107 protein-coding genes and 2 tRNA genes are annotated in these 115,343 nt (G+C 45.3%); 54 read left to right on the top strand and 55 right to left on the bottom strand.

From position 1 onward, the window contains the following. The 3 genes from dnaA (at position 1) to ACU37H_RS00015 (ending at position 2,579) form a co-directional block, all read left to right on the top strand. Complete coding sequence (gene dnaA / locus ACU37H_RS00005) at positions 1-1,434, top strand: chromosomal replication initiator protein DnaA (RefSeq protein ID WP_472706381.1); 1,434 nt, start codon at positions 1-3, stop codon at positions 1,432-1,434. Between the two features lie 92 nt (positions 1,435-1,526). Further along, a tRNA-Ser gene (locus tag ACU37H_RS00010) sits at positions 1,527-1,615 on the top strand. Between the two features lie 97 nt (positions 1,616-1,712). Next, a complete protein-coding gene (locus ACU37H_RS00015; protein ID WP_472706383.1) occupies positions 1,713-2,579 on the top strand; it encodes an AbiJ-NTD4 domain-containing protein in 867 nt (288 codons plus the stop codon). A gap of 91 nt (positions 2,580-2,670) precedes the next feature. On the opposite strand, the gene ACU37H_RS00020 is transcribed toward ACU37H_RS00015, so the two are convergent. The 6 genes from ACU37H_RS00020 to ACU37H_RS00045 all read right to left on the bottom strand — a co-directional run bounded on the left by ACU37H_RS00020 (position 2,671) and on the right by ACU37H_RS00045 (position 8,085). Continuing rightward, on the bottom strand, positions 2,671-3,057 hold the full coding sequence (locus ACU37H_RS00020) for a hypothetical protein (RefSeq protein ID WP_472706385.1): 387 nt from the start codon (positions 3,055-3,057) through the stop codon (positions 2,671-2,673). Between the two features lie 3 nt (positions 3,058-3,060). Next, on the bottom strand, positions 3,061-3,567 hold the full coding sequence (locus tag ACU37H_RS00025) for a Panacea domain-containing protein (protein WP_472706386.1): 507 nt from the start codon (positions 3,565-3,567) through the stop codon (positions 3,061-3,063). 565 nt (positions 3,568-4,132) lie between these two features. Beyond that, the gene (locus tag ACU37H_RS00030) at positions 4,133-4,699 is read right to left on the bottom strand and encodes a hypothetical protein (RefSeq protein WP_472706388.1); all 567 of its coding nucleotides are present in this window, start codon (positions 4,697-4,699) and stop codon (positions 4,133-4,135) included. A gap of 67 nt (positions 4,700-4,766) precedes the next feature. Further along, positions 4,767-5,564, bottom strand: a complete 798-nt coding sequence (locus ACU37H_RS00035; RefSeq protein ID WP_472706390.1) for an energy transducer TonB — start codon at positions 5,562-5,564, stop codon at positions 4,767-4,769. 231 nt (positions 5,565-5,795) lie between these two features. Next, a complete protein-coding gene (locus ACU37H_RS00040) occupies positions 5,796-6,380 on the bottom strand; it encodes a hypothetical protein (protein ID WP_472706392.1) in 585 nt (194 codons plus the stop codon). Between the two features lie 616 nt (positions 6,381-6,996). After that, entirely contained in the window at positions 6,997-8,085 is a 1,089-nt protein-coding gene (locus tag ACU37H_RS00045) for a YbjQ family protein (RefSeq protein ID WP_472706394.1), read from the bottom strand. A 794-nt stretch (positions 8,086-8,879) separates the two neighbouring features. Between ACU37H_RS00045 and ACU37H_RS00050 the strand changes: the two genes are divergently transcribed. Next, positions 8,880-9,662 carry a hypothetical protein gene (locus ACU37H_RS00050; protein ID WP_472706396.1) on the top strand — a complete coding sequence of 261 codons (783 nt, stop codon included), beginning with the start codon at positions 8,880-8,882 and terminating at the stop codon, positions 9,660-9,662. 46 nt (positions 9,663-9,708) lie between these two features. Here the strand turns inward: ACU37H_RS00050 and ACU37H_RS00055 are convergent, their stop codons facing one another. From ACU37H_RS00055 to ACU37H_RS00085, 7 genes are all read right to left on the bottom strand, one after another. Continuing rightward, a complete protein-coding gene (locus ACU37H_RS00055; RefSeq protein ID WP_472706398.1) occupies positions 9,709-9,897 on the bottom strand; it encodes a helix-turn-helix domain-containing protein in 189 nt (62 codons plus the stop codon). 338 nt (positions 9,898-10,235) lie between these two features. Further along, positions 10,236-10,757: a hypothetical protein gene (locus ACU37H_RS00060; protein ID WP_472706399.1), complete on the bottom strand. Its 522-nt coding sequence runs from the start codon at positions 10,755-10,757 to the stop codon at positions 10,236-10,238. 21 nt (positions 10,758-10,778) lie between these two features. After that, positions 10,779-11,102 carry a hypothetical protein gene (locus ACU37H_RS00065; protein ID WP_472706401.1) on the bottom strand — a complete coding sequence of 108 codons (324 nt, stop codon included), beginning with the start codon at positions 11,100-11,102 and terminating at the stop codon, positions 10,779-10,781. A 26-nt stretch (positions 11,103-11,128) separates the two neighbouring features. Beyond that, positions 11,129-11,512, bottom strand: coding sequence for a hypothetical protein (locus ACU37H_RS00070; protein ID WP_472706403.1), 384 nt, complete (start codon positions 11,510-11,512; stop codon positions 11,129-11,131). Positions 11,513-12,137: 625 nt separating this feature from the next. After that, the gene (locus tag ACU37H_RS00075; protein ID WP_472706405.1) at positions 12,138-12,797 is read right to left on the bottom strand and encodes a hypothetical protein; all 660 of its coding nucleotides are present in this window, start codon (positions 12,795-12,797) and stop codon (positions 12,138-12,140) included. Positions 12,798-12,801: 4 nt separating this feature from the next. Further along, entirely contained in the window at positions 12,802-13,542 is a 741-nt protein-coding gene (locus ACU37H_RS00080) for an HNH endonuclease (protein ID WP_472706407.1), read from the bottom strand. Positions 13,543-13,942: 400 nt separating this feature from the next. Then, positions 13,943-14,164 carry a DUF6965 family protein gene (locus ACU37H_RS00085; protein WP_472706409.1) on the bottom strand — a complete coding sequence of 74 codons (222 nt, stop codon included), beginning with the start codon at positions 14,162-14,164 and terminating at the stop codon, positions 13,943-13,945. Between the two features lie 387 nt (positions 14,165-14,551). On the opposite strand from ACU37H_RS00085, the gene ACU37H_RS00090 reads away from it, so the two are divergent. The 9 genes from ACU37H_RS00090 (at position 14,552) to ACU37H_RS00130 (ending at position 19,702) form a co-directional block, all read left to right on the top strand. Further along, positions 14,552-14,884: a response regulator gene (locus ACU37H_RS00090; protein WP_494407619.1), complete on the top strand. Its 333-nt coding sequence runs from the start codon at positions 14,552-14,554 to the stop codon at positions 14,882-14,884. After that, complete coding sequence (locus tag ACU37H_RS00095; RefSeq protein ID WP_472706413.1) at positions 14,853-15,224, top strand: response regulator; 372 nt, start codon at positions 14,853-14,855, stop codon at positions 15,222-15,224. Before ACU37H_RS00090 ends, ACU37H_RS00095 begins: the two co-directional genes overlap by 32 nt. A gap of 269 nt (positions 15,225-15,493) precedes the next feature. Beyond that, complete coding sequence (locus ACU37H_RS00100) at positions 15,494-15,853, top strand: response regulator (protein WP_472706414.1); 360 nt, start codon at positions 15,494-15,496, stop codon at positions 15,851-15,853. Between the two features lie 464 nt (positions 15,854-16,317). Further along, entirely contained in the window at positions 16,318-16,716 is a 399-nt protein-coding gene (locus tag ACU37H_RS00105; protein WP_472706416.1) for a LexA family protein, read from the top strand. Further along, on the top strand, positions 16,701-17,960 hold the full coding sequence (locus ACU37H_RS00110) for a Y-family DNA polymerase (RefSeq protein WP_494407572.1): 1,260 nt from the start codon (positions 16,701-16,703) through the stop codon (positions 17,958-17,960). Before ACU37H_RS00105 ends, ACU37H_RS00110 begins: the two co-directional genes overlap by 16 nt. A 71-nt stretch (positions 17,961-18,031) precedes the next feature. After that, positions 18,032-18,457 (top strand): hypothetical protein, encoded by a 426-nt coding sequence (locus ACU37H_RS00115; protein ID WP_472706420.1) that lies wholly within the window; start codon positions 18,032-18,034, stop codon positions 18,455-18,457. 2 nt (positions 18,458-18,459) lie between these two features. Next, on the top strand, positions 18,460-19,248 hold the full coding sequence (locus tag ACU37H_RS00120; protein ID WP_472706422.1) for an SOS response-associated peptidase: 789 nt from the start codon (positions 18,460-18,462) through the stop codon (positions 19,246-19,248). Positions 19,249-19,257: 9 nt separating this feature from the next. Then, positions 19,258-19,458 (top strand): hypothetical protein, encoded by a 201-nt coding sequence (locus ACU37H_RS00125; RefSeq protein ID WP_472706423.1) that lies wholly within the window; start codon positions 19,258-19,260, stop codon positions 19,456-19,458. 10 nt (positions 19,459-19,468) lie between these two features. Beyond that, entirely contained in the window at positions 19,469-19,702 is a 234-nt protein-coding gene (locus ACU37H_RS00130) for a hypothetical protein (RefSeq protein WP_472706425.1), read from the top strand. Positions 19,703-20,057: 355 nt separating this feature from the next. Here the strand turns inward: ACU37H_RS00130 and ACU37H_RS00135 are convergent, their stop codons facing one another. The 11 genes from ACU37H_RS00135 to ACU37H_RS00185 form a co-directional block, all read right to left on the bottom strand. Beyond that, entirely contained in the window at positions 20,058-22,493 is a 2,436-nt protein-coding gene (locus ACU37H_RS00135) for a M14 family zinc carboxypeptidase (RefSeq protein ID WP_472706427.1), read from the bottom strand. 96 nt (positions 22,494-22,589) lie between these two features. Continuing rightward, positions 22,590-22,886: a hypothetical protein gene (locus ACU37H_RS00140; protein ID WP_472706429.1), complete on the bottom strand. Its 297-nt coding sequence runs from the start codon at positions 22,884-22,886 to the stop codon at positions 22,590-22,592. 9 nt (positions 22,887-22,895) lie between these two features. Continuing rightward, a complete protein-coding gene (locus ACU37H_RS00145) occupies positions 22,896-23,084 on the bottom strand; it encodes a hypothetical protein (RefSeq protein ID WP_472706431.1) in 189 nt (62 codons plus the stop codon). A 21-nt stretch (positions 23,085-23,105) separates the two neighbouring features. Continuing rightward, a complete protein-coding gene (locus ACU37H_RS00150; RefSeq protein ID WP_472706433.1) occupies positions 23,106-23,411 on the bottom strand; it encodes a hypothetical protein in 306 nt (101 codons plus the stop codon). Continuing rightward, positions 23,408-23,701, bottom strand: coding sequence for a DUF5681 domain-containing protein (locus tag ACU37H_RS00155; RefSeq protein WP_472706435.1), 294 nt, complete (start codon positions 23,699-23,701; stop codon positions 23,408-23,410). The genes ACU37H_RS00150 and ACU37H_RS00155 overlap by 4 nt, the downstream gene beginning before the upstream one ends. 263 nt (positions 23,702-23,964) lie before the next feature. Next, positions 23,965-24,831, bottom strand: coding sequence for a hypothetical protein (locus tag ACU37H_RS00160; RefSeq protein ID WP_472706437.1), 867 nt, complete (start codon positions 24,829-24,831; stop codon positions 23,965-23,967). Between the two features lie 134 nt (positions 24,832-24,965). Further along, positions 24,966-26,033, bottom strand: a complete 1,068-nt coding sequence (locus ACU37H_RS00165; protein WP_472706439.1) for an AAA family ATPase — start codon at positions 26,031-26,033, stop codon at positions 24,966-24,968. After that, positions 26,033-26,359 (bottom strand): hypothetical protein, encoded by a 327-nt coding sequence (locus ACU37H_RS00170; RefSeq protein ID WP_472706440.1) that lies wholly within the window; start codon positions 26,357-26,359, stop codon positions 26,033-26,035. Before ACU37H_RS00170 ends, ACU37H_RS00165 begins: the two co-directional genes overlap by 1 nt. Before the next feature lie 11 nt (positions 26,360-26,370). After that, positions 26,371-26,643: a helix-turn-helix domain-containing protein gene (locus ACU37H_RS00175; protein ID WP_472706441.1), complete on the bottom strand. Its 273-nt coding sequence runs from the start codon at positions 26,641-26,643 to the stop codon at positions 26,371-26,373. Positions 26,644-26,842: 199 nt separating this feature from the next. After that, positions 26,843-27,847: a hypothetical protein gene (locus ACU37H_RS00180; protein ID WP_472706442.1), complete on the bottom strand. Its 1,005-nt coding sequence runs from the start codon at positions 27,845-27,847 to the stop codon at positions 26,843-26,845. Then, positions 27,848-29,257, bottom strand: a complete 1,410-nt coding sequence (locus ACU37H_RS00185; protein ID WP_472706443.1) for a phage integrase SAM-like domain-containing protein — start codon at positions 29,255-29,257, stop codon at positions 27,848-27,850. A 398-nt stretch (positions 29,258-29,655) separates the two neighbouring features. Here ACU37H_RS00185 and ACU37H_RS00190 point away from each other — a divergent pair, with 398 nt between their 5' ends. The 5 genes from ACU37H_RS00190 to ACU37H_RS00210 all read left to right on the top strand — a co-directional run bounded on the left by ACU37H_RS00190 (position 29,656) and on the right by ACU37H_RS00210 (position 33,054). Beyond that, positions 29,656-30,324, top strand: coding sequence for a methyltransferase (locus tag ACU37H_RS00190; protein ID WP_472706444.1), 669 nt, complete (start codon positions 29,656-29,658; stop codon positions 30,322-30,324). Between the two features lie 155 nt (positions 30,325-30,479). Further along, positions 30,480-31,373, top strand: coding sequence for a glycoside hydrolase family 43 protein (locus tag ACU37H_RS00195; RefSeq protein WP_472706446.1), 894 nt, complete (start codon positions 30,480-30,482; stop codon positions 31,371-31,373). A gap of 137 nt (positions 31,374-31,510) precedes the next feature. Then, entirely contained in the window at positions 31,511-31,750 is a 240-nt protein-coding gene (locus ACU37H_RS00200; protein WP_472706448.1) for a helix-turn-helix domain-containing protein, read from the top strand. Further along, complete coding sequence (locus ACU37H_RS00205) at positions 31,743-32,102, top strand: HipA N-terminal domain-containing protein (protein WP_472706449.1); 360 nt, start codon at positions 31,743-31,745, stop codon at positions 32,100-32,102. Before ACU37H_RS00200 ends, ACU37H_RS00205 begins: the two co-directional genes overlap by 8 nt. Before the next feature lie 52 nt (positions 32,103-32,154). Next, complete coding sequence (locus ACU37H_RS00210) at positions 32,155-33,054, top strand: type II toxin-antitoxin system HipA family toxin (protein ID WP_494407573.1); 900 nt, start codon at positions 32,155-32,157, stop codon at positions 33,052-33,054. Between the two features lie 19 nt (positions 33,055-33,073). Here ACU37H_RS00210 and ACU37H_RS00215 read toward each other — a convergent pair whose 3' ends face one another. The 4 genes from ACU37H_RS00215 to ACU37H_RS00230 form a co-directional block, all read right to left on the bottom strand. Further along, positions 33,074-33,829 carry an NIPSNAP family protein gene (locus ACU37H_RS00215; RefSeq protein ID WP_472706451.1) on the bottom strand — a complete coding sequence of 252 codons (756 nt, stop codon included), beginning with the start codon at positions 33,827-33,829 and terminating at the stop codon, positions 33,074-33,076. A 170-nt stretch (positions 33,830-33,999) separates the two neighbouring features. Continuing rightward, the gene (locus ACU37H_RS00220; protein WP_472706453.1) at positions 34,000-34,521 is read right to left on the bottom strand and encodes a YciE/YciF ferroxidase family protein; all 522 of its coding nucleotides are present in this window, start codon (positions 34,519-34,521) and stop codon (positions 34,000-34,002) included. A gap of 241 nt (positions 34,522-34,762) precedes the next feature. After that, a complete protein-coding gene (locus ACU37H_RS00225; protein ID WP_472706454.1) occupies positions 34,763-36,091 on the bottom strand; it encodes a mechanosensitive ion channel family protein in 1,329 nt (442 codons plus the stop codon). 99 nt (positions 36,092-36,190) lie between these two features. After that, a complete protein-coding gene (locus ACU37H_RS00230; RefSeq protein WP_472706455.1) occupies positions 36,191-38,698 on the bottom strand; it encodes a mechanosensitive ion channel family protein in 2,508 nt (835 codons plus the stop codon). A 279-nt stretch (positions 38,699-38,977) separates the two neighbouring features. Between ACU37H_RS00230 and ACU37H_RS00235 the strand changes: the two genes are divergently transcribed. Both ACU37H_RS00235 and ACU37H_RS00240 read left to right on the top strand, forming a co-directional pair. Further along, positions 38,978-39,814 (top strand): hypothetical protein, encoded by an 837-nt coding sequence (locus ACU37H_RS00235; RefSeq protein ID WP_472706456.1) that lies wholly within the window; start codon positions 38,978-38,980, stop codon positions 39,812-39,814. Positions 39,815-40,121: 307 nt separating this feature from the next. Next, positions 40,122-42,584, top strand: coding sequence for a glycoside hydrolase family 95 protein (locus ACU37H_RS00240; RefSeq protein ID WP_472706458.1), 2,463 nt, complete (start codon positions 40,122-40,124; stop codon positions 42,582-42,584). Between the two features lie 30 nt (positions 42,585-42,614). On the opposite strand, the gene ytxJ is transcribed toward ACU37H_RS00240, so the two are convergent. The 9 genes from ytxJ to ACU37H_RS00285 form a co-directional block, all read right to left on the bottom strand. Next, the gene (ytxJ, locus tag ACU37H_RS00245) at positions 42,615-42,944 is read right to left on the bottom strand and encodes a bacillithiol system redox-active protein YtxJ (RefSeq protein WP_472706460.1); all 330 of its coding nucleotides are present in this window, start codon (positions 42,942-42,944) and stop codon (positions 42,615-42,617) included. A gap of 188 nt (positions 42,945-43,132) precedes the next feature. Continuing rightward, entirely contained in the window at positions 43,133-44,203 is a 1,071-nt protein-coding gene (leuB, locus tag ACU37H_RS00250; protein ID WP_472706462.1) for a 3-isopropylmalate dehydrogenase, read from the bottom strand. A gap of 199 nt (positions 44,204-44,402) precedes the next feature. Beyond that, the gene (locus ACU37H_RS00255; RefSeq protein WP_472706464.1) at positions 44,403-45,056 is read right to left on the bottom strand and encodes a DUF8692 domain-containing protein; all 654 of its coding nucleotides are present in this window, start codon (positions 45,054-45,056) and stop codon (positions 44,403-44,405) included. A 29-nt stretch (positions 45,057-45,085) separates the two neighbouring features. After that, the gene (locus ACU37H_RS00260; protein ID WP_472706466.1) at positions 45,086-45,559 is read right to left on the bottom strand and encodes an SRPBCC family protein; all 474 of its coding nucleotides are present in this window, start codon (positions 45,557-45,559) and stop codon (positions 45,086-45,088) included. Positions 45,560-45,574: 15 nt separating this feature from the next. Beyond that, positions 45,575-47,125, bottom strand: coding sequence for a hydroxymethylglutaryl-CoA lyase-like TIM-barrel protein (locus tag ACU37H_RS00265; protein WP_472706468.1), 1,551 nt, complete (start codon positions 47,123-47,125; stop codon positions 45,575-45,577). Positions 47,126-47,225: 100 nt separating this feature from the next. Then, positions 47,226-47,822: a 3-isopropylmalate dehydratase small subunit gene (gene leuD / locus ACU37H_RS00270; protein ID WP_472706470.1), complete on the bottom strand. Its 597-nt coding sequence runs from the start codon at positions 47,820-47,822 to the stop codon at positions 47,226-47,228. 115 nt (positions 47,823-47,937) lie between these two features. Next, positions 47,938-49,344 carry a 3-isopropylmalate dehydratase large subunit gene (gene leuC / locus ACU37H_RS00275; RefSeq protein ID WP_472706472.1) on the bottom strand — a complete coding sequence of 469 codons (1,407 nt, stop codon included), beginning with the start codon at positions 49,342-49,344 and terminating at the stop codon, positions 47,938-47,940. 333 nt (positions 49,345-49,677) lie between these two features. Further along, positions 49,678-50,193, bottom strand: coding sequence for a GNAT family N-acetyltransferase (locus ACU37H_RS00280; RefSeq protein ID WP_472706474.1), 516 nt, complete (start codon positions 50,191-50,193; stop codon positions 49,678-49,680). A gap of 156 nt (positions 50,194-50,349) precedes the next feature. Further along, positions 50,350-50,631, bottom strand: coding sequence for a HigA family addiction module antitoxin (locus ACU37H_RS00285; RefSeq protein ID WP_472706476.1), 282 nt, complete (start codon positions 50,629-50,631; stop codon positions 50,350-50,352). A gap of 72 nt (positions 50,632-50,703) precedes the next feature. On the opposite strand from ACU37H_RS00285, the gene ACU37H_RS00290 reads away from it, so the two are divergent. Next, positions 50,704-50,928, top strand: a complete 225-nt coding sequence (locus ACU37H_RS00290; protein ID WP_472706478.1) for a DUF2683 family protein — start codon at positions 50,704-50,706, stop codon at positions 50,926-50,928. Between the two features lie 128 nt (positions 50,929-51,056). After that, the gene (locus ACU37H_RS00295) at positions 51,057-51,218 is read left to right on the top strand and encodes a type II toxin-antitoxin system YoeB family toxin (RefSeq protein ID WP_494407574.1); all 162 of its coding nucleotides are present in this window, start codon (positions 51,057-51,059) and stop codon (positions 51,216-51,218) included. 82 nt (positions 51,219-51,300) lie between these two features. Here ACU37H_RS00295 and ACU37H_RS00300 read toward each other — a convergent pair whose 3' ends face one another. Next, on the bottom strand, positions 51,301-52,533 hold the full coding sequence (locus tag ACU37H_RS00300; RefSeq protein ID WP_472706480.1) for an isocitrate dehydrogenase (NADP(+)): 1,233 nt from the start codon (positions 52,531-52,533) through the stop codon (positions 51,301-51,303). A 144-nt stretch (positions 52,534-52,677) separates the two neighbouring features. Between ACU37H_RS00300 and ACU37H_RS00305 the strand changes: the two genes are divergently transcribed. After that, complete coding sequence (locus ACU37H_RS00305; protein ID WP_472706482.1) at positions 52,678-53,292, top strand: Crp/Fnr family transcriptional regulator; 615 nt, start codon at positions 52,678-52,680, stop codon at positions 53,290-53,292. Here ACU37H_RS00305 and ACU37H_RS00310 read toward each other — a convergent pair. Further along, on the bottom strand, positions 53,289-55,175 hold the full coding sequence (locus tag ACU37H_RS00310; RefSeq protein WP_472706484.1) for an Nramp family divalent metal transporter: 1,887 nt from the start codon (positions 55,173-55,175) through the stop codon (positions 53,289-53,291). The two genes, ACU37H_RS00305 and ACU37H_RS00310, sit on opposite strands and share 4 nt — an antisense overlap. A gap of 223 nt (positions 55,176-55,398) precedes the next feature. Here ACU37H_RS00310 and ACU37H_RS00315 point away from each other — a divergent pair, with 223 nt between their 5' ends. After that, a complete protein-coding gene (locus ACU37H_RS00315) occupies positions 55,399-56,271 on the top strand; it encodes a hypothetical protein (protein WP_472706486.1) in 873 nt (290 codons plus the stop codon). A gap of 2 nt (positions 56,272-56,273) precedes the next feature. Here ACU37H_RS00315 and ACU37H_RS00320 read toward each other — a convergent pair whose 3' ends face one another. Together ACU37H_RS00320 and secDF are read right to left on the bottom strand one after the other, a co-directional pair. Then, positions 56,274-57,305 (bottom strand): DUF6807 domain-containing protein, encoded by a 1,032-nt coding sequence (locus tag ACU37H_RS00320; RefSeq protein WP_472706488.1) that lies wholly within the window; start codon positions 57,303-57,305, stop codon positions 56,274-56,276. Positions 57,306-57,760: 455 nt separating this feature from the next. Beyond that, positions 57,761-60,895, bottom strand: coding sequence for a protein translocase subunit SecDF (secDF, locus tag ACU37H_RS00325; protein ID WP_472706490.1), 3,135 nt, complete (start codon positions 60,893-60,895; stop codon positions 57,761-57,763). 398 nt (positions 60,896-61,293) lie between these two features. Here secDF and ACU37H_RS00330 point away from each other — a divergent pair, with 398 nt between their 5' ends. Continuing rightward, positions 61,294-62,484 carry a pyridoxal phosphate-dependent aminotransferase gene (locus ACU37H_RS00330; protein WP_472706492.1) on the top strand — a complete coding sequence of 397 codons (1,191 nt, stop codon included), beginning with the start codon at positions 61,294-61,296 and terminating at the stop codon, positions 62,482-62,484. Between the two features lie 133 nt (positions 62,485-62,617). After that, the gene (locus ACU37H_RS00335) at positions 62,618-64,501 is read left to right on the top strand and encodes a tetratricopeptide repeat-containing sensor histidine kinase (RefSeq protein ID WP_472706494.1); all 1,884 of its coding nucleotides are present in this window, start codon (positions 62,618-62,620) and stop codon (positions 64,499-64,501) included. A 4-nt stretch (positions 64,502-64,505) separates the two neighbouring features. On the opposite strand, the gene ACU37H_RS00340 is transcribed toward ACU37H_RS00335, so the two are convergent. Together ACU37H_RS00340 and ACU37H_RS00345 are read right to left on the bottom strand one after the other, a co-directional pair. Beyond that, positions 64,506-64,916: a PH domain-containing protein gene (locus ACU37H_RS00340; RefSeq protein ID WP_472706496.1), complete on the bottom strand. Its 411-nt coding sequence runs from the start codon at positions 64,914-64,916 to the stop codon at positions 64,506-64,508. 28 nt (positions 64,917-64,944) lie between these two features. Further along, on the bottom strand, positions 64,945-65,793 hold the full coding sequence (locus ACU37H_RS00345) for a fructosamine kinase family protein (RefSeq protein WP_472706498.1): 849 nt from the start codon (positions 65,791-65,793) through the stop codon (positions 64,945-64,947). Positions 65,794-66,099: 306 nt separating this feature from the next. On the opposite strand from ACU37H_RS00345, the gene ACU37H_RS00350 reads away from it, so the two are divergent. From ACU37H_RS00350 to ACU37H_RS00380, 7 genes are all read left to right on the top strand, one after another. Further along, positions 66,100-67,650: a serine/threonine-protein kinase gene (locus ACU37H_RS00350; RefSeq protein ID WP_472706500.1), complete on the top strand. Its 1,551-nt coding sequence runs from the start codon at positions 66,100-66,102 to the stop codon at positions 67,648-67,650. Between the two features lie 71 nt (positions 67,651-67,721). Further along, the gene (locus ACU37H_RS00355; protein ID WP_472706501.1) at positions 67,722-68,660 is read left to right on the top strand and encodes a hypothetical protein; all 939 of its coding nucleotides are present in this window, start codon (positions 67,722-67,724) and stop codon (positions 68,658-68,660) included. Positions 68,661-68,733: 73 nt separating this feature from the next. After that, entirely contained in the window at positions 68,734-69,099 is a 366-nt protein-coding gene (locus ACU37H_RS00360; protein ID WP_472706503.1) for a four helix bundle protein, read from the top strand. Between the two features lie 108 nt (positions 69,100-69,207). Further along, positions 69,208-70,302, top strand: a complete 1,095-nt coding sequence (locus ACU37H_RS00365; RefSeq protein WP_472706505.1) for a PP2C family protein-serine/threonine phosphatase — start codon at positions 69,208-69,210, stop codon at positions 70,300-70,302. A gap of 5 nt (positions 70,303-70,307) precedes the next feature. Further along, positions 70,308-74,351: an FtsW/RodA/SpoVE family cell cycle protein gene (locus ACU37H_RS00370; RefSeq protein WP_472706507.1), complete on the top strand. Its 4,044-nt coding sequence runs from the start codon at positions 70,308-70,310 to the stop codon at positions 74,349-74,351. 561 nt (positions 74,352-74,912) lie between these two features. Further along, entirely contained in the window at positions 74,913-75,818 is a 906-nt protein-coding gene (locus ACU37H_RS00375; RefSeq protein WP_472702366.1) for a hypothetical protein, read from the top strand. 85 nt (positions 75,819-75,903) lie between these two features. Beyond that, the gene (locus ACU37H_RS00380) at positions 75,904-77,274 is read left to right on the top strand and encodes a protein kinase domain-containing protein (RefSeq protein ID WP_472702367.1); all 1,371 of its coding nucleotides are present in this window, start codon (positions 75,904-75,906) and stop codon (positions 77,272-77,274) included. A 49-nt stretch (positions 77,275-77,323) separates the two neighbouring features. On the opposite strand, the gene ACU37H_RS00385 is transcribed toward ACU37H_RS00380, so the two are convergent. Then, entirely contained in the window at positions 77,324-78,301 is a 978-nt protein-coding gene (locus tag ACU37H_RS00385) for a lysylphosphatidylglycerol synthase transmembrane domain-containing protein (RefSeq protein WP_472702368.1), read from the bottom strand. A gap of 44 nt (positions 78,302-78,345) precedes the next feature. Continuing rightward, complete coding sequence (gene panD / locus ACU37H_RS00390) at positions 78,346-78,690, bottom strand: aspartate 1-decarboxylase (RefSeq protein ID WP_472702369.1); 345 nt, start codon at positions 78,688-78,690, stop codon at positions 78,346-78,348. 323 nt (positions 78,691-79,013) lie between these two features. On the opposite strand from panD, the gene ACU37H_RS00395 reads away from it, so the two are divergent. Both ACU37H_RS00395 and ACU37H_RS00400 read left to right on the top strand, forming a co-directional pair. Beyond that, positions 79,014-80,879: an SH3 domain-containing protein gene (locus ACU37H_RS00395; RefSeq protein ID WP_472702371.1), complete on the top strand. Its 1,866-nt coding sequence runs from the start codon at positions 79,014-79,016 to the stop codon at positions 80,877-80,879. A 43-nt stretch (positions 80,880-80,922) separates the two neighbouring features. Then, positions 80,923-81,396, top strand: a complete 474-nt coding sequence (locus ACU37H_RS00400; RefSeq protein ID WP_472702372.1) for a DinB family protein — start codon at positions 80,923-80,925, stop codon at positions 81,394-81,396. Positions 81,397-81,412: 16 nt separating this feature from the next. Here the strand turns inward: ACU37H_RS00400 and ACU37H_RS00405 are convergent, their stop codons facing one another. Both ACU37H_RS00405 and fmt read right to left on the bottom strand, forming a co-directional pair. Next, entirely contained in the window at positions 81,413-82,570 is a 1,158-nt protein-coding gene (locus tag ACU37H_RS00405) for an ATP-binding protein (protein ID WP_472702373.1), read from the bottom strand. A gap of 93 nt (positions 82,571-82,663) precedes the next feature. Beyond that, the gene (fmt, locus tag ACU37H_RS00410) at positions 82,664-83,602 is read right to left on the bottom strand and encodes a methionyl-tRNA formyltransferase (protein WP_472702374.1); all 939 of its coding nucleotides are present in this window, start codon (positions 83,600-83,602) and stop codon (positions 82,664-82,666) included. A 230-nt stretch (positions 83,603-83,832) separates the two neighbouring features. On the opposite strand from fmt, the gene ACU37H_RS00415 reads away from it, so the two are divergent. The 6 genes from ACU37H_RS00415 to ACU37H_RS00440 all read left to right on the top strand — a co-directional run bounded on the left by ACU37H_RS00415 (position 83,833) and on the right by ACU37H_RS00440 (position 88,923). Continuing rightward, entirely contained in the window at positions 83,833-84,288 is a 456-nt protein-coding gene (locus tag ACU37H_RS00415) for an FKBP-type peptidyl-prolyl cis-trans isomerase (protein ID WP_472702375.1), read from the top strand. Between the two features lie 149 nt (positions 84,289-84,437). Beyond that, entirely contained in the window at positions 84,438-85,688 is a 1,251-nt protein-coding gene (gene pepT, locus ACU37H_RS00420; RefSeq protein WP_472702376.1) for a peptidase T, read from the top strand. 70 nt (positions 85,689-85,758) lie between these two features. Further along, the gene (locus ACU37H_RS00425; protein ID WP_472702377.1) at positions 85,759-86,712 is read left to right on the top strand and encodes an SPFH domain-containing protein; all 954 of its coding nucleotides are present in this window, start codon (positions 85,759-85,761) and stop codon (positions 86,710-86,712) included. A 58-nt stretch (positions 86,713-86,770) separates the two neighbouring features. Next, positions 86,771-86,852 (top strand) — tRNA-Leu (locus tag ACU37H_RS00430). A gap of 178 nt (positions 86,853-87,030) precedes the next feature. Further along, entirely contained in the window at positions 87,031-87,378 is a 348-nt protein-coding gene (locus ACU37H_RS00435) for a hypothetical protein (RefSeq protein ID WP_472702378.1), read from the top strand. A gap of 297 nt (positions 87,379-87,675) precedes the next feature. Then, positions 87,676-88,923 carry a YaiO family outer membrane beta-barrel protein gene (locus tag ACU37H_RS00440; RefSeq protein ID WP_472702379.1) on the top strand — a complete coding sequence of 416 codons (1,248 nt, stop codon included), beginning with the start codon at positions 87,676-87,678 and terminating at the stop codon, positions 88,921-88,923. Here the strand turns inward: ACU37H_RS00440 and ACU37H_RS00445 are convergent. The 3 genes from ACU37H_RS00445 to ACU37H_RS00455 form a co-directional block, all read right to left on the bottom strand. Then, positions 88,920-90,356 (bottom strand): glycosyltransferase family 2 protein, encoded by a 1,437-nt coding sequence (locus tag ACU37H_RS00445; RefSeq protein ID WP_472702380.1) that lies wholly within the window; start codon positions 90,354-90,356, stop codon positions 88,920-88,922. The two genes, ACU37H_RS00440 and ACU37H_RS00445, sit on opposite strands and share 4 nt — an antisense overlap. Next, positions 90,353-91,336: a HEAT repeat domain-containing protein gene (locus tag ACU37H_RS00450; RefSeq protein ID WP_472702381.1), complete on the bottom strand. Its 984-nt coding sequence runs from the start codon at positions 91,334-91,336 to the stop codon at positions 90,353-90,355. Before ACU37H_RS00450 ends, ACU37H_RS00445 begins: the two co-directional genes overlap by 4 nt. Before the next feature lie 102 nt (positions 91,337-91,438). After that, the gene (locus ACU37H_RS00455; protein WP_472702382.1) at positions 91,439-91,801 is read right to left on the bottom strand and encodes a response regulator transcription factor; all 363 of its coding nucleotides are present in this window, start codon (positions 91,799-91,801) and stop codon (positions 91,439-91,441) included. Between the two features lie 159 nt (positions 91,802-91,960). Here ACU37H_RS00455 and ACU37H_RS00460 point away from each other — a divergent pair, with 159 nt between their 5' ends. The 3 genes from ACU37H_RS00460 to ACU37H_RS00470 are packed head-to-tail and all read left to right on the top strand — an operon-like array spanning position 91,961 to position 96,355. Continuing rightward, on the top strand, positions 91,961-92,761 hold the full coding sequence (locus ACU37H_RS00460; protein ID WP_472702383.1) for an alpha/beta fold hydrolase: 801 nt from the start codon (positions 91,961-91,963) through the stop codon (positions 92,759-92,761). A gap of 5 nt (positions 92,762-92,766) precedes the next feature. After that, positions 92,767-95,571: a hybrid sensor histidine kinase/response regulator gene (locus ACU37H_RS00465; RefSeq protein ID WP_472702384.1), complete on the top strand. Its 2,805-nt coding sequence runs from the start codon at positions 92,767-92,769 to the stop codon at positions 95,569-95,571. Between the two features lie 43 nt (positions 95,572-95,614). Beyond that, entirely contained in the window at positions 95,615-96,355 is a 741-nt protein-coding gene (locus ACU37H_RS00470; RefSeq protein ID WP_472702385.1) for an SDR family oxidoreductase, read from the top strand. Positions 96,356-96,948: 593 nt separating this feature from the next. Here ACU37H_RS00470 and ACU37H_RS00475 read toward each other — a convergent pair. From ACU37H_RS00475 to ACU37H_RS00495, 5 genes are all read right to left on the bottom strand, one after another. Continuing rightward, entirely contained in the window at positions 96,949-97,752 is an 804-nt protein-coding gene (locus ACU37H_RS00475; RefSeq protein ID WP_472702386.1) for a DUF4382 domain-containing protein, read from the bottom strand. Between the two features lie 97 nt (positions 97,753-97,849). After that, complete coding sequence (locus tag ACU37H_RS00480) at positions 97,850-99,169, bottom strand: sensor histidine kinase (RefSeq protein ID WP_472702387.1); 1,320 nt, start codon at positions 99,167-99,169, stop codon at positions 97,850-97,852. Next, complete coding sequence (locus ACU37H_RS00485; protein WP_472702388.1) at positions 99,166-99,846, bottom strand: response regulator transcription factor; 681 nt, start codon at positions 99,844-99,846, stop codon at positions 99,166-99,168. The genes ACU37H_RS00480 and ACU37H_RS00485 overlap by 4 nt, the downstream gene beginning before the upstream one ends. 11 nt (positions 99,847-99,857) lie before the next feature. Further along, positions 99,858-100,706 (bottom strand): hypothetical protein, encoded by an 849-nt coding sequence (locus ACU37H_RS00490; protein ID WP_472702389.1) that lies wholly within the window; start codon positions 100,704-100,706, stop codon positions 99,858-99,860. Between the two features lie 9 nt (positions 100,707-100,715). Further along, a complete protein-coding gene (locus ACU37H_RS00495) occupies positions 100,716-101,033 on the bottom strand; it encodes a hypothetical protein (RefSeq protein WP_472702390.1) in 318 nt (105 codons plus the stop codon). Between the two features lie 230 nt (positions 101,034-101,263). On the opposite strand from ACU37H_RS00495, the gene ACU37H_RS00500 reads away from it, so the two are divergent. From ACU37H_RS00500 to ACU37H_RS00545, 10 genes are all read left to right on the top strand, one after another. Then, positions 101,264-101,449: a hypothetical protein gene (locus ACU37H_RS00500; RefSeq protein ID WP_494407575.1), complete on the top strand. Its 186-nt coding sequence runs from the start codon at positions 101,264-101,266 to the stop codon at positions 101,447-101,449. A gap of 630 nt (positions 101,450-102,079) precedes the next feature. After that, positions 102,080-104,065: an FAD-dependent oxidoreductase gene (locus ACU37H_RS00505; RefSeq protein ID WP_472702392.1), complete on the top strand. Its 1,986-nt coding sequence runs from the start codon at positions 102,080-102,082 to the stop codon at positions 104,063-104,065. Positions 104,066-104,161: 96 nt separating this feature from the next. Beyond that, entirely contained in the window at positions 104,162-105,502 is a 1,341-nt protein-coding gene (locus ACU37H_RS00510) for a sigma-54-dependent transcriptional regulator (protein ID WP_472702393.1), read from the top strand. A gap of 441 nt (positions 105,503-105,943) precedes the next feature. Beyond that, complete coding sequence (locus ACU37H_RS00515) at positions 105,944-106,006, top strand: potassium-transporting ATPase subunit F (protein ID WP_494407620.1); 63 nt, start codon at positions 105,944-105,946, stop codon at positions 106,004-106,006. Positions 106,007-106,065: 59 nt separating this feature from the next. Next, on the top strand, positions 106,066-107,766 hold the full coding sequence (kdpA, locus tag ACU37H_RS00520) for a potassium-transporting ATPase subunit KdpA (protein ID WP_472702394.1): 1,701 nt from the start codon (positions 106,066-106,068) through the stop codon (positions 107,764-107,766). A 9-nt stretch (positions 107,767-107,775) separates the two neighbouring features. Beyond that, positions 107,776-109,815, top strand: a complete 2,040-nt coding sequence (kdpB, locus tag ACU37H_RS00525; protein ID WP_472702395.1) for a potassium-transporting ATPase subunit KdpB — start codon at positions 107,776-107,778, stop codon at positions 109,813-109,815. A gap of 72 nt (positions 109,816-109,887) precedes the next feature. Next, positions 109,888-110,448 carry a K(+)-transporting ATPase subunit C gene (locus tag ACU37H_RS00530; RefSeq protein ID WP_472702396.1) on the top strand — a complete coding sequence of 187 codons (561 nt, stop codon included), beginning with the start codon at positions 109,888-109,890 and terminating at the stop codon, positions 110,446-110,448. Positions 110,449-110,540: 92 nt separating this feature from the next. After that, entirely contained in the window at positions 110,541-111,617 is a 1,077-nt protein-coding gene (locus tag ACU37H_RS00535) for a porin (protein WP_472702397.1), read from the top strand. A gap of 127 nt (positions 111,618-111,744) precedes the next feature. Beyond that, positions 111,745-112,887, top strand: coding sequence for a sensor protein KdpD (locus tag ACU37H_RS00540; RefSeq protein ID WP_472702398.1), 1,143 nt, complete (start codon positions 111,745-111,747; stop codon positions 112,885-112,887). Between the two features lie 4 nt (positions 112,888-112,891). Further along, positions 112,892-114,610, top strand: a complete 1,719-nt coding sequence (locus ACU37H_RS00545; protein ID WP_472702399.1) for an ATP-binding protein — start codon at positions 112,892-112,894, stop codon at positions 114,608-114,610. Positions 114,611-115,343 lie beyond the last annotated feature (733 nt).

Below are 115,343 nucleotides of genomic sequence, written 5' to 3' on the forward strand. Positions count from 1 at the left end.
ATGGAGAAAAATGCTGATAAAGTTTGGTCAAATTGTTTGAAGATCATCAAGGATATTGTAGAGTGGCAGCATTATAAAACATGGTTCGAACCTATTAAAGCAATCTCTTTAAAAAGTAACGTACTTGTTATACAGGTTCCCAGTCAATTCTTTTTTGAGTATCTTGAGGAGCATTACGTAAATTTACTGGCAAAGACACTAAAGCGAGAGCTTGGTAAAGAAGCCCGGTTAGAATACAGGATCATGGTGGACAGCGGCAATAGCAAGAACAAGCCGCTGACGATGGATGTTCCGGGCACCGGATACAAAACCTATTCTAATAACGAAATGGATTTTCCGCTCGTGATTAATAACTCTGTAAAAAACCCTTTCGTCATCCCGGGCATTAAAAAAATGCAGATTGATCCGCAGCTGAATGTGAATTACACATTCGATGCGTATATAGAGGGAGATTGCAACAGGGTAGCGAGGAGAGCAGGAAAGACAGTAGCCGATAAGCCCGGCGCAAATTCATTCAATCCACTTGTTGTTTATGGCGGTGTTGGCCTCGGTAAGACCCACTTAGTGCAAGCAATAGGCAACGATGTAAAACGACTTCACCCTAATAAGATCGTACTCTACGTAAGTTCGGAAAAGTTCATCAACCAGTTTATGGACCATAGCCGTAACGGCGCGATCAACGATTTTATTCATTTTTATCAACTGATCGATGTATTGATCGTCGATGATGTTCAGTTCTTCAGCAAAGCAGAAAAATCCCAGGATGCTTTCTTTGCTATTTTCAATCACCTCCACCAGTCCGGCAAACAATTGATCCTTACTTCTGACAAGTCTCCCAAAGACCTCGATGGCGTACAGGAGCGACTGTTAAGCCGCTTCAGATGGGGACTCAGCGCCGATTTGCAGATTCCTGATTACGAAACGCGGATCGAGATCCTGGAGCGGAAAATGAAAGCTGACGGCCTGGATATGCCCAAGGAAGTTGTAAAGTATATAGCTTATAATATTAATAGCAATGTAAGAGAGCTCGAGGGAGCATTGATCTCCCTGTTGGCGCAATCTTCCTTGAACAGGAGAGATATCGATCTGGAGTTGGCTAAAAAAGTATTACGCAACTTTATCAAGTCGTCCAGCAAGGAAATAACGATCGACACGATTCAGAAGATGGTGTGCGACTATTTCAACGTTTCCTACGACAAATTATTACAGAAGACACGCAAGCGCGAAATAGTACAGGCCCGCCAGATCACCATGTACCTGGCGAAGGCGTTTACCAAGAACAGCCTCAAAACCATTGGTGAGCACTTCGGCGGCCGCGACCATACCACAGTGATTCACTCCTGTCAGACCGTCAAAGACCTGATGGATACTGATGCTTTGTTCAGAGAAAATGTGCTAGAGCTGCATCAGAAAGTGCAGTTAGCTGCGATGTAAAAAGATGTACTATTTCTCACAAAAAATTGCAGAAAAAAACATCAAAGAATAGCGCCAACTTCGAAGTTTTCTTATATATTTGCATCCCTTTTGGTGAGGTGGATGAGTGGCTGAAATCAGTAGTTTGCTAAACTGCCGTACGGGTTAAACTGTACCGCGGGTTCGAATCCCGCCCTCACCGCAGTTATTAGAGCTTAAATAGTTGTAAAACAATTGTTTAAGCTTTTTTTATTGACGATGTTGCGCCTAATGTTGCGCCTAAAACGAATATTATGCTTATGAGATTTTCTCAACGAATCGGAAAACGACCCCTAAAAACTTTGGTCCAGGTTGACTCAATAGACCTAGACTTACGAAATAGCTTGTGGACTGTTATCAAGACAATGGTTATGGACATAGCTAAAGAAGCCGATCGTTATAATGTAGTTTACAGCAAATACCGCAATTTTTTCGAAAGTCTGTATTTTTCGTTCTACAAAGAGCCTATAGATGAGATGGATCAGAATGTTACAGGTATCATCGCAGATCTGAGGGCACGTTTTTTTCGGTGGGATTATCTTGATGTTTATGATTTTGTAGAGTTTATTCTTGAAGCAGATAATATTCCACTAGACAAGGATGAGTTCGCCAAGCGAATAAATCAAGTTCTTGAAAGGGAAATGTCCGGATACAGGATTTTGAATGGGATATTGTCCCCAATCATCAGTAGTGTTGAGCTCGAGGCTGTTGATAAAGCTATCGAAAATAGTAGACTAGTGACAATGGCAACGTCAACGCATTTAGAACAGGCTTTAACGCTGCTATCCGACAGAAGGACTCCAGATTACAGAAACTCAATTAAAGAATCCATTTCGGCGGTTGAAGCAATTTGCCAACAAATAACAGGTGATGATAAGGTCGAGTTGGGTAAGGCATTAAAAATCCTTAAACATAGAATTAATATACATCCAGCTTTGGAGACTGGATTCATCAAACTCTATGGCTATACAAGTGATGGTGATGGTATTCGACATGCGTTAACTGAAGAAAGTAATGTAAGTCAGGAAGATGCTCTATTTATGCTCGTGTCATGTAGCGCTTTTATCAATTACTTGATTGCTAAATACGAGAAACATCAAAAGGCTAAGGAAGAGAACAATAATTAAGAAGCATTACGCTTAATAGAGTACACTACTATTTGCCTTGCGTGTAAGAGATAAAGAAACCCGAGAAGGTTAAGTTGCTGAGCCGTCAGACTTAAAAGGTTAACTTATACTTTATCTTAATATTTTTTTCAACCGTTTTAGATTTAGTTAAAACGGCCTTAATTCTAGTTAATAACTCATCTGGAACATTTCCGCAATTATGCCCCGTGTTTTTCTGCAGATAGGCATTCAAGTCTGATTTATTAATCTCTAAAACCCTGCTACAATCAATAAATGATTCATGAGACAGAAACTTGAAGTTATCAGGAGTAACGGGGATTTGATTTCCCTGGACAGTGGCTGGCAAATGACTAAACCTGGCTTTTGTATTTATAAAAACAGTAGCAATATTTCCGTCGCAGTCAGCAACAATTATTTGAAATTTATAATGCCCTGCCTCTTCGTCCGGCATTCTGAAAACTCGACCTTCCCACGACATTCGCTAAGATTCAAAGTTAGAGGAGATGTACAATAGCATATCTTCACTCAAATGGCCATCTGCTTGAGCTATGTCTAAAAATGATATTGGTTGATTTAACCCCTTTTCCTTAACTGTCTTGTTATAAGCATCTGTATGTGACTTGGTTTTTAACTCTTCAAATCCTAAATGTCGATTTTGTTCAATAGACAAATCCAAGGATTCTAAATCACTTTCTGACAAGAAGTTGGTGTCCGGTTCAATCAATGCTTCAATGATGGATTGTTCTTTACCGAATTCAGCAACATTGCTTTTTAATAAGTCGTAGCTGTAGGAAGGGACGGGGCCATATTTGAGCGAACACATAGTATCACCAGTTATTGGCCTACCATATTTGAACAGGTGATCCGATTCTGCAAAAAACAAAATTTTCAGTAACGCATACAAATCGCTCGATCCACCTTGGGCATGGCAGATGTAAAGCAAGGCGTGTTTTGCTTTATCTTTATTTAATTTGAACTCTTGCGCCATACTACAAATCTACTAAAATAAATAGCATTAACCATTTTTATAGTGGTTTTTAACTCCTATTGAAAGCTCCATACTTTTGCTATCATGTAAAGCTTTAGTGAATTACTAGGCATATTTCGGATGCAACATTTTGTTGATGTGTCATTTATGTAATATTATGATACCAATCTGTCCGGCAGAACTAGCGATCATTCTTCGCGCGCGCGTACATCTGCGAAAATTCATTTTTTTCTCCCTTAAGCACCTAAATTAACCTGTTTATAGTAAAAAGCTGCTGTATGTATTCTATACGGCAGGTGCCCGCCAAAATACACATGCGCGACAGACACCCAAGAATTCATCAAACCTAGTCACCGGTTCGGCCTATAGCATACGCGCGTAATGACCGTGTTAAAATCTTCAATCGGTTGGACTGCGTAAGTGGCTGAAAAGGCGCAAGTATGGAAGGTTGATTAGGCACTAGGACAAATAATGGTTAAGCCAAAATCTGGGATATTCACATAACTTATAAATACAGTTGCAATGTCTTGCTGAGAAAGATCGGTGCATCGGATACCCTTAATAGTTATTTCCATTCAAAACCCTCGACTGTAAAATAAATCGGACGGCGTCCAGAATCATAGAAATCGGGCTCAATAATCATCTTCTTCGCAGTCTTCATCTTCTTGATTAGTTTTTGAACATTTTCGAGAAATACTACATCAGAATTGCCAGAGCTGCTGCCCGCTGTACCTACTCTGAATGGGGGTTCATCGTCAAACTTTACCCGATACGTTTTATTATCAAACGATCCGTCAAGAAACTGGCAGGAACTACACTTTACCATAATATCTGTAACACCCTTCCTTTTTCTTACCAATAGGCTAAACATTGATTCTCCATACGGGAAATCGAATGTTAAAGTACTATCGGCAATCAATTGAGAGAAAATGGTCTTCGTGTCGTCCATCGGGTCAATATCTTCTTTATACTCCCATCTTTTGATTGGGCCTTCTTCTTTAAAGCTTGAGGTATCAGGAGGCTCACCGACAACTGAGACAACAGTGTCGACATCGTTCCTTATGTTCGATGCCGGGTTATTACAGCTAATAAAAGAAGTCACTAAGACAGCTCCTACGATAAGGTTTCTCATATTCAATCGTTTTTCCTAAATCTAAAAAAAGAATTCTGAAATAAAAAATGGTGTTAATCAATGTTACTTACGGCACAGTGAATACAACGGGTAATTTACGGTAAGCCTTTACTTCCCTGCCATTTTGGATGGCGGGAATCCATTTGCCAGACCTTTTAATTACCCTCATAGCTTCCTGTTCCATTCCGTAACCCTGCTTAGTTAATGCCTTTACATCACTGATATTACCAGCAACGTCCACGATGAACTGGAGGATTACAGTATAGGTTCCGCGAGAAGCACCGTTATCAACCGCTACTCTTCCGTCAAGAGTCCTTTCAAGGAATGAGGACCAATTGCCGGGATATTGAGCATCTATCTCAACCTTTGTAAATATTACGTTATCATACTCAACTGTATTTCTAACAGCGGTAATTAAGCTGCTATCAAAGGCTGCATTTTTCTCATCTTTCCCTGAGACTTTTAGTTTCTGGAAACTTTCCTCTGCTTGTATCTCCAAAATATTTTCATTCTCCTGATCGGCCCAAATTTTAGCTATTCGCGCCTTTTCCCTTAAGAATAACGCTTCGATAAATGGGTTTCCCGCCATGTCTAATCTCTTTTTTATTGCCTGTAGTGTCTGGTAGCGTCCCATGTATGGTGCTAGATTTTCATTATAATAATTCATTGCGTCTTTGGCTGGGTATTTTCCGGATAAGGCGTTCTTCACCTTATACCGTGCAGTATTAACAACTTTATAAGTCTCTATGTATACAGGCTTCGCTAGTTCTGCTATCATTGCTTCAAGAGAATCCTTAATGCTATCTTTCTGCGCAATGCAGTTTAACGGAAACAACAATAATAGAAATATCGGTATTCTTTTCATATGATTTTTTATAAAGTATCAAAACTCAACCACTTAGTCACTTGCCTTTTTCGTGATCCGCGCTCCGCACTATTATAAATTAGCCAAAGTACATGACAGAAATTTCATCATGCTCCACGCGGCAGCTCGGATAAGCGTCTGAATTGTAGTCCACAAAAGCAATATTTTTAAATACCGGCATCTAGAAAAATAGAAGCCCTTCGTTAAAAACAGTTAACAAGCAGCACTCACTTACCCAGTAACTTTTGTATTCAATATTACTAAATGTAAATCAGAATAGCTTACTGGATTTTTAAGTTGTTTCAATAGGTTAAGAGGTATTGCTTGCAAAGCGCCAAAGCTCTGAGATAGCTCTTTTGCGGTTAAAATATAGAATTCCCATTGTTCCATATCAAGAGGATTGGCGAGCGACCTGTCCACTGCATGAAAAAGGCAAAATACATAAAGATCTGCTTGAAGCCTTTTCTCTCCACTTCGCTTATTTAGATCATTATCCCAGGCATAAGTAGGTTTCACTTTAAACAATATTTTGGAGCTCTTTTTTTGCTCCCAGGACTGTAAATAAGCTGCTGATTTAACTTCGATTTTTACACCTTCAGAGGTTTTTAAGTCGTAGTTAGCCCATTCGTCTCGAACATCGGTATTATTTAACCCAATAGCAGTTGCGACTATAAACTCGGCAAATCTACCTCTGGTAGTGTTTGACAGTAGGTCAGATGCACTCCAACGCCAAAAGTCCAAAATAGTATAAGGAATAAGAGATTTGCTGTGCGTCAATCGTTCTTTGCCAAACATAAGCTTCTTCTGGTGAGACATCCGTCAAAATACTAATTTTTTTTGATTTAAATAGACCATAATACTTAAGATGTTGCCATCAGCTAAACATGTTACAGCCGCCTCAGGGAAGTTATTTTTCTTATTATGCTATAAACTACGTATACCTCTAAGGAGTTAGTTTAATGGAGCTTCGTTGTTAGTCTGCCTGTGGTGCTTCTTGCCGCTGTGGCTTCATCGTTCTAGCTTCTTACAAACGCTTTAAATATTGCCAACCATGGAAATGGCCGGCTCGTTATGTCTCGCGTAATACCCTATCTGAAATACCACTTCGCTACCCGCTCCTTGTGGGAGAGCTTTCGTGGCTTCGCTTTTTCCGGAAGCTTGTCGACGTGTAAGCGTAAAAGTAGTTCTACATCTTGGAGAGTCTCTCTACTTTTTGTATTTAAATACTTTTCCAGATCCTTCCTAAGGTGGAAGAAATTATTCAGTGTCTTGAGCGGGTCTAGTTCGTTTGCCATGATATAAATACGTCAATTCGGGCACATTATTGCGCTTTTATGCTTCCGGGCTGTAAAAATGGTCGAAGGCGGATCGTGATCTCAACTTGAGACAGGTCCGATTTCTTATGAGCGTATCCGACTTCAAATGAACTCTATCATAAATACTCTGTTAAAAGTTCAATTTTTTCATTCACAATTTTGAGTGCCATATCAGGTGTTATTTCTGATGGCTTGAAGCCATGGATATCGCAGGTGCATGAAGGACAATGGTCTCCGATATTGATGTTCGATTTTCCACATTCGCAATTCCACACTTCTTTTTCTTTAGCCGATAGCAACTGTTTTTTTGATGCCCTTTCACCTCTCTCTGGGAAGTGAGTCTCTAACATCTCCTTGATTTCATTAAATAACTTAACATCCTCTTTTGCATAGGTCCTTTTGTCGTGTCTCAAGATACGAACGGCTTTTTTCTTTTGAGCAAAATCTTCAGATCCTAACATGGCCTTTGCCCTGTTCAAATCAAGCAAGGTTAGCTTTTTAATTAACTGGCTTAGCCGTGCGATACCGTCAGCATTACTCTCGACGCTGTATTCATTATACAGGACGTCCGACTTTTCCGTCAACGCTTCAATAAACCGTATTAAGTAACCTTCGTAATTATTAATGAATTCTGGGTTAGCATTCGCGCCCTGCTGCAATCGGCAGTACCGTTTTAGCAGAAAGGGATAGGCTTCATGGACTCTATTATTAATAAAGAAATCCCATGCCTCTTTTGTAGGTTCATACGTTTCGCTTTTAACCTTTTCGACCAATTCCTTTTGCTTCTTGAGCAACCCGAGCGCCTCATTACTCAAAAATTGGTGAGCGACCGAAGATCCTTCAACATTCGTTGTATGGCCATCATTACCATCTATAATTACAGCTGTGCCCACTGCTGTAATCATAAACATGGACTTTCCGCCGCCTGATATCTCATCAATGTCAATACTTAGGCCTAAGATGCAGTTAGCGCCTATGTAGCTGGCTTCCAACTCGATCTGCTCGATTGCTTGTTTATACATGGACGATATTACTCCCTGGTATGATTCCGATCGGCCGCCAAAAATATCAGTAAATGAAGCGAATATGTCCCTGAAGGCATTTGCTCCAATTACAATATGTGCAGACACTGGGCGGAGATACTTTATTACAGTTTTGCCTTCAGCAGTTGGGGTAGTTAGTACCAGAATTTTATTATAATTCATACGGGGATTTTGGACTTTTGAAGTTATAGTAAAATTTTTATTTCGGAGTAGGGCTTCTGATTAGGAAGACAATTGGTAAGTATTCTTGATTTTTTATCCCCTGGCGGGAACATTTCCAGTATACTACGCGTCCGTTATGACTCAAATGGGGACTCATTTCCTGTGGCTATTGTCGCTAGATTCTTTATCAGTTTGTCTTTACTTGGATTAGTCGGGTCCAAGGTTCGAACCCCTGTGCCATTTAGCAAAAGAATAACCTCGTCCCCTTTGTGAGGGCGCATTTTAAACCGTCGTTTTCTCAGCCTATCTACAAATTCCTAAGGCGATATTTAGGTCGAACATTTCGCCTGAAGCCGTTTGAACCTTTGCTGACTTAGGTATTTCGTTTTCACACAACTTCTTCCTGAATGTTGAAGGCTTGATTCCGAGTATATCAATCAACTGCTTGCGATTAACGAGGGTCTTTCCCTTAACTTGGACGCCTATTATGTTTACGTTTATCATAACCTTAAAGCTAATATAATTCCCGGCATTTGTATTTGGCGTTACAGATCTTTGCGTTGACCTGAGGGATATTGTTTTGGGTGAAAAGCCTGGCGTGGAAATAGGCCGGAGATATCGTGATAACCCTAAATGTTACTAGAAGTGTCCACCCGACAACGGATATTTATAATTCCTATAATATTACCAGGGCTTGTCTTTTATCGTACCTTACAAGCACGGAAGAAAAATATTTTATTTAAAATAAACCTCTTGCATTATTTTTAAATAAGTTTACGCATAAATTAAAACCGATGGGCAGACTGCTATGTTTACCACTACTCCTATTGTGGATAAGTTTAAGCGCACAGAATAGCAAGAAACTAACTGATACCTCTTTTGTTTTGGGAGTTGTTCTAGATGATTTTAGGCCCACTACAAAAGACCTCAAAATTATATCGATAGGCAAAGGGACGAGAGTCATACTCTATGGCATCACCACCATAGGAAGCAGCACGCGCGGCTACGTGGTAGCATATGGGAATCATAAGTTTACGTTGTCCGAAAGTGAGGTCAAGTTCTCCATAACAGACGCTTATGACCAACTGTTAGCATTCAATGATGATCAGATGGTTGCATTTGAAAATACAGCGGAGCACTACGCTCAAAGTGTCTATACATTAGATTTGAAGAAAGTAGTAGAGTTTTTCGATAAGCAGTCTCGAATCGGCTTGGTGCTTGAGGATTGGAGTTTTTTTGATGAAAGTGAATACACCGAAGGTACAAGTTTGTCGTTTCGAATCACCAATTTATCTAAAAAAACCATCAAATATGTCTGGCTAACTGCTACAGCTAAGAATCCTGTCAAAGATATCATATCGACCAAAACTGTTACAGGGGTGGGTCCTGTTGAGCCAGACGCGTCAGGATCTTGGAGCTTTGATTATGTGTGGCTTACAGACCTTGTGTATTATGTCAATATTCGATCGATAAAGATTCAATACATGGACGGGAGCTACAAAACGTTCACAAACATTCCGTCTCTATTCATACCTGATAAATATAAAAGCATTTTAGACAACATCGGCGATAACTAATACTTCGAACAGCTATTCGGCTACTCCTTCGCCCAATGATGCCAAATCACCTTTTAAAATGTCTCTTATTTACTGTCCTTTCGTTATAGTAGTCATACCACACATCTTTTTCGACCAACCATTGCTGCCCAATTTTAGTAGCTTTTAAACGACCTTGTTTTATCTCGTTTAATAAAACCCTGCGGTCTATTCCTAATGCTTTTGCTATAGTATGTAGTTTTAAGACTGGCTTCATGGTTTAAAAATTTAATGTTTTCTCATCCGTTTTTTCCCGTAATACTATTAAGACCCGCAGGCCAATCATATCTGAATTCTTCATTGCAAAAGGTATAGAGCGGAGACATAAACTTAATAAAAAACCGAAGCATTTGCCTCGGTTTGTCGCTATTCCGGAAGTTGTAATTTATTCAGTAGGATTGAAGCAATAGTTTGCGTTTGACAACCAACTGACTGCACATCCAGGTTTTCAGATCCATCGAGAATATCCATTTGATTTATAATAATCTCGACGAGGTTCCGCATCTCTATAATATCGTCGATACTGTAACGCTTTACCATTTTTATCTATTTAAATTAAGCCTCTCTTAAACTTATCAACCTTATTCCCGCCCAATGATAGGCATGATAGAGTTTATTCAACTCCACTAGATGCCGTACCATCAAAAAATAGTTATCAAACTCCACAGTATCGATTGCGTCGCTGTTTCCATCCCACCATTCGTAAAAGGCCTCTGTTACTGACCGGATTACCTGATTCAATCCATTTTCTAAGCAATCCAAGCCGTTAAACATCCGTATTATTTCGTCCTGCGATCCCGAAGTGTTCATCAATAACGCAAACTGGGATATAAAATACAAAGCGTCACTATTCTCTTTCTTGTGGGCAAGCCGCGCAATCACGTCGAAGGACCAAGCTACGAAGCTTTGCCGGTCGATCTTGTTCAGAAAATACTCTAAAAGTTTAGCTGCAGCTTCGCGCTCATCTTCGATTAACTCTTTTTTATTTAAAGGCTCTCGGGCTACGTTTCGGTTCGAATTTACACCGCTGTAGAAAGGCAAGTTCTTTTCTATTTTGAGTTGTTGTGCATGAGTCATGGTGTATTATTTACAGATTGGTTAAGAATTTACGGCTCCGGCAATAAAGTTGCTAATTCTAGTCAACGCCCAGATATGATCCTTGATATAAGATTCACTGTATTGAAGTCCGTCAGACTCGCACGGAGAGTCACGCAGCGTATCAAGAATACAATCATTAATGACCTTTGTTATGTCTTTATGCGGAACCATATTCAGCAAATCCCCTGCCTGATAATAACGTGTTATAGCGTTTGCGAGATCAATTTTTTTGAATGATCTGTCAGGCAGCACTTGTTCTGTAAGGTCGTCTACTTGCTGTTGCAAATGATGCTTTAGGTCTTCTATATTTAAATATGGATTCATGGAAACGTAATTTTAGAGGTGATTAATCAGGCTTGATAATTACTTTGTATATCGCGTAACCGGTTTTCAGTTATGCACGCTGGAAATCTGTTCAATGTGGCATAATCCAGGTACTCCCCACATCCGCTCTCGACATATCGGAAGAAAAGCAGTAATTGCCTGAACGCTTTGGGAGCATGGGTTTGAGTAAAACTTTCCAGATGCGAAGAAAATTCTGGGTTTATGAGCTGTAAAGCTATATCCTGAAGGATCGATTCAAACTCGTAGGCTTCCAAATTGCTTAGCCTGATCATGTTCGAGACCATCTCCAGCAGTTGATCCTTACCCCTAGAAATCTCTTCGCCCTTTTGCTCAAGAATTCTTGAAGCAAGCGCCTTGCAGCTTTCCCTTATTTCGTTATTATTATTCATGGCTACCTCCTTTTAAAATAAACATTAAAGAACCGTCAATAAACGAGATTCGTGGCTTTGCTGGTGGTGGCTGATCCTGTACGTGCCTAAAGCCAGGACAGTAATGCTTATGGATAATTTTATCTTCTGGGACTGGGATAGAATATCCTGATATGTATTGCATAAAAAGTGTTTTTAAAGGTTAAAAAAGTTTTGTGATGGTTCCTAAAGGCGATACGATAAAGCGCGGTATAGGCCTTCTAATTGCCCTATGTTCGGCTTTCTTTTGAGAGGTAGAAGGTGAGACTTTGGCAAGTGTTGAATCAAGGCTGACATTGCCAAAATTCAGAAACGGTGATAGATGTTGCATAACATATTATTAAAAAGGGGCCGCTCGTCTCAACAACACTTTAGAAAAGTGAGGCACGGGGCTTACACCCGCAGCACGGCCGTATTGTTAATAAAATATGTCTTTAGAATTACTTCTAAAATGTTGTTGAGGATTCAAAGATACAATCAGTTTTGAAATTGCAAAAAAAAGTTTCAATAACTTCTCTTGTTGGAAATGTTGACGTCTATGAAATACGGGTTTAACGTTAGGGCCAAACCAGGTTTTCTTTTGTCATGTGGGGGCGACGCCTCCAAATCATTCCAACGAATAGTACTTAGTAGTTCCGTCCAAAGAATATAAGCCTCTATTGACAAAAAGCATTTCTGTAACCTTTTCTTCCGGAGGAGCTTCTAGATAGGAATTATAGTCAAAATAAACATGTGGTAAATTGAAGTAAATATCTATAGATTTATCAGTTAAGGGAATAATCAGGGCGCTATCCGATAAGGTTTTGTACAGATTACTTAGCCTATGAAAGTCTAGTAAAGCGTTATTGTATTCAAGCTCAACCGTGCCCGAACTCGAATAGGCCGCAACGACATTGTTTTCTTTATTGTTTCGATAATCAATAAAAGCAAGAGTGATGGTATCTACAAATCGGTCGAAAAATCGCACATTAATCGTTGAGTCTGTAGGCTTATATTCATTATGAACGATTTTTTTGAAAATGGGGACGCTGTCATGTGGTAGATAAGTAAATCTAATTCTGTTTCCAATAATTGTATACCGACCAAAGCTGGCAACTCGATCACCTTCGCATCCATGTTCTTTAAAGAAATAGCCTAGACTATCAAAAACCAGACTGCCGCCACACCAAAGAGAGTATTTCGGTTCAGAAAATATTTTAGTGACCGCAAATTGCGCTTGGCTGGTGTAGGAAGTTAATACTAAGATGAATAAAAACGCTTTTCTCATTGACTTATGACTTATCTTTTGCCTCTTTTAAAATTCTTTTAAGATCTTCGATTGTCAATAAATCATTACCTCTATGTAACATTCTATGACAATTTGAGCATACAGGCCTCAGGTCTTCTATCTTGGTTTCTCTTGCTCCGTCTTTTAGCGGTGACAGATGATGCATTTCTATAAAGTCTTGCCCGTGGACACCATAAGTATGGCCAAAATCAAACTTGCACACAGAGCATTTTACTCCATGTATCTTTTTTGCATTTGCCAGGACCTGCTTGTTTCTCGTAGCGATTTCTAAAAATATCCATCTTTTTGCTCCTTCATCAAACGAATCCTGGTTACTATCTTTCTGCCTAAAGTTTGTCGCGTCTTTTGAAAGCAACGTGTAATGAATGAGAAGTTCAAATCGCTTACCGCTGTTTTGATCTTTTTCGAACTTCGGCAAAATGTTGAAATCTTTTACGCCTGTCGCCCAAGCTTTAAACGCCTTCAAAACGGTAGTTTTCAATTTGGAGTCGTTGCTGGTTAATACGTCAACAAAACCGTTTTTATAAAGCCACTTTTTAGCCTCTCCACCACCATATTTTTCTCTATTTGGGATTCTTATATCTTTCCCAAATGTCCAGTTTTTCAAATCTAAGGTGGCGACATAATTCTTGGCGCCAGCTAACCTTTTTGTAGAATCGCCGGAGCTTTGTATCAGAGCCCGACTTCTCTTAATTATTTCGTGAAGAATATATTCGTCTTGCATGCTTTGGATTTTATTGCAGATAGCAATTGTTTTATTTTGGTCTTTCTTATATTTTAGAGAGTCTGAGAAATAACAGCCCCGTGAGCGTAACGAACATCACATCTGCCTTGGTACTTTAAGGCCTCTCTGTTCGAGCAACTCGTCCGCAGCGGCACATGTTTCATAATCTTCTCTTTTAAGCGCCCGAAGAAATAGTATAATTAATGACAACTCTGAAAGGTCAGCAGCCTTTAGGTATGGTAGTCGTTGATGTTTCGGCAGATTACTAACGGTACGACCAATATGCTCGGACACGCTGTTGTAATAATTTATTTGCCTTGCCTTATCTAATATAGGAGTAGGATTTCGAATCTCTCGCATTTCATTGGTTTGATTAATCAAATGTATAGAAAAATAAATATCAGCCCTCCAAAACAACCTTCCTCAACGCCACCAGCATCTCATACCTGCAGCTGGCCACCAGGTCGCTCATTTCTTTGTTCTTCAACAATTCAATATTCTCGATAACAAATTTTGGTGCATCGTTCTGCGTAGTTGCTGCATCAATTTTCACCATCTTCGGAATATTTATTCCGGAAAAGAATTTGTCGAGTTGGGCAATTTCTACTTGCGATGGTCTCATTTTGCAAAAACAATTGAAAATGCTAATTTAGTGATAGGAAATTAAAGTTTAAAACTTGTCCCTGGTAATCTTGCCGGGGGCTATTTTCTTACTGGCGAAAGTATTTAAACGAATTTTTGTTAATTCAGCATAATTGCACTCGAGCAACGGCCCTCGGCCCCGGCATTTTCGTCGGGGGTTCTTTTTTGGCTCGTTCATAGTTCGAGTATAAAGATTTTCATAGAACAATACATTAAGGCCTCGTTAATCTCAGCGGGGCTTAGTTTTTTAAATTTATCACTCAACTGACACGAAGTTTCCGAAATAATTGAAAAAGCTATGTCCAAAAAATGCGTTATCGTAGTAGAGGATGATCACGATATATTCAACGTCATTAGTTTGGTGTTGATGAGAGAACCTTACGACATAATCCATTGTCCAGATGCAAGGACATTTCGTGAAGCGCTGGGTAAGTATGTCCCCAATATTATCCTAATGGATATTATGATACCAGATGGAAATGGAGTCCAATTGTGTAAAGAGCTCAAATCTAATCCGGACTGGAGCTCGGTTCCTGTATACTTAATGTCTGCCCACATTGAGCGTCCATCGCAGAACATGATCGATGCGGATGGACTTATTCAGAAGCCATTTGATATTTTCCAATTAAGGAAAAGAGTAAATTTGCAGCTCAAATTTGAAAGGAAATATGAATCAAAAAACAATCGTTGTCCTAGATGACCATGAAGAGATTTTGAATGTAATGAAACTCATCTTTGATTCAGACCCTTTCAGAATAATTCCTTGTATCAACGTTAAAGCGTTCAATGCTGTGATGGAGCTGGAGCATCCCGACCTTATCTTGATGGATATCAAATTGCCCGATGGAAATGGTTTGGATTTATGTAAAGCGTTAAAAGATAGTTCCGAAACCATGCATATTCCAATTATAATGCTATCTGGTTATTTAGGTAAAGAGACTGGTAGCAAATGTTATCCGGACGCTTATATTGAGAAGCCTTTTGATTTGGATGTGTTTAAGAAGACCGTGAACAGAATTTTAAACAGGAAAAGGCATTAAATGTTCGGTTCTTAACGGCTCTGCCCTCAATACTGATTTTTAGTATTCGGATGTTCCGAATTGATGCAATATGTATATTTGATATTCCCAAACAGTTATAAGTTTTCACGCCCCGATATTCTTATTGGGTTTTTGGCCCGTTCATTGTCTAAGGTAATATAGATTTTCATAAAACAATTACATTTTCAGGCCTTGTTAATCTTAGCAGGGCGTGTTTTTTTTACTTTTACGCTGACTTGGCACGAATCTTCCAATGTAATTAAATAACTATGTTGAAAAAGTGCATAATCGTAGTGGAGGATGATCCAGACGTCTTTAATGTGATCAGTTTAGTACTACTGGCGGAACGGTGCGATGTTATTTATTGTCCAGATGCAAAGACATTTCGTGAAGCAATCAATACACACGTGCCTGATATAATTCTCTTAGATGTAACACTTCCCGACGGGAATGGCGTAGAATTATGCAAAGAATGCAAGTCTCATGAAAAATGGGCATCAGCACCTTTATACTTGATGTCTGAACAGATAGGGCTTCCATTGTCTGATTTGACCGATGCCGACGGATTTATACAAAAGCCATTTGATGTTTTCAAACTACGAAAGTTGATAATAGACAAAATAATTTGACCAAACTCTGTTAATTGGTGACTCACCCAAGCCGCATTGGATCCTATTCCTGATCAACTTTTTCCCAGTAATCTTCCACAGCTTTTCCGAGCTGTAAGGCTACTTCATCAGAGTGACCTTTGTCAGATCTAAATGACCACGTACCCTGGATGAGTTGGAGCATTGCCGAAGATATGTTGATGATCTCGACCTCATAGCTGTGAGCTGATCCAATCCCCGGGAAACCCCGTAGGTTGCATTTGAATGTGCGGCCTTTCCAATTTATTGTTGCTGGAATACTTTCAGCGTCACTGCAATGATACAACTGTAAAACTCGGTTCATAAATACTAAAGTATTTAGTAAAGGTATATTCAAAATTAGAATTTAATCCAGCTTATTTCCAGCCCCTGAAAACCAGACAAGTATAGATTTATTTGGAAATTTCATTTCTTTTAAGAAAGATTTGCTAAATAATTTAGTACTTATGATTCCCTATTTTGACTCGAACGTGAAGGCTGGTTTTCCATCGCCGGCGATGGACTATTTGGAAGAGCGGATCGACCTGACTAAATTATACATACAACACCCCTATGCGACTTTCATTGTCAGGTGTAGCGGTGATTCGATGATCCATGCTATACCTGAAGCAGCTGAGTTACTTGTGGATCGATCCATAACTCCGAAAAGCGGTGATATCGTAGTAGCTGCTTTGGACGGGGAGTTCACGGTTAAGTTTTTAAGGAAGTCAGGTGGTAAAGGTTGGTTGGTTCCGGCTAATAAAAAATACCCTGTGTTTCCGATTGATGAGAACGTGATTATTTGGGGAAAGGTGATCAAAATATTCGTGGATCCTGAAACTGTCGCGTCATGTATGCCCTTGTAGACTGCAATAACTTTTACTGTTCCTGTGAACGGATGTTTAACCCTAAGCTCAACGGGCGTCCTATTGTTGTATTATCGAACAATGACGGTTGTGTGATCGCTCGAAGTGACGAAGCGAAGGCGCTTGGCATCGTTATGGGAAGCCCCGCATTCATGGTGCAGGATGACCTCAAGGCGCACAACGTGGCCGTCTTTAGCTCAAACTATACGCTTTACGGCGATATGAGCGATCGTGTTATGAATACCCTGGCCGCCTTTGTACCGCAGCTTGAAATATATTCTATTGATGAAGCTTTCCTCGATATGCACAACATGCCTCATGAAGACCTGCTCAAACTTGGCAAAAGGATCAGATCAACAGTTTTGCAAGACACCGGCATACCTACCTGTGTAGGAATTGCGCCAACAAAGACGTTGGCCAAGATGGCGAATCGATACGCCAAAAAGAAATACAAGTCGATAGGTGTCTTTTGGGCCGCTAACCAAGATCTTATTCAAGATATGCTTGAATATACTGAAGTCGGAGACATTTGGGGAATCGGGCACCGGTATGCGTTGCTTCTGAATAGGTTAGGCTTTAAAACAGCTGCGGATTTCGTCAAAGCGCCCGAGGATTGGGTGCGACAAAAAATGAGTGTCGTTGGATTGAGGCTTTTGAATGAACTCAAAGGCATTCCTGCAATTCAGTGGGAATTTACGGCTGCGAAGAAAAATATTTGTACCAGCCGATCATTCGGCGTCCGCATATCTGATAAGAATGAACTGGCTATTGCGGTGTCGAATTATGCTGCCACATGCGCTTTAAAATTGCGCAACCAGCGGTCATGCTGTCAAGAGATCAACGTATTCATACAAACTAATCCCCACAAAACCGACGAAGGGCAATATCAACGGTCCATCGACATCGAGATGGAGCGTCCGACCAACAGTACTTCAGAAATTATAAAATATGCCTTAAAAGGGCTTGAGCTGATCTACAAGCCGGGATACAGGTTTCTGAAGGCCGGTGTGATGGTAAATGATTTGCTTCCTGAAACAGCAGTTCAGCAATCTATGTTCGACCATATGGACCGCGAGAAGGACACAAAGGCTATGCTGGCCATGGATAAGATCAACAATCTTTTCGGCCGCGACACTGTCCGGATGGCAGTCCAGGGATTTGATCGCAGATACAGATTGAAAGCCGAATTCCTTTCTCAGCGATATACGACTAACTTTAATGAGCTTTTGAAAATAAATATTTGATGCTACAACCGTTTATTCTTTTTGAATCGAAATTCATTAACAGGCTTAGGACACTGGGAAAACATTACCTTGTGTCACAGAGCTATCACCGGGCACAGGACTTATTTACTGATAAAACACCTATTCTTCTAACCGATTACGATGATCCGGGCTTGGCGAAGATTCATTTGAACGCTGTCAAAGGGGACAAGTATGCGGCTATATTGGATTTGGATAACAAGGCCCATCAGGACAAGTTGCTGCAAATGCTTAAATCAGATAGCAAGTACAGCATTTGGTGGTCGGTGGTTAAAGATGCTGAAACGCTGAAAAAATCTATAAATACTGGCTACAAGGATAAAATGAAGAAATATATCGATCAAAACACGAACTGGTGCATCAACAGAGATACCACGTTATATCCCAATGTCGAAGTGACTTTCGGTGAGCTTTACCTAACCCTTAAGCACGGAAATCAGAGGATTCGCCTTAAATTTGAGGAAATCGAACGCCTCTAAACATGTGCTACGATATATCTTTTGAAGTCAACATGCGCCAGCTGTCAGACTATTTTCCTGACCTGATCTTTGACGGGCAGATAGAAATGGAATTCCAGCCCTTCGATCACGTTCAGGGAGTGAGTGTGTATGCGGATCATCCTATAATTTATATTGATCGAGATGATTTTAAAGTACATTGTCGGAGTATGCAATGGGGCATTGTCGAATTCTACCAAAAGGAGATTCCAGACTGGAAGAAGCGGAACGGCATGCTCAACATTCGATCGGAACGTATCCTCGCGGATCCGAAAAGTTATTGGTATAAGATCAGAAACCGGCGTTGCCTGATCCCTGTTTCAGGAATATTTGAACATCGCGGCATAAAAGGGTGGAAGAAGAAAGTCCCTTATTGGGTAAAGCCAGCTGATCAGGATGTATTCTTTTTACCTGGCTTGTATTCAAAGGCAGAAGTAGCGGATAAGGAGACGGGAGAAGTAACAGAGCTATGGACCTTTGCGATGATTACCCGGGCAGCCAACGATGTAATGCGGAATATTCACAACAGCGGAGAAAACACGAATCGTATGCCTTTGTTTTTACCTTTAGAGCTGTCGAAAGAATTTCTGAGTGAGGATCTTACATCTGAACGTTATGCTGATATCCTGGGTTATGAAATCCCCTCGGAAGACTTGAGCTATCGCCCTGTGTTTACAATCCGGACAGCAAAGCCCCGGCCAGACGAAAAACCTAAATCCGAGCACTTCGAGTGGCCCAAACTGCCGGCACTTGGAGAAATGAACCCCGATTAAAATATACAAATGATAAGAGTTGTTTTTGACGGTCCCAACATTAAGACCCTCGCTCCACCAAAATTTTATGAATTCCCCTGCAGAATGTACGCGGGCGATTTCATCGATGGCGCAATGTTTGGACAGGAATTGATGCATTACACGGTGCGCTCCATAACTTTCAAAACCGATGAAGACGGTATTTATCAACATGTATCTCTAATCGATTAAATCCACTTCTATGGATGAAAAGAATATTATTTACGAGGGAAAAATCAAACACGGCGGAACGTCGAAGAAGGTTATAATCACATGTGATATAACTGACATTGGCGATCAGGTGTATAAGGCTGAGCTGGGCGATTCTCATGCGGAGCTAAAGTACAATCCGGATACCTGCGACTGGGAGGAAGACGGGAAAGTGACGCCGTTTTCTCAGGAGGCGGGTAAGCTGATCGAGGCTTTTTTCGACTAAAAGTAGCTTCTAAATTCAACTGCGGTTCCGATAAATACGGAAAAATACGGTCGCGTTCACAAATATAAGAGGGGCTAAGTATTCGCTTCTATAAACAACCCTGATTCTTTATCATCATTGTACAACGCCGTATCTAATCAAAAAACAAGCCCCGCCTAACGTCAGGGCTTGTGATCATTTGTACGTTTTATAATTCTCTAGCATATCCTAATTCACGGTCGGCTCCTGGAAGTCTTCGCCGGCTGATTGATAGGGCTTATCTTGCGGGTTAATCTCGAAGGCTGTGACGTTAACTTTTGAGCTCCTGACTTCGTATTGATAAGAACCTATCATGTATTTGTTTGGAAGCAGGTCTTCATTCCCAATTATTCCTATTATAATCTTCCATAAACTCGCTTAGAAAGAGTCGTAGGTAGTTCACGAGCGTTTCTACGCCATATGTGATTGCGTCGCTATCGTGGCCTTTAAAACCGGATTTGAATCTAAAGTTTTGAGCGACCTCCAGCGTAGCCGCATGAGTACACCCCATAGTTTTCAAAGATGTTGAAGCATACCCGTTGCCCTGAGCTGAGTTCATTGTACCTATGTAATAACCTTCGTCCTGAGGTATTAAAGCTTCTTTGTCTTTATACTTAACAGACAGCTCTTTTAATAACTTATCACCCACACTTTGACCCAATTGAGATCCGCTGTTTAAAATCCAGGATAAATGATGATTTTTAGGATCTGATGACTCCGAACCGTGGAAGTTATGGAAGTCGATACCCAGTATTGTGCCCTGTTCGACCTGTGTCAGCATCCAGGCTCGCAATGTCTGAGTTTCAATCTCAGAGAGTGCGTAGGGTCCTGAATACGTACTATCGCTTTCTTCTCCCGATGCAACCCAACGTACCAAATTGTTTCTATTTAAATCAACTCCGCGGAAGTTCTTCCGGGTTCCTTTTCCTCCATCGGCGTTCCACCCGTGGGGGTTGGCTGATGGTATAATTGAAAACTGGACGTTATAGCGCAGGTACTCCAGGAACGGGTGCGACTTCCAGTTGGTGAGCATCTGTTTTATGAATTCATATACGACAAAAGAAGGCGTTTTTTCGATTCCGTGAATCGAACAAATGATCACTATTTTCGGCCTTATCTGGGTATTATTGATTGAGGGATCACCTTTCAGTATATCCGAGGGTTTTAATTTATAGGCATACATGGGCAATGTCCCCCCATCCGTTAGAATAGCGGTCGTTAGTGTATCCTTGGTAATAGAATACCCATCCGGTGCGGTAGTTACTAGTTCATCCCATTTTAATATCCAGTTGGCAATATCCTGATAAGGAGCTTTAGGAATCATGCTATTAACACCCTCCGCGCTGGCGTAGCTTTCAAGTGTCGGTGCTGAATAGTATTGATCGGATCCAGCAGGCCTAGCAAACCGTACAAAACCGTATTGGTTGTTAAACGTCTCCGATACTTTGTACTTATTGCGCAGAATCAGAGAATTAACGTTGATTACATTCGAAGTGGCTTCCAGTACCCGCACGCCATCGGGCACCGCATCCCAATCAATCGTTACTTTCCCAAATATCTGAATAGGAGTTGTTTTGTCTGCTGCTGCGCCATTTCCTTGACGCAAATAATAAGTCTTTACACCGCTGTGCAAATTCGAATCATAAGCCATTGACACCGCATTCGAAAACTCATCCGCGTATAGATTTAAGTTGCTTTGGCCCTCTCTCGTAAGAAGGAACCCTAAATAAGAAAGATTGGACGGGGTACTCGGATAGTTCTTCCCTAGTCCATAAAGTGCTACGGTTTGCGTGCTCGGCAGGTTATAGAATTCCAGATCAACAATTGCTTTGTTTAACCATTCCTTTTGATCTGCTGTTCTTGCTGAAGCGAACTTTGAAAAATAGCGATTATAGAGCGCGTTAGATGCAGAGGCGTTACCGGGATGTGCTGTTGTCGTTCCGTTATTAACTAGAGTGTAACCCTTAATCCCGAACACCTCAGTGTTTGACGTGGACAACCTCAAAACATATCCTATAATAAATTCATCCTTGCCTAAAGACCCGCTGGTGTCATTTGTGATTAGTGTCGCCCGAGCGACATTAGTAGCGACATTATAAATGATAACGAAATACTGCCCAGCCGGGATAGTGACCGTTTGAGCTGTTATGTTAAAAATACCTTTCTCTGTGGCTATTTTATTTGTCGAAGCGCCGGTAAATATGATCTGGTTTGCATCAAGATCGATTGTTAACGTAGAAGCCAAAGAGATCGTAAGCGCATGCGCACTTGGATATTGAAAGAATATCCTCCAGGCGCTCACGTGGACACCCGGCTCGGTAGATGGAATAGATATTGTTGTGGTTGCAACCCAAATATACCCGTTGTGCTTAACTAAAGCCCCTGTGCTGTAAGTCTTCGCTAACCATGGCTTTATTTCCTCCACCTTTTTAATGACCTTGCTCCAGGCGTTAGCCGCAGTATCATATACCAGGAAGGGAAACGGCTCATTACTCTCAGCCTCTGTGATAGTAACTGAAGGTGCTGCGCTGCCATTAGCAAGTTTCAGGTTTGAAAATACCAAGTCGCCGGTTTGACCGGACGCTCTCATTGCATGGAATGTTACGTTCTCTGTCGGAGCCGTTGTTGTGTTGGTAGTGTAGAGGGGTTTAAAGCCTGTGGAAAAAGCGTCCTTTACCCTTGCAAATTCATCCGTAAGTCCTGTATAAAACTTTGTCTCTTCTAGTGGAGTGGTCTTTAAAACTGGCTGCACTCTTGTGTCTACTGTTCCCATTTTCTTTATTGTTTACATGTGATGTGGAAAATTCCGGTTATTGTGTTTTTTTATAAAATAAGTTTAATGTATGTCTGAGTCGTGTATAGTCTATTATCAGTTTTTCACTTGACTGTTTAAACAGTATGTCAAATGCTGTGGTAAGTGTTTGTTCTGAAATTCCCGGCTAGCGTAATGTCTGATTTCGGGAAAGACAGGTTGCTTTGCGTTTATGTAGTTTTCGAATTCTTTCTTTGTCATAACCATGTTTTCAATATCTAGATAATATTTATCTCCCTCGGTCACTGCAGTTACAAATAGTGGCCTTTCGGTGCTATCCAACAGCTCACGTAAGGGATATTTATTCCCTTGGGTGAGAGCCTGTAAAGCTTTTATCTTGTCAGTTCTTTTCATGTTTGTGTTTTAGATTTCAATTATAACGACCCGCCCTCCCTTGGCTTTTTCGCTTTCGATCTTACTCTGTGATGGGGGAGGAGTGCCGGGGCATGTTTCTATTATTGTTATTTGCTCTGTCAGTTGTTTAAGAGGTTGTAAATCTCCCTTTCCAAATGCTTTAATAGCCTCTATTTTTTGTTGTCTTGTGTTGTACATTCTCTGGATTTTTTTGCTTCTTTATTTTCTGTTAGCCTCAATAAATTCGCATTGTTTAAATTTCTCTAGAATTGATTCTAAAATTTGGGTTGGGACTAACCCGATATTGTCAGTGACAATGACCTTTCCGTTATAAAAAAGACTGTCACCCACAACAGCCCAATTGTCGGTGTCTGAAAGCATCGCGCTAAGCGCATTTTCAGCCGTTTTATTGAGGTTTATTTGCGAAGCAAGGGTTTGCATCTGAACCTCATTGAAAATCGAATTAAAGCGGTCTATATCGCCTGAGGCAAATGCTTTGATTGCATCAATCTTTAGTTGCCTCATAGTATTTGGTTTTTAAGTCCTTCAATGACCTTATCTAATTGTTCGTCTGTCATTTGCTCGAAGTTTGCCGTTATCGCTTGCGCTTGTAAGGTCGGTAAAGCGAACTTCAACAGTCTTTCAAATAGAACAATCCGGTCCTTCGCCTCCAAGGAATTCCAGTCTTCCTGGATCTTCTCTTTATTATCTTCTATGAAGGAGGTGATCCAAGCCCGTAGGTTAGTTGTCACTTTATTCGGGGCCCCTTTGGGTCGTCCGTTCGGGTTTCCGCTCTTTCCTTTAGTTAATGCCATTGTATTTTATTGTTGTTTTCAGTAAAGCGTAAATCATTTCCTATTTGACCTGTGGTTTTGTTCTATATTTTGGTAAATACTTATAACGTCTGCGGCTTTTGGACAGGTCCCGTATTTCGGCCATGTATTTCATGTTATATCTTTCAATGAAAAGAAGCAATATCGATCTGGCTTGGGTGCGGCGCTCTGGACTTGTCTTGAATACACTATAGATATCCGCCATTTGGCTAATTCTCTCTTTTGATGGTTTATTCATTTCTTTTTTAGTTTAAAGGTTTTAACTGCCCCGCCTTGAAGCAATCCGAGGCGCATTTAATATATTTTTGTTCTAAGCCTGAAAAAGCGGGGTTGGCTTTAATTGCTTGTTCTATTGCTGGTAATGCTATCAATGGGTCAACTTTTCCTCCCAGGGTATACGACACTCTTTGTATTGTTTGCCAACGTTGTCCTATCTGAGACTGGCTGATATCACCCATCATCTTATTCATCAATCCTCCATTAGAGTCGAAAGGTTTAGAAGTGGAAGCGTGAGGTGTTTTTGAATTTTGAGAGGCTATGTAAGCCTTAAACTGCTTTATACGCAATGGACGGACATCTTCTTTCCATTTCATGTTAGCTCCATACGAAACGTAGCGTAAATCATTGTAGTTTCTGCCCTTACTGCGATCAACTGGTATGCCGTATCTATCGAGTACGTCAAAAGTGTGCAAAGCGTAATCTCGGAGCCTATCAGGCTCAGCGATCATGGCGAATGCATAAAAGCCTAAACCGCTGCAGGATAGTGACACAAAGCAGATAAAGGGGAGATCCAAGATCGCTTGTTGAAGTTCGTCAATGTCAAATCCAGCGATATCGCCGGCATCAAAGTCTAACTGCAATAAGCCGCTGGGCTCGATGACTGTCTTCCGGTCTTGTAATAGTGCTGACGGGGCAAAGCATTGAAGTTTGCCTTTTATATTTCTTTTCTGCTCCTGATAGTCCTCATCGTGATCGTTCAGTGACCGCAATGAGACGATGTCACTAATGTTATCAGCAAAACGGCTGCGGACGATCTCGCCAACACTTACCGCTTCTCCCGTGCGGTCGGCGTGCGAAGAATATAAACTTACCTGTTTTTGTTGCCAATTCATTTTACTTGTTCTTTTATTATTTAGTAGGGTAGGGTAATTTTCATCAGGGTGAAATAGGTGGGGTAAGGGTAACCCCTTATACATAAGGGGTTTTTCACCCTACCTTACCAGGGTAATATTTACCCTGAAATACCCTAAGCTACCCTACCCCGATATTTAGCGTCTTCTCCTTTGAAAATCCATTCATTTGCCAGGCCCACTTTCAGGTAATCCTTAGCCGTCCGGTCGCTCGTGGCCTGCGATGCTGCCATCACTTTACGTACCGCGTCATTGTAGCCATAAGCACCTGGTGCGGGTAAGGCTTCTTTTAAGATAGCTTCAATTTTAGCCAGCTTTCCGGCTTGGGCTTTTCCTTCCTTCGGTCCATCGATCTCAACGTGATACCCTTTGTCCAGCGAGTAAGTGAAATGTATGGGCTGCAGCTCCCCAGCCTTTCGAGTGAATGAGCTTTTAGCGACACTTATACCATTTTCCTTAGTAATATTCACTATGCCGTAGCACTTACGCTGTATTTCACTTCCTAAGTGACCCCGCTCTTTGTTGGTTCCTGGGTTTTGGTGAATGACCAGTATAACTGGGCATTGATGCTTTATGGCCAAATGGATAAAGTATTCCCGAATTGCAGTCGCTTGCTCTGTGTTATTAACGTCTTTGATATAGTCGGCTGCTCCATCAATGAAAATGCTATGAATACCGCCAAACTCGCTGGCCGCTGCTGCACAAATACTATCAGTGACCTTTTCGTATTCCGACATAGAGAGCTGCCTGATATTGTACGACAACAGGTTCCTTGGTGTGGTACTTAGCGCTGCGCGTTTACAGATGGTCCTGATATTATATTGCTGATCTGCCTCGGCTTGTTCAGTATCCATAACTATAACCGCCTTACCGTCGTTCTCGGCGACCTCTATGCCCGAGAATAAGTCTGCAAAACCACCAGGGGCAATCGCTCCAGCAATCAGCATGGTGCAGAAAGCCGTCTTCCCCGCTTTTGCTTGTGCGCTTATCGCTGTAATGTTTGCGGGCGCTGCAATTCCACTCCCTCCCCAAAAAAACACGGGCAATGTGTTTGGATATTCTTTTTCCAACGTCACCCTTAAATGTTCATAATCATTTAAGGAAGCCGCTCTGGGTGTCTGTGTATCTGCATCACCCTCGAAGGCTCGGACGTCAAACGCTGGTATTTTTTTAACCGCTTCCATTATTTGCCGCCCTCCAGATCGGTAAAGAGTTTTGTCTGTGGGTCATGCGGCTTCAAGTCCGGATTCGTCGATAAATATTGCGCAGGAAAACCTGTAACAGCACAAATTCCTTTTCGAACCTCCCATAATAACCCTGCTTCTTCTGCCCACCTTTTATAGCGACAGGCATTCGGCCTGTAGATGTTCAGGGCCAGCGCGACCATGGTGGCTGTAGCAGTGTTTTCTAGAAGATAATCGTGAAATTGCCTGTATTCATTACTCCAGTTGTCATATCTTTGCGGTACAGCGCCGTCAAACGCATTTCCCGCTTTTTGATTCGTAGTCATAAGCGGGATTTTTATTTCGGGTTAGATAATGCTTTTTTAACTTCGTGCCAATTGTAACGGAAGACACCGCCAACGTTTAAGTATGGTATTTTGTTTTGCTTACGCAAACGGATTAGGGTGGGCTCACTAATATCTAGTCGTTTCATTATCTCCCTACCATTTATCGGTGGCTCATCTGGATCTATGCCTCCGTTTAGCCTGGTTAATATCTGCGACAGAAGTCGAGCGTTATTGATTCCTTGTTCCTGTAAGTTTGACAATGTTTGTTCTAAGTTTTCAAACATTTTTTACATTTTAAAAGTTTGTTTTTGCGCAAAAACTTTAAATTGTTTACTGTTCAAAAATATAACTGAATTTGGCTGAAATGCAATATAGTAAAGGATTTGAGTCGACTTCCGGTGGTCGACAATGGACGACAACAGGCACTAAAAAAGCCGTCAGTATAGACTTTGACGGCTTGGGTGGAATAGTCGACAGATATCGCTATTTTCTCTTCAGTTTTCTAAATATGCTCTTTATCAACTCAGGTTCGGACGTATTCCTTAGCTGATTATCGTCTAGTATTGCTTTTGTTTTGAATATCTTTTTTGCTTGTGATACGTTTTTCTTTCCGTACAACCTTTTCATTAGATACAGTAATTCACCATTTGTGCCACCCCAAGCTAAAGGGTTTAAATTTTCGGGGCTATTATACCGTAGCTGTTTAAAGGCGTGTTGAGCTTTATTTTTTGGTATCAATTTATTCTCTTCCAATAAAGATGTTATGCGTTGTAATTGTTCTATGGGTATCAATAAGTCCGGGCTATCACATTTTGCATTATCGTAAACTACCTCAGGTTCTGGATTGCTTTCAATTTGGTCTAGTTTTAGAGCCTCTATTTCGTCAATTAACCATTTCCTTTGCTCTTCTATCCACTTTTTAATTAATACCGTGTAAGGATTATCCCTTTTTGCTTCCAGCACCCTAGCTCTGTGTTTTTGTAATTCGAGCTTTAACCTGGTGATTTGCGCTATATCCTGGTTCTCGACAATACAATCTAATATCTTCTGATTGAATAGTAGTTTAGCCAAGTCTGCTAACATTACCTCGAAGTCACCTAAAGAAAGGGGCTCTGGAATTGTAACACCCAGTAGCTGATCATAATACTGATTTTTATAAAATGCGATATCACCAGCGGGACCGAAAGATCTGAATGGTTCGAAATCCAAGCAGCTGAAAAAGTCCTCCAGCATTTTTATATTTTCACCGGTCCTAATAAAATTTATAGAAAACCTCATGTATGCCTCATGTACGTCAGACTGAAACACTCTACTTGGAATTAATTTTGACTTGTTTAGTTGGTAGGTTGCCTTTTCAAATATATCTGCAATATTTTCATAGCCGAAGTAGCCGAACAAGCTTGTTCTCTTATTATCGCGCTTTATTCTATCAAAAAAAATGAACGACTGTAAATCATGTATACCGTATTTTCCGTACTCCTTTGTCATTTAGATGGCTTTTAGTTTTAATTGTTCATTTTGACTCCATACGCTCATTGCTTTTTCCTTCTGTTTTTTACTAATGCTGAAATATCGCTTAAACGATGCGAACTTCTTATGGTTAGATAGGCTCATTACATCTTGCATTCCTACACCTTTTTCAAGAGAAAGGGTAATAAATACCCTGCGACCCATGTGCATGGTCATTAGCTCGAATTTGGGATACAGTTCATTAATAATATTCGATCCCACTTTTTTAGTGATCTCCACTTTGGCTAAAATGCCCGCCAATTCCCCTACCAGCTTGATATAGTCATTCGCTTTTTGATTCGAGATAGGGGGAAGGGGAGTTGCCGCACCCTCATAGATTGAAAGGATATGCCTACTAATTGCATTTAGTGGGACCTCTATTTTTGATACCTTGCCGCCTTTAACCTGTTTTTTTACAATCCATTCATCTTGGATGTGTTCCCACTTCAGGTCCATCATATCACTATACCTAAACCCTGTAACCGAACTAAAAATAAACAGGTTCTTTACTTTATCCAGCGTTTTGTAGGATATCATCTTAGTAATCGGCTTGCCGTTCTCCATTTTGGTTAATGGGACAGTCATCGAGTAGTCGGATAAATCTAGATTCAGTAAAGCATTAAACTCGTCTTGCTCCAGTACTATTACATCCGGTTCACTATCGGTGCGGCTCAGTATTTTAGGATTATAATCTCTGAAGGCTTGATTTACTAGTAGGCTCTTGTCCTCTGCAATGGCTGTTCTGAGCATCTTCTTCAGGTTACTAAAATGTTTTGATGTCGTGCTGTTATTAAAGTTGTTTTTGATGTAGTGCTTAAGTAGGTCGTCCAGCTTGATCCGGTCCAGGTTTCCGAATGTTAGTTGCTCTTTATTACCTTGCTCGAACTTCTTAAGCTGATTGTTTAAGGCGGTGAACGTCTGCAGGGTGTCTTCATTCACTATACTTTTACTGCGCTTAACATAGCTATCTATGAAATCTGATATAAAAACCTTCGGCTGGGATGCTATTACTTGGGGTTTTTCGCTAATGCGTTCCTTGTATTTTACAATGACCTCTCCAATCGTAAAAGATTTACCCTCAAACAACAGGTTTCTTTCAATCGCCCGCAATTCATTCTCTATGGTGCCTAAGTCATGGTTTAAACGGTCTACGTCCTTTTGTAAAGGAAGTAGACTATAATCTACGTTCGGGCATACTTTTTTAGCTTCTGTTTTATTGATGTAAAACGCCCGTCCATCTTTCCAATTTTCTGGCCTGACTTTCTTGTTGGTAAGAAATGCTTTCCGATCCTTTTTACCCTGCAATTCGTAAACAACCTTGATAGGAGCCAAGCCCTTTTTATCAATCCTGGCTTTGTGTAGTTGGAAGCGAATAAAAGTTCTTGTCATTGGGTCTTCTTTCTGTAAAGGTAAAATGTTGCGCCCAATGTTGCGCCTGAATGCGTATGTTTTTTTTAGTGTTTTTTTGATTCGTTTTGCAATGCATCTAATTCACTGGATTGTGTGCGTTTTGCTTATTAAGGTTACATAATATAGTATTATGGGGTTCTGTTCCCGCCCTCACCGCCAAATTGGAAACAAAATTTACAAAGAGTCCGGAGGCATTTTTCTCCGGACTCTTTTGTTTTTGCGAGGTTACGTTCTGAGAAAACCGGCGTAGAAGTAGCCGGAGCTTTAGCCAGGAGCCTTCCCTGTTTTTTCCCGTTTCAGCAACGGAAATTCCTGATATCGAAACACCAGACTGCAGCGCATTTTTAACTTTGCTGTGTTTATAAAAGTCCGCACCCATGAGCAATGTAGAAATATTTGAAAAGGAAAGAGCCTCCAATTACAATGAGTTTGTAAGCACCTGGATTCCAGGGTATCAGTTTTACCTGGATGCTTTGCCCGCTGTGCTTAGCCGTGCAACACTAAAAGACTTACTCGTAGCAGGTTGCGGTACGGGAAACGAAATCGTAAAGTTCGTCGATGCCGCAGCGCCGTGGCAAATAACCGGTGTAGATCCCTCTCCTGAAATGATGCAACAGGCCCGTGCGCTACTGGCCGGGTATGAGCAGGTAAAGCTCCTGCAAGGTACGGTGGCTGATCTTGATGTTAACAGTAAGTATGGAGCTGCTACGTTATCGTTGGTGCTTCACTTTCTCGAAGATGATGGAACAAAGCTCAAATTGCTTCGGGAAATATCAGACAGGCTGGTCGCAGGCGCGCCTTTCGCGTTGTTGGACATCGCCGGCAATGCTGTGCATGTTCAACAAAACCTGCAGGTGCTCCGTCTGTTATTACCGGAAGGTTTGGATGAAAGCCAAATAGAAAAACGCCTCAAAAGAATAGCAACCGAGTTGTTCGCTATTACTGAAGAGCGGTTGTCTGAGCTACTCTACGAAGCGGGTTTCGAGCAACCATTTCGTTTCTTTCAGAGCTCCGTATACCAGGGCTGGCTGGCTATAAAAAGCTAATAAAAAACTTTAGGAAAGTTTTCGTTGTGTGCCGGGCAGAAATCATCATCTAATTGATGAACTTTGAGGGGCGCTGTGTTACCTATTACAGGTGAGGACGTTTATTGAAAAGCCCTGACATTAAGCAGCGCTACCTTCTTAAACGCGATTACATCATGATGCACCAGGGAAACCCGATTATCAGACATACTTATACAGCAGACCCGACTGTACTTGTACATCAAGACACCGTCTTTCTGTACACCGGACACGATGAACCACCCATCGGCGTGGATGATTATGTCATGAAAAAATGGTTTTGCTTTTCATCCCGGAATATGATTGACTGGACAGATCATCCTTCGCCGTTAAAAGCAACCGATTTTCGCTGGGCCAGCGGCGATGCATTTGCTTCTAAAGTCATCGAACATGAGGGAAAGTTTTACTGGTTTGTATCGGTTAGTCATGCGGACCAATCTGGCAAGGCGATAGGACTTGCCGTCGCCGATACGCCGTTAGGACCGTTCCGCGATGCAATAGGACAGGCACTCATCACGCATGAGATGCTCCCGGCCACAAACAATGAAAAGGCTAATCTTGACCCGTCTGTGTTAGTGGATGATGACGGTAGCGCTTATATCTTTTGGGGAAACGGACAATGCTTTTTTGCGAAATTCGCGCCCGACCTTATGCGCCTGGAAAGTAACATTATAAAGCTGGATCTGCCGGGCTTCTCCGAAGGAGCGCATATCCATAAGCGGAGCGGGATCTATTATCTTTCCTACGGTTACGGTCATCCGGAAAAAGTAGCCTATGCGACCAGTTCTCATATCAGAGGGCAGTGGGAATTCAGGGGCGTTATCAATGAAGTCCCTGAAAACTGCGAAACAAACAGGCCTGCCATTATTGACTTCCGTAGTAAAAGTTACTTCTTTTATCACAATGGAGCATTGCCCACAGGTGGTAGTCACAGGCGATCAGTTTGTGTGGACTACTTATATTATAATGATGATAACAGGATACAGCCGATCCTGATGACGAAGGAGGGTGTGATGCCTGTTACGACTTAGTTTCGGTAATATATTACTGATGAGGGCGTTTGAGGATCAATATCTACAAAAAATTCAATAATTCGGAAATATATTTCCTAAAAGTTATATTTTTATCTTTTTTACTTATTTTTGTGGAAATCAGAAATAAATTACGGATGACGTTTTTAGAAGTAGGGGCCTTGATCAGACAGAGAAGAGAAGTCCTTAATCTTAAACAGGAGGATCTTTCTGAGATGACAGGCATTACAGCAAAGACCATTTACCTGGTGGAAAATGGGAAAGGTAATCCCTCGCTTCGTACGCTCAATAAGTTGTTCGAGGTTCTTGGCCTTGAAATATCAGTAAGCATAAAGCAGACTGATTGGTTACCTTTAACGGATAACGTTCGTGGCTGATGCTATAAAGACCATGAGAGGACTTGTATATAATAACGCAATTTTGGCTGGCACCATCGAGAAGAAGGATGATGATTTTATTTTTCGCTATGATGAAGAATACTTTGCAAGACCTGACCTTCCGCCCATTAGTCTAACCTTGCCTAAGTCGCAGCAGGAATATCACTCAACGACACTTTTCCCTTTTTTTTATGGTCTGCTTTCGGAAGGAATCAACAAGGACATTCAATGCCGGCTATATAAATTGGATGAGAATGATGATTTTTCCAGGCTTTTGCTATCTGCCCAAAGTGATACTATAGGAGCGATAACTGTAAAACCAGAAAATAATGAATTGTTTGGGTTGTTATAAAGAGGTAAGAACAGGTTACTGTCCGGAGTGCCGGAAAAAGTTATTTGATAAAGTGAAGATAGCGGAAACATTATCATTTGAGGCTCCAAAATCGGATAACCTGGCTTTGTTCCAGGAACATTCTAAGCGTTTATCCATCTCAGGAGTTCAGCTTAAATATTCTGTCAGGTTGGAAGATAAGAAGCTTATACTTTCTGATACGGAGGGCATGTATATTTTAAAGCCTATTCCACCGGCAAAACAGTACAGGTTTATCGATGATGCCCCGGAAAACGAGCACGTAACAATGCAGATAGCGGCCCAGGTTTTCGATATCCAAACAGCGGCTAACGCGTTGATTTATTTCAGCGATCACCAACCGGCCTATCTTACAAGAAGGTTTGATGTCAGGCCCGGCGGAAAAAAGATTTTGCAGGAAGACTTTGCCCAATTAACCAAAAGAACTAAAAGTACACACGGTGAGACTTTTAAGTACGAGGGCACCTATGAAGAGATAGGATTACTGATCAAACATTTTGTTGCAGCCGCCCTTCCTGCGCTGGAAAAATTTTTCCAGCTTATCGTCTTCAATTATATATTCTCCAATGGTGATGCCCATTTAAAGAACTTTTCACTCATGCGCATGGATAGTGGTGAATATCAATTGACACCAGCGTATGACTTGATGTCAACGGTGATACATACCCCGATGGAAGCAGATACTGCACTTCCGCTGTATGAAGGCGATTTGCGGTCTCCGTACTACTCAAAGTTTGGTCATTATGGCCGTGAAAATTTTATGGAGCTTGCACGTCGGCTTGGCATTATTGAAAAGCGAGCGCTGAGAACTATTGAGAAATTCAGTTTAGAGTCCAACGCTGCTGCAGCCCTCGTGGAGAAGTCGCATTTATCTCCCGAAGTCAGGAAGCTATACCTGGCCAATATGAGAGACAAGCTTAAAAGAATGGTGTAATGATGATGCCAAATCGTCCCTACAACTGCGAGTAAGGAAGGCGGGCAAGAAATACTCTTTTAATATTATTAATATTATTGGCGTACTTAGGGTCAGCAGACATGCGTTTCCAATCTGCATTGCCTCCAAATTTTTTCCAGTTAGCCTCGCGCTCTTCCATCGAATCGAAAGCGAGCATATAAGTTAAAGCAGGAAGATGCGTACCTGCTATATGTTGGCCGAAGAACACGGAATGTAAGCCCGTTTCCTCAAATACTTTCAACTCTTCATCATTAAACATGCTGATCTTATTTAGAGAAGCCGCTTCCACATGACTTTCATAAGTCCGAAGCTCAAACAGCTGTTGCGATGCTTTAGGTTTAATCAATGTCGGATGGCCGCTGAAGGCCAATAATAGCGTAGATGAGATGCGGGAGGCCGGCACCTTCTCTTGGGGAAGCAGGTCATATTCTTTACTGAGTCGTTTAAACGCGGTATCAGTGGTGAGGCGCTCCCGGGTTTTTCCGAATTCTTCAATGGAGGCGTAAGGAATCAAGAGGTACAACTTAGCCGGATCTTCATTCGATGTCTCCTTGAAAGCGCCGATATTGCGGATGCCGTATCCATTCAACGTCGGAAATAATGCATTCTTAAAATAGTTTTCCAACACGCCTCTGGCGCCGCCGAATTTAAGGTCATATACTCTAAGCTCATAAACTTGTTTAGAAGTTTGGGCGAAAACCAGGAAAGAGGCCAATACAAAGAGGGCGACAAGCGATACGCGTTTTACCAACATGGTTCAATCAATTTAATAAACAGGAGGTAAATATAAAGCTTACTTTCCGGATTTGAAATACCATTGGGTGTTGCGTGCATAAATTGTTTTCGCCTTAATCAGCATTCTTTTTGATCTTACCGAAATAAAAAAAGCCGCTTAAAGCGGCTTACGATTCACCATTACATTATTTAGACGGCTTTCAGATTGATCTCTGTTTTTGCCAGTTTCGTTAAATCGGTATCACATTTCTTCTCTTCTTTTAATGTCTGTAACAATAAATTAAGAGCCGGTTTGTGACCCAAAAGTTTAGCATACGTAGCGAGCGTGCCGTAAGTGGCGATCTCGTAATGTTCTATTTTTTGAGCAGCGGCAATGATCGCTGCGTCACGAACGGGACCTGGTTTTGTTTCTTTCAGGATGCCATCGCCTTCTTTGATCAGGCCGTCCATGGCGTCGCATTTCTGCGCCTTCGCTTTCTTACCTATCGATTGAAATACTTCTTCAAGGCGTGTTACCTGAGCCTGTGTTTCTTCCAAATGCCCGCCAATAGCCGTTTTCAGATGAGATGAGGTCGCGTTCTTTTGCATCTTGGGCAATGCTTTTGCTAATGCTTTTTCAGCCCAATAAATATCCTTTAAACCGTCTTCGAAAAATTCCTGCAATTCATCTGCAGCATCTTTTTGGGGAGCCACTTTTGTTGCTTTAGCCATAATTACAATTTTATGAGTTAGATAAATATCTTACTCATAAGAAAAAACTATACCAGTATCAGGTATCAATCGATCTGCACCCTTGCGCATCAACAAGATCATCCGCTTAAAGACCATATATGAAAGACAGCTTACCGGAGATCACCAACTGCAGCGGAGATGCCGCCGGTGACAGTATTTGTTCTTCCGGAGCAAAGCCAAAGGCCCGCCAGTACTGCATTTGAACGGAGGCGGTACGATGTTAAATGTAATCCTTGATACGCAGTTGGCGCAGGTCATCAGAAGCGGGGGATTCAAATACTTCCAGATGGAAAAATTTAATGGCTGCCAATAAGTGATCAAAGAGATCTGCCATTGTATTTTCAAAGTAGCCCCACTCGGTGCCGTTGGTGAACATGTATAGCTCCAGCGGTAGACCGGTAGGAGTAGGGTCGAGCTGGCGCACCATTAAGGTCATCTCTTTGTGAATCTCCGGGTTGCGCCTGGCATAGGCCAGGATATAAGACCGGAACATGCCGACATTGGTCATCCTCCGGCCGTTGACAGGAACGGTTTGATCTACCTCGTATTTTTCGTTGTAACTATTGATCTCTGCTTCACGGTTCTTTATGTGTTCTTTCAACAGCTCGATCTTTTTCAGATCTTCAATTTCTTCCGCAGTGAGATAGCGGATCGAAGAGATCTTAATGTGAATGGCCCTTTTGATCCTTCGTCCGCCGCTTTCCTGCATACCGCGATAATTCTTGAAAGCGTCGCTCAGCAAGGTATAGGTGGGGATGGTAACAATGGTCTTATCAAAGTTGCGCACCTTCACATTGTTCAGGTTGATTTGCATCACATCGCCGTCCACACCGTACTTGGGCATTTCCACCCAGTCGCCGACCCGGATAGAGTCGTTGGCAGATACCTGGATGCTGGCCACGAATCCGAGGATCGTGTCTTTAAAAATCAGCATCAGTATCGCTGACGCCGCTCCGAGCGAAACCAGGAAAGACCAGGGCGAACTGCCGGTGAGCGCTGAAACAATTAAGGTACCGGTCATGAACAGCAGGAAGATCTGTATCACCTGCAGGTAGCTGTCCAGTGGTTTGTCCGCAAACGCCTTGCTGCCCGACATCAGGTCGCGAGCCGTTTTCAAAATGCTATTGATCAGTAAATAAGTGCAGATGATAATGACCATGCCGAGAAATTTTTCCAGGCCGGCTGTAAACTTTGGAAAACCTACAAAAACATAAGGAAGCAAATGGTAGGTAAAGATGACGAGGAACAGGCGGGAGGCGTTGTCCAGCACTTTGTTATCGATCAGCTTATCATCCCATGTCCAGCGGGTCCGGGCAATAAACCGGATCAACAGTTCCTTGGCTACTTTTCTGACAATATAATCAACGATCAGCAATAGCAACAACGCGGCTAATAATAGGCTGGCCGTTGTGAGCACATGTGTAAATTGATTGGATACGTGTAATTGATTCCAGGTATTGAAAGTCCAGTCGTAGATCTTACTGCTGTTCAGTGCAGCTATACTTTTTTCTATGTTGTTAATATCGGCAAAGGTCATATTAACAGGCAAACGTACCCATTTTACGACGGGCGGGCAAACTTTGAGATGAGAAATTGCAGGTCGTTGCAGCCTAATAGTCGAACGTCCTTTTGGAATGGAAACGGCCTATTAACCACGGGCCTCATCAGAAGGCTTGCTATTACCGGGATCGGTATGCAGGTAAATGTCCTGCGCAGGGAATGGTATGATGATATTATTTGCTTTGAAAACATCTTCGATTGCCATCAGTACATCACTTTTGATCTGTGACCATTGGCGGATATCCTTTGCCCAAAAGAAGGCCTGGAAATCGATTGAGCTGCTGCCGAGTTCCTTCAGCAACACAACAGGAGCGGGGAAGTGGGCGACCCTTTTATCTTTCTGAATGATTTCCAGGATCAACGGTTGAACTTTTTGCAGCTCCGTGCCGTAGGCCACACTGATGCTGATATCCACCCGGCGCGTGTCATCATTTAGTGTCCAGTTCACCAGGTGTTCATTCAACAGATCGCCGTTGGGAATAACAATTTCTGCACCATCGAAAGTCGTCATGATGCTGCTCCGGAAGCCGATGGATTTCATAATGCCACTTTTGCCGCCTATCTCCACGATGTCGCCCACATTTACGGGCTTCTCAAAAGAAAGGATCAATCCGCTCACCAGGTTGTTGATCAGCGTCTGTAATCCAAAGCCGATACCCACGCTCAAAGCGCCGACAATAATGGTGATCCTGTCCAATGGAATTCCGGCGGCCGCAAAGGCCAGGAAAATACCGGTGCTGATAATCGCGATGCGAACCAGGAGCAGCCAGCTTCCGATGCCCTTGATCCGGTTGCCTTCCGAATCATGTTTGTCCGCAGCAAAGAAGGACACGACCTTGGATACCATCGTCGCGATGATCAGCGTGGCAAAAAACGTCAGGATATTTGCGATCGTGAAAGAGTAAGCGCCCACCGTCCGCGCGGTCACGAGGAAGTTGACAACAGGATCAGTGATCCGGTTGAACGCATAGAAATTTCTTCCCAGCAATACCAGCCATCCCGCGATAAACACCGACTTGAAGATCAGGGGAATGGTTGTACCTACGCGGTTAAAGTTCACATAGAACAAACTTCTTTCAGGCGTTTTGTACAGCTCGTTCGCATACACCAGTCCTTCATTAATGAGCCGGATGGTCCAGGCAAACAACATCCCGGTGATGATATTGAAGAAGCCGGTTGTTAACAGCATTTTGGAGAGATTATACCGGCCATACACATTCGCCAGCGCAGCTCCCAGTTCCAGAAGCACCGCCAAACCAATAAAGTACATGATCCATTTTTCCCTGAGCTCCTTTGTCCTGGCGGTTATAAAAATGATGAGCATGGCCAGGAAACCGCTCAAGGCAACAGCGAGCATGATCCATCGCTCTGTCCTGGAAGCCTGTAGCACCAGGTTGATCGCGGAAGCAATGGTAAAGAAACCAAAGATGGTCAACCAGGCTGCCATCCAGTACTTTGTAATAAAGCCTCGGAATATAATGGTCAGACAGACGCCGCAGGAAAACCAAAGTATCAGGTTAAATATAAAAGGAGGGTCTATAAAAAGGAACTGGAAGATGCTGATCACGATAAGCATTGCCGACAACATGGGATGTCGGAATATCAGCTGTCCCATCATATCGCTGACCAGCCTGCCGCCTTCCTTCAACCTCTTTTTCAGCGACCGGATGAATACGTAGGAGGTTAAGATCAGTGCCAGTAAAACAAAGATCTTTCCGGTATTATTGCCCGCATAGAAAAGCAAGGCCAATCTGCCCTTCAACGCAGAAACTTTTAGGATCTCGCTGAACGACCTGTTGACGAGCACTGAATCGCCGAGGTTGGAAAAATCTCTTTGAAAGGTGGTGGCCGAAAGCTCTTTCTGATAGTTCTCTATATTATCCAGGGTGGTGGACAACTGGTTCAGCATGATGCTTGCCTGTTGCTGCGTGGCCTGCACATTGATGATCGCTTTTTTCACGATGCTGTCGGCCGGGATGATGGCTCGTGCGGCAACCAGCAATTCAGAAAAGTATTGAACGGCCCCTACTGAATCGTCAGGCGCTAAAAACAGGGAACTGTCGGTGGCAAACGAATCGATCTTGTTCCTGTAGCTCAATAGCTGCCGTGTGTACGCGTCCAGCTTGACCTTGCGTGCGTTCAGCCTTTGCTTCAATTCATTTACCAGGATCCGCGAAGTAGCCAGGTTGCGATAGGTCTGCGCGCTGCCCGGGTTAATAAAAATACCATCAATGCTGATCTGGTACCATTCATCTATTTGCCGAAGCTCCCGGGCCAGTCCCAGTGTATCCATTCCGTTTTTTACAAAATCCCTGGCGTTGAAGGTTTCGTTTTTAATGGCCTCCAGGATCTCTTTTCTTTTGGTCACCGCAAGGTCCTGCCTGAATTCCCTTGCGCTCTCACGAATCTCCATCTCCGCGAACCGGCGGGCTCTTTCCACGATGGAGTTGGAGTCAACTGCAGCGGGCGCTGTATGTTCTCTCGCGACTGAATCAACCAACTGCGCCTGAGATACGGAAACAATCAATAGCAACAGCGTGGTAAACAATGCTGTAACAAGCGTTTTTGTCGGGAGGTATAGAGGGGCTTTTTTCAAAAAACAGGAAGTAGTTTAATATGATAAATGTAACATCCAGACGGAGAAGTAACAAATTAAAATTGGCCAAATGTATCTGAAGACAGGTAAACCTGAAAGCCCCTGAAACAGCAGACCTGTCTGAATATTCGCGCGGGACTTATTATAGACAGCATGTTTTCAAATATTCTTGAACCGGTAAGGTGATATACGTTTTTCCTGAAAATTAAAAAGGTTTGCGTGGAACTGATTATGGAATGTTGTATTTTACATGCATCCTCAACCCTAAACCAATGAATCATGAAAAAAATGCTGCTGATCATTTGTACCCTGTTTGCTTCATGGGTCACCTGTTTTTCACAATCTGCTCAAAAACCTAAAACCGATCTGATCTTGAAAGTAAACGGTGATGAGCTTCAGGGCAAGGTAACGGAGATCAATGATGATGATATCAAATTTGCTTACGAGGGAGAAACACTCACCTATAAGATCAGTAAAAAGGACATCATTAAAATAGTGTATGCGAGCGGTCGCGTCGAGTTTTTTAATAAGCCTTCTTCCACAGGCAAAGACAATACGGCTGCAACGCCCGGTGGCAGCGGCTTGCAGGATCATCACAACAAGGTGGCTATCCTGCCGTTTGCTTATATCAAGAACAGCCAGTCTGCCAGCGATGAAATGAGCATGAAAGCCCAGAGCGACACCTACCTATTGCTGAGCAAACACGCAGGTGGCTTAACCATCCTCGATCCACGCACAACCAATGCGCTGCTGGCGAAAGCGGGCATCGGCCGGGCCAACATATCCGGCTATACGATGGAAGAGATCTGCAATGTTCTTGGGGTAGAGTTTGTCGTTGACGGAACGATCACCCAAAACCTTACTTCCAACACGAGCAGCTCTACTTACAGCAGCACCAGCAATAATGACAAAGATGACAAGAAGCGCAACGCTTACGAATATGGCAATACGGTCAACAGGAGTAACTACGAGACGACTGTGTCTTTGAATATTTACACCGACAAAAACACTGCGCTCTTTACAGAACAGCGCAAAGCGCTCCTGGCACAGGGTGAGGGATCTTACGACAGTCCTTTGCAATATCTGCTGAAGCGCTGCCCGTTATACAAAAAGTAAGTATGCTTGTGTCGCCGGGTGCATCCTGTTTTCGTTTAGCCTTTATCGCTAAACGGACAGCGATTTATTCGCAAAGCAGATCAAGCGGAAAAAAATGGTATTCTTCCTTGTAGCCCTGTCAACATAGTTGCTGAGGTTTATGAATATGTGAATGGTCGCTGGTACCCGGCGTGTCTTATCGCATTGTGCAATCGATTGTCCACGTATTGTGTAATTTTTCTGCTACATTTACGGATCCTGTTGCGTGTTCGGACCATGAGATATCCGTCTGCAACATAATGCATTACCAGACTATATTATTTTATATATGAAAACGATCGTTGCCAGGCTATTACTGTTGTTGTTAGCACCCTTATTCTTAACGCTGCATGTGCAGGCACAACGCGGTGATTTAGAGATTTTTTTCAAGCGACCGGCGAAAGATTTTACAGAGTCGCTACCTATCGGAAACGGGCGGGTAGGGGCCATGATGTTTGGCGGCCTGATGACGGACCGAATTGCATTGAACGAAATTTCATTATGGTCTGGCGGACCGCAGAACGGCGATAAAGACAGTGCTTACAAATACCTGAAACCTATTCAGCATTATCTATTGCAGGGGAAAAATAAAGAAGCTCAGGAGCTGTTGATGCAACATTTTGTAGCCAATGGGCCGGGGTCTGGACGGGGCCAAGGTGCCACTGAAAAATTCGGATGTTATCAGACGGCAGGCGACCTGATCATTCATTGGAAGAATGGATCTGATGAGGTAACAGGTTATCAACGCAAACTGGATATTGAACGGGCGGTTGCGCAAACCCAATACCAGCGCGACGGTAGTCAAATTTCACAGGAAGCGTTTGCTGATTTTAAAAATGATGTGATCTGGATTAAGATGGTCAGTGCTGAACCTGGTAAACTGAATTTTGATTGTTTCCTCGACCGGAAAGAGAACGTAGCCTCCAATGAGGCCAAAGGATCCGGGATGCTTTTAAGCGGCCGTCTGCCATCCGGAAAGGATGAAGGCATGAAATATGCAGTAGGCGCGCAGGTTATAAAATGCGATGGCAAAGTCACTGCCTCCGGTAAAACTGTTACGGTGAGTAACGCGAGTTCCTGCCTGATAGCTGTCGCTATGAGAACAAATTATAACTATGCTGCCGGAGGCTTGTTAACTACCGATGTGACCAAAGCTGTAAAGGCTGATCTAAAACGATGTCTGGCTATTGATTATAATGTGGCAAAGGAAAGATCAACAGAGGTATATCAATCTTATTTTAATCGCTGCCGCTTTAAAATGCCTGACCGAAGCGGATCTTCCGTTGATCAGCTTACCACACAGCAGCGGTTGGTCAAGTTTGCAGAAGGTGAGACCGATGTTCAATTGCCTGTTTTGTATTTCAATTTTGGAAGGTACCTGCTGATCTGTTCCTCAAGGCCGGGTCTGCTACCCGCCAACCTGCAGGGTTTGTGGGCGGTTGAATACCAGACGCCCTGGAACTCGGATTATCACATGAACATTAATGTGCAGATGAACTATTGGCTGGCAGAACCCACCAATCTTTCTGCACTTGCCGAGCCTTTGTTTCGATTTACCAACCACCTCGTGGAGAATGGCCGGAAAACCGCCTGGAAATATTACCGGGCGAAAGGATGGGTGGCGCATGTGATCTCTAATCCCTGGTTCTTTACCTCGCCGGGCGAGGGAGCGGGCTGGGGCTCAACGCTTACCGGCGGTGCCTGGATGGCCACGCACTTGTGGGAACATTACAATTTTACCAACGATAAAGATTTTCTCGAAACCTATTACCCGGTTATCAAAGAAGCTGCAATTTTCCTGGAATCCATCCTGATCAAAGAACCCGAACACGGCTGGCTGGTAACGGCGCCTTCCAACTCTCCCGAGAACGCGTATATCATGCCTAACGGTTTTCGGGGTAATACCTGTATGGGGCCCACGATGGACATGCAGATCTGCAGGAATATTTTTGAAGCCACAGTCAAGGCTGCAGGCATCCTTCAAAAAGACGCAGCACTGGCAAAAAGATTGAAAACGGTCATGAGCCAGCTGGCACCCACCCAGATCAGCCCGACCAATGGCGGCATACAGGAATGGCTGCACGATTGGAAACCGGGGGAACCGAAGCACAGGCATGTCTCTCATTTGTACGGCCTGCATCCCTATGACGAAATCAATCCCTGGGAAACGCCGGATCTGCTGAAGGCAGCCATTAAAACCTTGGAAATGCGCGGCGATGATGGAACGGGCTGGTCTAAAGCATGGAAAGTGAATTTCTGGGCGCGGATCGGCGATGGAGATCATGCCTTTAAAATGTTGAAGGGACTGTTAGCGCCTGTTTCTAACGACGGCGCCACTCGATACAGCACGGGCGGCGGCGCTTATGCCAACTTATTTGATGCGCATCCTCCTTTCCAGATCGACGGGAATTTTGGCGGTGTAGCAGGGATGACAGAAATGCTGTTGCAAAGCCATGGAAAAGACCAGGCGATCCGGTTTTTACCAGCGTTGCCTAAAGATCAGTCATGGGAGACAGGAGAGGCGAGTGGGTTAAAGGCGCGCGGAAATTTTGAAGTCAGTATGAAATGGAGCGGACACGCGCTCAGCAATGCCACGGTGAAATCATTATCGGGTGGCTTGTGTGCTGTTCAAATTCCCGCGGGAAAAGCGGTGTATGATCGCAATGGTAAAAAGCTGCAGGTCGAAAAAGACAAGTCAACAGGTATTGTAAGAATCAATCTGAAGAAGGACCAGGAAATTCAGATCCGGTAGGGATAGCCTGAAGCTCTGATCGCGCACCAATCATTGTGCGTGCTCTATAATATCTTCCATATACACAGCATGATGGCTCTCGTCGAAAATGCATTTGCCATCTTTGATCAGCAACGCCTGTGGAGACTCGTGCCTGATGCCATAATGTTCCGCTACAGCATTCGAAACTGATCGGTAAGCAATAAGATCGAGGTAATAAAAGTCAATGTTATCAGGCAGTTCGCCTTTGTAGAGGCGATTTTTGATCACTGAACTTACCGGGCAACGGGTGCTGTGTTTAAAGATCAGTTGTGGTTTTTCAAAAGACTTTTTGTCAATGTCTGCTAACTGCGCTTCATTATCTAATGTATTCCAATTCATATTTTTCTTTTTTGAAAAAGATGCCACGAACGTTCTACCTCGGGTATCGGTATATCTGATACACCCATAAGGCCGGAATGTTCGTGGCTGAAATTAATTGTTGTTCAGAAGGCTTTATAAAGGCGGGTTCTGAAAAGTTGAGTTACTTTCCGAATGGTCACCTCTTTATGAACCTTCCTGGTAAAGAACTAAATCCTGCTCAGGATCTCTTCACCGATGGCTTCTGTTCCAAGGATCTTGTCTTTCGGAGTAGAAGCGTCGGCTATGTCTCCTGTTCTGAATCCGGCTTTTAAGACTGCGTCTACCGCGTTGATAACGGCATTGCTTTCTTCTTTCAGCCCAAAGGAAATATCAAGCAATAATGCTGCCGAAAGCACAGAAGCCATGGGGTTAGCTACGCCTTTGCCTGTGATGTCGTGAGCAGAACCGTGAATAGGCTCATATACGCCCGTTCCGTCTCCGATAGACGCTGAAGCCAGCATACCCATGGAACCTGCAATCTGCGAAGCTTCGTCGGTGAGGATATCGCCAAACAGGTTAGCGGTAACTACCACGTCGAATCTTTTGGGGTCTTTAATGAGCAGCATCGCTACGGCATCTACGAACTGATGTTCTACCTGTACTTCAGGGTAATCTTTAGCAACCAGCTGCACTACTTCGCGCCACAGACGGCTGGTCTCGAGAACATTCGCTTTATCTACACTGCAAATTTTTTTGTTACGGGTCATCGCTGCCTCAAAAGCTTTCCGCGCAATGCGCTCTACTTCGTAGCGACTGTATTCTGCATTATCATAGGCTGTGTCGCCATCGTTCTTACGACCTTTGGCGCCGAAATAAATATCACCGGTCAGTTCGCGGAAGAACAGGATATCAGCACCCTTCAGGATCTCGGGTTTGATGCTGGATGCTTCCAGCAGCTCGTCAAATAATTTGATAGGGCGCAGGTTGGCATACAATCCCAGTTCCTTGCGCATTTTCAGTAGACCTTGTTCGGGTCTCACTTTGGCAGACGGATCGTTGTCATATTTAGGATGCCCCACTGCTCCAAACAGCACCGCGTCTGATTCTTTCATCTTCTGCAGGCTTTCCTCGGGAAGCGCCTCGCCGGTTGCTTCAATAGCTACGTGCCCGATCAGGGCTTCGTCATAGGAGAACTCATGTCCAAACTTTTCGGCGATCTTATCTAATACTTTTTTACCTACTGCCGTTACTTCCTGCCCGATACCATCTCCGGGAACGATCAAGATATTTTTTTTCATTCGTATGTTTTTTATTTTTTTATCAGGGTTGCGTTGTACGAGCAGTCATCGCTTCGTACGTTTATGCTATCGCTTCCGGGCGATATTGTAATAAGTTGATTCGTTGATGTTGACCTGTTCACCAAAAAAGAGCCGCTCAAAACGAAAGACCTGTCGATGCTATGGCATTTCCAGCGGTCTTCTAATCAAATTTCATTGCTCACTTACTCTTTGCTTTTTCCAGCAGCGCGATCGATATCAGATAACCGGTCAACAGGCTTTCGGTGATCAATTCGCCGCCGTCTTCCAGCATTCCAAAAACGACATTATATTTCCAGTTATACTGAACAATCGCTAAACGGTGTGCCTGGTCGATCACAACTGCGCAAAACAGGAACATCGCGAGCAGGATCAACAGTGTGCGCGAATGTTTCCGGAACGTTATGTCGCCCGTTTTGTAGGCCTGCAGCGCGGGTGCTACAAATATAAAGCCCAGGAAGCCCGCAGCAAAAAGCTCCATGATCTTTCCGCCCCGCTGGCCGGTGGTCATACCAAATGTGTCATAAAAAAAGACACCCAATGCCTGATGAATCCTGAACACATCCTCGAGGAACAGGAAGAGGAAGACGAGTATCCAGGTCAGGTAACGCTTTTCTTTCCTGTACATAGCGATCAACGACAAAGCGATGATCATAATGATCCACTTGAAATTCTGAAAGTCTTCGGCGTAGCTATCATTGGTTTCAATGTCGTAACGCTCCGCGTCCGGGAACGGATGATAAAAGTTGATCACATCAAAAACCACAAGCATAATGTCTAATGCAAGCAGAATGAGAAGCGGTATGAAATATTTTAGATTTTTAGAAATTTTCAAGGCCTGTCGATTTTGAACAAATATATGTATCAGGCCTTTAAAGGCGCGGAGATAATTCTTTCCCAGTTGCTAAAGACATACCGATGTATACTTTTTAACCCGAAATACATGGGAATACAAAGAAATGGGTTGGCATAAGATTTTAAGCGAAAACGTGTCGTCCTCTTGATGATCGATCGGCCGTCGCTCAACGTTTCCAGTTCAAAGCTTTCCTTAATACTGCGCACACACGGACCGAAATAGATATCGGTCTCTTCCAGTTCGAAACTGAGCTTCCTTTCCGGGACCCATTCAGAAATCCTTTGTCTGATCACACCTTTGTCGGAAATGCATTCCCTTCGCCCGCCCACTCCTCCGGTAGTGTCTGCCAGTCTGCATTCCACAGGCTTGGGCAGGCCAAACATGGCTTTGCAAGGTGTTGTATCATCCATTTTGGACCCAAACAGTAATGGCCACAACTCAGCGTTGGAAGCATTGAATGTATGGGACGTAGATAACAGCATCTTGCATTAAGGCATTTATACCAGGTTCAACATTTTTTGAGTAGCTTTTATAGCAGCAACCGTCTGGTCACTGTCGAGACCGGTAGTCGTAAATTCGCGGCCGTTGAGCTCCCAGGTGATGATGGTTTCGCACAGCGCATCTGTTTTTCCGCCGGGTGGAATGCGCACAACGTAATCGCGCAACTTGGCCAGCGGTAATTTTTTCTTCGCATAAATTTTGCGCAAGGCATTCATGAACGCGTCGTATTGACCGTCGCCGGATGCATGTTCTTCTACGACTCCGTTTTCAAATTTCACCCGCACGGTTGTAGAAGGCTGCATGTTTTTGGAGTGGGTCAATACATAATCTTCCACAACCACTTTCTCACCGATGGTATGGCTGTCCAGTACATCAGAGATGATATAAGGCAGATCATCTTGTGTGACCGTTTCTTTTTTATCACCCAATTCGATGATGCGTTGCGTTACGATCTTCAGGTCTTCATCCGACAACTGAATGCCCAGCTGTGCCAGGTTGTTTTCGATATTGGCTTTTCCCGAAGTCTTGCCCAGCGCGTATTTGCGCTTGCGACCGAAACGTTCCGGCATCAGTTCGTTGTGATAAAGATTTTTCTTTTTATCACCGTCTGCATGGATACCCGCTGTCTGTGTAAACACGTTTTCACCGACAATGGGCTTATTGGCCGAAATTCTGAAACCGGAAAAGGCTTCCACCAGCCGGCTCACTTTGTATAATGCTTTTTCATTGACCGATATGGTGACGTCTTTCTGAAAGTCGTTCAATACCGCTACAACGCTTTCGAGCGGCGTATTCCCCGCGCGCTCGCCCATCCCGTTGATGGTAAGATGCAAACCTTTCACGCCCGCCTTCACTGCTTCCAGTGCGTTGGCGACACTCAGGTCATAATCGTTATGTCCATGAAAGTCAAAATGTAATTGCGGATATCTTTCAACAATTTCGCTGAGGTATTTTGAAGTTTCTGAAGGAATCAAAACTCCCAATGTATCAGGAAGTAAAATTCTTTTAACCGGCTGGGTCGCCAGGAAATCGATGTATTGAAATACATAGTCTTTCGAATGGCGCATGCCATTGCTCCAATCCTCCAGGTAAACGTTGCAGACAATCTCTTTTTTTTCAGCCAGCTTCAGCACGGCCGCGATCTCGCTGAAATGCTGTTCCGGCGTCTTTTTCAGTTGATGCGTTAAGTGATTTAACGAACCTTTAGTTAAGAGGTTCATCACTTTGGCGCCCGCCTTTTGCATCCACTTGATCGAAGTGTCGCCGTCAACAAAGGTCAACACTTCCACGCGGTCAATCAGGTTATTGGCTGTCGCCCAGTCGGTGATTTTTTTCACTGCCTGAAACTCACCTTCCGACACGCGGGCGGAGGCAATTTCGATCCGGTCAACCTTTACCTCGGTCAACAGCAACTGTGCAATTGTTAGTTTTTCCTGCGCGGAAAAAGACACGCCACTGGTTTGCTCGCCATCGCGCAATGTCGTATCCATGATCTCAACCTTGCCGTCGAAAGGACCTTGCTGAGTCGTCTTAATTTTAGAAGTCATTTTGTCTTTCTAAATGTAACTGTACTCCCAACTCCTAAAAAGAATACTTTAAGTTCTTTAGTGTAGCACGAAAGTCTTCACGAGTTGGGGTATTAAGGTTTTAATACATACTCTTCTCTGCATACGCCTGGATATCTTCCTTCATAGCCTGCAGGTAATCAATATCATCAAAGCCGTTCATCATATTGTGCTTCTTGTAGCCATTGATGTCGAAGCTTTCTGATTCGCCTGTAGCCAAGATGGTCACTTTTTGCTCCGGCAGGTTTACTTCCAGCTCTGTGTTAGGGTCTGCTTCTATCGCTTTGAAGATCTTATCAACAAATGTCTCACTCACGGTTACCGGAAGGATGCCGATATTTAACGAGTTTCCCTTGAAGATATCTGCAAAAAAGCTCGAGATCACGCAACGGAAGCCGTAGTCATAGATCGCCCAGGCCGCATGTTCACGGCTGCTGCCACTACCGAAATTTTTACCGGCTACCAGGATCTTACCTGAGTAAATCGGGTTGTTCAATACAAAGTCCTGCTTTGGCGTGTCATCATTATTGTAGCGCCAGTCGCGAAACAGGTTGTCGCCAAAGCCCTTACGCTCTGTGGCTTTCAGGAAACGCGCAGGAATGATCTGGTCGGTATCCACGTTTTCGATCGGTAAAGGAACAGCGGTGGAAGTTAATATGGTAAATTTATCGTAAGCCATTTTCTATTTCTGATTTTGAATTTCTGATTTGAGATTTTAAATAAATCGAATGATGACCGTTGACGGATGACAGACGTTCATACTACCAACTGTCAGCTAACAACCGTCAACTTTATTAAGCCATCAACTCGCGCGGATCTGTTACGACGCCGGTAACTGCCACGGCCGCAGCCACATAAGGGCTTGCTAGAAGCGTACGGGCGCCGGGGCCTTGTCTTCCTTCAAAATTCCTGTTGCTCGTGCTTACCGCATATTTTCCTGCAGGAATTTTATCATCGTTCATCGCCAGACAAGCGGAACAACCGGGTTGTCTTAATTCAAAACCAGCTTCGGTCAGGATATCTAAAATGCCTTCTTCTTTGATTTGCGCTTCCACGATATGAGAACCAGGAACCAGCCATGCGGTGATATTATCTGCTTTCTTTTTACCTTTTACGATAGAAGCAAATGCGCGGAAGTCTTCGATACGTCCGTTGGTACAGCTTCCCAGGAATACGTAATCTATTTTTTTGCCGATGATATTTTCATCTTCTTTGAAATCCATGTACGCCAGTGACTTTTTGTAAGACGCTTCTCCGTCTTTCACTTCAGTGGCTTTTGGAATTTTCCTGGTGATGCCGGTGCCCAGGCCCGGATTGGTACCGTAGGTGATCTGTGGCTCGATATCTGCACCGTTAAAGACTAATTCCTTATCAAACACAGCGTTTTCATCTGTCTTCAACGTTTTCCAGTAGGCCAGTGCTTTATCCCAGGCTTCGCCTTTAGGCGCTTTGTCTCTTCCCTTTACATAATTGAAAGTGGTTTCGTCAGGAGCGATCATACCGCCTCTGGCGCCCATCTCGATAGACATATTACATACGGTCATGCGGCCTTCCATGCTCATGTTTTCAAACACCTCGCCGGCATATTCGCAAAAATAACCGGTAGCACCGCTCGCCGTGATCTGCGCGATCATGTAAAGAGCAACATCCTTTGGTAACACACCCTTACCCAGTTGACCATTGATGGTAATGCGCATTTTCTTAGGCTTGGGTTGCATGATGCACTGAGAAGAAAGTACCATCTCCACTTCAGACGTTCCGATACCGAAGGCAATGCTTCCAAAAGCGCCGTGTGTGGACGTGTGGGAGTCACCGCAAACGATGGTCATGCCCGGCTGGGTGATACCGTTTTCCGGACCTACCACGTGTACAATGCCATTCTTGGGGCTTCCCAGCGCCCAGATCGAAATGCCGTATTTTTCTGCGTTGCTCGATAGCGCCGCCAGTTGTTTGGCAGACAGCGGATCCTGCACAGGCAGGTGTTGATTGATGGTAGGAGTGTTGTGATCGGCGGTAGCGAATGTGCGTTGTGGATACATAACACCAATTCCCCTGTTTTCAATTCCCAGGAAAGCCACCGGGCTCGTTACTTCGTGAATAAAATGGCGGTCAATAAATAAAACATCCGGACCGTCTTCAATTTTTCTCACCACGTGGGCGTCCCAGACTTTATCAAACAAAGTGGTTGGATTTGTACTCATCGTTAAAATGCTTATAGTTTAATAATATCAATGCAAACGTTGCTTTTTCGAAAGCACGTAAAGGTAGCAAGAATTTCAGGGATTACCACCGTTTGGCGGCTGGTTAGCACCCCTTTCCGGTGGCCGGCTGCATCTGTTGAGTGTTGTAATAATATTATTTGTTAATAATACAATTAATGTAATTTTCCCTTAGCTTGCCAGCTGTAATAAATATATATAATTATTTTATTATCAGCTATATAAGATAATGTATTTGCATTGAAAATAAGCGCTCGGGAGGGATTTATTATACAACAGGCCGTTTTTGGATAACGTAATTTTTTGGTGAATTTGTCAGAGACCCTTCAAGGCCTTTCCCATGACAAAGTCATTCATAAAGAAGCCGCCGCCGATGTCGATATCTTCTTCCCGGAGTACCTCGTAGCCGCGGGATCGGTAAAACTGTAGCGCTTTATTGTGGCGGTTAACATTAAGGGTAAGACGGGAGGCTCCATTTTCTTTGACAAAATCTTCCACGTGTTGGATCAGTACCTTGCCCAGTCCCTGTCCCTGAACAGCCGGGGAAAGATAAATTTTATGTAGATGCCAGTCCTGATCATTCCTTCCTTCCACACCGGCATAGCCCATATCTGACCCGTCCACACTAACGATAAAAAACTGGTAACGGTCTTTGGAAAAGTCTTTCAACAGGGCTTTATCGCTATAGAACAGCTCCATCATATAATCGATCTGCCCCGCGGGAAGGATGGCAGCATAGGTCGCCGGCCAGATGGAAAGCGCTAATTGCCGGATCGCGGGCAATTCTTCTGCCCCGATCTTTCTTATCTGGATAGGTCCAAGGTTCGTCATGCTGGAAAAGTGGGTTGTTTAGAGATCATTTAAAAGTATGCCCGAAAGATAATCCTATTCCCATGTTTCTGAAGCTTTCTCCGGAGTTCTTGCTGTTATTTTTTTGCATGGATATAATATTGCTACCTATTATGCCACCTGTATTTTCTTAATCGTTTAGGTTTCTTCACCTTTCAGTAAGATTTCCTCTTCACGATCATAGCTGTAGTTCCAGCCAAAATTGAGGAGCATTTCCGAAATATTGAGCAACCTCAACGCAGTGTCTGCTGTAATGCTCCTGTTGGCTTTCAGTATTTGAGATAAGCGTGTTTGCGGAATGTTCACATCCTTTGCGAGTTTGTATGCAGAAAGGTTTAAAGGTAACAGAGACTCTTCTAACAATATTTCTCCCGGATGTATGTTTTTTAATCGACATTTAGAAGTCGCATTAACCAACAAAAGTTTTTATCATTTCTCTTTGTAAAAGAATTCATTTTTGAAATGAAAAATGCCTGAATTTAAAAAACAGGAATGGAAAGTATAACAATTTATCCAAAGAACGAAAAGCAAAAGTTGCTACTAAAATCTCTACTGGAAGAAATGAAAGTGCGTTTTAAGGTAGCGGCAGCTGATGAAGATACGTTGTTGACCGAAAAGGAGTTTATTTCGAAAATTGATAAGTCAATAAAACAAGCCGCATCCGGTAGGACTAAAGAGATTTCGAAGGATAAACAAAAAGAACTATTGGGTTTGTGAGCTACTCCATTGAACTAACCGATGAGGCTATTTCAGATATTGAAAAGCACAAAAAATCGGGAGATAAAAAGGTCCTATAAAGAATTGATAAGCTTTTAAACGAACTGAGAACATCTCCGCTAACGGGAATGGGAAAGCCGGAAAGATTACGACATTATGAAATACCTACCTGGTCCCGACGAATTACTGACAAGCACAGATTGATTTACAGAATTGAAAATGAAATGGTCACCGTTTTGGTCTTATCGCTTTGGGGCATTATAAAGACAAATAAAACCGGCGATTTTTAAATAACATCTTACCTACATCCTTCAGCAAATAAAACAGCCCACGACCAAGGCCGCGGGCTGCATATCTTTAAAAGTTATAGGATTATCCCAACTTCTTCTTCAGGTTCTCGTCGATTGCTTCCAGGAACTCTTCGGTGTACAGGTAATGTTCGCCGTGGCTTACTTTATTACCGTGGATACAAACCGCGAGGTCTTTGGTCATTTTGCCTTCTTCTACTGTCTCGATACAAACTGCTTCTAAAGCATTGGCGAAATCGATCAGGGCTTGATTATCATCCAGTTTACCGCGGAAAGCTAAACCTCTTGTCCATGCAAAGATGCTGGCGATCGGGTTAGTGCTCGTAGGATTGCCTTTCTGGTGCTCACGGTAGTGACGCGTAACGGTACCGTGTGCCGCTTCAGCTTCCATGGTTTTTCCATCAGGCGTTACCAACACGGATGTCATTAAACCTAAAGATCCAAAGCCCTGGGCAACAGTGTCACTTTGTACGTCACCGTCATAGTTTTTACAAGCCCATACAAAGTTGCCGTTCCATTTCAGTGCGCTGGCCACCATGTCGTCGATCAGTCGGTGCTCATACACAATTCCAGCCTCGTCAAACTGTGCTTTAAATTCATTCTGATAGATATCTTCAAAAATATCTTTGAAGCGACCATCGTATTTTTTAAGGATCGTATTTTTGGTAGAAAGATACAGCGGCCATTTTTTGCTCAACGCCATATTGAAACAGCTGCGCGCAAAGCCCTTAATGCTTTCGTCGGTATTGTACATGGTCATTGCCACGCCATCCCCTTTGAAATTGTATACTTCAAAAGTTTGTGCTTCGCCGCCATCTTCCGGAGTGAAGGTCATGGTTAACTTACCTTTTCCTTTGATCACAGTATCTGTCGCGCGGTACTGATCGCCAAAAGCGTGACGACCTACGATGATGGGCGCAGACCAGTTGGTCACGAGGCGGGGAATATTTTTAATAACGATCGGCTCGCGGAATACGGTACCGTCCAGGATGTTCCGGATCGTTCCGTTAGGGCTTTTCCACATTTGCTTCAGGTTGAACTCTTTTACACGTCCTTCGTCAGGCGTGATGGTCGCGCATTTGATGCCGACACCATATTCTTTAATAGCGTTGGCGGCATCCACGGTCACCTGGTCATTGGTCTGGTCGCGGTATTCCACACCCAGGTCAAAATATTTGATATCCACATCCACATAAGGAAGGATCAGTTTGTCTTTAATGAATTTCCAGATGATGCGTGTCATTTCATCGCCATCAAGCTCCACCACGGGATTTGCCACTTTGATTTTTTCCGCCATATATGTTTTCTTTTTAGAATTTGTGATTCCGGCAAATCTACGTAGAAAATAGTGAATGGTCAACAGTTACCGCCCGCGACAAGACACATATTTTTATTGAAATATATTTAGTTATCAAATGGTTAATTATGTTAACTTTGAGTTATGCCTATATCAGAAAACGTTGCCAACGAATTCGTAAAATTTTTACGACAGTTTGTACCGCTTACAGACACCGAAGTAAAGAAGCAGTTGCTTCCGATCGTTACGCTCAGGGAGTTCTCTAAGAAGGAGGTCATTACTGCTGCCGGTGAAGTCGAAAACTACATGAATTTTATCAACAAGGGGTTGATAAGAAAATATTACAAGACCGACGGGGACGAGCACATTGTGCAGTTGTCTATTGAAGGTCACCTGATCAGCAGCCAGGAATCCTTTTACACCAGAACGCCATCGGAATACGTATTAGAAACGATTGAGCCTTGTGCGCTCATTTCCCTGTCATTCGACGATATGGAGAAATTGTTCGCTTCCAGCCACAGCTTCGAACGGTTAGGCCGGCTGGTTACCGTGCACACGATGGTGCTGAAAGATAAATGGCAAACCAGCCTCATCATGCAGCAGCCACGCGAGCGGTTCCTGAATTTCTTCGGGAACTATCCGGAGATCATCCAGCGGGTGCCCCAAAAATACCTGGCCTCTTATCTCAACATAAAGCCTGAAACCTTCAGCCGCTTCAAGCATTTGTTGCGTACCAAGCGAACAATCCCTTCCGATTAAGACGGCGTTTGTACCACAAATACCGGTATGCTGACCAGGTGACGGACATTATTGATCGTTTCTCCGTAGATCAGGTCCTTCAGGCCCTTGTGCCCGTGTGCGCCAATCACCAGAAGCCCCGCGCCGGATTCCTTAACGATCTTTGCGATGCTTTCTACTGTGCTGCCAAAGCCCAGCCGGGCCTCCGCCTGGTAGCCTTTGGCTCTTAATTGTTCTACATAGCCATCAAGAAAAGCTTTATCGCTGACCGTTTCATTATCCACGCTTTCACCGTAATTCGCTACGGCAGCCACACTTTCGGTAATATGTATCAGGAAATACGTACAACCAGGTGCGCCCTGTGACAGTGCGTGATTGATCACCTGCTCATCAAGCGTTCCGAAGTCCAGCGTGATCGCAATCTTGTCATAGAGGCCTACCGGCGCAATTTCCAGGTCTTTCGGTTTTTCGTGGATGGCGATCATCTGGGTCGATCTGTTCTTGCGGAAAGGAAAAACGGTTGTATAAAACAGGAGGATGACAAAGCCTATGCCTCCGAGTATGATCACTGCTTTCCAAAACAGGTTGTCTGATGTGTTGAAATAACCGATCGCCTGTTCCAGGATCAGGCGGGTGTTGAGGTATACCAGGACAACCGTGATCAACCAGGCGGAAACTTTTACCCAAGGCTTGATAACGAAAGGCCCCATTGTTTTTTTGTCACTCACAAAATGAATCAGCGGTATGATAGCAAAGCCGAGCTGCATGCTCAATATCACCTGGCTAAAGATCAGCAGGCTGTCTACTTCCTCTTCGCCATTGATCAGGATCACCAGGGCGGCCGGAACAATCGCGATCAGGCGGGTGATCAGCCGGCGCACAATCGGATTGATGCGCAGCCGAAGGTATCCTTCCATTACGATCTGTCCGGCCAGTGTTCCGGTGATGGTGCTGCTCTGACCGGCGGCGATCAGCGCTACTGCAAAGAGCTTGGCGGCAAAATCGCTGCCCAGGTGTTGCGGCAGCAGCTCATACGCCTGTTTTATTTCTCCGACGTCGGACCTGCCGGTTTTATAGAACACCGCCGCGGCCAGGATCAGTATTGCGGCGTTGACCAGCAAGGCCATATTGAGCGCCACAGCACTGTCGATAAAATTCAGCTTTAACGCCTTCCGGATGCTCTTTTCATCCGTGTTGAACTTCCGGGTTTGCACCAGCGCAGAATGGAGGTATAGATTGTGCGGCATCACCGTGGCTCCGATAATACCGATGGCGATGTACAGGGCCGTATCATTTTCCAGGTGGGGCACAAAGCCGGAAACGATCTCTGCCGGATCGGGTTTAGCCACCACGATCTGGATCAGGAAGGACATGGCAATAATGAAGATCAGCCCGATGATGAACGCTTCCAGCTTTCGCATGCCCAAACGTTGCAGGGCAATCAGCAGGAAAGTGTCCAGCGCGGTGATCAGCACCCCGTAGATCAGCGGCATGCCGGTGAGTAGCTGTAAACCGATCGCCATCCCGAGGATCTCCGCGAGGTCTGTCGCTGCAATCGCGATCTCCGCCAGGATATAAAGAGCAAAATTGATCTTCTTAGGGTAGGTCTCCCGGTTCGCCTGTGCCAGGTCACGGTTCCGGACGATCCCCAGGCGCGCCGAAAGGCTCTGCAACAGGAGCGCCATGATATTACTCATAATCAACACCCACAGCAAAGAGTAACCAAACTGGCTGCCACCCGCCAGATCCGTGGCCCAGTTTCCGGGATCCATATAACCGACGCTCACCAGGTAGGCCGGTCCGAAAAAAGCAAGGATCCGGCGCCAGCGCGATTTATGCGGTAAGGTCGTGTCGACGGATTTATGAACTTCGCTTAAAGAGATTTCAGAGTGATGCCTTGCCATTAGTTTTAAATGCGGTTTATAAATAAGTTAGACAAACCTAAAAATAATTTTTGAAATACGAAACTCTAATTAAAGGATTTTGTCTATCATATTAAAAATGTATGGTATTATTAGCTAACTATTGTTTATTTGTACTCTTAATGTGATTACTATGATGTACCGGGTTTGCATTTTCGCTTTACTTTTTGTAATGGTGGCTTCTTGTGGAAAAAAGAAAAAAAAGATGGCAGGGGAGGACGATGTCAATCTGCAGGAATATGTTGAGTTTTTTCCTGAAGTGCAATTGCCCTTTTCTTATGCAGACACTTCCTTGTATGCTAAAACGGATGATAGTCTCCTGATCAGCCCTGAAATTTATAACGAGTTTACACCAGATAGTTTGTTGAATGCAACTTTCAAGGGAGAGAAGCCTAAGCTGTATGCGATCGGCAAGTTCAGGGAAAAAGACGGCGCGACCTACCTGATGTCTAAAGCGGCGAGCGCCAAACAGAAAGTGATGCTGATCACGGCGTATAACGACAAGACCGAGTTCCTGGCGGGGTTTGTGGCGATGAAAGGCAATAAGGAACGGGGCGTGCAAACATCTGTTACGATCGACAAGCAGTACAATATTAACCGGAAAACAGTAAAAAAGCTTCCTAACGACATAGAGATTAGCGGCGATGATGTGTATGTTTTAAATAACGCCGGTAAAAAGTTCATGCTGATCATGACCGATTCTTTAGGCGACGACGCGGAATTGATCAACCCGATCGACACGCTAAGCCGCGAATACACTTATGCCGGGGACTATGGTAAAGGAAATCGTAATATCATCTCCATTCGTGATAACGCTAAATCGGGTCGGGTAAATTTCTTCATACACCTGGAAGAGAAAAACTCGCAATGCAATGGTGAACTGAGAGGAGAGGCGAACATCGTATCTGACAATATCATCGAATACCGTCAGCCCGGCGATCCCTGCGTACTTCAGTTTATCTTTGATAAAAACAGTGTAACGTTGAAGGAAGTGGAAGGTTGCGGTTCAAGAATGGGTGCCCTGGACTGCACCTTCAATGGCCGGTATCCCAAAAAGAAGAAATCCGCTAAACCTTAATATTATTTTGCTGCGGCAAAGTCTTTGGCTGTCTTTTGAAGGATCGCCGTATCAAGGTCTTTCGAGGCAATGACAATTCTGTAGCGGAAGGTGGCGGATTTTCCGGGTGTCAACACCAGGTTCAGCTGATCCTTTCCCTTGCTGAACACCGAACGGCCGAGTGGGTTTACCGCAAAAAGACCATATCCGCGCGCATGCCAGTACGCAGGATACCCAATATTTTTCGGATGATCGAATATCGCGATCGTCACAGGATGTTGGTCGATAACGCCTTTCAGCGCCGTCCATTCGCCCTTCGTGCTCCATACATCGTCTCCTCGGGTGCCATTACTGGCGTAATACATGCCGCTGATGCGATCCGGGCTTAGTGGATCAGATTTCGTACGCTCGCCATGAGTACCTATAAACATGCCGGGCTCTTTAGAAGGCATCTCCAGTTCGCGTGCTACCCGTATCGCGAAGAAGCCATCTTTTACATCTTTAAACGTGACCGTATCGGCTGCCGCAGTAAGGGTGGTCGTTCTGTCGATAACAACCATATTATTGACCACCTGGAATTGGTACCGGGTTTTTTCCTTCAGAAAAAGCGCTCCTTTTTGGTTCTTCCAGCTGGCTGTAGCCAAGATGGATGCTTTATCGCCTGAGGCCCGGGTAGCGGTAATTGTTTCATGGTGAATGGTGCCATAATGATCCTTCTTTTCAGCCGAGATCGCAGTGGAATTGTTCCAGAAGTCAATGCCGTTCACAGACTCATAATTTTGCCAGATGCCCACGTGGTGCGGGTGATCCGTGCGATCGCCCGGCCGTGGCTCGATGGGGTATCCGCGCGTCACAGTGATACCATCCACCGTGTTCACCGGGTACAAAAAAGGTTTAGCGATGGAATCGTAATAACAATAGGCAGTTATAAGCTTTCCATTGTACAACACGTCGGCCCGCTTTTGTTGGGGGTGACGCTGGATGACGAATCCGTGCTGGGCCATTACAAAAACGGAGGTGAACAGCAGGCTGCAAAGGGCAATCGTTTTTTTCATTTCAATACAAGGTTTAGACAAGATCAACTGAAGTGGTCAAGGTACGATTTATTTCAGCGTGGTCAAACAAATTTCGGCGCGTCTGACCGTCCCGGCCTGACGCGTGATAAAGCCACAGATACACAAATGATAGCTCAAATTGTCTGATTAGACTAACGTCTCTCACATTTTTATTAGTGCATCAGTGGCATACCTGTCTTGAGGCAGACATATGACGCCACGAATCCACGAATAACAGATTTAATTGTTTGATCTGATTAACACTTCTGACATCGTGGTCAAACAAATTTCGGCGCGTCTGACCGTCCCGGTCTGACGCGTTGATAGCCACAGACACACGAATGATTTATTTAATTGTCTGATCAGATTAACGTCTATCACATCTTCATTAGTGCATCATAGACATAAAAAAAACCGGGTTTATTAAAACCCGGTTTCTATAGAAAAGTGTTCAATTACTTTTTATCCGTATCCGCTTTCGGAGCGTGCAGATCCGTTTTTTCTTTGGATTTGCGGATACCACCTCTCAGATCCACCAGTACCGGCGCTGCCACAAACACAGTAGAGTAAATACCTGTGATCACACCAATCAGCATCGCAAAGGCAAAGCCTTGTGTAACTTCTCCACCGAAGATGAACAGGATGAGAATCGTCAGGAATACTGTAAGCGTAGTCATGATCGTACGGCTTAAGGTCTCGTTGATCGCTTTGTTCACCAGGGTTTTCTGATCCAGGTTCGGATGAAGCTTCATGTCTTCACGGATCCGGTCAAAGATTACCACGGTATCGTTCATGGAGAAACCGATCACTGTCAGTATTGCCGCGATGAAGTGCTGGTCAATTTCAAGCGGGAACGGTACCCAGTTTCTTGCAAACGAGAAGACGATCAGGGTCACCAACGTATCGTGGATCAGGGCGAAGATCGTACCCAGTGAGAACCTCCAGTCGCGGAAGCGAAGGAAGATGTACAGGAAGATCGCTACCATAGCGAATAGCGTAGCTTTCAGAGCCCCTTTCTTCAGGTCATCCGAAATGGTAGGTAATACCTTTTTAGACTCTCTTTTATGTACCGCGTCAAACTGCTGGAACGTTGTGTTAGCCGGCAGGTATTTTTTCAATCCTTCGTATAACTTATGCTCCACGATGGAATCAGCGACCTGTGTTTTCGGATCGCGGATCAGGTAAGACGTCGTGATATCCAGCCTGCTTTCATCGCCCACCGTCTTGATGATCGGATTCTCATCGTCAAACGCCGTTTTCAGGTCGGCACGCACCGCTTCAACATCCACTTTTTTGCCAAACTCTACTTTATAGCTGCGTCCACCGTCGAACTCCACCCCATAATCAAATCCGTTGAATATCGTAGAGATACCCAGTATCACGATCACGGCGGAAATGATATAAGCTGTTTTTCTGAACTCGATGAATTTGAAATTAGATTTTCTTTCGATCGTGTTGCTGATCTTGCTGAAATAGTTCAGGTGCTTCTTCTTGTTCGTGAACCAGTCAGTTACCCAGCGGCTCACCAGGATACCGCAGAAAAGAGACAGCAACAGACCCAGGATCTGTGTGGTAGCGAATCCTTTTACAGGACCGAGACCGAAATAGTACAGGATGCAAGCGGTCAGCAAAGTGGTCACGTGACCATCCAGAACGGGTGCCAGCGAGCGGCTGTAACCGTCGTTGATCGCCGGAAGGTATCCTTTGCCTTTTCTCAATTCTTCTTTGATCCTTTCATAAATGATCACGTTCGTATCTACGGCCATGCCGATCGTCAGTACCAAACCCGCGATACCGGGAGCGGTCAGGGTAGCACCCAGGCCAGCCAGCACACCTACTGTAAACAACAGGTTCAGGATCAGGGCGATATTCGCTACCCAACCACTGGTGTTGTAATAGATGATCATCAGGGTAAAGATGACTAAGAAAGATATCGCGAACGACCACATACCGCCTTCCAGTGCAGCAGCACCTAAAGTTGGGCCGACAGTCGTATCAGAAACGATTTTTGCAGGAGCCGGTAACTTTCCGATCTTCAGGATATTGGCAAGGTCGCTGGCCTCTTCCTGCGAGAAGCTTCCGGAGATGCTGGAACGGCCACCTTCAATGGCTTCGTTCACATTAGGGGCAGAATATACGGTACCGTCTACTACGATCGCGATCGCGCGACCTACGTTAGCACGGGTAAGGTCTGCCCATATTTTAGCGCCCACAGGGCTCATTTCAAGACTTACATTGGTTTTGCCGGTTTGATCGAAGTCGTAACCAGCGTTGATCACCATTTCGCCGCCTAATTTGGCCGTCTCGCGTCCGTTGGTTTTAATCGCGAATAAGCCGACCGCAGGAGACTTTTTCTCAGGAATGCCAAACATCCACACAAGGTCAGCGGGAAGCTGTGCCTTCACGGCGGGAGATTCCAGGATCTCACGAACACTTGCTGTGTCTTTGATCAGCACCTGTCCAATCATACCATTGTCGATCAGTCGTCCTTGTTGCTGGTCTACGGAAAAGCCGATCCATCCGTATAGATGCTTTTTAGCTTCAGCTTCCTGGTTGTTGACTGCGGTATTAGCCTTAGGCGCATCTTTGGTGGCCAGTTGTTTCAACTGATTCTGCAGGTTGCCGGTATCTATTTTAGCAGTGCCCGCTGTTTTACTGGTATCAGCAGCAGCAGCAGTGGCTGTTGTGTCTGTGGCCGGTTTTGTTGAGTCAGCAGCAGTCTTTCCACCGTTTTGAGAAAAATACAGCTCGTCAGCTTTTTGGATATTAGGCCAGATCTCGCTGATATTATACACTTCCCAAAACTGCAAGTTGGCGCTGGCCTGTAAGTTTTTCCTTACACGCTCTTTGTCCTGCACACCGGGAAGTTCTACAGAAATAATTTGTTTTTCAGGATCGGGGTTGATGCTGGGCTGGGCTACACCAAACTTATCAATACGGGTAGTGATCAATCGCGCGGTGTTATCAAACGCCGATTTCGCCTGCTCGTTCAGGAAGCTGATCACCTTGTTATCATTGTCCGTTACCTTGATCTCACTATTATTGGCATTCGCAAACAGCGGAGCGAGCCTGCCGTTTGGTACCAGTTTTTTATACTCCTGAACAAAAAGGCTGATAAAATTTGCGTCGCTGTTTCCTTTTGCCTGCTCAGCATTAGCCAGCGCTTTCACGAAATTGGGATCTTTCGAGTTGTTTGCTAATGTTTTCAGTACGCCGCTCATTTCCACTTCCATGGTCACGTTCATACCTCCCTGAAGATCCAGGCCCAGGTTGAGCTCTTCTGCCTTTGCTTTTTGATAGCTGATGGCGCCGGTAAACCCGTAAGTCACCGTCTCATCCTTCGTGCTATCTTTCAGGCGGGCCAGCCTTGCCTCATAAGCTTCGTCCAACCATTCCTGGTAGATCTGCTGAGAGTCTTTGTTGGCAGGAAACTTCGCTGTAGCGCTGGGGTAATTCGTCGCTACATAGCTGCGCGCTTGCTTTTCAAGCTTTTTTTCGTGATTACGAACAAACCAGGTAAACGATAATTGATACAGCGAATAAATGATCAGCAAAATCGTAAAAAAACGAACCAGGCCTTTGAGTTGCATACGAGTTTAAAATTTATATTTCACTTAGTTTGGTAAAAGTCATTTGGCATACTAAATCGCCAAAAAACCTTATCCGGTTTTTTTTAAAGGCTGCAAAGATAAGGGTTCGCCTGATTTAAAGTAGATAAGTTGATCATTTGGTGCAATTATCCGCGAAAATTCATAAAAATTCAGAGCGCCGGTCATAGGTTGCGAGATTCAGGTTCGGAGAATAACGAAACAAACCTTCCATCTCCGAGCCTCATCCGCGGACTATCCACTTCCGACCTCCGACTTCTGACCTCCAACCTCTGACTTCAGACGTCCTTAAAAATCATTGGCAACAATCCGGCATTTAAGCCCCTCAACCATTACCTTTGCGTGATTTTTTTAACGTAATCAAAAAAATAACTCTTAACATGCAATTATCATCTCTTTTAGAGCGCTTTACAGAGCCGGAAACGCTGAAAATGGCGAAGCTGGGGCGCGAATTAAGGGCGAAAGGTGTTGATGTGATTGACCTTAGCCTGGGCGAACCCGATTTTGACACTCCCGAACACATCAAGCAGGCGGCCATAAAGGCAATTAATGATAACTGGAGCCACTACACACCCGTACCTGGTTTCCTCGACCTCCGCGAGGCGGTTTGCACCAAGTTGAAGAGAGACAATAACCTGGATTACAGCCCCGAACAGATCGTGGTTTCCACCGGAGCTAAGCAAAGCCTGGCCAATGTGTTGCTGGCGCTGGTAGATGAAGGAGACGAAGTGGTGATCCCTACACCGTACTGGGTAACCTATTCCGAATTAGTAAAGATCGCACGCGGCAAAGTGATAGAGATCAGGACCAGCGTTGACAAAGGGTTCAAAGCAACAGCCGAAGAAGTAGAAGCGGCTATCACCCCGCAAACCAAGGCCTTTTTGTTCTCTTCTCCTTGTAATCCTTCCGGAGCGGTATATAATAAAGAAGAATTAGCGGCCCTGGTAGAAGTGTTTAAAAAACACCCCCAGGTGACGATCATCTCTGATGAGATCTATGAATATATCAATTATGTGGGTGAGCATGAAAGCATTGCACAATTCGAAGAGATCAAAGACCGCGTGGTGATTGTGAACGGGTTGAGTAAAGGTTTTGCCATGACCGGCTGGCGTATCGGCTACACCGCTTCTACAACTACTATTGCCAAAGGAATGGAAAAGCTGCAGGGACAATTCACGAGCGGTACCTGCTCCATCGCCCAGAAAGCGGGCGTGGCAGCGCTGACCACCGACCTGAAACCGACGCAGGAAATGGCCGAAGAGTTCACGCGCAGAAAAAAACGCGTGCTTGAGCTGGTTAATGAAATTCCAGGCGTCAAATGTTCCGAGCCCGACGGTGCCTTCTACATTTTCCCTGACATGAGTTCTTATTACGGCAAATCGGATGGGGAAACCTTCATCAAAGATTCCGCAGACCTTTGCATGTATATTTTAAATACAGCACACGTTTCATCTGTAATGGGTGCAGCGTTTGGAGAGCCCAACTGCGTACGGTTTTCTTTTGCCAACAGCCTGCCCAACATTGAGAAAGGATGGGCGAGGATTAAAGATTCTCTGGCCAAATTAAAATAAGATCTTATATATACTTAATAAAAAAGACTCCCGCCCGGGAGTCTTTTTTTTGCTTTCATGCAATATATCAGATAAATTTGTTAGTGTACTTCACCGCTGGCTTGTGGCCCACTTCCAAACTTAAAACTATATCATGAGCCTCCTCTTCAAAAAACATAAGCTGTCACGGGCTTTGTTATGCGTGTTCAGCTGTGCCATCTGTCTTACCGTTCGTGCTCAAACAAAAGATGCCATACTGCTGATGCCTGACGGCAAGGCCAAAGTAGATTCCATTTTAAGTTATGTAGAAAAGAATGCGAGGGATGTGACGCGGGGCGCCTTGTATGAAGAGGCCTTCAGATTGGTAGATCTTTTAAAATACAAAGAAGCTGCGCCATTGCTTTACAACTCTTACGGGTTTTTCAAGCGGGAACGTTCTGAATATAACGAATCGATCGGCCTGCACCTGAAGGCACTGGAACTGGCGAAAAAGCAGGACAATGTTCATGAAGAAATAAAAGCGTATAACAACCTGGGCGTGGCTTACAGGCGGATGGATGCTTACAACACGGCGCTGGATCATTTAATGAACAGCCTGAAATTGTCTGAGCAGATCGGGGACGATTATAACATCACCATAGCGCTTAACAGTATTGGCAATATCCACCTGGCACAAGGGAACTATCGCGCGGCCATCGATTATTTCCGGCAATGTATGCCGATCGCCATCAAAGCAAAGAACGAACGCGGCATTGCGATCAATCTCCAGAACATGGGCGAATGCTATGATCGGCTGGGCGTGGAAGATTCGGCCAGGAGTTATTATAACAAGGCGTTGCTATATAATAAAAAGCGAAGTGACCATAAAGGCATTGCCATCTGCTACAACAGCCTCGGCAACCTGCTACAAAAGAGCGGGAAGCCGGATGAAGCCCTGGCGCTATATGCGCGGGCATTACCGATCAATATTAAGCTCGGTGATAAGATCTATATCGCCAATAGTTACAACAATATTGCGGGAGCGTATCTGCAAAACCGCAATTATCCCATGGCGCAAATGATGTACGACAGCAGCTTGCAGCTTGCTGCCGCGATCGGGTCGGTAGCGGAGTCTAAAAACGCTTATGAAGGGCTGATGCGGACAGCCGCAGCGCGCAGCGACTATCAACAGGCCTACAAGTTTGGCAACCTGTTCAAATCGCTTTCCGACAGTATGATCAACACCAAGAATGCCCAGTCATTGCGCGGCAAGGAAGTGGCCTATCACCAGGAAAAGATCGCCCTGCTCGAGAAGAACGATGCCAACAAAACGATCATCATGGTGGGAAGTCTTATCCTGTTTTGTTTATTATTAATATCCGGGATTTTATATTACCTGCGCAACAGGCTGCTGGAAAGAAACCGCTCCCTTCAGCGCGAGCTGGAGATCCGGTCCCAGATCGCGTCAGATCTGCATGACGACATGGGTTCTTCCTTAAGCAGCATTCATATCTTCAGTGAACTGCTCCGAAAAAACGGCACTGATTCCCACGACCTTTTGTCCAAGATCGAAGCCAATGCAAAAGATACACTGGACGCACTGGATGATATTATCTGGCTGGTCAAACCCAGCAATGATAAGTTCAGCAATCTCGGTATGCACATCAGTGAATTTTCAGTGCCGTTGTTCGAGTCTAAAAATATCCGTTTTGATATTGATTTTCCGGATGCCATTGCAGAAGCGCCACTTCCGATGGAGACGCGCAGAAATATTTTCCTGATCATTAAAGAATCCGTCAATAACCTGGTGAAGTATTCAGAATGTACCGAAGCTTCTATCAAAGCCAAATACGATGGAACCGATCTTTGTTTTGTTGTAAAGGACAACGGGAAAGGGTTCGATCCCTCACGTACCACCAATCGCAGCGGCATTAAAAATTTAAAGGCAAGGGCCGCTCAGATCCACGCCGATATCCAGATTGATTCAGCGCCGGGACGCGGCAGCGAGATCACCCTGAAGGTACACGCAAAAGAACTGGCGGTGTTACGCGCCGTGTAACCATTCAGGCAGATATGAGGATATCCGGGTTGATCCTTTTCAAATGTTCAATAAAAGTTTGCTGGGGGCGTGGCGAGATCACAATGCAATCATGCTCGTTGTATTCAATCACCAGGCGGTCGATCGAGAATCCCGGACCGCTCAACAGGTGCATTCTCTTTCTCGTGATTTTTCGGATAGATTCAATGTCCAGCGAAGCTTTAAACAGGAAGCCGCTTTTAATCGTAAGGCGCCCCTCGTAAACGACATAATGTGTTGTGTAAAAAATATACAGCACCACAGCGGAGAACACCACCGCTATCAGGAACAGGGCCAGGCTTCTTTCGACAAGAGCAATCACCCCGACAGTCATTAATACGATCAGGAATAATAGTTTAATCAGCAGACTCGCCTTTGTTTTATAAACTATCATCATAGGGGGCACAATATAAACCTAAGTTACATCAAAATCGGGTTATAATTCCTTTTACCTCCCGGATATAATGTCCTCCAAACAGGATGGCATGTACGAGCAGGGGATACAACTGCGTATAGGTTAAACGTTTTTGCCAGTCTTTTTCCAGTGGGTATACTTCTTCGTAACCGGCATAAAATGCTTCAGAAAATCCGCCGAACAGGCGGGTCATCCCGATATCCATTTCCCGATGACCATAATACACGGCCGGATCGATCAGCGCTGCATGTCCGTTCTGCGCCACCAGGTAATTCCCGCTCCACAAGTCGCCGTGCAACAAGGCAGGCGGTTCCAAAGGGAATTGCTCGCCCGCAAACTGGCAAAATTGTCCGGCTTGTTTCAGGTCATCAGGTGAAAAGATCTTTCGATCGACCAGCATCTGTACCAGAGGCAGGATCCGGCATTCGGTGTAAAACCCCGCCCAGGTAGCGTCGGGCGTATTCTTTTGGGGCAGGCTTCCGATATAGTTGTCTTCTTCAAACCCAAACAGCTCCTGCGATGACCGGTGGAGCTGCGCAACAGCGGCCCCAAGCCGGCGTTGTGCCTCCGGTGCAGGCCTGCCCCGGTCGATCCATTCCAGGACTAGGTATTGCCATCCTTCCGACACGCCCAGTGTCACCACTTCTGGTATCAGCGCGGTGGTATGAGCGCGTAAGGCATGCAGGCCGTTCGCCTCGCGCGCAAACATGCCCGGAAAATCCTCGTCCGAATTGACCTTTACAAATAACCGTCGCTGCTGCGTTTCCACGTAATAGCCTTCATTGATATCGCCGCCGGACACACGCTCCACATGTTTTATATCGTAGCCTAGTTGTTTGAAAAGATGGTTTATCTTCATGACTGGTGTTGTTTTACCGGATGTTCTTGTCAGTTTACCGGTTTTTATATTTTTTTAAGGAAATATGTCGTGGGTTCTTTTAGTTTTAACGCGGGTACATTTGCCTGATCGGGCCTGCGAGGAACCAGGAATGTGGGGCAGGACCACAAAACAAACATGGATAAAGATCTGAAAACAGGACGTTCGTAACAATGGGTCTGCCGGATTGTTCCGCATGCCGGGTCACCCTACCCACACATGTGTATTAAAAATAGCGCATCAAACGCGAAATTGATAATATATTTATGATCCTATAAGGTTGATGGAATGGATAATACAAGCATAAACGGATACGTGTTAAAGTACAAGTTGGGCGATGGAGGCATGGCAGAGGTCTGGTATGCAGAAAACTCTCTTCAAAAACCGGCGGCGATCAAGGTGTTGCTGAAGAAATTTTGCGAGGACGAAGAGATCGTTTCGCGTTTCAGAAACGAGGCGAAGCTGATGGTTCAGCTCAATCATTATGCGATCCGCAATATCCAGGATTATGGCGTCCTGGAGGGCCGCCCCTGCATGATCATGGAATACCTGGAAGGCGGAGATCTTGCCAAGAGAATGAAGAATGGCGAAACCTTCCAGAATGAACAATTAATGACCTGGTGGAACGATCTGGTGGATGCACTGCAGTATACGCACCGCAAAGGGATCATTCACCGCGACATTAAGCCTGCCAATTTATTCGTCACCGAAACGGGAAAGATCAAACTGCTCGATTTTGGTGTGGCGAAACTAAAGGATAATATAACCGTTACCCAAACCGGCTCCCGGATGGGAACGCTTATGTACATGAGTCCCGAACAGGTGTATGATGTGAAAAACCTGACGAGCAAGACAGATGCGTATTCTCTGGCTGTCACTTTTTATCATCTGGTCACAGGTAAGCCGCCTTATGACAGCTCGAAGATCTCAGACTTTGAGATCCAGGAAAGCATCGTGAGAAAATCTGTTGATGTCTCCGCCCTGACGCTTCCCTGGCGTGACCTGCTGCCAGCCTATTTTAACAAAAACGCCGATCAGCGGAGCGAATTGCATAAGATCGGAGACCGTCAGCCAGATACGGTAGGCGATACCTTATATATCACCCCGGAAGATCCTGCTAAAAGTCCGGTTATTGAGCGACAAAAGTCAGTACCTGTGATGCCGCAACAGCCGCCGCGGCGGCAGCGACGGAGCGCTTTTTACTTCCTGTTCCCGATTGCGGTTATTCTCGGCCTGATCGCGGTGGCACTCAACAAAGACCGGATTGGCCGCTATATCAAGCGCTACACCAATGAACCAGCCACACAGGCGCCGGTTCAAAAAACAACCAGGAAGAGGCCGGAGCCGGATCGCACAACAGTAGAAAAAGCAGAGGACACGCCGGTGTTGGCCGCCGCCGACACCATCAACAGCGAAGGCGAAAACGGCAGCATGGACCAGGTGGTCGTTAGTGTGGATATTAAGCAAAAGGAAGAGGACACGAAACGCTTCATCAACAACTATTACCGGGACCGGAATGAGTGTGCTAAATTATCTTCCTTCTTTGGTGATGTGGTTCGCCAGTATTATAACAAGTCTAATGTGCCGCTGAGTAATATTCAGAAGGAATGCGAATCTTATCATGGTAAGTGGAGATACACCGAGGCCGATATCAATAACGACTCGTACGTGTTTACCCACAACCAGAATGGGAAAACCTATGTCGATTTCTCCATGTTGTACAAGATCAAACAGCATGAAGCAGACGACTGGATCCCTTATAATATCGATGTATCAATGATCATCGATGAAAATAATAAGATCGAACGAATCGTTGAGCGCCGGATCGAAAAACTATAACAGTTAAATGTGTTGAATGGGAATCAACGTCAAACAAAAAATCATCAATATCAAATCAGAAATTTGCGACGATGTTAAACAAGATTAAAAAATGGCTTTTACCCGACGAGGAAGAAGAGGAACGCCGGTTGACCAACCAGACGCTGGTGAACCAGGTAGTAGAATCGTTTAAAGAAACGATTGAAAGGGAGTCTTTCAATAAGCGCATGATGTATGATTGCAGCTACCTGATCCTGATGCGCCCCGAAGACTATCATCACGCGGAGTTGCGCCTGGCGGGCATTACAGAAGGAATACTGGATGAATTCTACGAGTATATCAACGAAAAGAAAAGTCAATACCCGCGCTATGATCCGATCGGCAGTTTCTGGGACTTCCAGTATTGCCCGGCCGAAAAAGGTGTTGATAATAGCGAGATTGAACCGGGATCGGTGCAGGTGGTCAGTGCGCCCACTTCAGAAAAGTCGTGGATGGAATTGTCCAGTGAGCAGATTAAAGTGTCGGTCAGCAGCAAACACTCCAAATATTCCAAGTACGATCTGAACCCGAATACCTTTGCCAACATCGATATTTTATCCAAAGGCCATTTCAGGGTGAAGTTCAATAAGGAGCTTTTTGCACCAGAGCCCACGCCCGCAGCGGCTTCCGGCAGTTCAGCCGGTGCAAAGAAAGATAAGCTGGCGACCATTCAGTTTGTGATCAACAAGCAGCGGTATAGCTTCCCTATGCGGGAAAAGCAATTAAAGATCACGAAGGCGGTGGAAGGGCTCACCAGCACGGCAACATTGCTGTGTATCAACGAGCCCAGCGGCAGTCTTCAGAAAGAGCATGTGATGATCAAATATGAAGAGGCAGCCCGTTTATTTTATGTGGCGCTGTTTGCTGATGCCTTTGTCAATGAGCAAAAGCTGGAGCTGAGCCGGATCGGCGAAGCGCCTGTGTGGCACCCGTTGAAAAATGATTCGACCATTGTATGCGGTATTTTTCAGTTGGATTTTAAAGCGGAGTGAAGTTGACAGTTGACGGATGACAGAGGACGGATGGGAGTGGGAGGTATTTAAAATATTGCTAATAATTGAGACTATGACTAATTATAAAAACCTTGAAGCATGGAAGAAAACCATGGCGTTGGTTAAAGAAATATACCTTCTGACAAAAAAATACCCGAAGGAGGAAGCGTATGCTTTAACGAGTCAAACAAAACGTGCAGCAATATCTATACCCGCTAACATCGCAGAAGGAATAGGAAGAAATTATAAAAAGGATATTATACAGTTTTTACACATCTCAAGAGGCTCGATCTATGAACTTGAAACGCTTTTGACTATTGCGTTAATGGTTGAGGTAATTTCTGAAACGGCTTTTGAGTTTTTTGTGCCTATGGTTGATGAGTGTTTGAAAATTTTAAACGGACTAATTTCTTATTATGAAAAATCAAACTTGAAATAGGAAGAATCTGTCATCTGTCATCACTCATCTGTCAATTCTTAATATGCTCCAGACACTCTTCATCCTATTCATCGTATTGGTTTTCTTTCTGCAAACAAAAACAAAGAAATGAGCAGCACTATTATTTCGCACGTGCAAACGGATATTGGCCGCAGGCGCGATAATAACGAAGATAATTTCGTATGGCTACTGAACTTGTGGACCAGGCCTCACATGGCGTTGATCGGCGCTATTGACGGCGTAGGTGGCTACGAGGGTGGGGAGGAAGCGTCGGCATTGGCTAAGACAACGATTGAGAGCTATTTGCAAAACTTCAGTTTCGGCGCACCGCTACAGCTTCTAAAAGAAGCATTCATCAACGCGAACAATGCCATCCATGAGCGGCGTGCGTCTACCAACCTGCAGCGCATGAGCTGTGTTGCTTCCATGGCCGTGTTGGATGCAGAAAAGGAGTTGATGTATGTGGCCCATGTGGGTGACAGTCGTGGCTATGTGTTCCGGAACGGTGAGCTGATCAAGATTACGAAAGATCACTCTACGGTGGGATTTAAAGAAGATAGCGGCTACCTGACGGAAGCGGAAGCCATGCATCATCCTAACCGCAACGAAATCAGCAAAATGCTGGGGGAGTATGCCATTGATGCCAATGATAGTGAAGGATACTTCGATTTTTTTGAACATAGCTTTTTGCCGGGCGACCTGGTGCTTTTTTGCAGTGACGGACTTACAGACCTCGTGACCAGGCAGCAGATGACCGCTATCTTGTCGCAGGATATAGCCATCAAAGAAAAGGCTGCCCTGCTGATCAACGCAGCGAATGAGCTCGGCGGAAAGGATAATATCACCGTAGCGCTCGCAGGATACACGGCTAAGCGTGGCGCTAAAAAGAAAAGCTACAAAAACACAATCGAAGTCCCCATCAATGAAGAAGAAGAACTGTTAACAATTATGGATAAAAAGCCCGCGCGTAAAAAAAAACAGTGGTTGTGGTTCGTCCCGGTAGCGTTCCTGGTGGGGTTCCTCGTAAATTGGGGGGGAACCCGAAGCCTCGTACTCGGACCAAAAGAAAACCAGATTGATACCGTTTATATCAGGGATACCCTGCCATATTATGACAGCTTGTACAATACCGATTCGCTGATACAGGCCACCGATACGATCTTTAATGACAGCGCCCGCAACCGAAGTAATACCGGTTATTAACAACTATGCAGAAGAAAAAGAAAATAGAGCTATACTCCCGCAATGCAGAGCGGTTATTATTGTTATGCACAACCGTACTGGTTGCCGTGATGGCCTTGATGTATTATACTAATATCAAGGCTGACCTTCGGGAGACTGAAGAAGGCTATGCAAAAGGCAGCATCCTTAATTTGTCTGCGCCCGTGTCTTCCGAATCCTTACGGAAATTGTTAGAAAAGGGTGGTTATTTCACCGATGCCAACTATATCCGTTTCATTACAGGCAGCCTGAAAGCGCAAGTGGATGAGGAAGGAACGTTGCCCAACCTGGGCGCGCTGAATAAAGAGCCGATGCTTTTGGAGGCCACTGCTTTTTTGAAAACAGGCAGTGAGTCCGGCAAGCTGCGGTTTATCAACTCGCTGGCCCACCTGGGCATGGATTCAGCGCTGTATGCGCAAGAGCAATCAGCGCCGGTAGATTATCCTTCCGAAGTAGAAACCGGCCTGGTAGCAGACGGCATCAGCATCGAAGGAAATATCAGCTATAAGGACGATGAAGGAAAGAAGGACGGTGTATTGATCAGGTTGACGCGCCTCTTCCCGGATGCTTATTTTGATACGCTGCCGGCTGATAAATCCTCTATAGCTACTGAGTTTTACGCAAGAACCGATGAGGACGGGTCCTATGAATTTTCGGAGCTCGATCCCCAAGGCAACTATAGCGTTCGCGCCATCAGGCCCGGCTTTAATTTTGGACCTGCTAAAGGAAGTGCCCGTATTGGAGGCAGCCGGACGTTTAACTTTCTCGGGAAGCCGCACCAGCTGCGGATCCTGGACGCTGTTGAATACAGGCAGATCAAGAATGATAAGATACTGACAGTAAGAACACCCGAAGCTTTTCAAAAGGAATTTCTGGTCTGCATGGTGCTGTTTGTATTAGGTTTCTGGTTATTGCACGTGGCGCTTTACCTGAAAAATTATCGCAGCGATCAATTCATACTTCCATTGATCATGTTCATCACCGGCATCGGTACGATGGTTTTATACAGTGTGCAGGATCCGCTGCGTGACGAGGTTTATGGCTCGGGCATGGCGCGCTATATTGCAGCCGTATTACTGGTGTTCTCCGTATTGGTGTTTGTTTTCAAATCCAATCCCGTCAACAGGTTTTATCATTCGGGCTGGTTTGATCCCGTTTATCGATGGCTTCCTTTCACCAACAAGCTGAAAGCGCCCAGGGGCTATACCTGGTTGCTGGCATCTATTGGCCTGATGCTATTATTAGCCGTGTTCGGGACAGGCCCCGAGGGAAGCGGCGTGAAGGTCAATTTGTTTGGCCTGCAGGTCAGCGAGCTGTCCAAATACCTGATGGTCGTATTCTTTGCCACTTATTTTACTGTAAATGCCGGCTATTTCCGGAATATACCTGATAACCGATGGCTCACGAAGAACAACCTGATGATGTTTGCCCTCTTTCTTTTTCTACTGGCGATCTATGCCATGTTGGGGGATCTTGGGCCGGCCGTAGTGCTTTGTCTTACCTTTTTGTTCTTCTATGCCTTCGCGAAAGAAGAGTTTCTGCAGATGATCCTGGCAGCGCTTATTTTTGGCGTGTTGCTGTTAGTGACCGGGAAATTTATAAACAGCCCCGAGCATAATTACCTTCCCTGGTTAGCGCTCATAGCTTGTATATCGACCTTTGCTTACGCGTTTTTTAAGAAGCGTTATGAGTCCGTATTCTTTGTAGTGCTCGTTATTTCATCCTTTATACTGCTGGCAGCATTGCCTTTTCAATTCACACAGCGACTGGCCGACAGGAATGGCATGTTTGCCAACATGTGGGAAAATAAGTTGGTGGGTGGTGACCAGGTAGCGCAAGGCGTATGGTCACTAAATACCGGTGGTATCATGGGGCAGGGGCTGGGGCGAGGTATGTCAGATGTTATGCCTGCGCACCATACTGACATGATCCTTCAGAGCATTGGCGAAGAGCTGGGCCTGTTAACCCTGGTTTGTTTGTTCTTTGCTTTCGGATTGCTGGTATACCGTTGTATTCTTGCTGCGCGGAGAACCGGCAAGCCTTTCATGTTCTACCTCATGGCCGGTGTTGCCATTGCCACGATGCTGCAGTTGGTGCTGATCGCGGCCGGGACGTTGGGACTATTGCCCCTGACAGGAATATCAGTGCCTTTTCTTAGTAAAGGGAATGCCGGAATCATTGTGACGATGATCGCCTTCCTGATGGTGCTGGTCATGTCCAATGAAAGGGGTGAGGCAATAGAGATGGAATATGTAAAAAAACATTTTGATAATGTCAACACCTACGCCATCCTTACGTTTTTCCTCGCTGTCCTGATCTTTACAGGAAGCCTGGTCTGGTACCAGGTGAAATCCAATGAATACATTGTAAAACCATCGCTGGTGCTGAACCGGCAGGGTGCGTGGCAATACAGCTATAATCCCAGGATCGGCATCCTGCTCCGCGAGATAAAAGCCGGGAACATCTATGACAAGAATGGCGTTCTGCTGGCTACTTCTCAAAAATCCACATTTGAAAAGAACCGGGCGAAGCTGATCAACCTGGGCGCCAATGCATCGTTGTATAAAGAGCAATTGTCCCGCGGGCAGGACCGGTATTACCCTTTTGGCTCCGACCTGTTGTTCTGGCTGGGTGATTATAACAAAGAAATCGCCAGAGCCGAGAGCGCCGGCTACGCCGCTGAGTTTCGCCATTTCACCACCTTGCGCGGTTTCAACGTGACCTACACTACTACGGAACGCACGACGGACCGCTACAGAGAGCAAAAGTTTCTTCCCGAAATTACCACGGAGAATGAATTGACACGCTATGATTACAGCGCGCTGGCTCCCTTTATCAAAGCCGGTAAAGACAGCGAACTGATCGAGCAACAGAATAAAAAACAAAAAGACATCTGGTTGTCGCTCGATGTGTTGATGAATGAAAAGATCAATGCCATCGTCCAATCACAAGCGCCTTATAAGAACTTTCGGACTTCAGTAGTGGCCGTCAATTCGAAAACAGGAGATGTGCTGGCATCAGCGTCCAATCCGTCGCCCTCTTATAAAGACCAGAAGCTGATCAGTAATATAGATGGCGATGACTACCGGAACATTTACCGGCAGATCTTCCAGGACCGGACCGTGGTGCCGCAGGACCTGGGCATTACGTACACCTCCCGTCCCGGCTCCACGGTAAAGATCATTGATGCCTACGCGGCCTTTAATCAATACGGGTTGGGAGCTGCTAACTTCAGTTTCTTTGTATATCCGGCCGAAGCGATCCGCGCCGATGAACCTTCCAATGAAAATGTAGATATGCGCAAGGCCATTGTTCGCTCCAGCAACGTGTACTTTATCAAGCTGGTGAATGAGAAGAAGCTGCAATCCCCGCTGTTCCGGATGTATGACCTGTTGGGTATGAATATCATTAATCGCGGTGGTTTCAATTTCAAAAGACCTGAGGACTATAATAGCGAAAAATATTTCAAGGAATGGGATGCCTTTGCGGATATTCGCCGCAACCTGTATTACACAAAAAATAAGCGACTTGTTAATACCCGGAGGAGATTCCAAACCAATTATTCCAACCTGGCCTGGGGACAGGGAGAACTAATGGCGACACCGCTGCACCTCGCAAAAATGAGCGCAGCGATCGCTAATAAAGATTCTTTGCAGCCTTCCCGTTTTTTATACAAGACGTGGAACCAGCCGGCGCAGAAGGAAGCGGCTATTGCTATTACCAGCCATGCCGGTGCTTCGCAGCTCATGTCGGGTTATCTGAAAGAGCAGTCCGCGGGTGTAGCGGCAGCCAGTGGCCTGGAAGTGCATGGCAAGACCGGCAGTCCCGAACGGGATAAGCTGATTCGTGAAAAAGGAAAGACCGTGCGCAAGCGCGTAACTGACGCGTGGTATACGTTTTATGTGCCGTCGCCTAAGCTCGGCGCGCCGGTGGCTTTCGCGATACGGATTGAGGAGATCGGCAACTCGGAACACGCCAAGCAGCTGGCGATCACCATGCTGAAGCAGTTAAAAGCGGCGGGATATTTTTAAAGAGCTGAAGTTGTGTGATAGTGGTTTAAGGTTGTTTAATAAATGGTTGAATATTGTTTAATGATGGTTTAATGTGGTTGAATGTGAATGTTTATTAAACTATACTCAACTACGTTCAACAACCGTTCAACTTAAATCCGATTGTAACAATTTTAAATGAGGCATTAGATGAATGGTTGAATATTGTTTAATGATGGTTTAATGTGGTTGAATGTGAATGTTTATTAAACTATACTCAACTACGTTCAACAACTGTTCAACTTAAATCCGATTGTAACAATTTTAAATGAGGCATTAAATGAGTGGTTGAATATTGTTGAATCATGGTTTATGGTTGTTGAATGTGAATGTTTATTAAACTATACTCAACTACGTTCAACAACTGTTCAACTTAAATCCGATTGTAACAATTTTAAATGAGGCATTAAATGAGTGGTTGAATATTGTTGAATCATGGTTTATGGTTGTTGAATGTGAATGTTTATTAAACTATACTCAACAACTGTTCAACCTTATTAAACCATATTCAACTACCGTTCAACTTTAATTCAACCTATTAATATGAATTGGTTAAAAAAGAAAATACAGCAATTATCAGATAAACTGAATGCCGATGAGGCGCCTTCAGAAGAAGCGCCTGTATCAGAGCGGCAGCATGAGCAAGGGCCCAGCAATGCCCGCCAAAAACTAACGTCGAAGCTCGAGAATATTGAGGAGTTGAAAGAGGTAGCTATTGGCGCCATCGGCAACCGCGTGAAGATGTTAAGTCATGGCAATAGCCGCGTGTCGGGATTGGTGTTTCATTCCCGTTTTGCTGACAGCTCGGTGGAAAATGTAGCGTTGAAAGCATTGACCGGAGACGCTGATTTCCTGAAGCAGATCAAGCGGACTTTCAAATCTAAAAGTATCGATTATAAGGAAGACCTTTCTGTTGAGGTGCTGCACGAGTCTCCGCTGGCCGATAAAGTAACCCGGATCACCGACGGCATTGGGGTGGAGGTACTAACGCCCGGTGAAACATTGCGCAAGATCAAAGCCCGGGTTATCGCGACAGAAGGCATTACCTGGGAACCCGAATATACACTGGAGCCGACGGGCAAAACTTATTTCATCGGCCGGTGCAAGGATCCCAAGATTGATAACGGGCCTAAGATCCATAACGATATTGCCTTTATCGGTGTGGAAGAAAAAGAGGAGGAAGCGTATAAGATTAACAATTATATCAGCCGCTCGCATGCGCTGATTGTCTTCGACAAGGACCTCGGCGCATTTAAAATATACCGGTCCAAATTTTTGAACAATCCATCTCACAAGATAAAAATATACAACACCAGCAATAATGATTATGCCGGTGTCAGTCTCAATCAATCAGCCGTGCCGCATGTGTTGAAAGACGGTGACTCGATATGCTTTAATGATAAGATCGTACTCGAGTTCCAGGTGATTCAGCAGGAAGCAGCGACCTAATCCCGCATTGTATTGGCGCAGGCATGAAACAGGTCACACCTGCGGTCTTGTCTTTTTTATATTGATTGTGTGAAATAACAGCATTATGACAGAATTAGCCACTTCATATGATATTTTGAAAGTATTGGGCCATGGCGGTTTTTCTGCCGTTTTCAAAGCCCGCAGGAAAGCGGACGGCGATATTGTGGCACTGAAACAACTCGATCTTACGATCGAAAATGAAGCCGAAAAAGCCTATCAGGATTTTAAGGAGGAAGTGGACATCCTGAAGAAGCTGGATCATCCCAATATCGTCAATGTTTATGAAGAGCTCATTATCGATCACAAGCCATCGTTGGAGATGGAATTCATAGATGGTGAAACGCTTGAAGCGATCCTTAAAAAGGAAAAGTTCTTTTCGATCGAAGATACACTGGACCTGATCGAACAGATTGCGGGCGCTCTCAACTATTGCCACCATTACTATTTACCAGGGTATAGCAACCCCGGCGATGACTCCGTATTTCGCAGGAGAAATGCGGTGATCCATAATGATATCAATCCGAAAAATATCATCCGTACAAAGAATGCAGACGGTACGAACCGGTATGTGCTCATTGATTTCGGGTTATCTTTTTCAGATCCCGATGCCGTGCGTCATAGCAAGAAGGAAGAGGGAATGGCGGAATACAAATCTCCTGAAAAATGGAGCGGTAGTATGATCGACGCACCGTCAGATATTTACAGCCTGGGGATCGTTATCTACGAATTGCTGACGGGCACGGTGCCGTTTCCCGTGAAGGATTACAAAACGACGGGCGAAATGATCGAGCTGGAAGAGAAACATAAAACGGCTGCCATTCCTGATATGTGTGAAAAGCGGATCCATATGCTGCTCACGCATGTGGCGGGCAGTCGCGACGAATGCGACATACCCGAGTGGCTGGAGCTGCTGGTTAAAAAATGCCTCGAGAAAGATCCGCAAAACCGGTTCAAAACCGGGCGTGAGCTTAGCCAGTTTTATTATGACGGTATTGAAGGCAATGTGCAGATCCCGGTGGCGGATGAACCACCGCTCCGTATTATTGACATTGATCCCATGTCAGGTGATAATGTTCTTCCGGGCGTTGCCTACCTGGAAGTGGTTCCTAATTTTCTAACCGAAGCGCAGCGCCGGGTATTGGACCAGGACCTGGTTGTGATCGGTCGTAAAAGTGAGGGTAGCGGCAACGAGGTGGCGGATTTTGCGATCGACACAGCAGACAAATTTATTTCGAAGAATCATTGCCAGATCACGAGACGGCAGCTGGAGACCGGGAAATACCTCTATCAACTGGGCGATAACGGACCCAGCAAAAACGGTACTTTTTATAATACGGATAAAAACACGCAGCGGTTACAACCGCATGTGAGAGTAAACCTGAAAGACGGAGATTATTTCTGGGTGGGTAATACGAAGATTATTTTTCATGAGTAGTGCCGGGAACGGAACCTCACAGGTTTCAAAACCTGTGAGGTCTTTCGGCTCAGGATATTTTTCTTCTCCGGTTATACAGCGGCAGCGAGATCAGGCTCAATCCGCCCACGATGAGTACCACTGCCACCTGCACGAGCCAGAGCAACCAGCCCAAAGCGAGGCCCAGACCGGCGTTTAGCTCATATAAGGTCATGGTCTTTTGTACTAAAAACGCGTAAGCTCCAACGCCTCCGGGCGTGGCGATCATGCCCAGGCTGCCCGCACAAAGAACGGTGACTGCTTCTGCCCAGCCGAAATGCCGCGTTTCCTCAATCATTAAGAATCCGATATAAACGCTCAAAGTATACAGTCCCCAAATGATGACGCTGTATAAAATGAATGTCCACGGGCGTTTCAGGGACCGGATCGAAGCAAAGCCCTGCCAGATATGGAATAAGATCTTTTTAAACAGGCCGGTAAGATCCGACCATTTTTTCCGGGTGATCACCATCCAAAGCCACACGATGATCATCAGGCCCAGCAATCCCAATCCGGCAAACATCAGCAGGTTGCCGCGGTCTGCAGCGGCCTTCGATGGAAAGAATGTGTCGAGAATATGTTGATACAGGTCGGGTTGGGATAACAATGCCAGCACGAATAACAGGCCGAGGCAGAGGGCGTCTACCAATCGTTCCAGTATTACGGTGCCTACCAGTTTATCGAGCGGAATTTTTTCGTAGCGTGTTAAGGTACTGCAACGCAATACTTCACCCAGCCTGGGCAGAGCCTGGTTGGCCAGATAGCCGACCATCACAGCAAAAAATGTATTGGCGCGGGAAGGCCGGTGGCCCAATGGTTCAATGATGAGCCGCCACCTCAGGGCGCGGACCCAGTGGCTCGCAAGTAATACGATCAGTCCGGGAATCACCAGGCCGAAGTCAGCTTTGGCTAATGCCGCTGAAATATACTGCCGGTCTTCCGCTGTCAGGCCTTTCAAAGACCACCAGACCAGAAAGACGCCCAGCCCCAAAAAAAACGTATACTGCAATATGGTTGCTGCTTTTTTGGGCATGAAGTTGACAGGAAGAGGATTTACAGTTGGTTGCCGGTTTTAGGGAAAATGACCTTTGGCTGATGTTTTTTGGCTTCCTCAAAGTCCATGATTGCATAAGAGATGATCACGATGATATCTCCGGCCATTCCCTTACGGGCTGCGGGTCCGTTCAGACAAATGGTTCCGCTGCCCCGTTTACCACGGATCACGTAGGTTTCCAGGCGTTCGCCGTTGTTCACGTTCACCACCTGAACTTTTTCATTCTCAATGATGCCGGCAGCATCCATCAGATCTTCATCTATCGTGATACTACCCATATAATCCAGGTTAGCCTCGGTGAGGGTAACACGATGGATCTTGGATTTTAAAACTTCTATTTGCATAGCGGCGCAAAGGTAATTATTTAATAACAGACTCTATAAATAACACTATTTATCCCAAAAAGTTATTGTTGGGGTGCTCAAGCCGGTCCCGGACGAAAATGTCCGTCAGTTTCAGGCAGTTCAAAGAGCGATTACTTAATTTTATCTTATAATTTGACGATTGCGACTGTCCATCAATCGCTTTGCGAAGGTTTTATAGTTCATTTGTGTAATTTTAGGCGTCTTTAAAATATTGTACGTTTGATACATATTTAATAAAATACCATGCGCCCACCCGTTTAGATTATGTAAATTGCGGGCACAAAACAGGTTAGTATTTAGTTATGAAGAAGTTTTTTTTATTGGCAGGATTTGTTTTTGCATCAGGACTAGCTATCGCGCAAAGCGGAAAAATTGTAGCAACAAAATCAGGTAGAGGAGCGACGATTGTGCATGAAGTGCAGCCGAAAGAAGGCTTGTATTCCATTGCCCGCTTATATAAAGTAGATATCGGCGATTTGGCTGCTGCCAACAAGCTGGAGAAAAATGCAGGCCTGAATATTGGCCAGAAATTGAAGATTCCCCTTCAGTCACTCGAGCAAACCCGGTTTGGCACAGGAGCTCCGGTCTATTATGTGATAGAAGGAAAGGAAAACCTGAATGCGGTAAGCAACCGGTTCAACAAAATGCCGGTAAAAAATATCATGATCTGGAACGATCTGAAAGAGGGACAAAATGTGAAGAAGGGGCAGGAGATTATCGTAGGCTATCTTCCTAAAGGCGTAGGCGATGAAGTGGCTACTGCTACGGCCGATCAGCCAAAAGAAACATCAAAAAGCACGAGGAATAGTGCTACTCAGGGTACGATCACCGGCACCAACATCAATATCCGCAAAGGCCCATCTACCGACCAGGATGTGGTGGGTGTTGCCCAGGAAAACGATATCGTCGACATTGTGAAGAAAGTCAACAGCGAGTGGACTTCCATAAGAACCAAAGACGGTACTGAAGGTTTTATCGCTTCTCAGTTTGTACAAGCCGGCACTCAAAAAGCCGAATCCAAAAAAGAGGTGGCACTGAAGACCGCTACGATCACGGGTACTAATATTAATATTCGTAAAGGTCCGTCGACAGACCAGGACGTAGTAGGCGTCGCACAGCTGGATGAAGTGGTGACCGTCCTGAAGAGCAATAGCGAATGGACTCAGATCCGCACCAAAGAGGGCAACGAAGGCTTTATAGCTTCGCAATTCGTACAAGCCGATGGTAAGAAGGTGGCGACACCGAAGAAGGAGGTGGATTTAAAAACGGCGATCATTTCAGGTACTAATATCAATATTCGTAAAGGCCCTTCAACCGATCAGGATGTGGTGGGCGTAGCGCAGCAGGACGAAGTGGTGACCGTGTTGAAAAACAGCGGCGAATGGACCCAGATCCGGACCAAGGACGGCAACGAAGGATATATTGCTTCTCAATTTGTAGAAACTGCCGACAAAAGGGAAGCAGTGAAGAAAGCGGTATCTACCAAAGCGGCAAAAGTATATGGTTCTAATATCAATATCCGCAAAGGTCCATCTACCGACCAGGAAGTCGTAGGTATTGCGCAGCAGGATGAGGTGTTGACCTTCGTTAAAAAAGTGGATAGTGAATGGTCTGAAATACGCATGGGAGAAGGATCTCAAGGGTTTATTGCCTCAAAATTTTTGTCAGTAGACGGTCAGCCTTCGCTGGCTCAGTTAGAATCCGAAAAACAGGCGGCGGAAGCTGCGGCACAGGAAAGCGCGGCGGCTGTGGCAGCGAGGAAGCAGGAAGAAGCGGACAAAGCAGCTGCCTTGGTGGCTGAAAAGATAACGGCGAAAAATGAGAACGAATCCAGCGCGGCGCCTGACGAAACCGGATATTTTAAAAAGGACTATGAAAGATCAGTGAATCCGAATTTTACATCGGAGAAAACATTTGCTTCCGGGATTTTTAAAACCGACAGGGGCTGGAACGATGGTAAATACTACCTGTTGATGGATGACGTGGCACCAGGAACTTTAGTCAAGATTACCAATCCGGCTAATAATAAAATGGTCTATGCCAAAGTGCTCGGTAAGATGAAAGGCGTACAATACAGCGAAGGGTTTGATGTGCGGATCAGCGAGGCAGCGGCCAGGAAACTCGAAACTGAGAACATTGATAAGTTTAGTGTAAAAGTCATTTATTAAGAGCCGGCATTTTCTTCATCGGCTTTCTAAACCAGCGCAGGTTATGGACAGAAGTCGTTTAGTGGCAAAGAGACTCCGGGAGGTATACCTCGACGGACGATGGATTGCCAACACCAATTATAAAGAACAGCTTCTCGCTACCGATTACCGGCAGGCCATTCAAAAAGTCGGTAGTCTGAATACCATTGCTGCGCTTACGTTTCATATCAACTACTATCTCGACGGTTTATTACGGGCCTTTGAAACCGGCAAGCTCGATATCCATGATTCGCTGAGCTTTCATATGCCCGCATTGAGCTCGGAAGAACAGTGGCATAAACTGGTGAGTGATCTTTGCAGCAATGCAGAACAATTGATCCGCCTGGTTGAGTCTATGGACGACGAGAAATGGGAAGCGCCTTTTATAGATCCTCAGTACGGAAGCGTTCAGCGAAATATTGAAAGCGTGATTGAACACAGCTATTATCACCTGGGTCAGATCGTGTTGATACGGAAGCTGATCCAGACCGATATATAGCCGTTAATATACAATTTTATACATCACCAATTTCCTTCCATGAAAGAACGCTGGTTTGTTCATTAATGACGGTTGATGTATCACCACCATATATCAATATGCCGGTCGGAGAGAGCGGATTGTTTTTTTGCCAGAATTTCAAACCTGTAAACATCGCAGAGGTGATCTTTTTGGCTGACTTGATTTCGATTGCAATAGGTTGACCATCTTTTTCATAAACAAGGTCTATCTCATTGCCGGCGCTGTCCCGGAAGTAGTACATTCCTTCTGCTATTCCTTTATTGAAACTATTTTTCTTTATTTCAGTGATGATCCAGTTTTCGAAAAGCGCTCCATATGCATTATGCTTTTTGAGGTTGGTTATATTGCTGATGCCGAGTAAACTGCACAATAAACCTGTATCATAAAAGTACAGTTTCGGGCTTTTAAGGATGCGTTTATTTAGATTATTATACCAGGGTTGCAGTAAGAAAATAATGTAGCTGCTTTCCAGCACCCCCAGCCAGGAAAGAATGGTTTTCGTATCAACACCCACTTGTTTTGCCAATTCATCCCGGTTCACGATCTGTCCTGCGTAATTGGCGCATAAGTAAAGAAATCGATTAAATGCAGCCAGGTTATTGATGTTTTTCAAAAGACGCACATCCCGCTGTACATAGGTTTGTATATAGCTGTTCATCCATATTTGAGGTTTTAATTTTTCCTGCCATATCTCCGGATAACCACCTGTCAATATATGTTTCGCGATATTGTCTTCATTGAGCTTTGCGTTTTGTAGCTCGTCGTAACTTAAAGGAAGCAGGGAAATATACCCGGCGCGTCCTGCCAGCGACTGGGAAATTTGTTCTTGCAGTAAAAAGTTATTAGAACCGGTTAGCACAAACTGTCCACGCCGGGTGTTTTTATCCAGGAGTATTTGAAGATATCGAAGCAGATCGGGCACTCGCTGCACTTCATCCAGTATGGCGCCCTGCTTATAACGATTGAGAAAAGCAGCAACGTTCTTCAAAGCCTCATTTTGCACCAAGGGGTTTTCAAAGTTAATGTAGGCCTTATCCGGACAAAGTAATTTACTTAACGTAGTCTTTCCACTTTGTCTCGGACCCGTTACACATAACGCCCTGAATTGTGACAGAGATTCTTTAGCGGCGGAAACAATGCTTCTTGAAATCATGAAATTCCATTTTTGCAAAAATATGCAAAAATGGAGTGAATTCCAGATTTGCAAAAAATTGCAAAAATGGAGTCTGCTCCAGATTTGTAAAAGTTAAAAACGATAGCCTCTTAGGAAATCTGCTACGCCCATTCTTTTTTTACCTTCCAATTGAATATCCAGCAGGTCGAGATAGGCATCGGCACAGGCTAAACGAAGAAATGTTTTTTGATCGGTGTCAAATGTACCGGGCGCAGTCACTGGCTCGCCCCCGGCTTTTGAAGCGCGAAATATCTTCAGTTTTTTTCCATTGAAATGTGTAAAGGCAGCAGGGTAGGGCGACAAACCTCTCACCAGGTTGTAAACCTCATCCACCGGCTTGTTCGCGTCGATCAGGCAGGTCTCTGTAAAGATCTTGGGCGCATGACGCAGGGTTTCATTGGTAGAGATCAGTTGTGGCATCTCTTTTAACTCACCGCTGGCAAGTCCTTTCACCGTCTCCACGAGCAAGTCTGCGCCGATGTGCATCATCTTATCATGAACGGTTCCGGCCGTGTCGTCCTCGAGTATGGGAAATCCTTTCTGCATGAGGATATCACCTGTATCTATTTCGTGCTTCAGCTTAAAGGTGGTCACGCCCGTCTCTTTCTCTCCATTGATAATGGCCCAATTGATAGGGGCTGCACCGCGGTAGCGTGGCAACAATGAGCCATGTAGGTTAATAGTGCCCATCGGTGGCATATTCCAAACGATTTCCGGCAACATGCGAAAGGCTACGCAGATTTGCAGATCGGCCTCCAATGCCTTCAGTTGAGCAATGAATGAGGGATCTCTCAGTTTTTCCGGTTGGAGCACAGGAAGGTCTTTGCCCGATGCATATTTTTTTACGGCACTTTGCTGCAGTTCCATTCCGCGCCCGGCTGGTTTATCAGGCGCTGTGATTACCGCCACGATATGGCAGCCTGCCTTTACCAGGGCGTCGAGACTGGCCACGGCAAACTCGGGGGTGCCCATATAAATAATTCTTAAACTTTTGTAATTACCCTCGCTCATATGCGCGAATATCGCATCCTTTTATGAGAAAAATTAGGCTGGAAGTTAAAAAAGGCTACCTTCGGCTTAGCAGATACGAGCTGATATGCCTCCGGTCACTTTTCATCGCAGTTTTGTGAGAAGTTGTTTCCGGAAACCTGATGCAACGGCCCCGGCATCGATCGCATAATAGAGGGGCGGGCAACAGCGTGGTATCATTATACATATTCACTAATATCAAATTGAAAACAATGCAACAAGTAAAAAAAGGCGATAAGGTAAAAGTACATTATCACGGAAAACTGACTACCGGCGAAACCTTTGATAGCTCAGAGGGCCGCGACCCGCTTGAGTTTGAAGTAGGAAGTGGTATGGTGATCAAAGGCTTTGACGATGGCGTTACCGGAATGGCGGTTGGTGAAAAGAAAACGATCAACATCCCGGTAGATGAAGCGTACGGACCTCAGAATCCTGACATGCTTATTGATATGCCGAAAGACCGTTTCCCGGAAGATATGCAGCTGGAAGTAGGAATGCCCCTGGTGATGAGCGATCCCAGCGGACAGCAATTCCAGGTAGTAGTGGTAGAGATCAAAGAAGATGCGGTGACCCTCGATGGCAACCATCCGCTGGCTGGCAAGGACCTGGTATTTGACCTGGAACTGGTGAGCATCGACGGAGGAAGCCCGTTAATTATCACTCCTTAACAGCAATGACAAAAAAATAAAATGAACCTCAGGGTGTGAACGAATCATACTTTGAGGTTTTTTTATAGATCGATAATAATCAGAACAGTGTGCTCCGGTCACCGTAAATTTGCAGGGAACCTGAAAAATACGAATTTAAACTATTAGGAATGACCAGTGATTATGATTATAGTGTTGCGAAGCGCTTTTTGAAGTACGTAACCATCGATACGCAAAGCGATCCTCACTCCACCAGCTTCCCATCCACCGGGAAGCAAAAAGATCTCAGCCGGCTGCTGGTGGACGAGTTACAAGCCCTGGGTGTGGCGGATGCTCATCTCGATGAGTATGGATATGTATACGCAACGATCCCTGCTACCTCGTCCAAAAATGTACCGGTGATTTGTTTTTGCAGCCATGTAGACACATCGTCCGATTGCTCGGGAACAGGCGTGGTGCCGATCGTCCATGAAAATTATGATGGAAAAGATATCGTATTGCCCGACGATCCTACACAGGTTATTTCCGTTCGTCAGCATTCCTATCTTAAAAAGAAGATCGGAGAAGATATTATCACTGCCTCCGGTACTACTTTGTTGGGTGCAGATGATAAGGCAGGCGTAGCTATCATTATGGACCTGGCGCAGTTCCTGATGACCCATCCTGATATCCCGCATGGAGACATCAGGATATTATTTACACCTGACGAGGAGATAGGCCACGGCGTCGATCATGTCGATATGAAAAAGCTGGGTGCCTCTTTTGGCTATACGCTCGATGGCGGTAAGCGCGGCACTTATACAGACGAGACCTTCAGTGCCAACGGCGTCACCGTTACGTTTCATGGTATCAGCGCGCATCCGGGTTACGCCAAGGGGAAACTGGTTAATGCCTTAAAAGTGGCCGGTACTTTCCTGGACCTGCTGCCAAAGGATACTTTCAGCCCTGAAACGACTGAAAAAAGAGAAGGGTTTGTACATCCCGTGCAGGTAGAAGGAACTGTGGAAAAAGCGGTGGTAGAGTTTATCGTCCGGGATTTCGATACTTCGACATTAGCATTACATGAAAAGCGGCTCGAACAGTTTGCCAAACAAGCGACGGGTCGTTATGAAGGCGCTTCTTATACATTTGAAAGCCGGGAACAATACCGGAATATGAAAGACGTGCTGAAAGATCATCCGCACATTGGCGAGTATGTGAAAGAAGCCATGAGCCGTGCCGATGTGGTCTTTAAGCCCGACAGCGCAAGGGGAGGTACCGATGGATCGCGCCTTTCGTTTATGGGCTTGCCCTGCCCTGATATTTTCACCGGAGAAATGGCCTTTCACGGAAAGCATGAATATGTAAGTGTTCAGGACATGCAGAAATCTGTTGACGTGCTGATACACCTGGTGCAGGTTTGGGAAGAGAAGAGTGAGTAAGCTCCGCCTGACCGGCAACCGTTCGCAATCAAGATTTTTTCCGATTATATTAATACAAAACTGAAACATTATGGAATTTCTAAGCTATTGGTGGGTGTTGGTCATCCTCATCATTGTTTTTAGCGGACTCTTTACGATCAACCAGGGATACATTGGTGTGATCACCATGTTTGGTAAATACCAGCGCATCGCCCGGCCGGGCCTGCGTTTCAAGATTCCTCTCATCGAACAGTTATTCAAAAGAGTGTCTACCCAAAACCGCTCGGTAGAGCTGGAATTTCAGGCGGTGACCCAGGATCAGGCTAACGTTTACTTTAAGGCGATGTTATTGTACGCCGTGCAAAATGAAGATGAAGGTACGATCAAGAAGGTCGCTTTTAAATTTATCAGCGACAGGGACCTGATGCAGGCGCTTATCAAAACGATTGAAGGTAATGTGCGTTCTTTCGTAGCCACCAAGAAACAGGCGGAAGTGTTGGGCTTGCGCCGCGAGATTGTGCAATACGTAAAGGTCGAGATCGATCAAACGCTGGAGGAGTGGGGCTTCCACCTGCAGGACCTGCAGATCAATGATATTACTTTTGATAAGATGATCCTGGACTCGATGAGTAAAGTGGTGGCGAGTAATAACCTGAAGGCGGCAGCTGAGAACGAGGGCCAGGCTTTGCTGATCACCAAAACAAAATCTGCTGAAGCAGAAGGAAACGCGATAAAGATCAGTGCGGAGGCCGAAAGGGAAGCTGCCAAGCTTCGCGGGCAGGGTATTGCCTTATTCAGGGAAGAAGTGGCAAAGGGGATGTCGTCTGCGGCTACGGAGCTGAGACAAGCCAACCTGGATACGAATTTTATTCTCTTTAGCATGTGGACGGAAGCCATCAAGAATTTTGCGGAATATGGAAAAGGCAATGTCATTTTCCTCGATGGCAGCACGGAAGGAATGGAAAAAACGATGAAGCAATTTCAGGGGTTGATGATGCGTCCGGCCGGCACCGGGGATGATGATAATAAGTTTCAAAAATCCTGAAATTAAATAGCGTTTGAATAAAATTTTTTAGTAGCTTTGCCACCCCAATAAACGGGACGCCCGGGTGGCGAAATTGGTAGACGCACCGTCTTCAGGTGGCGGCGCCGCGAGGTGTGCTGGTTCGAATCCAGTCCCGGGCACAAAGCCCCGCAATTTGCGGGGCTTTTTTATGCGTGAAACTTAATGCAGATAAGGCTTTTGGAGAGGGAGTCGGATTTTTCATTCCCTTTAATTAGATGTTGTCAGCAGGATTTGTTTATTATTCCAAGAACAGTTCTTTTTTAATAACCAATTCTTAATAAGCTTAAATCCTCATTTATGCGAATCAGAAACTATATAGTACTCATTGCTTTAATAATCTTGTCTTCATGCTCATGTAGCGGAAAATCAAAAATTCAGGATGATCCAGGAAATAAAGCAGCTTTAAACGAGATTAAGGGTGAACCGAGAGTAAAAGATGCTCACATAACGGATGCCGGTGTTTTGTATGCCAGTGTAGAAGATGATGGGACAAACCGCAACGGTTATGCAGAATACCTCTGTCAGCTTTTAAGGGAAAGTGGAGCTAGCGCAAACAGAGTAAAGGTTGTTAAGGTAAACTCTTCAAACGACCCAAATCGCGACAATGCATATGGTATTTTATTGGGAGAAGCATTCTGCAAATGATAGGGTAAGTTCGCAAACCTGTGTCTCACCTCAATAAGCTTGTTGCCATTGGCGTTGTTGCCTTCCCACTCAAAACAACATGCCTGAGATTCGCCGGTAAGAAACGTAAATAAGCTAAAGCCGCGAAAACAGATCATTGAGAATTTAGCTATCTCTTGTTTTTTGCAAACAATCTTACTTTTATTTGTTTGATGTTTCATTTACTTTTGATGAACAGACGGAATGCTGCATCTAAACAGGTTCTGTCTTCGCCCGAGCTTTGAACATATTTTCAATACCTATTGAGTAGCAATTTTAATGAAGAAAAGAATTCTAAACCAGCACCTTTTACTGATATTCATCAGTCTGGCCAGCCTCTGCGCCACTTCGCAGGCGCAGAATGCAGACAGTCTTTTTAAAGTGGCCCGCGATGCTGCTTTTGAGCGCAAGGATTATGAAACGGCAATACGTCTCTCGAGAGCTATCCTGGATATCAACCCCGGGTATACCGACGCCGTTATTTTTTTGGCCAGGGCTTATACATGGAATAAGCAGGCAGACAGCGCACGCTTCTATTTCAATGAGGCCCTGCGGCAACAACCCGAATCAGAAGATGTTTTTGTAGGCTTTTCCGACATGGAATATTGGTCCGGAAATTATGAATCAGCTCTTTCTGTTGTTAACAATGGCCTGCAGGTGCAACCAGCATCGGAGGCTTTATTGCTTCGCAAGGCGCGAATTCTTAATGCCCGGAAGGAATATGCAGAAGCGATTCCGGTGGTCGACTCCTTGTTGCGGATCAACCGAAAAAATGCGGAAGCCCGCCGGCTCGCTGTTCAGATTCAGGATCATGTTGCCCGCAACGGGATAGGCATTCGATATGACTATATTTATTTTGACAAGCAATTTCCCGACCCCTGGCATCTCGCTACGTTGGATTATACCAGGAACACCAACGCCGGTCCGTTTACGGCCAGGGTCAACTATGCAAGCCGGTTTAATAGTAACGGCGTGCAATACGAGCTGGAATCGTATCCGCGGTTTTCAAAAACGTTTTATGGCTATTTAAACCTCGGTTACTCAGATAACGAACGTATTTTCCCGAGGTGGAAAGCCGGCGCATCCCTGTTTGCCAACCTTCCTCTGGCATTTGAAGCAGAACTGGGTGTACGGTACCTTTATTTCAACAGGGATGTGTTTATGTACACGGTGTATGGCGGCAAATATTACAATAGCTTTCTATTTGGAGCCAGGGCTTTTTTAACGCCTCAAACCAGCACTATAACTCAATCTTACAGTGTTCTCGCCCGTTATTACTTTGGAGGGGCCAATGATTACCTGGGTATTCAATTGGGTTCCGGTTTATCACCCGATGATGCCAGGAGTAACGTTCAGTTAAACAGCGATTTTAAGATGCGCAATTATAATGGCGAGATCAACGGCCGCTATTCCATACAGCGATTGAATATTATCACGGCTAATGTCTCCTTGATGAACCAGGAATATTTGCCGGGGCAGACGGGCAACCAATGGCAATTCGGATTGGGATACATCCGACGGTTTTAATTTTTTTTAGGTGTTGCAGCGCCAAATCCCTGTCGGGTCATCTCTCCCCAGCCTTTCTTCTTGCGTAAATAATCGATATATCCTTTGACAGCGGCCCACACAACGAATGGGTGAAATACAAAGGGCTCGGTAAGGGCCACGAGAAGCAGCTTCATCATATCAGTGCGACGCCTGTACATGTTATAGGTGGTCGCTTCCATGTAAGCGGCGAAGGCTGAATACAGGTAGCCAAAGGAAATGATAAAGGCAAGCAATGCCAGGAACATATGCCAGTTGATCAGTTGAAAGACGACCATGAGAACGAAGGCCAACAGGCCAAAGGCTTCAATCAACGGCGCCATCATTTCAAAGAAAAACCAATAAGGATAACTTAACATGCCCAGCAAACCATAGCGGGGGTTGAAGAACATAATCTTGTGAAACCTCAGCGTCTCAATCGTTCCCCGGGTCCAACGGTTGCGCTGACGTCCTAATATTTTGGTATTAGCCGGCGCCTCGGTCCAGCAGAGCGGATCGGGTATATAGGCCACTTTGTAGCGTTGTCTGCTTTCTTCCATATACCTTCTCATGCGCACCACCAGCTCCATGTCTTCGCCTACTGTATTGTGATTATAACCACCGGCCTTAATGGCAATATCTTTATCAAATGCGCCAAATGCTCCGGATATCAGCATCAGCCCATTAACGCGGGCCCAGGCCATTCGTCCGAGGATGAACGCCCGGATATATTCCAGCGATTGCAATCGAGCCCAATAGTTGCGGGGAAGATTTACCTTGATCAGTCTGCCGTCTTTAATGATGCAGGAATTTGCAATACGGACCACACCGCCGGTTGCGATTATTTTGGCGTCCGTTTCTTCTAAAAAAGGCTTGATCATCTTTAGGATAGCGTCTTGTTCCAATATACAATCCACATCAATACAAACGATGTAGTTATTAGCCGATACGTTGATGCCCACATTGAGTGCATCAGCTTTGCCGCCATTTATTTTATCGATTACTACCAGCTTTTTGTAAGCAGGATTGCGGCTTTTATAAATACCCCTGATCTCTTTAGTCGGTATTTTATATTGTACATGATGAGGAATTTTTTCCAGATGATAGGCTTCTGTCAGCTTTTGAAGACTGTCATCTTTGCTGCCATCGTTGATAATGATCACTTCAAGGTTACTGTAATAAAGTGATAGCAGTGACCGCACATTTTCTACTATGTTGGCACCTTCATTATAAGCCGGAGCCAGAATACTCACGGAAGGCGCGTGAGGAGAGGAGGCGAGCAGGCGATAATCTGTAATATCATTTTTGTGCATATACTCACGGGTGGCCCCTATGGAGTATAAACCGATCCATATGTTGAACGACAACAATACTGCGGCGTAAATGAATATGCCATAGGTTAAAATCATCGTTAAAATGTCCCAGAAGCTCATCATGCTGATTCATACTTAATTTGACGGGCCAGAGACAGGATGGTGTCATTTGTTTGTCCCATTTGCTCCAAAAGCGCTACATGCCGCTTGTTAATGGCCACCATCGCTCTTCCGGCTTCGAGTTTGAGGGAGTCATCCGTTTCTTCCAGTCGTTGTTTAAGAAATGCAATATCGTCATCAGATCCATTGATGCCGATCTGTCTTAATATTTCGAGTTGATTGACCACCGGCTCGTGAGGGTATTGATGCTGTAACAATTGCAGCGTATGATCGCCGGCGATGCTGCCCAGCGTTTTTATAGCCTGGTGTCTTATTTTAGGGTCTTCGTTGCCGAGACAATGTACGGCTTCGTCATGAACCTTAAATTGCTGGTAGACCTCTGAAAGTCTGAGCGCAAAAAGTACCACGTAATTATTTGGTGACTGAAGCCACGAAGGGAGATGAGGCATTTCCTCACTATTGAATGTATCCAATTGGTCCAGCAATTTGAGCTGTTGCCATTCGTGCAGCGGGTAGGTCAGCGAGTTGAGGAATATCAATCCCTTAAATCCATCCAATCCCACGATGGCAGTCTGTGCCTCCATCCTCACGAACTCATTGCTGCTATTGGTGTAATCAAGTATATCGGAAAGAGAGTTCCGCTGCTGCATCATGTAAAGCTCATAGATGCCTCTTGCGCGCAGATGCCATCGTCGACTTTTCATTCTGATCTCGGAATCTTTTTTCAGACCCATATCTTCATATAAACCGACAACGCTATCGGACAGATGGCCCGCTATGCTCTTTTTAAAGTTGATCAGAGTGTCGGTCAGGAACTGCCGGATATACTTTTTCTTAAAGTGCGTTGAAAAATCGGGCAATACGGCAAAAGGTGCTGATTCTTCGCCTGTAAGCGCTTCATTGATCCAATCGTTTAATTGATCTGTGATCTTGCTCTTTACCTGGTGCCGCTTTTTCTTGATGTAAAGAAAAAGGTAGATCATGCTTACCAAAAAGATGGTAAGCGCAGCAAAAATTGCAGCACCGAAATACAGATGATCCGGGGAGAGAAAGCGAAAAAAAGTTCCGCCATTCATAGGCTATGATTAGTGAGTTAACTGCTTCTTTATCCGAATGCTAAGTTCGTTCAGGCTAAAGGGTTTAGTGATATAATCATCTGCTCCCAGGGCGAAGGCTTCCTGTACAATTTTTTCCTGTCCCATGCTGGAGAATACAATCACTTTAACTTGTTTTTCGGGCAGTGTCTTCACGGCGTTAACCACTTCCAGGCCCGATACGTACGGTAGCATAACGTCTGTAAGCACCAGGTCGGGTAATTCGGACGACAGCTTCTCCAATCCTTCTTTGCCATCATTGCAACAGATCATTTCGAAGCCCTCTCTTTTTAATTTAGACGCTACTGCTCTCTGAATTAAGGCATCGTCCTCTATCAATAAAACTTTTCCCATGTTTAAGAGGGTTTTAATCAGGTAAAATATTCTATCTTTTATACCTTTGCTAAGGTACAACAGAATAAATGATTATAACCTGCGAAAAGGCATAATAATGCTATCTGATTATATTCAGTTTATCTGATCATTTAATTTTGAGAAAAGAAAAGCCCGCTAATGCCGATCGATATCGTTAAAAAGAATAATGTAACTATCATTAATGAATCCGCATCACCGACCATTGTATTCGCTCATGGTTTTGGTACCGATCAAACAGCCTGGGACGGGGTGTCCGCTGCGTTTTCCGACCACTACCGTTTGATCAGGTATGACAATGTTGGTGCCGGTCAATCTGATCCCGCGGCGTTCAGCCCTAATAAATACAATACGCTGCATTCCTATACCAATGATCTTGTCGATATATGTAAAAGCCTGGATCTGAAAGATGCTATTATGGTGGGCCACTCGGTAAGTGGTATGATCAGCTTACTGGCTTCATTGAGAGATCCTTCCATGTTCAAAAAGATGGTCATGGTAGGTGCATCACCAAGATACCTGAATGATGAAGGGTATATCGGCGGGTTCACCCAGGAAGCATTGGATCAGTTGTATGCAGCTATGGCCAATAACTATTACGCATGGGTGAGTGGCTTTGCGCCGATGGTGATGGAAAATCATGATCAGCCTGAGCTGGCTGAGAGCTTTGCCCGTACGCTGGCGGCTGTCCGGCCCGACATTGCACAGTCCGTCGCCCGGGTCATCTTTCAGTCTGATCATAGGAGGGATCTATCCAGCGTATCCACCGAAACGCTTCTGCTGCAGACACAACATGACAATGCCGTGCCCTGGGAGGTCGCCCTATATCTGAATCAACATATTAAGAGTAGTACTTTGATCAAAATAGATGCCGAGGGCCACTTTCCCCATATCAGCGCTCCTGATGAAATTATCAGAGAAATCAAAAATTTTATAGCATAATTACTGTGGATCCCGCAACAATCGACTGGCAAAAACAGGCACTTGATTTTTTACTCAGTTTATATAAGGTAAAAGATGAAAAGGACATCGCTTTGATCCGCGAAAAGATCACTGAAAGCTTACATAAACATACGCTTGCAAACGCCGCAGCCCTGGTCAGGCTCGAAGACGCAATAACCGCCAGGGTTCTTTATTCCACGATGCCTGTCTCCGAATTTTTCGATGCCGGATATGCGCAGCTGGTCATAGAAGCAGGTGACATAAAAGTAGAAGACGATCCCAACGTCAATTTATTCGCGGGTACCAATATTATATTCCCCGTGAGCCGCGATACACTGGCCGGAGTTTTTGTCATCGCGACCGACGTTCCTGTGGATGAAGCTTACAAAACCTTTTTACATCAGGCGTGGGAAGGCCTGAAGGGCATGACCATGCTGGTGCAGACCTATTATTCGTTCGAACATCTTTCTGCCCGGTTCAACGCGATATTGAGCGCGGTTGATGAGGCTATTTTATTTGTCGATAACAGCGGGCAAAACGGCTGGGTCAACATCGCGGCGTCTCAGTTGTTGCATATCCATCCTGGACCCAATACTTCACTGGCAATTTCCCGGGCGATGCAACAGTGGAGAATGACGGCGGTTAACGCAAAGGAGATAGAGCAGGAAGCAGCAAGGCTGTTTCAAAAGCCCGATGGCTCTGTTAAAGGCTGGAAATGGATATTCGGGGATCCGGTATCCAAAGTGCTGGATGTGTCCTGCGTGCCCGTGGTATCCAACAACATCAGGGGCAGGTTGTGGGTGTTCGCAGATATTACACCGATGTATGCAGCTTCGGAGCAACTTAAAATGCTTAATGCTGAGCTTGATAAGAAGCGGCAGTTAGCAGACGAGCAGAATCAGGCGAAGTCCGCTTTTCTCGCAAACATGAGCCACGAAATAAGAACGCCTATGAATGGCGTGATAGGTATGACCAGCCTGCTGGCGCTGACGCCACTGGATGCAGAGCAAAAAGATTATGTAGACACCATCCGGGTGAGCGGCGAATCTTTACTGTCCATCATCAACGATATCCTCGACTTTTCTAAAATAGAGTCCGGAAAAATCGAGCTGGAGGCGGAGCCGTTCAGATTAAGAGTAGCGATCGAGGAAGCCTACGATCTGATGAGCGTAAAGGCCAATGAGAAAGGGCTCGATCTTCTTTATTATATGGAACCTGATGTTCCTTCAGAAATTATAGGTGATCCGACAAGGTTCCGGCAGATCTTATTGAATCTGATCTCTAACGGCATCAAATTTACGCAACAGGGAGAGATTGAAATAACAGTGCAAAAGATAGCGCTGACAGACGGTATATATACGTTGCAATTTACAGTCAAGGATACCGGCATCGGTATTCCGCGCGAGAAGTTCCATAAACTGTTTGATAGCTTTTCACAAGTCGATTCTTCCACGACGCGCAAGTATGGCGGCACAGGTTTGGGTCTGGCTATCTCCCAGCGTCTCGTGTTGTTAATGGGAGGTTCGATACGCCTCGAGAGTGAAGAAAATAAAGGATCGGCTTTTATTTTTACTATCCAGGTGCCTGCCAACACGACGGTTACACAATTCAGGGCCGAAGAAAAAACCTCTTCAGGTACTTTGCACGGCAAGAAGGTCCTGATACTGGATGACAACGAAACCAACCTCAAGATATTGAGCAAGCAGTGCAGCCTGTGGGGTATGACTGCTACAGCGGTTAACGATTATAACAAAGGTTTGAGTCTTGTGAAGAGTCAACATTTTGATGTGGCGATCATTGATCTGCTGATGCCGGAAGTAAACGGAGTCGAAGTGGGAAGATTGATTCGCCGGCATGATCAAACGTTGCCGCTTATTCTTTTCAGTTCCGCTGGTCATCTGCCTGCAGACGCAGACTTTAAAGAACTATTTCGTGCTGTAATCAATAAACCGGCGAAGCATGATCACATAAAAGACGTGTTGCTTCAGATATGGAGTGGAAGCCATCGCGGTGAGGAATTGCAGAAAAGTGCTGAGCCCACGCACCAGGCATTGCCCATCCGTATTCTTGTGGCCGAAGACGATTTTATCAATCAGAAATTTATCATCCGTGCAATGAAAAAGCTGGGTTACTCGATTGACCTGGCTGAGAACGGCAGGGAGGCGGTGCAAAAAGCCGCTGAAACAGCGTACCAATTGATCTTTATGGATGTGATGATGCCGGAGATGGACGGGTATGAAGCCACTAAGTTGATCCTGGAACATCATGCCGGCGGCCCGCGACCGATCATTATCGGTCTCACTGCAAACGCATTGATGGGCGACAGGGAAAAGCTGTTGCAGGCAGGGATGGACGACTATTTGAGTAAGCCTTACAAAATCCAGGATATCGAAAATCTGATCAAACGCTGGGCGGACCAACTAGACAGCAGACATCCCGTAGAAACGACTGCTTATAAGCATATCGACCTGGACTATATATTGGAACTGGGCGGCGGTGACGACGAATTTTTAAGTGAAATCATAGAAAGCTATCTTGAAACAGTGGGCCCCAATATCCGCCAGCTTCGGGATGCCGTGGCAGCCGGTGATCATGAATCCATCACTTTCCTGTCTCACAAACTGAAAGGATCTTTTCGTTTCATCGGATGCGCCGGTCCCGGCAATATGATGGAAGAAATAGAAAACAGCGATAGTAGGAAAGACATTATGCGTGTTAAAGAACTGGTTACGTTGGTGGAAGGAGCATATGCTGCGACGGAAGAGGAATTGAAGCAGGTGTTAAAGGAGCTTCTCGATCGTTCCTCATAATAATTTACCAGGCCAAGTATTTTTGTATTAAAACTGATCATACATGAAAGACTTAAAAAATAAAACAGCGATCGTTACAGGATCTTCAAGAGGTTTAGGTAAAGTGGTGGCCATCGCTTTAGCGTCCAGGGGCGTCAATGTGGTGGTCAATTACAATTCCAATGACCTGGAGGCAGAACATACCTTACATGAAATTCGCTCGGCCGGTGGGAATGCAATAGCGGTAAAAGCAAATGTTAGTGTAAGCGAAGAAGTAGATCTGTTGTTTAAAAAAGCGAAAGAACATTTTGGAAAAGTGGATATCGTTATTAATAACGCTGGCATAATGATTACTAAATTATTGAAAGATTTTCCGGAAGACGAGTTTGATCGACAATTTGCCATCAATGTTAAGAGCGTTTTTTTAATGATGAAAGCAGCATCTGAACAAATGGAGCAAAACGGACGGATCATTAATATTTCAAGTTCAACGTCCCGGCTGATGATGCCTGCATACGCGGTTTATTCGGCAACGAAAGCGGCTGTAGAACAGATGACCAAAGTGTTTGCGAAAGAAATCGGTGCTCAGGGGATCACAGTAAACGCTATACTGCCCGGCCCCATGAACACAGAATTGTTTCTGAGCGGCAAATCAGAAGAATTAATAAAGCGGATTGCCAGTTTGTCGGCGTTTAACAGGATAGGAGCGGTAGAAGATATTGTACCGCTGATTTTGTTTCTAAGCAGCGAGGATTCGCAATGGATTACCGGCCAAACCCTGGGAGTCAATGGAGGAATGGCTTAAATTCAGCGTATCCTAAAATAGGGTCTTGCCAACCTTTAAAAATCATGTTTACAAAGGGGCCCCTCGGTCCACCCATGCTGCCAATACGCAGGATCAGGTGAGCTTCCGTCCAGCGTGTACAAATAATATAAGGACACTTGTTATTTTATTCGTATATTAACCATGTTAATGATCTATTCATTTCATGGAGCCTTCACCTTCATGATGAATATTTGTCATTTGGTATCATCTAAAATCCTTGACACTACTATCTTTTATTATGAAAAGACTACTTATTTTTTTAAGCCTTTCAGCATTTTTATTGAGCTGCGCACCCGGTCATCACCCTTCCCGCGGAAGAGGATTACCTCCCGGTCAGGCCAAGAAGGTCTACGGCACCAAGTCTGCCAAACCGTTTGCGCCGGGCCAGCGGAAGAAACACCGTTAGCAGGAGTTTCTTAATTTGCAATTACTGTCTTATTATTCCCAGCCATTTTACCGGCTGGGCTTTTTTGCGTCTTTGCCATCCGGGGCGGGTGTTGAGGGTTAAAAAGAGTAAAGGCCCACAGAAAACTGTAAGCCTTTATAAACCTCCAACCGGTACCAAGAATTTTCTAAGGTTTAATTAATGTGGTAGTTCCTAAATCAGTTGCCTTACCAAATGTAACCGGCACTCCTGGTTTTACGGCGTCGATATATCCGGTTGTATCAACGGCGTCAAACGAAATATTGTAAGTTCCCGCAGGCAGGCCTACGAATTTGTAATAGCCATCCGGCGCTGGAATGGCGCTGGCGATGGTATCAGGGCCTTGTATGGCATGCACCAGGCCGAGTGCTTCCGCTGGCTTCAGGTAGCCTAATATTTGTCCGTTAGCCAATTCGCTAAAAGCTTTGATGACAGGCTTCATCATGTATCTGCCGTTCCCGGTCTGATGAATGGAACGTGCCACATCGTAATCCAGCCAGATCTTATAGACGCCGTCTGGTTCCAGTTCCTGGTGAAAGTTAATTTTTAGCCCTGATTGCGACCCCGAGGGTACTGTCAAGTCATAAGGAGTGCCATCCACCACAACCGAGTTGCCGGTTTCATTTAATACCAAACGGATCTGTTCGATCTTTCGGGCGGCGAGCGCGTAGGGCTCACCCAGGGTGTACACGTCACCGTTCCGGTAGTCTAAAATATTGATAGGTGCTGAGATGGGATTGATCGGATAAGTGATCCAACCTTTATCATCCAAACTGTTATTGATCTCAACACTTCTCACAGATAGATACACCGCGTCATAATTTGCTGGCGCGTCGGTTAAAAACATCTGAACGCTGGCCTTGCCATCAGCAGGAGCGTTGTTGTCGGATTTAGAGCATGAGGCTAAGAAGAGTGGGCCAAAAAGGGTAAACAAAATGAATTTTTTCTTCATAGAATTGAATTTTAAAGCTATGGGCTGCGAGAGCCATGGCTTCCGGTAAGGATTATACTGCAAACCTAACCGCACAAGATGAAGGGAAAATGAAAAATTATAAATGTTCTGACCCAAACATCACTTCAAAAGCGCTTCCCGTTTCGTCAGAAGACACAAGGACCTGTATGTTGTGATACTGGGCAATAGAGGAGACGATGGACAACCCTAATCCATTACTTTCTTCACTCGCGGCAGGAGCCTTTTTAAAGCGGTCAAAAATGAAAGGTAGGTCAGCTGCCTGGATGCCGATACCGGTATCCCTGATGGTTACAGTGTACTGGCCATCCGCCGTTAAAAGATCCTTGATGTCGATGCGACCGTTTTGCCTGTTGTACTGGATAGCATTATTCAACAGGTTGAAAAAGAGTTGGAAAAGCAGGTCTTTATTGACACTACGCAGCGTTACCGATTTATCGATGTCAACGCTCAGTTGCAGTTGCTTTTGCTCCAGCCGGTGGCTCAGTTCTTCCATGACGCTCTCTAACAGCTGATGTATTGACACCTGGTCGTTCCTCACATATTGTTCGTTATCAATCCTGGATATCAGCAGGAGAGAGTGAGCGATCTTTTTAAGCCGGTGCAGCGTTCGCAGTACTTCTTCTATTTTCTTCACATGCTCGTCCTGCATCGGTTCGTCCACGATCATGTTTTCCAGTTTACTTTGAATGATACTGATAGGAGTCATCAGTTCGTGCGAGGCGTTGGACGAAAATTCTTTTTCCTTTTTAAAAGCCGCATTGATCTGCTCCATCAGTCCGGAGATCCGGGCGTCCAGGTATTTAAAGTCAAAAGTGGAGGTAGCAACCGGTGCTGGTTGATTGCGGAAGGGGAATTTCTGGTGCAGCAACTTTGTGTTGATAATATAATTTAACGGTTGAAGCAGGTGCCGCGTATAAATAATGTTGGCTATTAATAACAGCAGGACCAAACCGGTCAGTACGTATAAAGCCATTTTCTGTAATTCACGGCTATCCTGGTTGATCGTCGAAACCTTCCGGCCAATCTCCAGCAAGTAGTTGTTCCCTGCTATCGAGATCTGCTCCGTCAGGATCCTGTAGTTGATCGTGTCCTGCTCAACGATTCTTTGTTCTGTTTTAATAAGATCAGGCGGGTTGGCATCCATACCCGGCTCAATTGAAATATACTCGTCTTTAAGCATGGAGTAGCTTCCATAACTGGAATCACCCTGCAGGTAATAATCCAGTCCGTTAGCTTTTATTTCCTTCAGCACTTTCGCTTTTTGCTGGACCAGTGCTGCATTGGTGTTCTTGTCGGCGATAACTTTCACAAACAACGGAAGAAGCGAAATCATCAGCAACGCGATGATCAGCGATGAGCAGGTCGCAAAAAGGGCCAGTTTCGTTTGTAGTTTCAATCGGAGAATTTTATTTTATAACCAATGCCTCTTACCGTTTCCAGCCAGGTCGGCGATTCATGAGCCTGCAATTTTTTCCGGATGTTTTTGATATGCACGTCGATGTAATTTGAATCATATTCATCAATAGAATTGTCTGGCCACAGGTGTTCACTGATCTGGAGACGGGTGAGCGGCCGGTTTTTATTCAGCACCATAAAGCTCAACAGGTCAAATTCCTTTTTAGATAGTTCAATAGCATCCGTTCCATAGGTCAGGGTTCGCTCCCTCGGATCGATCGTAAACCCGCCCAGCCGGATGCAAAAATCATTGACCTGGAATTTACGCCGGGCCACCGCATTCAATCTTGCCCGCAATTCCAGCAGCGAAAAGGGTTTCGGCAGATAATCATCTGCTCCGAGGTCCAGGCCTTTGATCCGGTCTTCCAGGTCTCCCTTTGCGGTGATCATGATGATTGCAGCGTCGGGGTGATCGCTCCGGATCTCCTTCAGCAGCGACAAGCCGTTCGTATCCGGTAAGCCAATGTCAAGCAGGAAAAAATCGTAAGGCTGCCCGTGCCACTTGTCCCGGGCTGTTGCACCATTAAAGGCCAGCTCGCATATATAATGTGATTGTTGCAGAAAATGTTCCATCTCAAGGGCAAGTGACCGCTCATCTTCAATTATCAGGACTTTCATATTGTCTCGCTTTAAAACTGGTAATAGGCACTCAACGTCACAAAAGAATTGGTTCGACCTGCGCCCGTGATCGAGTTGCTTCCCTGCAACGACAATTGATAGGCCAGTTCCAGCAGGTAATGGGACCGGTTATAACCCACGGGTAGCTTAAAGTTGTACGAAACCATTCCAAATGTATTTTGCAAAGTGGTCTGCTCCACAGGCGGAGGCTGGCCCTTGCCTTTTCCCTTGTTTGTTCGATTCACCAGGTAGGACTCGTAAAATCGCCGGGTCCCAGCCACCAGGCTGAGCTCGGGTGTCAGGGAAACGATGGCTTTTCCCGAGGAGGCAGGCCAATCTATATTTTTGGCGTTACTCAGCGTGAAGTAATAATCCGGCTCGCTTCCCACCAGGTAGTCAAAAATTGCTTTCGTTGCCAGCCAGTGCTGATACGTTACTTCGCCGCTGGCAATACCCGACACGCCCGACTGTAGAATAGCTGAATTGGAAGGAAAAAAATTATGCGTGTAACTAATGTCTGCGTTCCACCGTTTAGTAATGTCCATTGTATAACCCAGGCCCAGGGCCGATGCCGAAACAAATGGTGCAGTACTTTGATCACCCAGGATACGGTAGCTTACGCCGCTCACATACAATCCGAAAGGCAGGCGCAATGAGGCCGCGAGTGCTGCATAGGGTAACTTCTCTGCTGCGGTCTGACCATAAAAGTCGGCGTTGGAGCAGGTGATGAGGCCTATGGTAAAAGTAGTTCCCGGCGCTGTTTCCACACTGTCAACAGGATCATTTGTCTGACTGCAAAGCACTGTAGTCTGCAACGCAGCGCTGATAAACGCGATCAGATATATGATGTGCTTTTGCATAGAATGCTGTTATCTGCCTATACCTTTTCCTTTGATTTTAGGTTTGATCACTTTCACCGGCCGCACGTTGACCTTCGGCTTTACCACTTTGGGAGGGGCCTGTTTTTTTGCTTTGGGTACTTTCTTGATCGATGATGGCTTTCCTGCAGGTGGTTCCGTGTTTTTTTGATCGGAAGGATTCTTTTTACCTGGTTCCTGCTTTTTCGGAGGAAGTGTGTCTGTAAGCGGTAAAACCATGACGGGATAAGCCGTTTTATTGCCCGCCCGCACAGCCATAGCGAAACAAAGCAGGAAGATGGAGCAGAAAAACAATAGCTTAAAGTTCATAACAATGAAAATGGATATAATTGTTGCCGGGAAGCGCACCTAAAGGTAATAATTATAAGCATGACACGGCACGCGCCTGGCTATCAAGCCCGACAAATTTAGTTACTGGTCATGAAGAAAAGATGAAAATCTCATAAGCCGACCGGCAAACCCGGCGATAAGATCAGCACCGGTCATCAGCTACTTCCATTTGAGGCACAGATATTGCTAATAGGATAAAAACTAAGACCATGAATGTGAAACGTATTTTCGGTACAGTGCTGACTATTTTAGGTACCATTGGATTGATCTATACAGGATATGAGTTGATCAACAAAAGCACTAACTATACCTCTCTTGTAGTCATCGGTGTTATCGCCCTGATCTTTTTCTTTGCCGGCATTGGCCTGGTGAAAAATACAAGAGACGAAGGCTAGTTTCAATAGCCTTTCCATCGTTCCGGAACTATTCTTCGGATTCAATTGGTATTTACTGTACAATCTTTTCCTCAGCCCCTGCCCGGGGCTTTCAGGCTTTGCCTTAATACATGCACAGCATTTTAACCGTCGGTCATCGATCTGTCTCCTGATCAAAAAATGAATACATCCGCGGGCGCATAACATTTTTTCTTTTTATGTGATTTTTTACCGCAAAGGAGTGCGCAGAGATTTGTCGGCAAAATAATATCGTAATCCGGTCTGACGGTCTCCGTCTGACCGTTTCTGTACGCAAGCACCAATCAAATCATCGGATCAGAAAGCGCTACCAGCGCCAGCAATGAGTGCGGGGCCGCTGAAGTCATAAAGACCGGCATGAAATATCGCTCTTGCTGGCACACATGATCCGGCTCCATCCTTTCCCAGAATGAAAAAAGTTGAAACAACGCCCAGGATAAAAATGTTATGCACCCTACATCCGCAAGAAGCATTGGCGAATAAGATAGTTTTATATCTTTAGGCCGAATCAACGATGGTCCGGGAGCTGGACTGGCCCGGCCGGGGCTTTTGGGTTGTTCATGTGAATAGATCCAAGCCCGTTATAAGCCATTAACCCTTTAAAAAGCGCTGATGCGACACATCTTTCTATCGATTGCCCTAAGCTTTACTTCGTTACTGAACGCTCAAACTACTGAAGACCCCATCAAGGCAGATATTTGTATCTATGGCGGCACCTCGGCTGGTGTTATTGCTGCTTACACGGCAGCGCTCCGGGATAAGACCGTCGTGTTGATCGAACCGGGTCAGCGCCTGGGCGGCCTGTCTTCCGGCGGTTTGGGATTCACCGATATTGGTAACAAATACGTCGTTACCGGGTTAGCCCGCGACTTTTACCGGCGGGTGGGGCAACATTACGGCAAATTTGAGCAATGGATATTTGAGCCCAAGGTCGCTGAACAGGTTTTCCTGGATTATATCAAAAGGGCGGGTTGCCGGGTGCTATATGGAAAGCGCCTTCGCGATGTGAACAAGTCAGGCACCGTCATCCAATCGATCGTCCTTGAAAATAGTGATGGGTCAAAGGGTACAACATCCGTCAGCAGCCGGCAATTTATCGATTGCTCTTATGAGGGCGACCTGATGGCGCGGGCCGGCGTGCAGTACACCACCGGCCGGGAACCGAACGCCTTGTACAACGAAACCGTCAATGGTGTTCAGCTCAAAGAAAAGCACCAGTTTCCCGATGGCGTGGATCCCTACGTCATTCCGGGTCAGCCAAAAATCGGCTTGTTATGGGGGATCAGCGATGCTGCCCTGGAAGAAGAAGGCTCCGGTGACAAGAAAATACAATCTTACAATTTCAGGATCTGTCTGACAAAGGATCCCGCCAACCGCCTGCCGATTGAGCAGCCTGAGCGTTATGATCCGAAGCGATACGAGCTCTTGCTGCGATACTTGTCCGTAAAACCGGCAAAGCAACTCGGGGCGATCCTTAAAATGGATCTGATGCCTAATAATAAAACCGATATTAACAACCAGGGCCCTTTTTCAACGGATATGATCGGCATGAACTATGAGTATCCGGATGGCGACTACGCCACCCGCGAAGCGATCTTTCAACAGCATGTGGATTATACTAAAGGGCTTTTATATTTTATCGGTCACGACCCGCGGATGCCGGCAAGCATCAGGAATGAAATGTTGCAATGGGGCTATCCAAAAGATGAATACATCTCGTCCAACCACTGGTCGCCACAGATGTATGTGAGAGAGGCGCGGAGGATGCTGGGTGCCTATGTGATGACACAGGCCAACTGCCAGGGCAGGGAAGTAGTCGCAGACGGTGTGGGGATGGCAGCCTACAACATGGATTCTCATAATGCGCAACGCATTGTCTGGAAGGGCATGGTCAAGAACGAAGGAGACGTGCAGATCCATGGGATACAACCCTACCCGGTAGCCTACCGGTCTATCACGCCCGCTCCAACAGCGTGTACCAACCTGCTGGTGCCGGTATGTTTATCAGCCAGTCATATGGCCTATGGTTCTATCCGCATGGAACCCGTATTTATGGTGCTCGCACAATCCGCTGCCACGGCGGCTTCCATGGCCATTGATGCCTCTTGCTCCGTGCAGGAGGTTGATATTCCTTCTTTACAGCAACAATTAAAAACTGACCCGTTGGGCGATGGCAGCACCGCAGAAATTTTGGTTGATGATGCGGATGCTAAAGTGCTGTCCGGAAAATGGGATCAGAAAGCCATTGGCGGGTATGGACCATCTACGTTGACCAGTACCGACCAGCAACAAGCGGTGGTCCGCTTTCAGCCGCAGGTAAAAAAGGCAGGCAACTACACGCTTTATTATTACTATCCAAGACTGCAGCGGGCATCTGAACAGGTATCCGTTGATATTTATAACGGGAAAAAGACTGTCGCCAAAACAATCAATAGCAAAGACGTCCGGGTTACCGGGCAGACCTCGGGTGAGTGGGTATCGTTGGGGACTTTTTATTTGCCGGCAGGTGACAAGGCTTATGTAGCCGTGTCCAATAAGAACGCCAACGGTGTTGTTGCGGCTGATGCGGTATTGCTGGTGCCGGTTTCAGGGAAGTAATGGCATCATGATGATCACTTCGTATCATCTACCTTCATTGTGTAGCTGTCATAGTGATCCGTCATTTTAAAAATCGCTTAGTTGTATATTTACCGTATGCAAAGAAAAGTGCTGGTTATCGATGATGAAGAAAGGCTGCGCAGCCTTTTATCCCGGATCATTGGATTGGAAGGATATGAAGTGACGCATGCAGCTGATTTAAAAACCGGGTTGAAACAGTTAGCAGCAGAAGATATCGATGTTGTTGTGTGTGACGTCAAGCTGCCCGATGGTAATGGCGTGGATTTCATCAGTACGATAAAGAAGCAATATCCGCTGATCGAGGTTATCCTGCTGACAGCTTATGGAAATATCGAAGATGGTGTGCAGGCCATTAAGAACGGCGCTTTTGATTATATCACCAAGGGAGATGATAACAACAAGATCATTCCGCTTTTAGCGAAGGCCACAGAAAAAGTAACGCTGGCCAAAAGAGTTCGTCAGCTCGAACGGCAGTTAGAGAAGAAATATTCTTTTGATACCATCATTGGCAGTTCCCGTGCAATAAAGACAGCGATCGAAGCCGCTCAAAAAGTGGCCGGTACCGATGCGACGGTTTTATTGACGGGAGAAACCGGTTCAGGCAAAGAAGTGTTTGCCCAGGCGATCCACAATGCGAGTTCGCGCAGTAAAAATATTTTCATTCCGATCAACTGTGCGGCCTTCAGCCGGGAGCTCCTCGAAAGCGAGCTGTTCGGGCACACAGCCGGTGCGTTCACCAATGCTTTAAAAGATACCAAAGGGATCTTCGAAGAAGCTCATAATGGAACAGTCTTTCTCGATGAAATAGGCGAGATGCCCGCCGAGCTACAAGCCAAACTGCTGCGGGTGCTGGAAAGCGGCGAGTTCCTGAAAGTTGGCGAGAGCAGGCCGCGCAAGACCAACGTGCGCATCATTGCAGCCACCAACCGCGATTTAAAAAAGGAAATAAGCGAAGGAGGGTTTAGAGAAGATCTGTATTACCGCTTGTCCGTGTTCCAGATTGCACTTCCGGCTTTAAGAGACCGGCTGGAGGATATGGAAGCGCTGGCCGTTTCCTTTGCCAAAGTGTACGCCCTCAAAACCGCCAGGAAGATCGATGGTATATCACCCGCTTATCTCCAGGCTTTGCAAAGACATCGCTGGAATGGCAACATCCGCGAACTCAAAAATATCATTGAAAGGAGTATTATACTTACCGAATCTGGCAGACTGGACATTGAAAGCCTGCCCGATGAGCTGCGCCAGATGCCGTATTCAAATGATCAGACCTTATCCGCTTTTTCTATGGCCAGCGTTGAGCGGCTTCATATTCAAAAAGTGTTAAACCATACCAAAGGCAATAAAGCTGAAGCGGCCCGGCTAATGGAGATCGGTATCGCCACCTTATACCGGAAGATCGATGAATACCAGCTGTAACAGCGTATCCGTGGGATGCCTGCTCAATCATCTCAGGATAAGACCTGTGAGGCTTTAGAAACCTCACAGGTTGGAGGATGCTCATCCGGGCCACCGATCCTATCATATTGAAAAGAGGCCCTCTCATTTTGAGAGGGTTTTTTAATGCGCCTGCCTGATGTTATTATTTTATCAGACTGAAAGCCAGTCTCTTAAGCTGCAATCAGGTGGGGTGGAACAGGAATTGACCTAACGGTTGGCATTAAAAGAATTACAATGAATGCCCACATCCATCTTCGCGCCAGGCCTCCATGTAGCAAAGTTGCACCTCTCTTATCTGTAACCCAATTGTTCAATCATACAAAACAATATGACAGTCACCTTACTCATCACAGGCCTTTTGCTCTTCGTCTTCTTTTTCGCTTTCATCCAATTTTTTGAAAAGATATGATACTACTATTTATGATCGCCATTGCCGTGTTCCTGTACATGTGCTATGTGTTGATCCACCCCGAAAAGTTCTGACATGACCGGTGCGCTCATGTACCGGTTCGCAACCATCAATAAAGTTCAAACAATAACAAATGAATACAGAGATCCTTGGAGTGATCCTGATGTATGCCCTGGCGATCGCCATCGCTGTGCCTTTAGGCCGGTACATCGGGAAAGTTTTCAGCAACGAACCAACATGGCCCGACCGGATATTCAACCCGGTTGACCTGGCATTTTATAAGCTGGCCGGTGTTGATCCCATCAGGGAAATGTCCTGGAAACAGCACCTGCTTTCCTTACTTACGATCAACCTGGTTTGGTTCTTACTCGGCATGTTGGTGTTAATGAACATGGGCTGGCTGCCACTTAATCCCGATGGCAACCCTTCGATGAGCGCCGATCTGGCTTTTAACACCGTCACCAGTTTTATTTGCAATACCAATCTGCAGCACTATTCAGGCGAAACAGGCATGTCCTATTTCGGACAACTGACGCTGATGCTGTTCCAGTTCATCAGTGCGGCCAGCGGTATATCGATAGCCGCCGTTTTGTTCACAGCGATGAAGGAGCGTACCACCACGAAGCTGGGTAATGCCTACTTCTTTTTTGTGCGAACCTGTACACGTATTCTTTTTCCGATCGCGTTGATCACCGCCATCCTGTTGTTATGCAACGGTACGCCGATGACCTTTGCGGGAAAGGATACCATTACAAATCTGCAGGGCGACACCGTGCACGTAAGCCGTGGGCCCGTGGCCGCATTTGTTGCCATCAAACATCTCGGTACGAATGGTGGTGGTTTCTTCGGACCTAATTCAGCCCATCCGCTCGAGAATCCCGGTTATGCAACCAATGTCATACAGATGGTCGCGCAGATGATCATTCCGTTGGCACTTATTTTTTCGATGGGGTATGTGTTAAAAAGAAAAAGGTTCGCCTGGATGGTGTTTGGTGTGATGACGCTTGGTTTCCTGCTGCTGGTCATTCCAACCATTCTTCAGGAAGCTGGCGGCAACCCCGCTATCGCCCGGTTGGGCATTGCCCAGCCGATGGGAAACATGGAAGGCAAAGAAGTCCGTTTCGGGCCTGTGGCTGCTGCTTACTGGAGTATTGCCACCACGGTCATTTCTACCGGCAGCGTGAACGCGATGCATGACAGCTTTATGCCGCTGAGCGGTATGAATCAACTGCTCGGGATGATGGTCAACTGTTTCTACGGCGGCGTAGGCGTCGGCCTGATGAACTTTTACATTTTTATCATACTGGCTGTATTTATCAGCGGGCTGATGGTCGGGCGCACGCCTGAATTCATGGGCAAGAAGATCGAAGCAAAAGAAATGAAAATAGCTATGATCATTGCGCTGCTTCACCCGTTGCTGATCCTGGCCGGTACCGCCATCGCCAGTCATTTATATACAAGCAATCCCCAAGCATACGCAGGCTGGCTCAACAACCCGGATTATCACGGGTTCACCGAGATGTTGTATGAATTTACTTCCTCTGCTGCTAACAATGGAAGCGGCTTTGAAGGGTTGGGCGACAATACGCCGTTCTGGAACATTGCCTGCGGCGTAGTGATGATGCTCGCCCGATACCTGCCCATCATTGGGCCGATCGCAATAGCCGGAAGCCTGGCCTCTAAAAAATATATCCCTGAAAGCGCCGGCACGCTTAAAACGGACACGCCCACCTTTGGGCTGATGATCTTCGCGGTGATCGCCATTGTGGCCGCCTTGTCCTTTTTCCCTGCTTTAGCATTAGGGCCTATCGCAGAATATTTCTCACTTTATTAAGCCATTAAAATGAAGACAAACCATCATTTGTTTCAGGGTAGCCTGTTGAAAGAAGCGCTGAAACAGTCGTTTATCAAACTAAGCCCCGCCAAAATGTTTCGCAACCCCGTCATGTTTACCGTATGGGTGGGCACGCTCGTCATGACCGGTGTTTGTGTGTGGATCGCTTCCGGGCAGAGCAACCAGGGAAGCCTCACCTACAACATTGTAGTAACAGCCGTGTTGCTGATCACTTTGCTGTTTGCCAATTTCGCAGAAGCTATCGCTGAAGCGAGGGGAAAAGCCCAGGCCGACAGCCTGCGCCGTACCCGGGAAGAAACCCCTGCCAGGTGGATACAGCCGGTAGGAGACAGTTATGTAAACGAAGTCACCATTGTCCCTTCTTCCCGGCTCAGAAAGGGAGATGTATTTTTTTGTGAAGCCGGTGATATCATACCTTCCGACGGCGAGATCATCGAAGGTTTAGCTACAATCGATGAAAGCGCGATCACGGGCGAAAGCGCGCCGGTGATCCGGGAAGCGGGTGGGGATAAAAGCAGTGTGACGGGTGGTACCAAAGTGCTGTCAGATAAGATCAAAGTGAAAGTGACCACCGAGCCGGGTGAAAGTTTCCTGGACAAGATGATTGCCTTAGTTGAGGGCGCTTCACGGCAGAAGACGCCCAACGAGATTGCGCTGACGATCTTACTGGCAGGGTTCACGCTCGTATTCATTATCGTCACCGTGACCTTACAGCTTTTTGGAGATTATGCAAAAACGCCCATCACCATTGCTGCTTTCATATCCTTATTTGTCTGCCTGATACCCACTACCATCGGTGGCTTGCTTTCTGCTATTGGCATAGCTGGTATGGACCGTGCCTTGCGGGCCAATGTGATTACCAAAAGCGGTAAAGCCGTCGAAACCGCGGGTGATGTAGATGTGCTTTTGCTGGATAAAACGGGTACCATTACCATCGGTAACAGGAAGGCTACTCATTTTCATCCGGTCAATGGTGTGTCCCACGACCAGTTCATCAAAGCTGTGGTGTTGAGCTCGGTAGCAGACGAAACGCCGGAAGGAAAGTCGATTATTGAGCTGGCCGGTATGGATCCCGGTCAGTACCCGACACCCGGCGCCAGCTACATCCCTTTCACGGCGGAGACACGCAGCTCAGGTATCGATTATGAAAATACCAGGATCCGCAAGGGTGCGTCAGATGCCATACGGCAGCAGGTAGAGCAAGCCGGCAACTATTTTCCGGGAGAGGTGATTGAAAAAGTGAAGGCCATTGCCAGCAATGGCGGAACGCCCCTGGTCGTGTCGGAAAATGATGTGGTGATGGGCGTGGTAGAATTGCAGGACATTATCAAGCCTGGCATACAGGAGCGTTTTGACCGGCTTCGCAAAATGGGCATTAAAACCGTCATGGTAACGGGCGACAATCCGCTGACTGCAAAATATATCGCTGCAAAAGCGGGTGTGGATGATTTCATTGCTGAAGCTAAACCGGAAGATAAGATGAACTATATCCGGAAGGAACAGGCCGAAGGGCGCCTGGTGGCTATGATGGGCGACGGCACCAACGACGCGCCGGCGCTGGCCCAGGCCGACGTGGGCGTAGCGATGAACAGCGGCACCCAGGCAGCCAAGGAGGCCGGTAATATGGTAGACCTCGACAACGATCCGACCAAGCTGATCGAAGTGGTAGAGATCGGGAAACAATTACTCATGACAAGAGGTACGTTGACCACGTTTAGCATCGCCAATGATGTTGCCAAATATTTTGCCATCGTACCAGCCCTCTTCATTGCATCCATACCGGCCTTGCAAGGGTTAAACATCATGCAGCTGCATTCGCCTGAAACTGCGATCCTTTCAGCCGTCATCTTCAATGCCGTCATCATTCCGGTGCTGATCCCGCTGGCGTTAAAAGGGGTGTCTTACAAGCCGATAGGCGCAAGCGCCCTGTTAAGAAGAAACTTATTGCTGTACGGTTTAGGCGGTATCCTTATTCCCTTTATCGGCATCAAACTGATCGATATGATCGTAACCCTTTTTGTTCAATAATTTCCCGCGTCCGGCCGCACAAGCCTCTTCTGCAATAATTCGTCCGGACACGTAACACAAAAAAATAAACAAATGAAACAACATATCATTCCGGCCATCAGGCTCACCCTGGTATGCCTGGTCTTTTTCTGCGGCATCTATATATGGATCATTTTGGGCCTTGCTCAATTAACACCCGGCAAGGGCGGCGGCGATACGATCTTTTACAACGGTCAAAAGTTTTATACCCATGTCGGGCAGAAGTTTACGAGCGATAATTATTTCTGGTCCAGGCCATCAGCCGTTGATTATAATGCGGCCGCGGCGGCCGGTAGTAACAAAGGGCCGTCCAATCCCGATTACCTGGCCACCGTGCAGGCACGCATTGACACTTTCCTGGTTCATCATCCGGGTATCCGCAAGGCAGATATTCCTTCCGATCTCGTAACCGCCGGCGGTTCCGGGCTGGATCCACATATCTCCCTGCCAGCTGCCCGCGTGCAGGTACAACGGGTGGCACGTGTGCGTGGCCTGGACGAACAACGGGTCTATCAATTAATTTCAAAAATCGCAGAAAAACCATTGCTGGACTTATTCGGAACGGAAAGGGTCAACGTGTTAAAACTTAATATAGCCCTGGATCAGATGAAGTAAGGCATGTTCAATTCCAAAATGATTGAAGCATCGCTATCCCGCATGAAGCGAACGTCAGGCAACATTCGCTCATCATTAATACAACAAAAACAATGAAAATACTATGGATAGCCGGCTTGTTGCTGGCAGGATTGGACGGGTTGGCGCAAGACGATCCCGCGGGCACACCCTTAACCGTTAGCGGTTACCTCGAAGGATACTATACGTATGACTTAGGCCGCCCTTCTGCGCATACCCGCCCGGCCTTTATGTATTCCCACAACCGGCACAACGAAGTGAACCTGAACCTGGGCCTCATAAAAGTGGCTTACCGGCAGGCGGGCGTAAGAGCGAACCTGGCGCTTGCCGCGGGAACCTACATGAATGCCAATTATGCGGCCGAGGCAGGGGTGCTTAAAAATATATTTGAGGCCAACGCCGGTGTGAAACTTTCCGGGGCCAAAGAGCTCTGGATTGATGCAGGTATCTTTCCGTCGCATATCGGTTTTGAAAGTGCGATCGGCAAGGACAACTGGACCCTGACCCGCAGTATTATAGCCGACAACTCGCCCTACTACGAAACAGGCGCGCGGCTGTCTTACTCCAGTGATAACGGGCAATGGCTATTCAGCGGCCTGTTATTAAACGGATGGCAAAGGATCCAAAGGGCAGAGGGTAATAATTCCCCTGCTTTTGGTCACCAGGTGACGTTTCAACCCAATGAAAAAATAACGCTCAACAGCAGTTCCTTTATCGGCAACGATCAACCGGACAGCGCCCGGCAGATGCGCTACTTTCATAATCTGTATGGCGTGTTCCGGTTATCCGGCCGTTGGGGCTTGACCGCAGGATTTGATATAGGGGCTCAACAAAGATCGAAAGGCAGTAAATCCTATAACGCCTGGTATGCACCGGTGTTGATCGCAAGATTCAAAGCCGGAATAAAACATGACATCACTGCGCGGGCCGAGTATTACGAGGATGAACACGGAGTCATCATCGCGACGGAGACGCCCAACGGTTTCAAAACCTGGGGATACGCGCTTAACTACGATTACAACGTGCGGACCAACGTGGTCTGGAGAACCGAGTGCAGGGGCTTTTATTCAAAAGATCCGGTCTTTCAAAGGGCGGGTCGTGCGGTAAATAACAACTTATCGCTCACAACAGCGCTGGCCATTTCTTTTTAATGATAGGGTCAAATGTGTAGATTTGTTCAGGTAAATGAGACCCGATCGCCCTTATTTTATCATTGCCATGGAGCATGGAGGTTTCGCCGGAGCCGTTTTTTCATTGACATTCATTTAGCGTTCTTATATGCACGATCAGAATAGAAATACAGAAACGACAGCACCGGCCGGCGAGTTTATCAACCTGATTAAAAAATCAAGGCGCGGTAAATTCAAGATCTATATCGGCATGAGCGCCGGTGTCGGAAAAACGTACCGGATGCTCCAGGAAGCACATACATTGATGAGAAACGGGATCGATGTCAAGATCGGCTATATTGAAACCCATCACCGCAGTGAAACGCAGGCCCTCCTGGCAGGATTACCGGTAATACCGCGCAGGAAGCTGTTCTATAAAGGAAAGGAACTGGAAGAGCTGGATACGCAGGCCGTCATCAGCCTGCGTCCCGAGGTGGTCATCGTTGATGAGCTGGCACACACAAACATCGAAGGTAGCAAGAATAAAAAGCGCTGGCAGGATGTGATGGAACTGCTCGAAGCAGGCATCAATGTGATCAGTGCAGTCAATATACAACATATCGAAAGCCTGAACGAAGAAGTGCGAGCGATCACGGGCGTAGAGGTGAAAGAGCGTATCCCGGACGGTGTATTGTCCAAAGCCGATGAGGTGGTGAATATTGATCTTCCGGCTGACGAACTGATCACCCGGTTGAAAGAAGGTAAGATCTATGAGCCGGGTAAGATCGAGACGGCGCTCAATCACTTTTTCAGGAACGAACATATCCTGCAGCTGCGCGAACTGGCGCTGAAGGAAGTAGCTTCACAGGTGGAGCGGAAGGTAGACACGGAAATCACGCTTGCGCATTCGGGAAAGCGCGAAAAGTTCCTGGCCTGCATCAGCTCTAACGACAAGACGGCGAAGAAAGTGATCCGCAAGACCGCCCGGCTGGCCAATTATTATAACAGCCGCTGGTACGTGCTCTATGTTCAGACGCCTTCCGAAAGCAGTAGTCGCATTGCGTTGGATAAACAACGGCACCTGATTAATAATTTCAAACTGGCTACGGAGTTAGGCGCTGAGATTATTAAAGAAGAAGGGGCGAACATTTCCAAAGTGATCATGGAACAATGTGAGGTCAGAAAGATCACGACCATCTGCATTGGCAAGCCGCACCTCAATCTGATCCGCATCATCCTGGCCACCAATGTATTTAATGAACTGCTTAAGAAGATGTCTGCCAGTGACATTGACCTGGTGATTTTAAGTTGAAGCAATGAAAATTAAAGCAAAACTTTTATGGGGTGTCGGCGCGCTGTTTGCGATGGTGCTGCTGATGACCACTCTCAGCGTTTTTTTTGTCAACCGGTTATCCGGCGATACTAAAAATATCCTGGTCGATAATTATAAGACGGTCGATTATTGCCGCCAGATGATCCTTGCGGTAAATGAAGACATCAGCGTACCCGCGAACGCCGGTCAATTCAGGAAGAGCCTTGCTCAACAAAAAGCGAACATCACGGAACCCGGAGAGCGGGCGCTTACCGAAAAGCTGGAAATGGATTTTAAGCAGCTTACCCTGATGCCGAAAGACACTGCGTCGAGACAGGCCCTCACCAGGGATATCGCCAATATTATTTTGCTGAACATGCAAGCCATTCAACAGAAGAGCGTGCTGGCGCAGCACACAGCAGCTGCCTCAGTTTTCTGGATCGCAGTGATCGGTACCATTTGCTTCATCATCGCATTAACGATCTCCTTTAACCTTCCCGGAAATATTGCCAATCCCATCAGGGAGCTTACGACCAGCATCAAAGACATTGCGGGACAGAATTATTCACGGCGGGTTCATTTTGAACAACACGACGAATTTGGCGAGCTCGCTGCAGCTTTTAACGTGATGGCCGAAAAGCTCGAAGAATACCGGGCTGGCAATCTCGAAAAACTAATGATGGAAAAGAAGCGCATCGAAGCGCTGATCAACAACATGAAAGACCCGGTGATCGGCCTCGATGCAGAGCAGAAGATCCTTTTTATCAACACTACTGCCGCACAGGTTACCGGACTGCTCAACACGAATGTCGTTGGTAAAAATATTCGCGAAGTAGCTGCTCAGAATGAACTGGTGCAGGCGCTGATCCGCGATGTCTTCAAAGAGCAGGGATCGAATCACCAACCGATGAAGATCTACGCAGATAATAAAGAAAGTTATTTTGAAAAGGATATGGTGCCCATCAAGATCGTGCCGACCGGCGAAACAGAAGAGCGGCATATCGGCGATGTGATCGTGTTGCGCAATGTGACGCCCTATAAAGAACTGGATTCTGCCAAAACCCATTTTATTGCTACGGTATCGCATGAGTTGAAGACGCCCATTTCTTCTATTAAAATGGGCCTTCAACTCCTGCAAAACAAGAATGTCGGCGAGCTGAATGAAGAACAGGGCAAGCTGGTAACCGGCATTCACGAAGACATCGCACGCCTGTTGAAGATAACCGGCGAGCTGCTGAATATGACACAGCTGGAAAGCGGCCTCATCCAGCTGAACATTGAACCCGTGTCTGTTCAGGAGATCGTTGACTATGCGGTCAGCGCCAATAAAGCGGCTGCAGATCAAAAGCAGATCCACATCGAAAAAAAACTTGAAAGCGATTTGCCGGCCGTGATGGCCGATAAGGAAAAAACCTCCTGGGTGTTGAATAACCTGTTGTCGAACGCCATCCGTTATTCTTACGAGGACGCTTCAGTGATTATCAAAGTAGTTAAAGAAGGAGCTATGGTGAAATGTAGCGTGATTGATTCAGGAAGAGGCATTGCGCCTGAATATGTCGACAGGATCTTTGACAAATACTTCAGGATACCGGGTTCGCAGAAAGAAGGAACAGGCCTGGGGCTCAGCATCAGCAAGGAGTTTATCGAAGCAGAAGGCGGGCGGATCGGCGTTCATAGTGACTATGGATCGGGAAGCCGATTCTGGTTCGTGTTAAATGCGTAACGGCTTGTCGGGTGCATAACATTTTTTCTTTTATGTGCTTTTTTACCACAAAGATTTGTTGGCAAAGCACGCAGAGTAGGAAGTTGTTGAACCTTTTGAATATTATTCAGCAGAACATTTCAAATAATATCCTAACCCGGTCTGACGGTCTCCGTCTGACCGTTCCTGTACGCAAGTACCAATCAAATCATCGGATTGGAAAGCGCTACCAGCGCCAGGAATGAGTCCGGGGCCGCTGAAGTCATAAAGACCGGCATGAAATATCGCTCTTATTGTCACACATGATCCGGCTCCATCCCTTTCCCATCATGAAAAAAGTTGAAACAACGCCCGGGATAAAAATGTATGCACTCCGCTTGTCCTTATATGGAAAACATTTGTTAATTCGTAGGTTTGTATAAATAAGCACGCGCATTACGGGTTAAATCAACTACCTTTGCTGCTCGGTTCAGTAGTTTAATGGAACCTCTTTTCAAAGTGTGTTGCAGATTGCAATAAGTATTAAGTCGCTTCCAGTCGATTTCCTTTCCCTGATACTTCCTTTTTGTAATAAGTTGCTGCTTTACTAGAAAACCCAGACACTTTTCCTGGCAGTAATCATTATTATTTATCAAATTATTCTCCTATTAAAAAGTTATCCTTTAAGAAATCGGTAGGTGCTGATTTCTCTACTACATTAAAAAGTCGTGTTGCGTCCTATCTCACAGTGAACGGTAAAAACCGGTTTGGCAAC

The organism is Niabella sp. ZPM-14 (assembly GCF_055693045.2).

Coding starts and splice junctions, on each gene's coding strand:
- ACU37H_RS00075 (WP_472706405.1), bottom strand. CDS start 12,797: ATGAGAAAAGCGTTTTTATTCATCTTAGTATTAACTTCCTACACCAGC.
- ACU37H_RS00470 (WP_472702385.1), top strand. CDS start 95,615: ATGAAAGACTTAAAAAATAAAACAGCGATCGTTACAGGATCTTCAAGA.
- ACU37H_RS00370 (WP_472706507.1), top strand. CDS start 70,308: ATGCAGAAGAAAAAGAAAATAGAGCTATACTCCCGCAATGCAGAGCGG.
- ACU37H_RS00105 (WP_472706416.1), top strand. CDS start 16,318: ATGATTCCCTATTTTGACTCGAACGTGAAGGCTGGTTTTCCATCGCCG.
- ACU37H_RS00165 (WP_472706439.1), bottom strand. CDS start 26,033: ATGGAAGCGGTTAAAAAAATACCAGCGTTTGACGTCCGAGCCTTCGAG.
- ACU37H_RS00095 (WP_472706413.1), top strand. CDS start 14,853: ATGAATCAAAAAACAATCGTTGTCCTAGATGACCATGAAGAGATTTTG.
- ACU37H_RS00235 (WP_472706456.1), top strand. CDS start 38,978: ATGAAAAAAATGCTGCTGATCATTTGTACCCTGTTTGCTTCATGGGTC.
- ACU37H_RS00495 (WP_472702390.1), bottom strand. CDS start 101,033: ATGAACTTTAAGCTATTGTTTTTCTGCTCCATCTTCCTGCTTTGTTTC.
- ACU37H_RS00015 (WP_472706383.1), top strand. CDS start 1,713: ATGAGATTTTCTCAACGAATCGGAAAACGACCCCTAAAAACTTTGGTC.
- secDF (WP_472706490.1), bottom strand. CDS start 60,895: ATGCAACTCAAAGGCCTGGTTCGTTTTTTTACGATTTTGCTGATCATT.
- ACU37H_RS00160 (WP_472706437.1), bottom strand. CDS start 24,831: ATGAATTGGCAACAAAAACAGGTAAGTTTATATTCTTCGCACGCCGAC.
- ACU37H_RS00435 (WP_472702378.1), top strand. CDS start 87,031: ATGCGAATCAGAAACTATATAGTACTCATTGCTTTAATAATCTTGTCT.
- ACU37H_RS00170 (WP_472706440.1), bottom strand. CDS start 26,359: ATGACTACGAATCAAAAAGCGGGAAATGCGTTTGACGGCGCTGTACCG.
- fmt (WP_472702374.1), bottom strand. CDS start 83,602: ATGAGCGAGGGTAATTACAAAAGTTTAAGAATTATTTATATGGGCACC.
- ACU37H_RS00045 (WP_472706394.1), bottom strand. CDS start 8,085: ATGAATTATAATAAAATTCTGGTACTAACTACCCCAACTGCTGAAGGC.
- ACU37H_RS00445 (WP_472702380.1), bottom strand. CDS start 90,356: ATGATGAGCTTCTGGGACATTTTAACGATGATTTTAACCTATGGCATA.
- ACU37H_RS00180 (WP_472706442.1), bottom strand. CDS start 27,847: ATGACAAAGGAGTACGGAAAATACGGTATACATGATTTACAGTCGTTC.
- ACU37H_RS00085 (WP_472706409.1), bottom strand. CDS start 14,164: ATGAGACCATCGCAAGTAGAAATTGCCCAACTCGACAAATTCTTTTCC.
- ACU37H_RS00280 (WP_472706474.1), bottom strand. CDS start 50,193: ATGACGAACCTTGGACCTATCCAGATAAGAAAGATCGGGGCAGAAGAA.
- ACU37H_RS00200 (WP_472706448.1), top strand. CDS start 31,511: ATGACGTTTTTAGAAGTAGGGGCCTTGATCAGACAGAGAAGAGAAGTC.
- ACU37H_RS00150 (WP_472706433.1), bottom strand. CDS start 23,411: ATGAGGCAACTAAAGATTGATGCAATCAAAGCATTTGCCTCAGGCGAT.
- ACU37H_RS00345 (WP_472706498.1), bottom strand. CDS start 65,793: ATGAAGATAAACCATCTTTTCAAACAACTAGGCTACGATATAAAACAT.
- ACU37H_RS00490 (WP_472702389.1), bottom strand. CDS start 100,706: ATGCAAAAGCACATCATATATCTGATCGCGTTTATCAGCGCTGCGTTG.
- ACU37H_RS00050 (WP_472706396.1), top strand. CDS start 8,880: ATGGGCAGACTGCTATGTTTACCACTACTCCTATTGTGGATAAGTTTA.
- ACU37H_RS00400 (WP_472702372.1), top strand. CDS start 80,923: ATGGACAGAAGTCGTTTAGTGGCAAAGAGACTCCGGGAGGTATACCTC.
- ACU37H_RS00425 (WP_472702377.1), top strand. CDS start 85,759: ATGGAATTTCTAAGCTATTGGTGGGTGTTGGTCATCCTCATCATTGTT.
- ACU37H_RS00485 (WP_472702388.1), bottom strand. CDS start 99,846: ATGAAAGTCCTGATAATTGAAGATGAGCGGTCACTTGCCCTTGAGATG.
- ACU37H_RS00155 (WP_472706435.1), bottom strand. CDS start 23,701: ATGGCATTAACTAAAGGAAAGAGCGGAAACCCGAACGGACGACCCAAA.
- leuB (WP_472706462.1), bottom strand. CDS start 44,203: ATGAAAAAAAATATCTTGATCGTTCCCGGAGATGGTATCGGGCAGGAA.
- ACU37H_RS00135 (WP_472706427.1), bottom strand. CDS start 22,493: ATGGGAACAGTAGACACAAGAGTGCAGCCAGTTTTAAAGACCACTCCA.
- ACU37H_RS00475 (WP_472702386.1), bottom strand. CDS start 97,752: ATGAAGAAAAAATTCATTTTGTTTACCCTTTTTGGCCCACTCTTCTTA.
- ACU37H_RS00080 (WP_472706407.1), bottom strand. CDS start 13,542: ATGCAAGACGAATATATTCTTCACGAAATAATTAAGAGAAGTCGGGCT.
- ACU37H_RS00055 (WP_472706398.1), bottom strand. CDS start 9,897: ATGAAGCCAGTCTTAAAACTACATACTATAGCAAAAGCATTAGGAATA.
- ACU37H_RS00530 (WP_472702396.1), top strand. CDS start 109,888: ATGAAACAACATATCATTCCGGCCATCAGGCTCACCCTGGTATGCCTG.
- ACU37H_RS00070 (WP_472706403.1), bottom strand. CDS start 11,512: ATGAATAATAATAACGAAATAAGGGAAAGCTGCAAGGCGCTTGCTTCA.
- ACU37H_RS00060 (WP_472706399.1), bottom strand. CDS start 10,757: ATGACTCATGCACAACAACTCAAAATAGAAAAGAACTTGCCTTTCTAC.
- ACU37H_RS00260 (WP_472706466.1), bottom strand. CDS start 45,559: ATGCTGTTATCTACGTCCCATACATTCAATGCTTCCAACGCTGAGTTG.
- ACU37H_RS00310 (WP_472706484.1), bottom strand. CDS start 55,175: ATGGCAAGGCATCACTCTGAAATCTCTTTAAGCGAAGTTCATAAATCC.
- ACU37H_RS00130 (WP_472706425.1), top strand. CDS start 19,469: ATGGATGAAAAGAATATTATTTACGAGGGAAAAATCAAACACGGCGGA.
- panD (WP_472702369.1), bottom strand. CDS start 78,690: ATGCAAATAGAAGTTTTAAAATCCAAGATCCATCGTGTTACCCTCACC.
- ACU37H_RS00455 (WP_472702382.1), bottom strand. CDS start 91,801: ATGGGAAAAGTTTTATTGATAGAGGACGATGCCTTAATTCAGAGAGCA.
- ACU37H_RS00025 (WP_472706386.1), bottom strand. CDS start 3,567: ATGGCGCAAGAGTTCAAATTAAATAAAGATAAAGCAAAACACGCCTTG.
- ACU37H_RS00365 (WP_472706505.1), top strand. CDS start 69,208: ATGAGCAGCACTATTATTTCGCACGTGCAAACGGATATTGGCCGCAGG.
- ACU37H_RS00350 (WP_472706500.1), top strand. CDS start 66,100: ATGGATAATACAAGCATAAACGGATACGTGTTAAAGTACAAGTTGGGC.
- ACU37H_RS00175 (WP_472706441.1), bottom strand. CDS start 26,643: ATGTTTGAAAACTTAGAACAAACATTGTCAAACTTACAGGAACAAGGA.
- ACU37H_RS00375 (WP_472702366.1), top strand. CDS start 74,913: ATGAATTGGTTAAAAAAGAAAATACAGCAATTATCAGATAAACTGAAT.
- ACU37H_RS00290 (WP_472706478.1), top strand. CDS start 50,704: ATGGAAAGTATAACAATTTATCCAAAGAACGAAAAGCAAAAGTTGCTA.
- kdpA (WP_472702394.1), top strand. CDS start 106,066: ATGAATACAGAGATCCTTGGAGTGATCCTGATGTATGCCCTGGCGATC.
- ACU37H_RS00540 (WP_472702398.1), top strand. CDS start 111,745: ATGCACGATCAGAATAGAAATACAGAAACGACAGCACCGGCCGGCGAG.
- ACU37H_RS00125 (WP_472706423.1), top strand. CDS start 19,258: ATGATAAGAGTTGTTTTTGACGGTCCCAACATTAAGACCCTCGCTCCA.
- ACU37H_RS00440 (WP_472702379.1), top strand. CDS start 87,676: ATGAAGAAAAGAATTCTAAACCAGCACCTTTTACTGATATTCATCAGT.
- ACU37H_RS00040 (WP_472706392.1), bottom strand. CDS start 6,380: ATGTCTCACCAGAAGAAGCTTATGTTTGGCAAAGAACGATTGACGCAC.
- ytxJ (WP_472706460.1), bottom strand. CDS start 42,944: ATGAATTGGAATACATTAGATAATGAAGCGCAGTTAGCAGACATTGAC.
- ACU37H_RS00140 (WP_472706429.1), bottom strand. CDS start 22,886: ATGAAAAGAACTGACAAGATAAAAGCTTTACAGGCTCTCACCCAAGGG.
- ACU37H_RS00315 (WP_472706486.1), top strand. CDS start 55,399: ATGGCAGGGGAGGACGATGTCAATCTGCAGGAATATGTTGAGTTTTTT.
- ACU37H_RS00110 (WP_494407572.1), top strand. CDS start 16,701: ATGTATGCCCTTGTAGACTGCAATAACTTTTACTGTTCCTGTGAACGG.
- ACU37H_RS00030 (WP_472706388.1), bottom strand. CDS start 4,699: ATGAGAAACCTTATCGTAGGAGCTGTCTTAGTGACTTCTTTTATTAGC.
- ACU37H_RS00240 (WP_472706458.1), top strand. CDS start 40,122: ATGAAAACGATCGTTGCCAGGCTATTACTGTTGTTGTTAGCACCCTTA.
- ACU37H_RS00195 (WP_472706446.1), top strand. CDS start 30,480: ATGATGCACCAGGGAAACCCGATTATCAGACATACTTATACAGCAGAC.
- ACU37H_RS00185 (WP_472706443.1), bottom strand. CDS start 29,257: ATGACAAGAACTTTTATTCGCTTCCAACTACACAAAGCCAGGATTGAT.
- ACU37H_RS00090 (WP_494407619.1), top strand. CDS start 14,552: ATGAGAGAACCTTACGACATAATCCATTGTCCAGATGCAAGGACATTT.
- leuC (WP_472706472.1), bottom strand. CDS start 49,344: ATGAGTACAAATCCAACCACTTTGTTTGATAAAGTCTGGGACGCCCAC.
- ACU37H_RS00120 (WP_472706422.1), top strand. CDS start 18,460: ATGTGCTACGATATATCTTTTGAAGTCAACATGCGCCAGCTGTCAGAC.
- ACU37H_RS00300 (WP_472706480.1), bottom strand. CDS start 52,533: ATGGCGGAAAAAATCAAAGTGGCAAATCCCGTGGTGGAGCTTGATGGC.
- ACU37H_RS00545 (WP_472702399.1), top strand. CDS start 112,892: ATGAAAATTAAAGCAAAACTTTTATGGGGTGTCGGCGCGCTGTTTGCG.
- ACU37H_RS00355 (WP_472706501.1), top strand. CDS start 67,722: ATGTTAAACAAGATTAAAAAATGGCTTTTACCCGACGAGGAAGAAGAG.
- ACU37H_RS00505 (WP_472702392.1), top strand. CDS start 102,080: ATGCGACACATCTTTCTATCGATTGCCCTAAGCTTTACTTCGTTACTG.
- ACU37H_RS00035 (WP_472706390.1), bottom strand. CDS start 5,564: ATGAAAAGAATACCGATATTTCTATTATTGTTGTTTCCGTTAAACTGC.
- pepT (WP_472702376.1), top strand. CDS start 84,438: ATGACCAGTGATTATGATTATAGTGTTGCGAAGCGCTTTTTGAAGTAC.
- ACU37H_RS00320 (WP_472706488.1), bottom strand. CDS start 57,305: ATGAAAAAAACGATTGCCCTTTGCAGCCTGCTGTTCACCTCCGTTTTT.
- ACU37H_RS00380 (WP_472702367.1), top strand. CDS start 75,904: ATGACAGAATTAGCCACTTCATATGATATTTTGAAAGTATTGGGCCAT.
- ACU37H_RS00535 (WP_472702397.1), top strand. CDS start 110,541: ATGAAAATACTATGGATAGCCGGCTTGTTGCTGGCAGGATTGGACGGG.
- ACU37H_RS00415 (WP_472702375.1), top strand. CDS start 83,833: ATGCAACAAGTAAAAAAAGGCGATAAGGTAAAAGTACATTATCACGGA.
- ACU37H_RS00065 (WP_472706401.1), bottom strand. CDS start 11,102: ATGAATCCATATTTAAATATAGAAGACCTAAAGCATCATTTGCAACAG.
- ACU37H_RS00360 (WP_472706503.1), top strand. CDS start 68,734: ATGACTAATTATAAAAACCTTGAAGCATGGAAGAAAACCATGGCGTTG.
- ACU37H_RS00340 (WP_472706496.1), bottom strand. CDS start 64,916: ATGATGATAGTTTATAAAACAAAGGCGAGTCTGCTGATTAAACTATTA.
- ACU37H_RS00020 (WP_472706385.1), bottom strand. CDS start 3,057: ATGTCGTGGGAAGGTCGAGTTTTCAGAATGCCGGACGAAGAGGCAGGG.
- ACU37H_RS00450 (WP_472702381.1), bottom strand. CDS start 91,336: ATGATCTACCTTTTTCTTTACATCAAGAAAAAGCGGCACCAGGTAAAG.
- ACU37H_RS00215 (WP_472706451.1), bottom strand. CDS start 33,829: ATGTTGGTAAAACGCGTATCGCTTGTCGCCCTCTTTGTATTGGCCTCT.
- ACU37H_RS00265 (WP_472706468.1), bottom strand. CDS start 47,125: ATGACTTCTAAAATTAAGACGACTCAGCAAGGTCCTTTCGACGGCAAG.
- ACU37H_RS00330 (WP_472706492.1), top strand. CDS start 61,294: ATGCAATTATCATCTCTTTTAGAGCGCTTTACAGAGCCGGAAACGCTG.
- ACU37H_RS00510 (WP_472702393.1), top strand. CDS start 104,162: ATGCAAAGAAAAGTGCTGGTTATCGATGATGAAGAAAGGCTGCGCAGC.
- ACU37H_RS00100 (WP_472706414.1), top strand. CDS start 15,494: ATGTTGAAAAAGTGCATAATCGTAGTGGAGGATGATCCAGACGTCTTT.
- leuD (WP_472706470.1), bottom strand. CDS start 47,822: ATGGCTTACGATAAATTTACCATATTAACTTCCACCGCTGTTCCTTTA.
- ACU37H_RS00395 (WP_472702371.1), top strand. CDS start 79,014: ATGAAGAAGTTTTTTTTATTGGCAGGATTTGTTTTTGCATCAGGACTA.
- ACU37H_RS00460 (WP_472702383.1), top strand. CDS start 91,961: ATGCCGATCGATATCGTTAAAAAGAATAATGTAACTATCATTAATGAA.
- ACU37H_RS00305 (WP_472706482.1), top strand. CDS start 52,678: ATGCCTATATCAGAAAACGTTGCCAACGAATTCGTAAAATTTTTACGA.
- ACU37H_RS00405 (WP_472702373.1), bottom strand. CDS start 82,570: ATGATTTCAAGAAGCATTGTTTCCGCCGCTAAAGAATCTCTGTCACAA.
- ACU37H_RS00145 (WP_472706431.1), bottom strand. CDS start 23,084: ATGTACAACACAAGACAACAAAAAATAGAGGCTATTAAAGCATTTGGA.
- ACU37H_RS00190 (WP_472706444.1), top strand. CDS start 29,656: ATGAGCAATGTAGAAATATTTGAAAAGGAAAGAGCCTCCAATTACAAT.
- kdpB (WP_472702395.1), top strand. CDS start 107,776: ATGAAGACAAACCATCATTTGTTTCAGGGTAGCCTGTTGAAAGAAGCG.
- ACU37H_RS00295 (WP_494407574.1), top strand. CDS start 51,057: ATGGGAAAGCCGGAAAGATTACGACATTATGAAATACCTACCTGGTCC.
- ACU37H_RS00500 (WP_494407575.1), top strand. CDS start 101,264: ATGAATGTGAAACGTATTTTCGGTACAGTGCTGACTATTTTAGGTACC.
- dnaA (WP_472706381.1), top strand. CDS start 1: ATGGAGAAAAATGCTGATAAAGTTTGGTCAAATTGTTTGAAGATCATC.
- ACU37H_RS00335 (WP_472706494.1), top strand. CDS start 62,618: ATGAGCCTCCTCTTCAAAAAACATAAGCTGTCACGGGCTTTGTTATGC.
- ACU37H_RS00220 (WP_472706453.1), bottom strand. CDS start 34,521: ATGGCTAAAGCAACAAAAGTGGCTCCCCAAAAAGATGCTGCAGATGAA.